The 115,343-nt window shown below is 33.2% G+C and carries 131 protein-coding genes, 1 pseudogene and 2 riboswitches (2 of these 134 only partly in view); of the genes and pseudogenes, 106 read left to right on the top strand and 26 right to left on the bottom strand.

What is annotated here, in order from left to right; translation table 11 throughout:
• The 16 genes from R9X47_RS20235 to R9X47_RS20310 form a co-directional block, all read left to right on the top strand.
• A protein-coding gene (locus R9X47_RS20235; RefSeq protein WP_432662892.1) for an HMA2 domain-containing protein crosses the window boundary here: on the top strand, nt 1–554 show its end. 736 nt of this gene lie to the left of the window's left edge; the window shows 554 of its 1,290 coding nt (coding positions 737–1,290); the start codon falls outside the window, past its left edge; its stop codon occupies nt 552–554.
• Between the two features lie 300 nt (nt 555–854).
• Nucleotides 855–1,142: a DUF2325 domain-containing protein gene (locus tag R9X47_RS20240; protein ID WP_432662893.1), complete on the top strand. Its 288-nt coding sequence runs from the start codon at nt 855–857 to the stop codon at nt 1,140–1,142.
• 403 nt (nt 1,143–1,545) lie between these two features.
• Nucleotides 1,546–1,923, top strand: coding sequence for a metal-dependent transcriptional regulator (locus tag R9X47_RS20245; RefSeq protein WP_432662894.1), 378 nt, complete (start codon nt 1,546–1,548; stop codon nt 1,921–1,923).
• A gap of 26 nt (nt 1,924–1,949) precedes the next feature.
• A complete protein-coding gene (locus tag R9X47_RS20250; protein ID WP_432662895.1) occupies nt 1,950–2,237 on the top strand; it encodes a FeoA family protein in 288 nt (95 codons plus the stop codon).
• A gap of 140 nt (nt 2,238–2,377) precedes the next feature.
• Nucleotides 2,378–4,378, top strand: coding sequence for a ferrous iron transport protein B (gene feoB, locus R9X47_RS20255; RefSeq protein ID WP_432662896.1), 2,001 nt, complete (start codon nt 2,378–2,380; stop codon nt 4,376–4,378).
• Between the two features lie 9 nt (nt 4,379–4,387).
• Nucleotides 4,388–4,546, top strand: a complete 159-nt coding sequence (locus R9X47_RS20260) for a hypothetical protein (RefSeq protein ID WP_432662897.1) — start codon at nt 4,388–4,390, stop codon at nt 4,544–4,546.
• Nucleotides 4,547–5,577: 1,031 nt separating this feature from the next.
• Nucleotides 5,578–6,591, top strand: coding sequence for a 3-deoxy-7-phosphoheptulonate synthase (aroF, locus tag R9X47_RS20265; RefSeq protein WP_432662898.1), 1,014 nt, complete (start codon nt 5,578–5,580; stop codon nt 6,589–6,591).
• A 5-nt stretch (nt 6,592–6,596) separates the two neighbouring features.
• The gene (locus R9X47_RS20270) at nt 6,597–7,451 is read left to right on the top strand and encodes a prephenate dehydrogenase (protein ID WP_432667673.1); all 855 of its coding nucleotides are present in this window, start codon (nt 6,597–6,599) and stop codon (nt 7,449–7,451) included.
• A 1-nt stretch (nt 7,452) separates the two neighbouring features.
• A complete protein-coding gene (gene aroB, locus R9X47_RS20275) occupies nt 7,453–8,517 on the top strand; it encodes a 3-dehydroquinate synthase (RefSeq protein ID WP_432662899.1) in 1,065 nt (354 codons plus the stop codon).
• Nucleotides 8,518–8,549: 32 nt separating this feature from the next.
• Nucleotides 8,550–9,848, top strand: a complete 1,299-nt coding sequence (aroA, locus tag R9X47_RS20280; protein WP_432662900.1) for a 3-phosphoshikimate 1-carboxyvinyltransferase — start codon at nt 8,550–8,552, stop codon at nt 9,846–9,848.
• Nucleotides 9,829–10,920, top strand: a complete 1,092-nt coding sequence (gene aroC / locus R9X47_RS20285; RefSeq protein ID WP_432662901.1) for a chorismate synthase — start codon at nt 9,829–9,831, stop codon at nt 10,918–10,920. The genes aroA and aroC overlap by 20 nt, the downstream gene beginning before the upstream one ends.
• Entirely contained in the window at nt 10,917–12,077 is a 1,161-nt protein-coding gene (locus R9X47_RS20290; protein ID WP_432662902.1) for a chorismate mutase, read from the top strand. Before aroC ends, R9X47_RS20290 begins: the two co-directional genes overlap by 4 nt.
• A 30-nt stretch (nt 12,078–12,107) precedes the next feature.
• A complete protein-coding gene (aroE, locus tag R9X47_RS20295; protein WP_432662903.1) occupies nt 12,108–12,920 on the top strand; it encodes a shikimate dehydrogenase in 813 nt (270 codons plus the stop codon).
• 186 nt (nt 12,921–13,106) lie between these two features.
• Nucleotides 13,107–13,613, top strand: a complete 507-nt coding sequence (locus R9X47_RS20300) for a shikimate kinase (RefSeq protein ID WP_432662904.1) — start codon at nt 13,107–13,109, stop codon at nt 13,611–13,613.
• Nucleotides 13,614–13,637: 24 nt separating this feature from the next.
• Nucleotides 13,638–14,075, top strand: coding sequence for a type II 3-dehydroquinate dehydratase (gene aroQ / locus R9X47_RS20305; protein ID WP_432662905.1), 438 nt, complete (start codon nt 13,638–13,640; stop codon nt 14,073–14,075).
• Nucleotides 14,076–14,142: 67 nt separating this feature from the next.
• Complete coding sequence (locus tag R9X47_RS20310; protein ID WP_432662906.1) at nt 14,143–15,066, top strand: DMT family transporter; 924 nt, start codon at nt 14,143–14,145, stop codon at nt 15,064–15,066.
• 177 nt (nt 15,067–15,243) lie between these two features.
• Here the strand turns inward: R9X47_RS20310 and R9X47_RS20315 are convergent, their stop codons facing one another.
• Nucleotides 15,244–16,617: an MATE family efflux transporter gene (locus tag R9X47_RS20315; protein ID WP_432662907.1), complete on the bottom strand. Its 1,374-nt coding sequence runs from the start codon at nt 16,615–16,617 to the stop codon at nt 15,244–15,246.
• 152 nt (nt 16,618–16,769) lie between these two features.
• On the opposite strand from R9X47_RS20315, the gene R9X47_RS20320 reads away from it, so the two are divergent.
• The 4 genes from R9X47_RS20320 to R9X47_RS20335 all read left to right on the top strand — a co-directional run bounded on the left by R9X47_RS20320 (nt 16,770) and on the right by R9X47_RS20335 (nt 20,898).
• A complete protein-coding gene (locus tag R9X47_RS20320; protein ID WP_432662908.1) occupies nt 16,770–17,210 on the top strand; it encodes a MarR family transcriptional regulator in 441 nt (146 codons plus the stop codon).
• A 377-nt stretch (nt 17,211–17,587) separates the two neighbouring features.
• Complete coding sequence (locus R9X47_RS20325) at nt 17,588–18,637, top strand: leucine-rich repeat domain-containing protein (RefSeq protein WP_432662909.1); 1,050 nt, start codon at nt 17,588–17,590, stop codon at nt 18,635–18,637.
• 115 nt (nt 18,638–18,752) lie between these two features.
• Nucleotides 18,753–19,928 (top strand): M48 family metalloprotease, encoded by a 1,176-nt coding sequence (locus R9X47_RS20330; RefSeq protein ID WP_432662910.1) that lies wholly within the window; start codon nt 18,753–18,755, stop codon nt 19,926–19,928.
• Nucleotides 19,929–19,998: 70 nt separating this feature from the next.
• Entirely contained in the window at nt 19,999–20,898 is a 900-nt protein-coding gene (locus R9X47_RS20335) for a DUF4846 domain-containing protein (protein WP_432662911.1), read from the top strand.
• 219 nt (nt 20,899–21,117) lie between these two features.
• Here R9X47_RS20335 and R9X47_RS20340 read toward each other — a convergent pair whose 3' ends face one another.
• The 5 genes from R9X47_RS20340 to R9X47_RS20360 all read right to left on the bottom strand — a co-directional run bounded on the left by R9X47_RS20340 (nt 21,118) and on the right by R9X47_RS20360 (nt 26,466).
• A complete protein-coding gene (locus R9X47_RS20340; RefSeq protein ID WP_432662912.1) occupies nt 21,118–22,284 on the bottom strand; it encodes a M20 family metallopeptidase in 1,167 nt (388 codons plus the stop codon).
• 73 nt (nt 22,285–22,357) lie between these two features.
• On the bottom strand, nt 22,358–23,521 hold the full coding sequence (locus R9X47_RS20345; protein ID WP_432662913.1) for a M20 family metallopeptidase: 1,164 nt from the start codon (nt 23,519–23,521) through the stop codon (nt 22,358–22,360).
• Nucleotides 23,522–24,760 carry a M20 family metallo-hydrolase gene (locus R9X47_RS20350; protein ID WP_432662914.1) on the bottom strand — a complete coding sequence of 413 codons (1,239 nt, stop codon included), beginning with the start codon at nt 24,758–24,760 and terminating at the stop codon, nt 23,522–23,524.
• Between the two features lie 19 nt (nt 24,761–24,779).
• Complete coding sequence (locus R9X47_RS20355) at nt 24,780–25,196, bottom strand: OsmC family protein (RefSeq protein WP_432662915.1); 417 nt, start codon at nt 25,194–25,196, stop codon at nt 24,780–24,782.
• Between the two features lie 79 nt (nt 25,197–25,275).
• Nucleotides 25,276–26,466 carry a hypothetical protein gene (locus R9X47_RS20360; RefSeq protein WP_432662916.1) on the bottom strand — a complete coding sequence of 397 codons (1,191 nt, stop codon included), beginning with the start codon at nt 26,464–26,466 and terminating at the stop codon, nt 25,276–25,278.
• 173 nt (nt 26,467–26,639) lie between these two features.
• Here R9X47_RS20360 and R9X47_RS20365 point away from each other — a divergent pair, with 173 nt between their 5' ends.
• Nucleotides 26,640–28,508 (top strand): helix-turn-helix domain-containing protein, encoded by a 1,869-nt coding sequence (locus R9X47_RS20365; RefSeq protein ID WP_432662917.1) that lies wholly within the window; start codon nt 26,640–26,642, stop codon nt 28,506–28,508.
• Nucleotides 28,509–28,563: 55 nt separating this feature from the next.
• Here R9X47_RS20365 and R9X47_RS20370 read toward each other — a convergent pair whose 3' ends face one another.
• Nucleotides 28,564–29,310: an acyl-[acyl-carrier-protein] thioesterase gene (locus R9X47_RS20370; RefSeq protein WP_432662918.1), complete on the bottom strand. Its 747-nt coding sequence runs from the start codon at nt 29,308–29,310 to the stop codon at nt 28,564–28,566.
• Between the two features lie 282 nt (nt 29,311–29,592).
• On the opposite strand from R9X47_RS20370, the gene R9X47_RS20375 reads away from it, so the two are divergent.
• From R9X47_RS20375 to R9X47_RS20430, 12 genes are all read left to right on the top strand, one after another.
• Nucleotides 29,593–30,747 (top strand): sensor histidine kinase, encoded by a 1,155-nt coding sequence (locus R9X47_RS20375; RefSeq protein ID WP_432662919.1) that lies wholly within the window; start codon nt 29,593–29,595, stop codon nt 30,745–30,747.
• A gap of 24 nt (nt 30,748–30,771) precedes the next feature.
• Nucleotides 30,772–31,419 (top strand): response regulator transcription factor, encoded by a 648-nt coding sequence (locus tag R9X47_RS20380; protein WP_432662920.1) that lies wholly within the window; start codon nt 30,772–30,774, stop codon nt 31,417–31,419.
• A 49-nt stretch (nt 31,420–31,468) separates the two neighbouring features.
• On the top strand, nt 31,469–32,881 hold the full coding sequence (locus tag R9X47_RS20385) for a sigma-54 interaction domain-containing protein (protein WP_432662921.1): 1,413 nt from the start codon (nt 31,469–31,471) through the stop codon (nt 32,879–32,881).
• 247 nt (nt 32,882–33,128) lie between these two features.
• Complete coding sequence (locus R9X47_RS20390) at nt 33,129–34,526, top strand: Na+/H+ antiporter NhaC family protein (protein ID WP_432662922.1); 1,398 nt, start codon at nt 33,129–33,131, stop codon at nt 34,524–34,526.
• Between the two features lie 31 nt (nt 34,527–34,557).
• Nucleotides 34,558–35,676, top strand: a complete 1,119-nt coding sequence (gene ald / locus R9X47_RS20395; RefSeq protein WP_432662923.1) for an alanine dehydrogenase — start codon at nt 34,558–34,560, stop codon at nt 35,674–35,676.
• A gap of 211 nt (nt 35,677–35,887) precedes the next feature.
• The gene (locus tag R9X47_RS20400; RefSeq protein ID WP_432662924.1) at nt 35,888–36,856 is read left to right on the top strand and encodes an ornithine cyclodeaminase family protein; all 969 of its coding nucleotides are present in this window, start codon (nt 35,888–35,890) and stop codon (nt 36,854–36,856) included.
• Nucleotides 36,857–36,895: 39 nt separating this feature from the next.
• A complete protein-coding gene (locus R9X47_RS20405) occupies nt 36,896–37,915 on the top strand; it encodes a proline racemase family protein (RefSeq protein WP_432662925.1) in 1,020 nt (339 codons plus the stop codon).
• A gap of 125 nt (nt 37,916–38,040) precedes the next feature.
• Nucleotides 38,041–38,745, top strand: coding sequence for a FadR/GntR family transcriptional regulator (locus R9X47_RS20410; RefSeq protein WP_432662926.1), 705 nt, complete (start codon nt 38,041–38,043; stop codon nt 38,743–38,745).
• A 124-nt stretch (nt 38,746–38,869) separates the two neighbouring features.
• The gene (locus tag R9X47_RS20415) at nt 38,870–39,877 is read left to right on the top strand and encodes a hypothetical protein (RefSeq protein WP_432662927.1); all 1,008 of its coding nucleotides are present in this window, start codon (nt 38,870–38,872) and stop codon (nt 39,875–39,877) included.
• A 10-nt stretch (nt 39,878–39,887) separates the two neighbouring features.
• Nucleotides 39,888–40,823 carry an ABC transporter ATP-binding protein gene (locus R9X47_RS20420; protein WP_432662928.1) on the top strand — a complete coding sequence of 312 codons (936 nt, stop codon included), beginning with the start codon at nt 39,888–39,890 and terminating at the stop codon, nt 40,821–40,823.
• A 13-nt stretch (nt 40,824–40,836) separates the two neighbouring features.
• The gene (locus R9X47_RS20425) at nt 40,837–42,192 is read left to right on the top strand and encodes an ABC transporter permease (protein WP_432662929.1); all 1,356 of its coding nucleotides are present in this window, start codon (nt 40,837–40,839) and stop codon (nt 42,190–42,192) included.
• Complete coding sequence (locus R9X47_RS20430; protein ID WP_432662930.1) at nt 42,185–43,357, top strand: ABC transporter permease; 1,173 nt, start codon at nt 42,185–42,187, stop codon at nt 43,355–43,357. Before R9X47_RS20425 ends, R9X47_RS20430 begins: the two co-directional genes overlap by 8 nt.
• A 140-nt stretch (nt 43,358–43,497) precedes the next feature.
• Here the strand turns inward: R9X47_RS20430 and R9X47_RS20435 are convergent, their stop codons facing one another.
• The 3 genes from R9X47_RS20435 to R9X47_RS20445 all read right to left on the bottom strand — a co-directional run bounded on the left by R9X47_RS20435 (nt 43,498) and on the right by R9X47_RS20445 (nt 45,574).
• A complete protein-coding gene (locus tag R9X47_RS20435) occupies nt 43,498–44,241 on the bottom strand; it encodes a ferritin-like domain-containing protein (RefSeq protein WP_432662931.1) in 744 nt (247 codons plus the stop codon).
• A 111-nt stretch (nt 44,242–44,352) separates the two neighbouring features.
• Nucleotides 44,353–45,075, bottom strand: coding sequence for an AIR synthase related protein (locus R9X47_RS20440; RefSeq protein WP_432662932.1), 723 nt, complete (start codon nt 45,073–45,075; stop codon nt 44,353–44,355).
• 13 nt (nt 45,076–45,088) lie between these two features.
• Entirely contained in the window at nt 45,089–45,574 is a 486-nt protein-coding gene (locus tag R9X47_RS20445; RefSeq protein WP_432662933.1) for an ECF transporter S component, read from the bottom strand.
• 131 nt (nt 45,575–45,705) lie between these two features.
• Here R9X47_RS20445 and R9X47_RS20450 point away from each other — a divergent pair, with 131 nt between their 5' ends.
• Entirely contained in the window at nt 45,706–46,395 is a 690-nt protein-coding gene (locus tag R9X47_RS20450; RefSeq protein ID WP_432662934.1) for a DUF421 domain-containing protein, read from the top strand.
• Between the two features lie 194 nt (nt 46,396–46,589).
• Here the strand turns inward: R9X47_RS20450 and R9X47_RS20455 are convergent, their stop codons facing one another.
• The 6 genes from R9X47_RS20455 to R9X47_RS20480 all read right to left on the bottom strand — a co-directional run bounded on the left by R9X47_RS20455 (nt 46,590) and on the right by R9X47_RS20480 (nt 49,882).
• Complete coding sequence (locus R9X47_RS20455; RefSeq protein ID WP_432662935.1) at nt 46,590–46,796, bottom strand: DUF1657 domain-containing protein; 207 nt, start codon at nt 46,794–46,796, stop codon at nt 46,590–46,592.
• Nucleotides 46,797–46,824: 28 nt separating this feature from the next.
• Entirely contained in the window at nt 46,825–47,178 is a 354-nt protein-coding gene (spoVAE, locus tag R9X47_RS20460; RefSeq protein WP_432662936.1) for a stage V sporulation protein AE, read from the bottom strand.
• Nucleotides 47,179–47,246: 68 nt separating this feature from the next.
• Complete coding sequence (spoVAD, locus tag R9X47_RS20465) at nt 47,247–48,257, bottom strand: stage V sporulation protein AD (RefSeq protein WP_432662937.1); 1,011 nt, start codon at nt 48,255–48,257, stop codon at nt 47,247–47,249.
• The gene (gene spoVAC / locus R9X47_RS20470) at nt 48,258–48,737 is read right to left on the bottom strand and encodes a stage V sporulation protein AC (protein ID WP_432662938.1); all 480 of its coding nucleotides are present in this window, start codon (nt 48,735–48,737) and stop codon (nt 48,258–48,260) included.
• 63 nt (nt 48,738–48,800) lie between these two features.
• Nucleotides 48,801–49,661 (bottom strand): DUF421 domain-containing protein, encoded by an 861-nt coding sequence (locus R9X47_RS20475; protein WP_432662939.1) that lies wholly within the window; start codon nt 49,659–49,661, stop codon nt 48,801–48,803.
• A 14-nt stretch (nt 49,662–49,675) separates the two neighbouring features.
• Nucleotides 49,676–49,882: a DUF1657 domain-containing protein gene (locus tag R9X47_RS20480; RefSeq protein WP_432662940.1), complete on the bottom strand. Its 207-nt coding sequence runs from the start codon at nt 49,880–49,882 to the stop codon at nt 49,676–49,678.
• 252 nt (nt 49,883–50,134) lie between these two features.
• Here R9X47_RS20480 and R9X47_RS20485 point away from each other — a divergent pair, with 252 nt between their 5' ends.
• A complete protein-coding gene (locus R9X47_RS20485) occupies nt 50,135–50,821 on the top strand; it encodes a DUF421 domain-containing protein (protein ID WP_432662941.1) in 687 nt (228 codons plus the stop codon).
• Between the two features lie 86 nt (nt 50,822–50,907).
• On the opposite strand, the gene R9X47_RS20490 is transcribed toward R9X47_RS20485, so the two are convergent.
• On the bottom strand, nt 50,908–52,314 hold the full coding sequence (locus tag R9X47_RS20490) for a phosphodiester glycosidase family protein (RefSeq protein ID WP_432662942.1): 1,407 nt from the start codon (nt 52,312–52,314) through the stop codon (nt 50,908–50,910).
• Between the two features lie 251 nt (nt 52,315–52,565).
• Between R9X47_RS20490 and R9X47_RS20495 the strand changes: the two genes are divergently transcribed.
• The 9 genes from R9X47_RS20495 to R9X47_RS20535 all read left to right on the top strand — a co-directional run bounded on the left by R9X47_RS20495 (nt 52,566) and on the right by R9X47_RS20535 (nt 60,132).
• Nucleotides 52,566–53,558, top strand: coding sequence for an acyl-CoA dehydratase activase-related protein (locus tag R9X47_RS20495; protein WP_432662943.1), 993 nt, complete (start codon nt 52,566–52,568; stop codon nt 53,556–53,558).
• A complete protein-coding gene (locus tag R9X47_RS20500; RefSeq protein ID WP_432662944.1) occupies nt 53,530–54,645 on the top strand; it encodes an acyl-CoA dehydratase activase-related protein in 1,116 nt (371 codons plus the stop codon). Before R9X47_RS20495 ends, R9X47_RS20500 begins: the two co-directional genes overlap by 29 nt.
• Nucleotides 54,620–55,606 carry an acyl-CoA dehydratase activase gene (locus tag R9X47_RS20505; RefSeq protein ID WP_432662945.1) on the top strand — a complete coding sequence of 329 codons (987 nt, stop codon included), beginning with the start codon at nt 54,620–54,622 and terminating at the stop codon, nt 55,604–55,606. The genes R9X47_RS20500 and R9X47_RS20505 overlap by 26 nt, the downstream gene beginning before the upstream one ends.
• Nucleotides 55,607–55,620: 14 nt before the next feature.
• On the top strand, nt 55,621–56,613 hold the full coding sequence (locus R9X47_RS20510) for an acyl-CoA dehydratase activase-related protein (protein WP_432662946.1): 993 nt from the start codon (nt 55,621–55,623) through the stop codon (nt 56,611–56,613).
• Nucleotides 56,585–57,673, top strand: a complete 1,089-nt coding sequence (locus R9X47_RS20515; protein WP_432662947.1) for a CoA protein activase — start codon at nt 56,585–56,587, stop codon at nt 57,671–57,673. The genes R9X47_RS20510 and R9X47_RS20515 overlap by 29 nt, the downstream gene beginning before the upstream one ends.
• A 461-nt stretch (nt 57,674–58,134) precedes the next feature.
• The gene (locus R9X47_RS20520; RefSeq protein ID WP_432662948.1) at nt 58,135–58,695 is read left to right on the top strand and encodes an RNA polymerase sigma factor; all 561 of its coding nucleotides are present in this window, start codon (nt 58,135–58,137) and stop codon (nt 58,693–58,695) included.
• Entirely contained in the window at nt 58,671–58,904 is a 234-nt protein-coding gene (locus R9X47_RS20525; protein ID WP_432662949.1) for a BhlA/UviB family holin-like peptide, read from the top strand. The genes R9X47_RS20520 and R9X47_RS20525 overlap by 25 nt, the downstream gene beginning before the upstream one ends.
• Before the next feature lie 159 nt (nt 58,905–59,063).
• Nucleotides 59,064–59,648 carry an N-acetylmuramoyl-L-alanine amidase gene (locus tag R9X47_RS20530; protein ID WP_432662950.1) on the top strand — a complete coding sequence of 195 codons (585 nt, stop codon included), beginning with the start codon at nt 59,064–59,066 and terminating at the stop codon, nt 59,646–59,648.
• A gap of 61 nt (nt 59,649–59,709) precedes the next feature.
• Nucleotides 59,710–60,132: a hypothetical protein gene (locus tag R9X47_RS20535; RefSeq protein ID WP_432662951.1), complete on the top strand. Its 423-nt coding sequence runs from the start codon at nt 59,710–59,712 to the stop codon at nt 60,130–60,132.
• 1,021 nt (nt 60,133–61,153) lie between these two features.
• On the opposite strand, the gene R9X47_RS20540 is transcribed toward R9X47_RS20535, so the two are convergent.
• Complete coding sequence (locus R9X47_RS20540; protein WP_432662952.1) at nt 61,154–61,369, bottom strand: small, acid-soluble spore protein, alpha/beta type; 216 nt, start codon at nt 61,367–61,369, stop codon at nt 61,154–61,156.
• Nucleotides 61,370–61,690: 321 nt separating this feature from the next.
• Here R9X47_RS20540 and R9X47_RS20545 point away from each other — a divergent pair, with 321 nt between their 5' ends.
• The 5 genes from R9X47_RS20545 (at nt 61,691) to R9X47_RS20565 (ending at nt 68,104) form a co-directional block, all read left to right on the top strand.
• Nucleotides 61,691–62,872, top strand: a complete 1,182-nt coding sequence (locus R9X47_RS20545) for a sensor histidine kinase (protein ID WP_432662953.1) — start codon at nt 61,691–61,693, stop codon at nt 62,870–62,872.
• Nucleotides 62,869–63,525 (top strand): response regulator, encoded by a 657-nt coding sequence (locus R9X47_RS20550; protein ID WP_432662954.1) that lies wholly within the window; start codon nt 62,869–62,871, stop codon nt 63,523–63,525. Before R9X47_RS20545 ends, R9X47_RS20550 begins: the two co-directional genes overlap by 4 nt.
• A 76-nt stretch (nt 63,526–63,601) precedes the next feature.
• The gene (locus R9X47_RS20555) at nt 63,602–65,287 is read left to right on the top strand and encodes an ABC1 kinase family protein (protein ID WP_432662955.1); all 1,686 of its coding nucleotides are present in this window, start codon (nt 63,602–63,604) and stop codon (nt 65,285–65,287) included.
• Between the two features lie 96 nt (nt 65,288–65,383).
• Complete coding sequence (locus tag R9X47_RS20560) at nt 65,384–66,556, top strand: MFS transporter (protein WP_432662956.1); 1,173 nt, start codon at nt 65,384–65,386, stop codon at nt 66,554–66,556.
• 291 nt (nt 66,557–66,847) lie between these two features.
• Nucleotides 66,848–68,104, top strand: coding sequence for a sensor histidine kinase (locus R9X47_RS20565; RefSeq protein ID WP_432662957.1), 1,257 nt, complete (start codon nt 66,848–66,850; stop codon nt 68,102–68,104).
• A gap of 155 nt (nt 68,105–68,259) precedes the next feature.
• Here the strand turns inward: R9X47_RS20565 and R9X47_RS20570 are convergent, their stop codons facing one another.
• The gene (locus R9X47_RS20570) at nt 68,260–68,460 is read right to left on the bottom strand and encodes a hypothetical protein (RefSeq protein ID WP_432662958.1); all 201 of its coding nucleotides are present in this window, start codon (nt 68,458–68,460) and stop codon (nt 68,260–68,262) included.
• A 164-nt stretch (nt 68,461–68,624) separates the two neighbouring features.
• On the opposite strand from R9X47_RS20570, the gene R9X47_RS20575 reads away from it, so the two are divergent.
• Together R9X47_RS20575 and R9X47_RS20580 are read left to right on the top strand one after the other, a co-directional pair.
• A complete protein-coding gene (locus R9X47_RS20575; protein ID WP_432662959.1) occupies nt 68,625–68,954 on the top strand; it encodes a YerC/YecD family TrpR-related protein in 330 nt (109 codons plus the stop codon).
• Nucleotides 68,938–69,552, top strand: a complete 615-nt coding sequence (locus R9X47_RS20580; RefSeq protein ID WP_432662960.1) for a YdcF family protein — start codon at nt 68,938–68,940, stop codon at nt 69,550–69,552. Before R9X47_RS20575 ends, R9X47_RS20580 begins: the two co-directional genes overlap by 17 nt.
• Nucleotides 69,553–69,598: 46 nt before the next feature.
• Here the strand turns inward: R9X47_RS20580 and R9X47_RS20585 are convergent, their stop codons facing one another.
• Genes R9X47_RS20585 through thiS form a run of 6 tightly spaced genes read right to left on the bottom strand, consistent with a single transcriptional unit; the run spans nt 69,599 to nt 74,480 of the window.
• Nucleotides 69,599–70,216, bottom strand: coding sequence for a thiamine phosphate synthase (locus R9X47_RS20585; protein ID WP_432662961.1), 618 nt, complete (start codon nt 70,214–70,216; stop codon nt 69,599–69,601).
• Nucleotide 70,217: 1 nt separating this feature from the next.
• Nucleotides 70,218–71,531, bottom strand: a complete 1,314-nt coding sequence (gene thiC / locus R9X47_RS20590) for a phosphomethylpyrimidine synthase ThiC (RefSeq protein WP_432662962.1) — start codon at nt 71,529–71,531, stop codon at nt 70,218–70,220.
• A gap of 49 nt (nt 71,532–71,580) precedes the next feature.
• The gene (thiH, locus tag R9X47_RS20595) at nt 71,581–72,690 is read right to left on the bottom strand and encodes a 2-iminoacetate synthase ThiH (protein ID WP_432662963.1); all 1,110 of its coding nucleotides are present in this window, start codon (nt 72,688–72,690) and stop codon (nt 71,581–71,583) included.
• A gap of 12 nt (nt 72,691–72,702) precedes the next feature.
• Nucleotides 72,703–73,476 carry a thiazole synthase gene (locus R9X47_RS20600; protein WP_432662964.1) on the bottom strand — a complete coding sequence of 258 codons (774 nt, stop codon included), beginning with the start codon at nt 73,474–73,476 and terminating at the stop codon, nt 72,703–72,705.
• A 4-nt stretch (nt 73,477–73,480) separates the two neighbouring features.
• A complete protein-coding gene (thiF, locus tag R9X47_RS20605; RefSeq protein ID WP_432662965.1) occupies nt 73,481–74,287 on the bottom strand; it encodes a sulfur carrier protein ThiS adenylyltransferase ThiF in 807 nt (268 codons plus the stop codon).
• 1 nt (nt 74,288) lies between these two features.
• Complete coding sequence (thiS, locus tag R9X47_RS20610; RefSeq protein ID WP_432662966.1) at nt 74,289–74,480, bottom strand: sulfur carrier protein ThiS; 192 nt, start codon at nt 74,478–74,480, stop codon at nt 74,289–74,291.
• Nucleotides 74,481–74,810: 330 nt separating this feature from the next.
• Nucleotides 74,811–74,919, bottom strand: a riboswitch (TPP riboswitch).
• A gap of 170 nt (nt 74,920–75,089) precedes the next feature.
• On the opposite strand from thiS, the gene R9X47_RS20615 reads away from it, so the two are divergent.
• The 55 genes and pseudogenes from R9X47_RS20615 to R9X47_RS20885 all read left to right on the top strand — a co-directional run bounded on the left by R9X47_RS20615 (nt 75,090) and on the right by R9X47_RS20885 (nt 114,679).
• On the top strand, nt 75,090–75,941 hold the full coding sequence (locus R9X47_RS20615) for an immunoglobulin-like domain-containing protein (protein WP_432662967.1): 852 nt from the start codon (nt 75,090–75,092) through the stop codon (nt 75,939–75,941).
• 281 nt (nt 75,942–76,222) lie between these two features.
• Nucleotides 76,223–77,152, top strand: coding sequence for a hypothetical protein (locus R9X47_RS20620; protein ID WP_432662968.1), 930 nt, complete (start codon nt 76,223–76,225; stop codon nt 77,150–77,152).
• A 468-nt stretch (nt 77,153–77,620) separates the two neighbouring features.
• The gene (locus R9X47_RS20625; protein ID WP_432662969.1) at nt 77,621–78,226 is read left to right on the top strand and encodes a flavodoxin family protein; all 606 of its coding nucleotides are present in this window, start codon (nt 77,621–77,623) and stop codon (nt 78,224–78,226) included.
• A 158-nt stretch (nt 78,227–78,384) separates the two neighbouring features.
• On the top strand, nt 78,385–78,927 hold the full coding sequence (locus R9X47_RS20630) for a GNAT family N-acetyltransferase (protein WP_432662970.1): 543 nt from the start codon (nt 78,385–78,387) through the stop codon (nt 78,925–78,927).
• 58 nt (nt 78,928–78,985) lie between these two features.
• Entirely contained in the window at nt 78,986–79,114 is a 129-nt protein-coding gene (locus R9X47_RS20635; protein ID WP_432662971.1) for a hypothetical protein, read from the top strand.
• 353 nt (nt 79,115–79,467) lie between these two features.
• Complete coding sequence (locus tag R9X47_RS20640) at nt 79,468–80,163, top strand: response regulator (RefSeq protein ID WP_432662972.1); 696 nt, start codon at nt 79,468–79,470, stop codon at nt 80,161–80,163.
• A gap of 86 nt (nt 80,164–80,249) precedes the next feature.
• Entirely contained in the window at nt 80,250–80,624 is a 375-nt protein-coding gene (locus R9X47_RS20645; protein WP_432662973.1) for a hypothetical protein, read from the top strand.
• A gap of 41 nt (nt 80,625–80,665) precedes the next feature.
• Nucleotides 80,666–81,073: a GNAT family N-acetyltransferase gene (locus R9X47_RS20650; RefSeq protein WP_432662974.1), complete on the top strand. Its 408-nt coding sequence runs from the start codon at nt 80,666–80,668 to the stop codon at nt 81,071–81,073.
• 35 nt (nt 81,074–81,108) lie between these two features.
• Nucleotides 81,109–81,438: a DUF6054 family protein gene (locus R9X47_RS20655; RefSeq protein ID WP_432662975.1), complete on the top strand. Its 330-nt coding sequence runs from the start codon at nt 81,109–81,111 to the stop codon at nt 81,436–81,438.
• Nucleotides 81,439–81,473: 35 nt separating this feature from the next.
• Nucleotides 81,474–82,268 (top strand): GNAT family N-acetyltransferase, encoded by a 795-nt coding sequence (locus R9X47_RS20660; protein ID WP_432662976.1) that lies wholly within the window; start codon nt 81,474–81,476, stop codon nt 82,266–82,268.
• A gap of 60 nt (nt 82,269–82,328) precedes the next feature.
• Nucleotides 82,329–82,988: an HD domain-containing protein gene (locus R9X47_RS20665; protein ID WP_432662977.1), complete on the top strand. Its 660-nt coding sequence runs from the start codon at nt 82,329–82,331 to the stop codon at nt 82,986–82,988.
• 117 nt (nt 82,989–83,105) lie between these two features.
• Nucleotides 83,106–83,462, top strand: a complete 357-nt coding sequence (locus R9X47_RS20670) for a hypothetical protein (protein WP_432662978.1) — start codon at nt 83,106–83,108, stop codon at nt 83,460–83,462.
• Nucleotides 83,463–83,616: 154 nt separating this feature from the next.
• Nucleotides 83,617–84,075: an AAA family ATPase gene (locus tag R9X47_RS20675; protein ID WP_432667674.1), complete on the top strand. Its 459-nt coding sequence runs from the start codon at nt 83,617–83,619 to the stop codon at nt 84,073–84,075.
• A gap of 18 nt (nt 84,076–84,093) precedes the next feature.
• A complete protein-coding gene (locus R9X47_RS20680) occupies nt 84,094–84,558 on the top strand; it encodes a GNAT family N-acetyltransferase (RefSeq protein WP_432662979.1) in 465 nt (154 codons plus the stop codon).
• Nucleotides 84,559–84,594: 36 nt separating this feature from the next.
• A complete protein-coding gene (locus R9X47_RS20685; protein WP_432662980.1) occupies nt 84,595–85,356 on the top strand; it encodes an NUDIX domain-containing protein in 762 nt (253 codons plus the stop codon).
• A gap of 252 nt (nt 85,357–85,608) precedes the next feature.
• On the top strand, nt 85,609–86,028 hold the full coding sequence (locus tag R9X47_RS20690; RefSeq protein ID WP_432662981.1) for a VOC family protein: 420 nt from the start codon (nt 85,609–85,611) through the stop codon (nt 86,026–86,028).
• 166 nt (nt 86,029–86,194) lie between these two features.
• Nucleotides 86,195–86,872, top strand: coding sequence for an aspartate/glutamate racemase family protein (locus R9X47_RS20695; RefSeq protein ID WP_432662982.1), 678 nt, complete (start codon nt 86,195–86,197; stop codon nt 86,870–86,872).
• Nucleotides 86,873–87,031: 159 nt separating this feature from the next.
• Nucleotides 87,032–87,192, top strand: a pseudogene (locus R9X47_RS20700) (DUF6262 family protein); the annotation flags it as partial.
• A gap of 105 nt (nt 87,193–87,297) precedes the next feature.
• Entirely contained in the window at nt 87,298–88,059 is a 762-nt protein-coding gene (locus R9X47_RS20705; protein WP_432662983.1) for a Nif3-like dinuclear metal center hexameric protein, read from the top strand.
• A gap of 147 nt (nt 88,060–88,206) precedes the next feature.
• Entirely contained in the window at nt 88,207–88,719 is a 513-nt protein-coding gene (locus R9X47_RS20710; protein WP_432662984.1) for an AAA family ATPase, read from the top strand.
• A gap of 81 nt (nt 88,720–88,800) precedes the next feature.
• A complete protein-coding gene (locus R9X47_RS20715) occupies nt 88,801–89,625 on the top strand; it encodes a creatininase family protein (protein WP_432662985.1) in 825 nt (274 codons plus the stop codon).
• A 21-nt stretch (nt 89,626–89,646) separates the two neighbouring features.
• The gene (locus R9X47_RS20720) at nt 89,647–90,282 is read left to right on the top strand and encodes an HAD family hydrolase (RefSeq protein ID WP_432662986.1); all 636 of its coding nucleotides are present in this window, start codon (nt 89,647–89,649) and stop codon (nt 90,280–90,282) included.
• 105 nt (nt 90,283–90,387) lie between these two features.
• Complete coding sequence (locus R9X47_RS20725) at nt 90,388–90,969, top strand: hypothetical protein (protein WP_432662987.1); 582 nt, start codon at nt 90,388–90,390, stop codon at nt 90,967–90,969.
• A gap of 404 nt (nt 90,970–91,373) precedes the next feature.
• Nucleotides 91,374–91,832, top strand: a complete 459-nt coding sequence (locus tag R9X47_RS20730) for a GNAT family N-acetyltransferase (RefSeq protein ID WP_432662988.1) — start codon at nt 91,374–91,376, stop codon at nt 91,830–91,832.
• 32 nt (nt 91,833–91,864) lie between these two features.
• A complete protein-coding gene (gene def, locus R9X47_RS20735) occupies nt 91,865–92,317 on the top strand; it encodes a peptide deformylase (protein ID WP_432662989.1) in 453 nt (150 codons plus the stop codon).
• Nucleotides 92,318–92,344: 27 nt separating this feature from the next.
• Nucleotides 92,345–92,986, top strand: a complete 642-nt coding sequence (locus R9X47_RS20740) for a hypothetical protein (protein WP_432662990.1) — start codon at nt 92,345–92,347, stop codon at nt 92,984–92,986.
• 128 nt (nt 92,987–93,114) lie between these two features.
• Entirely contained in the window at nt 93,115–94,170 is a 1,056-nt protein-coding gene (locus R9X47_RS20745; protein WP_432662991.1) for a S66 family peptidase, read from the top strand.
• A 27-nt stretch (nt 94,171–94,197) separates the two neighbouring features.
• A complete protein-coding gene (locus R9X47_RS20750) occupies nt 94,198–94,833 on the top strand; it encodes a hypothetical protein (protein ID WP_432662992.1) in 636 nt (211 codons plus the stop codon).
• A gap of 23 nt (nt 94,834–94,856) precedes the next feature.
• Nucleotides 94,857–95,315, top strand: coding sequence for a GNAT family N-acetyltransferase (locus R9X47_RS20755; protein WP_432662993.1), 459 nt, complete (start codon nt 94,857–94,859; stop codon nt 95,313–95,315).
• A gap of 187 nt (nt 95,316–95,502) precedes the next feature.
• Complete coding sequence (locus tag R9X47_RS20760; RefSeq protein ID WP_432662994.1) at nt 95,503–95,694, top strand: hypothetical protein; 192 nt, start codon at nt 95,503–95,505, stop codon at nt 95,692–95,694.
• Between the two features lie 261 nt (nt 95,695–95,955).
• Nucleotides 95,956–96,252 (top strand): hypothetical protein, encoded by a 297-nt coding sequence (locus tag R9X47_RS20765; protein ID WP_432662995.1) that lies wholly within the window; start codon nt 95,956–95,958, stop codon nt 96,250–96,252.
• A gap of 37 nt (nt 96,253–96,289) precedes the next feature.
• Nucleotides 96,290–97,012 carry a 4Fe-4S double cluster binding domain-containing protein gene (locus R9X47_RS20770; RefSeq protein WP_432662996.1) on the top strand — a complete coding sequence of 241 codons (723 nt, stop codon included), beginning with the start codon at nt 96,290–96,292 and terminating at the stop codon, nt 97,010–97,012.
• 91 nt (nt 97,013–97,103) lie between these two features.
• Entirely contained in the window at nt 97,104–97,799 is a 696-nt protein-coding gene (locus tag R9X47_RS20775; RefSeq protein WP_432662997.1) for an alpha/beta hydrolase, read from the top strand.
• The gene (locus tag R9X47_RS20780; RefSeq protein ID WP_432662998.1) at nt 97,796–98,317 is read left to right on the top strand and encodes a GNAT family N-acetyltransferase; all 522 of its coding nucleotides are present in this window, start codon (nt 97,796–97,798) and stop codon (nt 98,315–98,317) included. The genes R9X47_RS20775 and R9X47_RS20780 overlap by 4 nt, the downstream gene beginning before the upstream one ends.
• A gap of 21 nt (nt 98,318–98,338) precedes the next feature.
• The gene (locus tag R9X47_RS20785; RefSeq protein ID WP_432662999.1) at nt 98,339–98,827 is read left to right on the top strand and encodes a GNAT family N-acetyltransferase; all 489 of its coding nucleotides are present in this window, start codon (nt 98,339–98,341) and stop codon (nt 98,825–98,827) included.
• 62 nt (nt 98,828–98,889) lie between these two features.
• Entirely contained in the window at nt 98,890–99,393 is a 504-nt protein-coding gene (locus tag R9X47_RS20790; RefSeq protein WP_432663000.1) for a GNAT family N-acetyltransferase, read from the top strand.
• Entirely contained in the window at nt 99,390–99,830 is a 441-nt protein-coding gene (locus R9X47_RS20795) for an NUDIX hydrolase (protein ID WP_432663001.1), read from the top strand. The genes R9X47_RS20790 and R9X47_RS20795 overlap by 4 nt, the downstream gene beginning before the upstream one ends.
• Nucleotides 99,831–100,079: 249 nt before the next feature.
• Nucleotides 100,080–100,715 carry a hypothetical protein gene (locus tag R9X47_RS20800; protein WP_432663002.1) on the top strand — a complete coding sequence of 212 codons (636 nt, stop codon included), beginning with the start codon at nt 100,080–100,082 and terminating at the stop codon, nt 100,713–100,715.
• A 70-nt stretch (nt 100,716–100,785) separates the two neighbouring features.
• Nucleotides 100,786–101,784 carry a hypothetical protein gene (locus R9X47_RS20805; RefSeq protein ID WP_432663003.1) on the top strand — a complete coding sequence of 333 codons (999 nt, stop codon included), beginning with the start codon at nt 100,786–100,788 and terminating at the stop codon, nt 101,782–101,784.
• A gap of 25 nt (nt 101,785–101,809) precedes the next feature.
• Nucleotides 101,810–102,688, top strand: coding sequence for a GNAT family N-acetyltransferase (locus R9X47_RS20810; RefSeq protein WP_432663004.1), 879 nt, complete (start codon nt 101,810–101,812; stop codon nt 102,686–102,688).
• 43 nt (nt 102,689–102,731) lie between these two features.
• Complete coding sequence (locus R9X47_RS20815; protein WP_432663005.1) at nt 102,732–102,869, top strand: hypothetical protein; 138 nt, start codon at nt 102,732–102,734, stop codon at nt 102,867–102,869.
• 91 nt (nt 102,870–102,960) lie between these two features.
• Complete coding sequence (locus R9X47_RS20820) at nt 102,961–103,761, top strand: aminoglycoside phosphotransferase family protein (RefSeq protein ID WP_432663006.1); 801 nt, start codon at nt 102,961–102,963, stop codon at nt 103,759–103,761.
• Between the two features lie 65 nt (nt 103,762–103,826).
• Nucleotides 103,827–104,183 carry a VOC family protein gene (locus R9X47_RS20825; protein ID WP_432663007.1) on the top strand — a complete coding sequence of 119 codons (357 nt, stop codon included), beginning with the start codon at nt 103,827–103,829 and terminating at the stop codon, nt 104,181–104,183.
• Nucleotide 104,184: 1 nt separating this feature from the next.
• A complete protein-coding gene (locus R9X47_RS20830; RefSeq protein WP_432663008.1) occupies nt 104,185–104,964 on the top strand; it encodes a YdcF family protein in 780 nt (259 codons plus the stop codon).
• Nucleotides 104,965–104,992: 28 nt separating this feature from the next.
• Nucleotides 104,993–105,736 carry an alpha/beta fold hydrolase gene (locus R9X47_RS20835; protein WP_432663009.1) on the top strand — a complete coding sequence of 248 codons (744 nt, stop codon included), beginning with the start codon at nt 104,993–104,995 and terminating at the stop codon, nt 105,734–105,736.
• A 108-nt stretch (nt 105,737–105,844) separates the two neighbouring features.
• Nucleotides 105,845–105,954, top strand: a riboswitch (TPP riboswitch).
• Nucleotides 105,955–106,033: 79 nt separating this feature from the next.
• A complete protein-coding gene (locus R9X47_RS20840) occupies nt 106,034–106,324 on the top strand; it encodes a thiamine-binding protein (RefSeq protein ID WP_432663010.1) in 291 nt (96 codons plus the stop codon).
• On the top strand, nt 106,296–107,060 hold the full coding sequence (locus R9X47_RS20845; RefSeq protein ID WP_432663011.1) for an ABC transporter permease: 765 nt from the start codon (nt 106,296–106,298) through the stop codon (nt 107,058–107,060). The genes R9X47_RS20840 and R9X47_RS20845 overlap by 29 nt, the downstream gene beginning before the upstream one ends.
• Before the next feature lie 20 nt (nt 107,061–107,080).
• Entirely contained in the window at nt 107,081–108,130 is a 1,050-nt protein-coding gene (locus tag R9X47_RS20850) for an ABC transporter substrate-binding protein (RefSeq protein ID WP_432663012.1), read from the top strand.
• Nucleotides 108,108–108,857, top strand: coding sequence for an ABC transporter ATP-binding protein (locus tag R9X47_RS20855; protein WP_432663013.1), 750 nt, complete (start codon nt 108,108–108,110; stop codon nt 108,855–108,857). The genes R9X47_RS20850 and R9X47_RS20855 overlap by 23 nt, the downstream gene beginning before the upstream one ends.
• A 45-nt stretch (nt 108,858–108,902) precedes the next feature.
• Entirely contained in the window at nt 108,903–109,574 is a 672-nt protein-coding gene (locus R9X47_RS20860; RefSeq protein ID WP_432663014.1) for a class I SAM-dependent methyltransferase, read from the top strand.
• Nucleotides 109,553–109,816 carry a YkoF family thiamine/hydroxymethylpyrimidine-binding protein gene (locus R9X47_RS20865; protein WP_432663015.1) on the top strand — a complete coding sequence of 88 codons (264 nt, stop codon included), beginning with the start codon at nt 109,553–109,555 and terminating at the stop codon, nt 109,814–109,816. The genes R9X47_RS20860 and R9X47_RS20865 overlap by 22 nt, the downstream gene beginning before the upstream one ends.
• 78 nt (nt 109,817–109,894) lie before the next feature.
• Nucleotides 109,895–111,646, top strand: a complete 1,752-nt coding sequence (locus R9X47_RS20870; protein WP_432663016.1) for a PQQ-binding-like beta-propeller repeat protein — start codon at nt 109,895–109,897, stop codon at nt 111,644–111,646.
• A gap of 403 nt (nt 111,647–112,049) precedes the next feature.
• Nucleotides 112,050–112,502 (top strand): hypothetical protein, encoded by a 453-nt coding sequence (locus R9X47_RS20875; RefSeq protein WP_432663017.1) that lies wholly within the window; start codon nt 112,050–112,052, stop codon nt 112,500–112,502.
• Entirely contained in the window at nt 112,503–114,029 is a 1,527-nt protein-coding gene (locus tag R9X47_RS20880; RefSeq protein WP_432663018.1) for a sodium:solute symporter family transporter, read from the top strand.
• Between the two features lie 38 nt (nt 114,030–114,067).
• Entirely contained in the window at nt 114,068–114,679 is a 612-nt protein-coding gene (locus R9X47_RS20885; RefSeq protein WP_432663019.1) for a flavodoxin family protein, read from the top strand.
• Between the two features lie 106 nt (nt 114,680–114,785).
• Here R9X47_RS20885 and R9X47_RS20890 read toward each other — a convergent pair whose 3' ends face one another.
• Nucleotides 114,786–115,343, bottom strand: the 3' end of a protein-coding gene (locus R9X47_RS20890) for a sigma-54 interaction domain-containing protein (protein WP_432663020.1). Its footprint extends 867 nt past the window's final position; the window shows 558 of its 1,425 coding nt (coding positions 868–1,425); its start codon lies beyond the right edge, outside the window; its stop codon occupies nt 114,786–114,788.

The following is a 115,343-nucleotide window of genomic DNA, read 5'->3' on the forward strand; positions in this document are numbered from 1 at the left end:
GCTTTATTGAGGAAACAAGAAAGTATGGAGTTACAGATCTTACTGTTTTTTCTGATAAGAAGGATGATATTTCGAAGTATATAGCATACGCGTTGGGAATTGATAAGGTACATCTTGTGAAGGACAAAATATTTATTTTAAATGACTTGAAGAATCAAGAAAATATAATGCTATTTATCCATGAAAGCTTAGTAGATAAGATAAGAAATATTGATTTAAATCTAACTGTCTGTGTGTATTCAGATCTTAATAATAGCGTTGACAAGGGAAGCATTAACGTCATTGATAGAAATATAAAGAGGATACCATGGTTATTGAAGCTAAGCAAAAATAATGAGGAATTAATTACACGTTTCCATGCTAGTTCAATAAGTGTAAATACCTTAGCTATTTATGCAGCAGTTTTATTAAGAATTAATCCGCTTATTACATTAAGTATATACATGGTTAATTTATTAGCTCATATTAACATTCTCAGAAATAGTATTTTTAAAGAAGAAAACAAGAATATTTCTTTATTTAGACATTCCTTGAGAGGTGTTTCAGTACGATGAATTTCTGAGCTACTTAAGATTTTATTGACTTAGTAGGTACTAGTCAAAATGATGAAATCTAAAGAACTTGAACGTGATTTATTCTGAAAGAGAGAGGTTGAACTCATGATATAACTTTGTGAGACAACCTCTATTTATTTTTGAATCATTTGTCAAAGAAGAAGTTTAATTAAAGAGAGGAGAATCTATGGACTGAATTTTTACCGATATAAAGAAAAAATACTTGACAACATAGAAAATTCTGATAAAATATAATTAATAATGATAATCGTTATCAATTACGAAAAGGAGTGAGACAGAATGAGTGTTGTTATAATAGGTGGACATGAACGTATGGAAAGGATTTATAAGGATACAGGTAAAAAACATGGATTTAAAGTAAAGGTTTTTAGTAAGATGAAGGGAGATTTAGTAAAAAGAATAGGTAGTCCTGATTATATAGTTACTTTTACTGATGTTGTTTCCCATAAATTAGTACATACAACAATGAAGATTTGTAAAAAGAAAAACATACCTAACTTAAGGCTACATAATAGTAGCTTACAGACATGGGAAAATGCTTTAGCGGAAATCACATGTAATGCATAAATAAAACGGTATAAGTTACTAAAACCTTCTGTCAAAATAGTGAAAACATAATGACTATTGTACAGAGGGTATATTTATTTTACATTTAGTATTTTAGAATAATATATGGAACTACAGCATATGAATATCTTAAATCTTTACGAATAAATCATGTTTTACTTCTCATGATAGACTTTGATTATAGTGTAGCTTTTCACCCCAAATTACAGTCAAATAGAAGGTGTAAAGAATATATAAAAAAAGAGCAAAAGTCATTGACAAATATAAGCAATTGGAATATAATAGGATTGCAAATGATAACAATAATCAATTAGTTCTTTACATGGTTTCTTACCAAATACATAATAGATTTGTTAACTTCGTTGTTATTTAATGCCATGTGCAGGTTATATGGAGGAAAATTTTGGGTTATAATGAATCGATGGAGATGTACCTAGAGACTATCTATTTATTGGAAAAAGAGCATGGGCATGCTCATTGTGTGTATATTGCTGAAGTATTAGGGGTTTCAAAAGCAAGTGTATCTAAAGCTATGAAACAGCTAAAGTCTCAAGAATTAGTACAAAAAGAAGTTTATGGAACTGTTACTCTTACGAAGAAGGGCAGAGAAATTTCTGAAAAAATATACTATAAACATAAGATGATTGCTGATTTTCTTGAACATTCCCTTGGATTGACAGAAGTTGAAGCATCTAAGAATGCTTGTAAGATGGAGCACTTTGTTAGTGATAGTATGCTTCGAGCCATAGAAGAGTATTTAGAAAAAAACTCTAGAGTTTAAAAGTTATATATTAAGGGAGGATATATATGTCTGATACTTTAGTAAGTGAAATGATCAATGGCATCTATGATCTTAAACGGACGGATAAGGGTGATTTAGTGAAAAATTTATCTGAAGCAGCAGTAGATGTAGAATATACAATAAAAAGGATTGAAACCGATGATGAGGAAATAAAGAGTTTCCTTTTCACATTAGGCTGTTATGAAGGTGAAAAAGTAACCGTAATATCTATATTAGCTGAAAACTATGTTATATCGATAAAGGATGCAAGATATAGCATTGATTCAGATTTGGCGGAAGCGATTATTGTATAATTTTTTTAAAAGCTATAGGGATATAGCTTTTAAGTTGGCCATAAAGTTAACTTGAGTTAACTTTGATATTTGATCTCATATATAATTAATTATTATTATCTTAAGTTAACTATGTTAATAAATGATTTAGGAGGGGAATTATGAAAATAGCACTAACGGGGAACCCTAATAGTGGTAAAACAACAATGTTCAATGCCATAACTGGTAAGATTGAACATGTTGGGAACTGGGCAGGGGTTACAATTGAAAAAAAGGAAGGTAAGATAAAAAACAATTTAAACAAGACGGGTATAGAAATTACTGCAGTTGACCTTCCGGGGGCATATTCTATGTCACCATTTACGTCTGAGGAATCTATTACTCGTGACTTCGTGAAAAATGAAAATCCAGATGTAATCATCAATATTGTTGATGCAACAAACTTAAGTAGAAGTTTATTCTTCACTACGCAACTTTTGGAATTGGATATTCCGGTAGTTGTGGCACTTAACAAGAGTGACTTGAACGAGAAAAAGAACACAAAAATTGATGTAACTGCACTAAGCAAAGCTTTAGGGTGTCCAGTAATAAAAACCGTATCAACGAAATCAAGTAACAATGGTTTAGACCTTTTAATTTCAAAAGCAGTAGAAGTTAAAGGAAAAGGCCAAACAGCACCATTTGACAATAAAGGTGTTGACCTTAAAAATGCTAATGAAGTAGAAAAATCTGACAAAAAGCGTTATAATTTTGTCAATGCTATTGTTTCAAAGGTGGAAAACCGTAAGGTAAGCAGTGCCAAGCAGACTAAACAAGATGCTGTCGATAGGATTTTAGCTCACAAATGGCTTGGAATTCCAATTTTCGCATTTGTGATGTGGACAGTATTTGCTATTTCTCAAGAACATTTAGGACCACTTTTGGCAGATACATTAGTAGGCTGGATTGATGGTTTATATGCAGTGGTTGAAGGTGTACTTGGCGAAGGAGTATCACCGATTCTTAGCTCGTTGTTGTTAGATGGTATTATTGGTGGTGTTGGTGCTGTAGTTGGATTTTTACCACTGATTATGGTATTGTTTTTCTTGCTAGCATTACTTGAAGATTGTGGTTATATGGCTCGTGTTGCTGTAGTAATGGACCGTTTCTTTAAGCGAGTTGGTTTATCAGGTAAATCAATTATTCCTATGGTTATTGGTACTGGTTGTGCTATCCCTGGAGTTATGGCAACTAGAACTATCAAGAATGAAAGACAAAGAAGAACTACTGCAATGTTGACTCCATTCATGCCTTGTGGAGCAAAATTACCAGTTATTGCATTGTTTGCTGGGATATTCTTCGATGATGCTGCGTGGGTTGGTACAAGTATGTATTTTATAGGTATCGCTATAATTATTCTTGGGGCATTGATTGTGGTAAGAATTACTGGAGAGAAAAATGCAAGATCGTTCTTTATTATGGAACTACCAGAGTATAGATTCCCAAGCATCAAAAGGGCTACGGTTTCAATGTTCTCTAGAGGAAAAGCATTTATTGTTAAAGCCGGTACTATTATACTTCTTTGTAATGCAGTGGTACAAATTATGCAAACATTTAACTGGAGTTTTGAAGTTGTTGCTGAAGGAGCAGAAGGAACAAGTATATTAGCTAGTATTGCATCACCATTTGCTATATTATTGATTCCATTAGGATTTGGTATATGGCAACTTGCAGCAGCGGCTATCACTGGTTTCATTGCTAAAGAGAATGTTGTTGGTACTTTGGCTGTAGTTTATTCAATTACGAACTTCATTGATACAGAAGAATTGGCGTTAGTATCAGGGGCAGCAGATGTTGCAGGTGTTATGGGGTTAACTTCAGTGGCTGCTTTAGCCTATCTTATGTTTAACTTGTTTACGCCTCCGTGCTTTGCAGCTATTGGTGCAATGAACTCGGAAATGGAAAATAGTAAATGGCTTTGGAGTGGTATTGGATTCCAATTTGGAATGGGCTATGTGGTAGCATTTTTAACTTATCAAATAGGTACATTAGCTACAACAGGTTCTGTAGGTAGTGGATTTATCCCAGGACTTATTGTTGTTGCAGCAATGATAGCATATGTTGTATACCTTGTAAAAAAAGGAAATAAGGTAGCGCAGCTGAAATTAGAAAAAGCCGTATAGGAGATAATTATGACAAATATAATAGTTGGATTGGTGATTATAGTAATTATTAGTTTATCTATTGCAAAGATTGTTAAGGAAAAGCGAAACGGCGCCAAATGTATAGGTTGTCCGAGTGCTGGAGCAAATCATAAAAGTAAAAGTAATTGTGGTTGTAATACAAAATAAATAATATGGTTCTTTGTCAATAGTTGGAGCAGGATTACATGTAATCCTGCTCCATTATTGTATTAGTGCCTGTTTTTAAAATTTAAAGTATTGATAGTTGATAAGTATTATAGTTTTTAATAATACATAGGAAATTACAAACCTTTTCAAGTCTAAGATAACTCTATAATTTCCGTTATGTGTATAAGCAAAGTCCACTTTGAGAATCTTTATAAAAGACTTTGCTCTAATTAAAGCTTCAAAAGCAGTTAAAAAGTCTAAGAATTTGAAATAACTGCTTCAAATAAAGTAGATAAGGTATTATCTAGCAGATGACTTGTATTACTTATATTTTGGCTTTTGTAATCAGCCTGAGTTTTATAGTATAAAGTTATTCGTTTTGGTAAATCTAAGATTAATCGATTTTTTATAAAGCCATTTTCTTGGGTATATTTATTCAATGAAGTGAATTATTAAAAAATTTTATATTATAGAAATTTATTTTAAATTTTCAAAAAGTTATTGACTTCTATTTCGTATCTGATATAATCATTTTCAATATTAAAATTTTTGAAATGCAAAATCAAAGAATTATGTATTTCATGATTCCATTAAAATTTTATTTAGAAGGAACATAAGTCATAGATTTTGAATACATTAATACAAAACTTGGAGGCAATCAAAATGGATAAACTTATTAGAAAGGTAAACGCAGAACAATTTTATAGCTTTTTTTCCTTTTACTGGGGCTATTATTTTTACTTTTATTTTAGCGCTGGGTATTTGTTTTGCAATAAAATATGGAGAAACCTTTCTAATGAGAATAGGAGAAGTAAATTATTATTGTGTGGCATAGGGGTATAGAAAAGCTTACTATAACCTTTATAAAAACATAGATAGTAAATCCAGAAGACTCATTAGATGAGTCTTCTTTTTTTTTATATTATACAAATGAATAGTATATCTTTCTGCAGAAGATATTGTTTTTAGAGTAAAACCCATGGGATTGTAATAAAAAATAAAAAAAGTTCATTATGAGAGGAGAAAGTGAAGTGATTATAGTTATGAAACCAGGAACACCAATAGAGAAGATAGATAAGATTAAAAGAAAAATGGAGAGTTTAGGATGTGGAATCCATGAGTCAAAGGGAGAAAATTACCATTTGTTAGGGCTTGTAGGAGATACAAGTAAGATTGATCCATCGCAGATTCAAGCTAATAGAAATGTAGAGAAGGTAATATTTGTACAGGAGCCATACAAAAAGGCAAATAGACTTTTCCATCCACAAGGAACAATAGTAAAAATAGGAGATAAACAGATTGGTGGCAACAAATTCTCTGTTATAGCAGGACCGTGTTCTGTAGAGAATGAAGATCAAATTGTAAGTATTGCTGAAGAGATTAAAGAAAGTGGAGCAAGCTTTTTAAGAGGAGGGGCATTCAAGCCAAGAACTTCACCATATAGCTTCCAAGGATTAAGGGATGAGGGACTTGACCTTCTTAAAATAGCGAGAGAGAAAACAGGACTTCCAATAGTTACTGAGCTGATGTCACCAGATAAAATTGAAAAATTTGTTGAAGATGTTGATGTGATTCAAATCGGAGCAAGAAATATGCAAAATTTTGATTTACTTAAGGAAGTAGGTAAAACAGATAAGCCAGTTCTACTAAAAAGAGGGATGTCAGCAACAATCGAAGAACTATTAATGGCTGCCGAGTACGTTATGTCCGAGGGAAATGAAAAAGTTATTTTATGTGAAAGAGGAATAAGGACCTTCGAAAAATATACGAGAAATACATTAGATCTTAGTGCAATACCAGTAATAAAGAAATACAGCCATTTACCAGTAATTGTAGATCCAAGTCATGCGGCAGGCCTATGGTGGTTAGTAGAACCTCTAGCTAAAGCAGCTGTAGCAGTTGGTGCTGACGGGTTGATGGTTGAGGTTCACAACGACCCTGCAAATGCTAAATGTGACGGGCAACAATCGATTACTCCAGAGAGATTTAGAAATCTAATGGTAAAATTAAAGCAGCTTGCAAGTATAGAAAATAAAGAAGTATAGGGGTGGTGGTTTTGTTAGAATTAGACTTTAATATCACAATAGTAGGACTCGGGCTTATCGGTGGATCCTTTGCAATGGCACTTAAGGAGCTAAATCCTAAAAATCTCTGGGCAGTAGATATTGATGAAGAGGTTATAAAAACTGCCGAAAAGATGAAAATAATTGATAAGGGATATACTAATCCCGAGATTCCTTTAAAAAAATCTGATATAGTAATAACATGTATATATCCAAATCTAACGGTAAAGTTCATAAGGGACAACATGGAAAACTTCAAATCAGGGGCAATTATAACTGATACCGCTGGAATTAAAGAAAAACTAGTTAGAGAAATATGTGCGACTATTAGGGAGGATGTAGACTTTATTGGAGGTCATCCCATGGCGGGAAGAGAGAGTAAAGGATTGGGATTTGCTACTAAGGATATCTTCAATAATGCAAACTATTTAATAACTCCTACCGATAAAAATAAAGAGGAAAATATCAAAAAAGTTGAGGAACTTGTAGAGGCGATCGGATTTAAAAATATAGTAAAATTAGATTGTAAGCAGCACGATGAAATCATTGCCTTTACAAGTCACCTTCCCCATATAGTGGCTTCAGCCCTTATCAATAGCGATAGTAGAAATGATACAAAGTTTTTCGTTGCTGGAGGCTACAAGGATGCTACAAGGGTAGCAAGAATTAATGAAGAACTTTGGACTGAGCTTATTATGGATAATTATGATAACAATTTGAAACAGATTGAGATATTTGAAAACAGTATAGCTAATTTCAAGAGGGCTATAATGAATAATGATAGGGAGAGCCTAAAGGCCCTATTTAGGAAGGGTAGTCAAAAAAGGGAGGAATTAATCTAGTATGTGTACTTTAGAGGTGAATCTTCCACAAAAACAATATTCTATAATCATAGAAAGAGGAATTCTAGGGAATATTGGTGGAGAAATCAAAAAGATATACAGAGGTAAAAAGATTGCCATAATAACTGACTCCAATGTTAAGGCCTTATATGGCAAAGAAATAATTAACTCCCTAAATGAACATGACTTTGAAACTAAAATTATTGTCATAGAACCCGGAGAAAAGAGCAAATCCTTAGATGTAGCTAAAGATATATATGAAGAACTTTTAGCCTTTGAAATAACAAGGGGAGATATGATAATAGCATTTGGTGGTGGAGTCGTTGGAGATTTAGCGGGTTTTGTAGCTTCTACACTCCTAAGGGGAATACCATTTATACAAATTCCTAGTAGTCTTCTAGCTCAAATCGATAGTAGTGTAGGGGGTAAGGTGGCGGTAAACCTACCTCAAGGTAAAAACCTTGTTGGAAGTTTCTATCACCCAGAGGTGGTCTTCATAGATCCTGAACTTCTAAAGACATTGGATAAGAGATTTTTATATGATGGAATGGCTGAAGTAATAAAATATGGATGCATCAGAGATAAAGGGTTATTTGAGAAACTAATGAAAATCAAAGATGAAGAAGAATTTTTTGATAATATGGAAGAAATAATACAAAGTTGCTGCACTATAAAAAGAGATATAGTGGAAAGGGACGAAAAGGATACAGGCGAAAGAATGCTTCTAAACTTTGGTCACACAATCGGTCATGCTATAGAAAAGCATTTTGGATATAAGAAATATACTCATGGCGAAGCAGTAGCAATGGGAATGTATAATATTACGAAAAAGAGTGAAGAACTGGGTATAACAGATGAGGGTACAGCAAAACTAATTGAAGAAATAATCATTAAATATAATCTGCCCTTTGAAATGCCAGAGACAAATAAAGAAAAGATCATAGGAGCTATTGGACTTGATAAGAAGAACAAAGGGGATAATTTAAATATAGTATTATTGCATCGAGTAGGAGAGTCCTTTATAAAGAAGATAAATAGAAAAGATGTAGATAAATATTTAATTTAACTAAGAATGCATATTTGAAAGGGGAGATAACAGTGAATACTGTTAAAATATATCCGAGAAAGCTAAGGGGCGAAATAAAAATTCCTCCATCAAAAAGCCTTAGTCATAGAGCTCTAATATGTGCAGGTCTTGCCGATGAGGTAAGTGATGTAGATAATCTGATTTTTTCAGAGGATATTAAAGCTACCATGAATGGAATGAGGGCTTTAGGAACTAGTATTGAATGTATAGAATCTAACTCAAATGAGGAAACATATTGTGTTACATTAAGGGGGAATTCTGATGTTGAGGCCTTCAATAATGAGATAGACTGTAAAGAGTCTGGGTCTACATTAAGATTTCTTATCCCATTTGCTGGAATAACCGGTGATGAAATAAAATTTACTGGTAGAGGTAAACTTGTGGAAAGACCTCTAGATACTTACTATAGAATATTTGACGAACAAGATATAGAATATAGAAATGAAGATGGAAAGTTACCACTGAGCGTAAGAGGAACCCTTAAACCGGGAACATTTAAAATCGAAGGTAACATCAGTTCTCAATTTATAACTGGACTTATGTTTGTTTTACCACTATTAAATGGAGATTCAAAAATAGAGATAACTACTGAACTTGAATCCAAGGGATATGTTGATTTAACCCTTGATATGTTAAAGCTTTTTAATATAGAAATTGAAAACAAAGATTATAAGGAATTCCATATAAAAGGAAATCAAAAATACAAAAGTAGATACTACAGAGTCGAAGGTGATTTTTCTCAGGCTGCTTTTTGGATTGTAGCAGGATTGCTTGGTAGCGATATTAAGTGTAGAGACCTAAGGATTGATTCACTACAAGGTGATAGGGCAATATTAGAAATCGTAAAGAACATGAGTGGAGACCTTAACATAAAGGAAGATGTGATTGAAGTTAATGAATCAGAAACTAAGGGAACTGTAATAGATGCTTCACAATGCCCAGATCTTGTACCAGTTCTTGCAGCCCTTGGATCTGTAAGTAATGGAACTACAAAAATAATCAATGCTGAGAGACTTAGAATAAAAGAGTCCGACAGATTAAAGGCCATTTCAACTGAGCTTAATAAGCTAGGAGCAAATGTACAGGAACTAGAGGATGGATTGCTTATTGAAGGAAAAGAAGAACTAATCGGAGGTACAGTAGATAGCTGGAATGACCATCGAATTGCCATGGCATTAGCTGTAGCTTCTATTAAATGTACCCAGCCTGTTATAATTACTGGTAGTGAAGCAGTAAAGAAATCATATCCTGATTTTTGGAAAGATTTTATGAGTCTAGGAGGACAGATTGATGAGCAGTATGTGGGGTAAAAATATAAGGATTTCAATTTTTGGCGAATCCCATGGAAAGGCAATAGGAGTAGTTATAGATGGACTTCCTTCAGGAATAGAACTAGATATGGAGTACATTAATAAGGAAATGAAGCGAAGGGCTCCAGGAAGAAACAAGATATCTACACCTAGAAAAGAAGGCGATAGCTTTGAGATATTAAGTGGATTTTTCAATGGAAAAACCACAGGAACTCCCCTTTCATCCGTGATATTTAATACGAACCAAAGATCGAGGGATTATGAAGCTGCAAAATCTTTACTCAGACCCGGTCATGCAGATTATACAGGTTATGTAAGATACTCAGGCTTTAATGACTATAGGGGTGGGGGCCATTTTTCAGGAAGATTGACTGCTCCATTAGTATTTGCAGGAGCTGTAGCAAAGCAAATCCTTGAAAGAGATAACATTATAATTGGAAGCCATATTAAAAGCATAGGAAATATAGAAGAGGAATCTTTTGATCTAGTGAATATTGATGATTCCTTATTAAAGAGTCTAAGGGATAAGGAATTTTGTGTTATAGATGATGAAAAGGGAAATGAAATGCAGGAGCATATTTTAAAGGTAAAGGAAGAGAAGGATTCCGTTGGGGGAGTTATAGAGGCAGCTGTGGTAAATCTACCTGTAGGAATAGGATCACCGATGTTTGAAGCCGTAGAAAGCAAGTTAGCCCAAATACTTTTTTCTATTCCTGCAGTAAAGGGAGTAGAGTTTGGGATCGGGTTTGATATAACAAAGATCAGAGGCTCTGAAGCAAACGACGAATTATATATAGATGATGGTGACATTAAAGCATATTCAAATAATAATGGTGGAATACTTGGCGGGATTACAAATGGAATGCCGATAATATTTAGAACTGCAATTAAGCCTACACCTTCTATCGGTAAGAGCCAAAGAACAGTTAATGTATCGAAGGGTGTAAATACTAAACTTGAGACGGAAGGGCGCCATGACCCATGTATAGTACCTAGAGCAGTACCCGTTGTTGAAGCTGCCACAGCTTTAGCATTACTTGACTTGATGATGGAAAAGGATGGATTATTATGAATGAGCTAGATAGACTTAGGGTTGATATAGATAAAATTGATAGGGAACTTGTGGCTCTATTCGAAAAGCGGATGGAGACGGTAATTAAAATAGGTGAATACAAGAGGAAAAACAATATACCGATATTTAACCAGGCTAGGGAAATAGAAGTTTTAAATAAGAATGTTTCTAGATTGAAGAATCGTGAGTTTGAAAATGAAACTAGAGAATTTTTAAACAAGGCCATGGAAATAAGCAGAGAGGTACAAAGAAAATATATAATGAACATGGCAGTGGACGGTTATTTAGGCCATAAAAATATATCGAAGAACTATCATTCATGCGGCTTAGATCACGAATTAAGAGTTGGATACCAAGGGGAGCCCGGTGCATTTAGTAAAGAAGCTTTAACAGAGTATTTTGGAGATGGAGCAAAGACGGTTAATGTGAAAGAGTTTGAAGATGTATTTAAGGCCCTTAAAAACGATGAGATTGACTATGGAGTACTTCCAATAGAAAACTCTTCTACCGGTGGAATTGCGGAGGTATATGATTTACTAAAGAAATATGGGTTCTACATTGTGGGAGAAAGATGTATAAAGGTTCAGCATAATCTTGTAGCTTTAAAAGATGCTGAAACAGATGATATTGATGAAGTATATTCCCATCCCCAAGCATTTAAGCAATGTAGTGAGTTTTTTAAAGACTATCCAGATCTAAGATTAATACCATATAAGAATACGGCAACAAGTGCAAAATATATAAATGAAGAGAAATCTAAAAATAAGGCTGCTGTCTGTAGTCATAAAGCAGCTGAGTTATATGATTTGAAGATAATTAAAGAAAATATTAACTATAATACGAAGAATTACACTAGATTTATAATGATAGGTAAGGACTTAGAGGTTCAAGAAGTCTCTAATAAAATCAGCATAGTAACTACAACTGCCCATACGCCTGGATCATTGTATAGAACTTTGGGATATTTTATGGAAAACAACCTTAATATGATGAAGATCGAATCAAGGCCGATTCTAGATAGGTCATGGGAATATTTCTTTTATATAGATTTTAGTGGTAACCTAAATGATGATGCGGTTAAGAGATCCATTGAGGCTATTAGAAAAAACAGCACCTACTTTAAGTTATTAGGCAACTATGTGGGGCATAGGATATAATCAGCATTAAATTGGAATAGGTGGGATAAAATGAGTCTTTTATTTGGTCTTATAGGTGAAAAATTAAAGCACAGTTTTTCTCCAGCGATACATTCAATAATATTTAAAGAACTTAATTTAGATGGACATTATCAATTATTTGAGGTCAAAAAAGAAGAATTAAAAAATGCAGTATATGGATTGAAGGCACTTGGTGCTAAGGGAGTAAATGTGACTATTCCATATAAGGTAGATATTATGGAATATTTGGATGTTATATCCGAGGAATCTAAAAAGATTGGTGCTGTAAACACCATATGTTTCAAAGATGATAAAACCTTTGCGTACAATACCGATTATTTTGGTTTTGGTATTATGCTAAACAAATTTAATATTAATATAGAAAATAAAAAAGCTGTTGTACTAGGTACAGGAGGAGCAGCTAAATCCGTGTTACAATACTTAATTGACAAAAACATTGGAGATATAACCCTTGTAAGCAGAGATAGAAATATGGGAAAAGAGAAGTTTACAGATTATAGGGTAATATCCTATGATGATATAAAAGAGACAGGTAAGCAAGATATAATAATAAATACTACACCGTGTGGAATGTATCCGAAGACCAATAATTCGCCCATTAAAAAAGAAGATATATCAAACTTTGATGTGGCAGTGGATTTAATTTATAATCCAATTGAAACCCTATTCCTAAAAGATGCTAGAGAACAAGGTATTAAAACAGTAAATGGACTATATATGCTTGTTGGGCAGGCGGTAAAAGCTCAGGAGCTTTGGAATGAAATAGATATTAGCGGTGAAGTAATTGATAGGATATATGAGAGAATAGTTGAAAGTATTTAATATAGAGATAATCAACTTTAAGGTTTAATAAATTTCAAAGAAAAAATGTAGAAGCTTTCATTATTTTCTTTGAAATTTATTTTGAGTGTTAATGTTGTTTATCTATAGTAGATTTTATTAATTCTAGAGAAATGATTTTTTTTGTGGAACTTGCAACTTGGACTCTAGAAAAGGTGGTTATAAATCATGCAAAACAATAATAAAAACATAGTACTTATAGGTATGCCTGGATGTGGCAAGACAACGATAGGAAAGCTTTTATCTCAAAGATTGAATATGAAATTTTGTGATGTAGACCATTATATAGAAGAAAAGGAAGGTAGATCTATACCGGATGTATTTAAGGATGATGGAGAAGCATATTTTAGAAAATTAGAAACCAGTGCAGTAGAAGAAGTAAGTGAGCACAAAGACTATGTAATATCATCGGGTGGAGGGGTAGTGAAATTTCCTCGTAATATGGAAGCTCTCGGGAAAAATGGTATAATTATATTTATTAATAGATCAGTTGAAGAGATAATATCCGATGTAGAAACAGAAGGTCGTCCTTTGCTAAAGGATGGAAAGGAAAAGCTTTATAAATTATATGAAGAAAGAATTGAATTATATAAGAAATATTGTGATTATGAAGTAAGAAATGATGACAGTATGAATGATGTAATAAATAGACTTCTAGAGAGTCTGGAACTTTAAAGCTTTGCAAAGGAGTTGAAAAACTTGAAAATCCTGATAATAAACGGTCCAAATATCAATTTTTTAGGTATAAGGGAAAAGAGTATTTATGGTAATACAACCTATGAAGAGATGTGTAAGTATCTTAAAGAAGAAGCTATGAAATCTGAAATAGATGTTGATATTGTTCAAAGTAATATAGAAGGAGATCTAGTAAATTATATCCAAGGTGCCTATGGAAAATACGATGGAATAATAATTAATCCAGCTGCCTATACCCACTATAGCATTGCAATATTAGATGCACTAAAGGCAGTTGGGATTCCTGCCGTTGAAGTACATATCAGTAATGTCCATGCTAGGGAGGAGTTTAGGAAAAAATCCGTTACCGTACCTGCTTGTATTGGACAAATAAGTGGGTTTGGAATATATGGATACGTTATGGCTATGAAGGGTTTAATTAATCATAATAGTGGTGTATAATAGAGGTGTTTGATATAAATACTTAGCGAGGTATATTTATAAATACACCAAAAAAGGGGATAGCGGTATGGACGGAAAGAAAACATTGCCACTAATAGCCATAATAGCAACTTCTATAATCTGGGGGTTGTCATTTTTAAGTATGAAAGTAGCTGTAGGTGTTTTACCACCGATGACTCTAGCACTTGTTAGATTTTTAATTGGATCAGTTGTATTATCAATAATTTATCTGATAATGGAAAAGGAAAAGAGACTGAATAAAAAAGACATTCCAATGTTAGCTTTGTCAGGATTTATAGGAGTAAGTGCTTACTTTTATTTTGAAAACAACGGAATTCAGTATATATCAGCATCCTCAGCTTCAATAATTATTGCAGCTATACCAATTTTCACACTAATTGCAGAAATAATATTTCTAAAAGCAGAGTTAACAAAGAAAAAGGTCATTAGTGTTATTGTATCCTTTGCCGGAGTGTATTTGATTGTAGGATTTAATAGTGGAGGAGGTTCTGCAAACTCCTTGAAGGGATATCTATTGATGTTTGGGGCTGTTCTTGTATGGGTGGCCTATAGTATTATAACGAAACCATTATACAAGAAATACTCTCAGATAGCCATTGTATATTTTCAGACGCTATTTGGGACCCTTTTCTTAGTCCCTTTTGTTCTTTTTGAAACGACTAATTGGAGTCTAATAGATAACACGATAGTTTTAAATGTTATTTTTCTAGGTATATTTTGTTCGGCAATAGCCTATTACCTATACATTTATGCAATGGATTACTTAGGCGTTTCTACAACATCCTTATTTCTAAACTTACTTCCCGTTGTAACCGTGATAGCGAGTTATTTTATATTGGATGAAAGAATAAACTTTTACCAGATTATTGGGGGAGTATTAGTAATCTTTGCAGTGTATTTTGCAAATACTAAGGATAAAAATAAGGAAAATGAACTGACCCAAGAAGAAACCGTTGAAATAGTTTCATAGATTGAATAAAAATACATTTTAATAAAGAATTTAATTTTTTACTTTCATAATAAAAAACACTATGAATTTCAGTTATTCATAGTGTTTTTTGCTGTATTTAATACAAATGACGATGGTGTCTTTAAAAACATTGACTGTTTCATATTTTTGGAAAGCATATTGATGATGAACTAAACACTATCCTGCTAATTTGATTTTGTCCGTTTTGTTTTCTGCTTCATAAGGACGCCTAACATCCCTGATTAATACTATAAGTGTTAATACAATTGTAATAGCATCAGCAACTGGTGTAGACAACCACACACCTGTTAATCCAAAAAATTGTGGTAGGATTATTACAAGGGGAATCAATAATACAAACTGTCTTAGAGATCCTAAAATAATTGCCTCTTTGCTCTTAGCTATTGATTGGAAGTATGCTCCCCCAATAAATCCTATACTTAATACTGGTAGCATAAGAATATTATATCTTAATCCTGTAACCGCCACTGACATAGTGCTAGACTCTTTACTCAAGAACATAGACATAAAGCTTTCAGGAGATAATTGTAGAGCAATAAATACTAATATAGCAAATATAGATGATGCTATAACACTTAATGCTAGAGTTTTGTTTACTCTCTTTTTAAGCCTTGCTCCATGGTTGTAACCTATTATTGGTTGCATACCCTGTTGAATACCTATCATTGGCATTATAAATAGAGTCGATAGACTACTTATAGCTCCCATGGCAGTGATTGCTGCATTTCCTCCGTAAGTGATCAATGAACGGTTTAGGAATATGGAAGCTACACTTGCTCCAATTGTTGATAAAAATGAAGTAAAGCCTATACTAACTATGTTTTTAATTTCTTTAAATTTAGGAATAAAAATTTCCTTTGTGATAGATAACATACTTTTCCCTCTTAAATAGAAAGCCATTAAAACTCCAAACCCTATTATTTGACCTGTAATAGTTGCTATAGCAGCCCCTTTAACTCCCCAGCTAAATATACCTATAAATAAATAGTCAAGAATAATATTTGTTATTGCACCAACTAACATCGATATCATAGAAAGCATAGGATAACCTTCTATTCTTACAGAGCTACTTAAAATAAAGGATGTCATTTGGAATAAGAATCCAATTAAAATAATACTCATGTAATCAGTACCATAGGGAAGCAAGGTTGAATCTGCTCCTAATAAAGTTAAGATTGATTTCATGTTTGGATAACACACTATCATGAGCACAATAGATACAATACTTCCCAGAGTTAATACGTTACCAAAGGTTTGACTTGCTCCTTCTTTATCACTCTTTCCAAGTCTGATGGACATAATTGAAGCACTACCTGAGCCTATTAGACTAGCAAAAGCTATAATTAGCATCATCATTGGAAAGGTAACAGTTAAGCCCGCTAAAGCATTTTCACCGGCATATTGACCTATAAATATTCTATCAACAATATTGTAAACGGCGTTAACTATCATGGCGATTATTGCAGGAACTGAATATTGAGTAAGCAATTTACCAATAGGTGCAGTCCTTAGTTGTTTAGTTTTATCCATTCTTACTACACCTCGATTTCTAATTGGTTTTAATTTGAACTATTATGATGATAACATCAATTGTTAAATGTGTCAAATAGTTTTTTTTTGAACTATATTCTTGAATGGACAAAATGATGTGTTATAATAAAACTAAGAAGAGGTGATAAAAAGTGTTTGATATTGATATCAGTAGCATTTTTGAATTAGATTATATTATAGAGAAGACATTCTTTTCTAAGTTGAAGGATAATTTTGATTTTCCCGAGGGAATTAAGGATACTCATATAAAAGCGCTTATTATTATTAAGCACGCTGAAAAAGTAACTATGTCCCAAGTAAGTCAAAGGTTAAACCTTGTAAAGGGAGCTTTTACACCTGTTGCTAATAGATTAATAAAATTTGGGTTTGTAGAAAAAATAAAAAACGAAAAGGATAAGAGAGTGAGCCATTTAATCTTAACTCAAAAAGGTGATGAATTTATATCTGAGTTACTTGAAATACTCTCTAATAGTATTGTTAAAAAGATAAAGAAATTGAGTGATGAGGAGCGAGATGCTTACTTTGCAGCTATTAAATTTGTTTTAAGTACGACAAAAAAAATATCTGATTAACTGTTAAACAATATATGTAATAGTGTGGAGTAGATGACACGGGTTATATGCTTTAAAAGATGAATAAAAGAATATGAGATATATTTAAGTAAAGAGGAAGACTAGGTTTATGAAGAATAAGAGAATTCTTCAAGCCTAGCTCTTTTTTACTTTATAATTAAATCTAGGATAGCAATAATGTGATAGAAAAGTGAGTAACAAGTAATTTTAGAGGAGAACTTAATTAAATATAGAATTAGATAATTGAGTAAATGAAAAGATTGTCAATTATGTAAACTATGACCACAAATATACATGTTGGTATGTAACAAGTAGATTAGATAGGCTATTCTATAATATAATAATTCTAAGAACAGATTTTAAAGGGGAGTAGGTCTATGGATGAGGAAATCAAACAAGACTATAAGAAAAATATATTAATGTATTTAAGTGCATTATTAGTAATACTAATCCTATATCCGTTTAATTTTCTTAATTATTTTTCTTTTGCAATGCTTATATATTTTGGTGTATACGGTCTTCAAAATTTATTACTTAAAAGGACTTATAAAAAAGAGTTGCTACTGTTATGGGGAATAATAATATTAAATTTGATTCTAGATAGATCACAAATTATATACTTAAGATTGGATATTCAAATAGCAGTTTATTTTGCAATACTAGCTATTTATTACGTATTTAAAGATGGTTCAAAATATAAATGGGTGAAAATATTATCTATTGTTCTTATAATCCCATTAGCCCTATCTATAAATACATATATGAGAAAAGATGCATTGATAAAGGATAGAGGGCTTGAACAGTGTGTAAAAGAAAAACTCAAAGAATCTTGGAATACAAAAAGTATAACTCAATCTAACTTAGAGAAGATAGGATATCTATCTATAGGAAGCTTAGATCATGTATATAGCCTAGAGGGATTAGATAATTTAATAAATTTAGAAAAGTTACGTTTACGCAATGCTAAAAGAATTAGAGATTTTAATGTATTAGTTTCTTTGCCTAATCTAAGAAAGTTAGCTTTAGATGAAGCGATATTGGATAACTTATTAAAAGCAGGGAAATTAAATCATTTAGAAGAATTAAATCTTGATGATTGTAAAGTAAATAATAGACTGACAAAGGAGCAATTTCCGAAACTTAGAAGATTGGAAACGTGGGGACTAGATTTGAATGATTTGTCACTAATTAAAGAATTAGACACCCTTGAAGAGCTAGATTTGGACTTTTGTAAAATTGGCAGTTTAAATGGGATAGAAAAGCTAAAGAACCTAAAAAGGCTAGTAATTTACAAAGCAGAGATAGAAGATATTAGCAAAATAAAAGAATTAGAATCGCTAGAAGAAATACGTATTATGAAAAGTAAGGTTCAAAATATGGAGATGATTAAAGAACTCCCAAATATAAAAAAGTTAGAAATCAGATAGAGTAGTCTGTCTCTAATATTGGGAAGTTATAAAAGGCCTCATGTATATAATGCTTATAAAGTTAGTATATAGCTTAGAAGGTTAAAATAAAGTATAGGAAATATGGAGGTGTACGATGGATTTCATAGAAGGTATAGCTACAATCATTATGATAGTATTTTTTGTATTTTCTTTTGCGATTTTTTGTGGAGGAAGTGCTATTATTTCTTTGGTTAAAGTACATATTGTGAAGAAGAAGCTTAAAAATAATGAAGCAGTTGATGAAGCTATTTATGCGGCAAAGATGTTTGCTATATATATTCAAACCCCTGTATATATTCTCTCTTCTTTCATATATGGTCATATAATAGGTTCAAGTACAGTGTCCGCAGAATATTGGGAGTTATTTGGTATTATTTTATTTAGCGGAGTAAGTTATATGATAGCTTTGATTATAGATAATATGGTTTATCACAATACCCAGAGGCTAACAAGAAAAAACGTATCAACAATAAAGGAAAAAATATGGGCAATTATAAAATCAGTTAGTATCATTACAGCTTCGCTAGAAGTGATGTTTTATATAAATAGAGTTGTTTCTAATAATGAAGTAGTAAATAGTATGTTTGGAATGCTTTCATTTACTATAGTACCATTTATATTTTTTATGTTAATTATAATATTTATGCCTAATATAACGAAGCATATGTTAAAACCAAAACCGTTGGAGGATAGTGATTTAACAGAAAGATTGAATAATTTTGTAAAGAAATTGGGCTTCGATAATGTAACTTTTTATGTTTTGGCAACAAAAAAAAGGCAGCATGCGAATGCCTTTGTGTATAGTGTACTTAAGAAAAATATATATCTGACGGAATATTTGATAGATAATCTCTCAGAAGAAGAAATAGAAGCAATAGTCGCTCATGAAATAGGACATATAAGTAAACATCATTTATTAATTAGAAAAATAGTGCATGTAATTGCTACTTTGCCTATTTGGCAAGCCATTATAATGCTCAATAAGGACAACATATTAGGGGCATTTATAGCAATAGCAATAACTTTCATGTTGATATTTATAATAAAATACATCAACAGAGCTCAAGAGAATCAAGCTGATGATTATGTTATCAAGGAAAGTGGAGTAGAGCCGATGACTTTTGTGAATTCACTAATTAGATTAAATAAGCTAAACAATTCTGTACGAAAGCTCAATAAAGTAGATGAAAAATTGAAAAGCCATTTAGGTATTGAGAAAAGAATAAAGAGAATTATGGAAACAACAACCGAAGGTGTTTATGTGGAGTAAATTGACTAGATTAACTGTTTTATTAATATAATACTTATAAAGGCAATATATAACTTAGGAGGATAGTAAATTGAAGTCATTAGTATGTTTCATTTTGAGTTTAAGCGTTCTTACAGGATGTGGCGTAAAGGAACAATCAGAAAAGCTAGATGTAGATGTTAAAGAAGAACAGAATGAGAAGGTCGTAGCCACGCAGGAAGTTAAACCAAGGATAAAGATAATAAATAAAGAGGGTACAGTGTTAGCTCAAAGATTTAATGTACCTAAAGGATACAGAAGAATTGAAACTGAGGAGGGTTCCTTTGCCCGATATTTAAGAAGTTTAGAGTTGAAACCTCATGGATCAAAGGTATTGTTTTACAATGGAAGCACTAAGGAAAACCGCGGTGTATATGAAGCTGTAGTTAATATGGACATAGGCAAAAAGAATCTACAACAATGTGCCGATGCAATTATGAGGCTTAGGGGTGAGTATCTATACGGTAGAGGCGATTACGATGAAATTCATTTTAACTTCACCAATGGATTCAGAGTAGACTATAGTAAATGGATTGAGGGCTACAGGGTAAAGGTCAATGGAAACAATACTAGCTATATAAAGAAAAGTCAAAAATCCAATACATATAATGATTTTCGAAATTATATGGAGCTAATATTTATGTATGCTGGGACATTGTCATTGTCTAAGGAGCTTGAGGCTGTAGATCTTGAAAATATGCAAATTGGTGATGTTTTCATTCAAGGAGGAAGTCCTGGACATGCTGTTATAGTAGTCGATATGGCTGTAGGTAATAAATCTGATAAGAAGCTTTTTATGCTGGCACAGAGCTATATGCCAGCTCAAGATATACAGATACTAGCAAATCCTAAGGATGATGATATGAGTCCATGGTATCCTCTAGAGGATGTAGAAACAATAGTTACGCCAGAATGGACATTTAATAAAGATAATCTAAAGAGGTTTAGATAAGTATATAAAGCCTAAACTTTTATAGTCTAGGCTTAAGACTGTTGACAAACCCGAATTTCTTCGTTGTGGCTTCAATCAAGAACCCTTACGTATGTCTGTATACGCTTCGGTCTCTCGCTTTCAGCACGCCTCGAACTTCAGATTTCTCAACAGCCTACCATCCTGTTGACTTTGTCAACAATCTGAAGCCTAGACTTTTATAGTCTAGGCTTTAATAATTTAAAATTTCTCAAGAAAATCCAGAGCAAACTTAAAATACAATTCAGTACCTATAGCCAAACTGTCTTCATCTAAATTGAATCTTGGATGGTGATGAGGAAAATCTGCTTCCTTTTCAGCACTACCGGAGCCTACGAAGGCTATCAAACCTGGCACTTTTTCTAGGTAGTAAGCCATATCTTCACTTCCCGTTGTCTTATCTAACTTAACTAAACCTTCTTCTCCAAGCATGCTTAAAACAGTTTCTTTAGCTAGAGAACAACATTTTTCATCATTAATGGTTGGAGGAGTTCCAAAAATATATTGAAACTTTGCCTTAGCTCTGTATGTATCGGCTGTATTTTTGACATATCGTTCTATTATTTCTGGAAGCTGTAATCTTATCTCTGGGTCAAAGCATCTTACGGTTCCCTCAAGGTGAGCCTCGCCAGCTATAACATTAAATCTTGTTCCGGACTTAAGTGATCCTATTGAAAAAACAACCGTATCTAGAGGATTTATCTCTCTGCTGATGACTGCTTGCGTGTTCATAACTAGGGATGAAGCAACGACTACAGCGTCAACGCCCTGATGGGGCATAGATCCATGACCACCCTTACCAATGATGTCTATGATGACATGATCTCCAGAAGCCATTCTAGGACCAGGATCTACTGATACCTTTCCAGTCTCAAGACCTGACCATAGGTGAAGACCAAATAAGCCGTCAATACCATCTAATACACCTTCATCAATCATTTTTTTTGCACCTTGAACCATTTCTTCTGCCGGCTGGAAGATCAGTTTAATAGTTCCTTTAATGGAGTCTTTAATTTCGTTTAAGGCCTTAGCAGCACCTAAAAGCATGGCGGTGTGACCATCATGGCCACAGGCATGCATTACCCCTGGATTTTGAGATTTATACTCTATATCATTTGTCTCAGTGAGCTCAAGGGCATCAATATCTGCTCTTAGGGCAACAGTTTTGCCAGGCAGTCCGCCTTTTATAATACCGACAACTCCTGTGCCAGCCATTTCAATATAAGGAATTTCCATGCATTCTAGTTCTTCTTTTACTCTCTTTGATGTTTCAAATTCACCCCAGCTAGGCTCTGGATTTGCATGAAAGTGTCTTCTGAGCTTTATAACGTAATCCCTTTGATTTTCTAATAATTTTTTATAGTCCATTCCAATCCCTCTCATCTATATAGAATATGAAGCATAAACAATTCATTTGAGATTTGCATAAATAATTTAAGGTCTATTTATTCAAGAAATCAATAGCAAATTGAGCGTATAATGCAGAAGCAGTTTCAAGAGCATCTTCATCAATATCAAATCTAGGATGATGATGGGGGAAGTACTCAAGTCTCTTTTCGTTTCTTGCACCAACAAAGGCAAAGGCTCCCGGAGCTTTTTGTGTAAAGTAAGAGAAATCCTCTCCGCCTGTGGTTTTCTCATAGGTTATCAGACCATCTTTTCCACTTATTTTTTCAACTGCACCTTCAGCTATAGCCGACATTGCAGGATCATTTATTGTAGGGATAACAAGCTGCTCATAGTCTAATTTAGCCGTTGCTCTATAACTTTTAGCAGTATTTTCTGCTGCCCTTTTAATCATTTCCTCAAAGGCATCATTAACTTCCATACTAAAGCATCTAGTAGTTCCTTCAAGATAAGCTTCACCAGCGATAATATTAAACCTCGTTCCCGAATTAAATATGCCTACACTTACTACGGCTGGATCTAAAGGACTAATTTCTCTACTAACAAGGCTTTGGAGGTTCATAACTATTGCTGAGCCAACAAGCAATGCATCTACGCCCTGGTGGGGCATAGAGCCATGACCGCCTTTTCCAGTAACATTTATCTTATATATTCCAGCGGAGGCCATACGTGGACCAGCTTCTACAGAGACCTTTCCAACCTCGGCATCATTCCATACATGAATGCCAAAGATTCCATCGACACCCTCCATGACACCTTCTTCTATCATTTTCTTAGCTCCCTTTGCAATCTCTTCACCCGGTTGAAAGATCAATTTCACAGTTCCTTTTAGCTCATCCCTCATATCATTTAATATTCTAGCTGCCGTAAGTAGTCCTGCGGCGTGGGCATCGTGACCGCAAGCGTGCATGAGTCCATCAACCTTTGACCTGTATTCTGTTTCGTTGGCTTCTGTTACCTCAAGGGCATCAATATCGGCTCTAAGGGCTATAGTCTTGCCTTCCTGAGCTCCTTTAATGATTCCGACTACTCCGGTTCCAGCTACTTTGCTACAATCTATTCCCATTTTTTCAAGTTCTTCAACTATTCTATTTGAGGTTCTTTCTTCCTTCATACTAGGTTCAGGATTCATATGAAACTCTCTTCTCAAATCAATAGAATATTGCTTATATTTCTTTGCCAGTTCTTTAACACTCATTTAAAGCGCCTCCCCTTTATCAAGTACTGTATTATATATAACCTCAATACCCCTTTGTAAGTCTTCATAATCAGTCCATTCCTCTGGACAATGGCTTCTGCCATCCTTACTAGGGACGAAAACTAAACCAACATCTGTTATTGCAGACATAATCATTGCATCGTGTCCTGCACCACTAAGCATTTTAATGTATGAAAAGCCACTTGATTGGGCATTTTTTTCAAGACTTTTTATTATTTCCTCAGACATTTTAACTGGACTTACATCCAGCATTTCTACTATATCTAACTCTACGCCAGAGCCTGTAGTTTCTGCCCTCAAAGCTTCAACAATTTTATTTTTTACTTCTTTTATACAATCGGAGTTCTTAGATCTGATATCAACAGTGAATACAACTTCTCCAGGGACTATATTAGCTGCTCCTGGTTTGATATTCAGTACGCCAACGGTAGCTACAGTACCTTCCCCAGCATCCTTGGCATAGCCATCGATTTTGCAAATAACCTTAGATGCTGCACTAAGAGCATCTGATCTCATATGCATTGGAGTAGTACCAGCATGGTCAGGTCTACCCATTAGTATAACTTTGAATTCATTAATACCAACTATGAAATCCACGATACCTATATCCTTATTGCTTGACTCTAAAATAGGACCCTGTTCAATATGAAGCTCAATAAAGGCCTTTATATCATTAGGATTCCTTATGGCTTTTCCAATTTCCTCAGGATTAAAGCCAAAATCTCTTAAGGCCTTAGCCATAGATATACCGTTTTCGTCCTTATTATTATGTAACTGGTCTACTGATACTTTACCAATCATTGCTCGACTTCCAAATACACCAGAACCGAATCTGCCGCCTTCTTCCTCAATCATACCGACAAACTCAATAGGGTACTTAGTTCTGACATTATTTTCTTCAAGCACTCTCATGATCTCGAGAGCCATGACTATACCAGCGGGGCCGTCAAAATTACCACCATTTTTTACAGAATCAAAATGTGATCCTATCATGATTACAGGAAGAGTGCCATCGACTCCACTGCGCCTGCCGAATATACTACCGGAAGGGTCTTCATAAATATTTAGACCGAGCTTTAACAGCTCATTTTTTATATACTCCCTTGCTCCTCTGTCTTCAGGCGTAAGGGAAAACCTTGTAAGACCTTGACTGGGAGTGGCATTGAATTTTGAGAGCTCTTCGATATCTCTTTTAATTCTACCTAGATTTGTTTTCATAATATTTACCTCCAAAATCCTATAGTATCAAGATTTCATGAACTATCTTTGCTGATTTTGATAGAATGGCGCTAACATTGCAGTATTTTTCTTCAGATAATTTTACTGCCTTTTCTAGTTTATCTATATTCAAGTTTTCGCCCTTGAAAGAAAACCTGAGTTTTATTTCCTTATATGTTTTTGGAGTTCCATCATCGGTTTCTCCTATTACTTCTACATTTATACTTTCAATTCCTACCCTCATTTTATCAAGAATCATTTTCACGTCTACTCCCATACACCCACCAAGCCCTACTAGAAGCATTGGCATTGGAAGAAATCCTTCATTATTGCCGCCAGCGGAGGGACCGACATCCATAAATACTTCATTACCGAATTCATCAACTGCTTTAAACTTCATCTGACCTTCCCAGGAACAGCTTATTTTATGGTCCAAAATAATTCCTCCTTTTTTCATATAGAGAACACCCCTAGAGTTAAAGAGGTGTTCGGCCTATAATGAATAAACTTTAAACTTACAATAGATTAGCGAAAATGCCGGCAATTATTACGGAGACAATTGTAACCGTTGTGAATCCACCAACAAGCATTTTAGGAAGCATTTCATCCATAAGAAATTTATTTTCCTCTTCGTTTTCGGCAAGGGCCTTTGCAGCTTCCTCTGTAAGAATGTAGTTTGGAGGGAATCCGTAAAGGGCTGTAAGGGCTACAGCAAAGGACATTTCCTTAGTGTATCCTAATCTCTTGCCAACAAACATTGAAAGAATGCACATACCGAATACTCCTAGAAGTATTATTCCCGCAAGAGGAAGAGCAATCTTACCAAGCATTGCAGGTGTAGCCTTGGCAAGGCCTGCAAATACAAATGCCATAAGACCAGTAATCAAGAATCCAAAGGAACTTGAAAGATTAAGAGGTCTTTGCTCTACAAAACCTAGTTCCTGGGCAATTACACCAAAGAAAAGACACATTACAAAGGGTGAAATATTAACCATAGGCTTGATCAAGTTAGCAAAGCTTACGGCAACCCAAGCAGTTATACCTAGTTTTGCAAGGATGATATAGGTAGTAGTATACTTTTCTGGAAGAGCAGGTATGAGTTTTTTCTTGGTAGTGGCTTCTTTAGCTGAAGCGATTTCATCAACATTAGAAGTACTAAATTCACCACCTTTAAAGCCATTCAAAAGTCTTGTGCCCTCTTTTTTCAGCATAAGGGCTGTAAGAGGATAACCAATGAAGCCTTGCATTACATAAGTAACAATAGCGAGTACTGCTAGATCCTCCATACCCAGTGCAGTAGCGGCTTCAGACATAATGATTGCAGCAACAATACCACCCGTAAGTGGAGGAGTAGCTATTACAACTGTTTCCCAACCAAAAAGAGCTCTACCTATTGTAAGGGTGAGGAGACAAATACCTACAATACCAACTAGAGCAACGGTAATGGTTTTCCACTGGCTGATTAATTCCCTAACAGTTAACAGTGTACCCATATGAGTTATCAATAAATACATGGATAGGTAAATGATTGGCTTTTGGAATCCTGCAAGAGCAACAACGTCTTGAGGCAAGAAAGTCCAAAATCCAAATAGGAATAGTAATGCGGCAACAAAAACCGATGGAATAAATGCTTTTGATTTAGTTGACACTATGTCGCCGATAGATAAAATCACTAGAACGACAGAAAATGCCATTAATAAACTCATGTGTAAACCCCCTTATTTTAATAATTGAACTTATATTCTAAATATTCTATCAATTTTATCTACGATTTTCTATGTTGTCAGCAACAAAATTTTATAGACAAATTTGGTGTATTTTAATATGATGAGAGTAAGGAAAATATAAGATAAAATTTTATATTAGGAGCATTTATTATATGGATAATTCATTGAAAAAAATAGATAAACTGCAGGAGTTATTAGAAGCTAGCAAGCTGCTAAATTCAACTCAAGATACAGATTATATATTGAACTTTCTACTAAAAAAATCTCTAGACCTAATAAAGGGTGGAGATACGGGAGTAATTTTTCTGTATAATAAGGCTACTGGGTTGCTGGAGATTAGAGCTTTTATAGGATTTGATGACAATATTGTTGAGGTAAACTTATATCCAGGAGAGTCAATGACCGGAATTGCATTTTTAAAACAGAAACCAATATTTTTCAGTAATTCAAAGGAAATAAATGAGGCCATGGGGACCATGCGCGAGAAAAATAAGAGCATATTAGAAAATTCTTTAAATAAAAAGCCTAATGAGCTTTTAGGTTCAATATGTTGCCCTTTAATATATAGAGAAGAATGTATAGGGGTAATAGTCATAGATAATTTTGAAAACAATGGTGTACTTACACAGGAGGATGTATCTCTCTTAGAAGCTATATCTGTACAGGCAACTATTGCTATAATTAATGCGCAAAACTATGAAAAGCAATTAAAAAATAATGATGAACTAGAAAAATATAATAAAATGCTGGAGCTCGAAAGAAACAAATATAGATACTCTACGGGATTACATAGTAAATTCACAGAAATGGTACTAAATGGACTCAGTGTTGAGGATATTCTTTCTGAAATAACTTCATTACTAAGTAGAGATGCGTTTATTATTGATTTGTTCTACAATGTTTATAACTATAGCTTTAGTTACTATACTAATCTAGATAATGTTAAAGAAATAATTCGTGATTTAATAAAGTATTTACGGGAGAATGAGAAATCTAGCTATTATAATAATGATAAGGATATTTACTTTTATTTTTCACCTATAATGGTGAATATGGATACCCTAGGTTGGCTTTGTATTGTATCTGATAATGACGAGTACTCGGAATTAGATAAGATTACAATTGAAAGAGGTGTAACTATACTTGCCCTAGAGCTTTTAAAGATTAATGAACTTAGCCATATGGAGCAAGCCCTTAAGGGGGACTTTCTTGAAAGCCTTATCATGAATCAAAATAAGGATTATATTGTGAAATGCTCTAAAAATTATAGATTTAGTTTTAAAAGGAATCATAAGATAATTATCATTGAAGTGGAAAGAGACGAAGGGGTTATTAGCCAAGAAAAATATGAAAAAGAATTAAAGAAATATATAAAATATTATTATAATATTATAAATGAAAAAATAAATAGGTCTTTTTCAAACTCTATAACTATGATCAAAGGAAATAAGATCGTTGTCATATTAGAGTTAAACAATGACTACAGTAGAAAAAAAATAAAAGATTTCTTAGATAATATTGTTACAGAAAATAATATAAGTTTTTTCAGTAGATACGGCAAAAAGAAGGTTAGGGCCGGAGTCAGTGATGAGATAAGTAGATTAGATGATTTTAAGACATCATACTATAATGCAATACAAGCCCTTAGAATGACTGATGAAATAGAAGGTGAAAATCTATATCTTTTTTATGATGACCTGGAAATTAAGAAGTTTCTTTTAAAGAATGATAAAAGGGACCTTGAGTATTTTATCATAAAGACCCTAGGACCTCTTTTAGACTACCAGAAAAACTCAAGAAATGAATATCTTGATACCATTAGAATTTATATCAGAAGTAATGGGAACTGGACCTATACAAAGGATTATCTTCATATCCATGGAAATACCTTAAGCTATAGATTGAAGAGAATAATGAATCTACTAAATGTTGATTTAAATGATTATGATCAGAGGCTTAGACTTCAAATAGCCTTTGAAATACTTGATATACTTCCATCTACTGATAAAATGAATAATTAATAAAAAGATAAACGGGTTAAGAAAGATTTTTCACAACTCGTTTATCTTTTACTAATTACATATCAGACCACTGTACAGATGATTTAAATACCTTAGCATTTGTATGCTTATGTATACCTTCTATATAAAAACAACTATTAATATTTTCATATGGACCTTGAAAAATTTCAATTTCATCTCCGAATTTAACTTCCGATAAGAAATTTACTTGCATTTCTTTTATTTGTTTTTCATTAAAGGTATCTTTAGAAAAACTATCTAATATTAATTCAACGTACTTAACATTATTCATATGTTTGTTGATATCAATATCCATATATCCAGCCCTTTTGTTAAGGACAATATCTTTGCTTTGGGACTCTAAGATTTTCCCCGGGACTTCTAATAATGCATGTTCATCTTTGAAGTTACGTACCCTTTCTAAAAAAATCTTAGGTCTTTTGGGACGCATTTTTTTACTATCGATTATTAGCCATGCCGTGGTTGCTTTTCCGAGAACTTTGTCTTCTGAATTATAAATCTTAAAATCTCTTAGAGCAAAGAGTTTATCAATACCCTTAGGCCATGTTTCAACTTTTATTTTATCTCCTAGTTTAGGAAATTCTATCATTTCGATTTTTACCCTAGACAGAACCCAAAACAAACCTTCTTTAGATAACTCATCAAGACCTATACTCAGGCTATCAGCATGATTGGTGGCTACCTCCTGCATAAAATTAAAAATAGAACTCAGCTTTACTTTATTATTAAAATCGGTATCATATGTACGTATCTTAAAATTTTCAATCCACGCTAAATTCATATGTTTATTCTCTCCTTAATAGATATAAACTCGTTATATGTTATTTTTTAGAAAATGCTATCCAAAAATTCGGAGCTTTAATTCGAACATTTAAAAAAATGGTAATATACCTAAATTATAGCAGTAAATAACTACATTGTCATTATCAAGTTGGATAGACACGAAAGGGAATAGAACCTTTGTATTTTGATTTTGGAATGGTTACTTTGTAAAGGAATTCTTAAAAAAAGCTAGAATATTAATTATATGTATAAATACTCAATGTTTTTAGGAGAAATTTAAATGAATGAAAAAAGAAGATGGCTTTTGAGGCCAATTAAAATATTTTTTCTATCACTGCTTTTCTATATGGCAGTCTATTTTGAAAATGCCTCTGGAACTAGGTTATATATGCTCTTAGGATTGTTCGCAGTCTATATTATTTTAGGGATTGTCAGGAAGAGGCTATATCGTAATGAGATGTTGCTAAGTTGTTCATTCTTAATAGATATAGTCTTAGTCTATTTATTGGAGCATAATTCCAGATTTCTTATAAATTACTTTTTCCACTCCTTTTATATAGTGATCCTATTGGAGGTATCACTAACTCTTAAACGAGATAAGAGCTTAATTATAAGTATAATATCCGTTGGAGTATCACTGATAAAGTACATATTATTAATATCCTACAATAACAATCTTGCCAGTCTATCACAGATGGCATTTTTCCTATTGATAAATGCTTTGATATTGGTTATTGCAAATTTTGCTCAATATAATAGAGATGAAAAGGAAAAGAAGGAATTATTGTACAACGAGTTACTAAAAACCCATAAGAAGCTTAAGGAATATTCCGATAAGGTTGAGGAGCTTGCAGCACTAGAAGAGCGAAATCGTATAGCTAGGGACATACATGATACCCTAGGGCATAACATGACGGCCCTAATTATGCAGATGGAAATCTCTAGTCATATGATAGATGAGGATATTGATAAGACTAAGGAATTAATTGATAGTGCAAAGGAAATGGCAAGGCAAGGTCTACTAAGTGTAAGAAAGGTAGTTGAGACCTTAAGGATAGAAGAAACAAAAAAAGAAACAAATTCTATAGAATGTTTAATAGATGAATTTTCTAATGCAGCTGGTATAGAAATTGAATTTGAAACCATCGGAGAACTAACTAAAAGACATCCCAACATAGACATAGCATTATACAGAATCGTTCAAGAATCCCTGACCAATGCTGTAAGACATGGTAAGGCGACAAAGGTTGAGGTATGCATCACATATAAGAATGAGGCCATAGAGTTCGAAATTAAGGATAATGGTATCGGGGCCAAGCAAATAAAAGAAGGTTATGGTATAAAGGGTATGAAGGAAAGGATAACTAATTTGAGTGGAAAGGTAGAATTTGAATCGGGGAATGGATTTATTGTGAAGGGATATTTACCGAATTAGGAGTATGAAACTGGAGGTGGAAGCATGATAGATGTACTGCTTGTAGATGATCAAGAAATATTAACTGAGGGTCTAAAGATGATACTTGGTAAGGAAGAAGATATTAATATCTGTGGAATTGCAAACAATGGAAAGAAGGCATATGAGCTTTGCAAATGGAATAAACCACATATAGTTCTTATGGATATCAAGATGCCAGAACTGGACGGAGCAAGAGCAACGAAGCTTATAAAACAAGACTTTCCAGATACAAAGGTGATAGTACTGACAACCTTTAATGACGATGAATATATCTACGAGGCCTTAAAAAACGGAGCATCGGGATATTTATTAAAGGATGCTACCCCAGGAGAAATAGCTAGGGCTATTAGAACCGTATATGAAGGTGGGGCTTTGATACAACCGGAGGTAGCTACAAAGGTAATAAACAAATTTTCTGAAATGGCGAAGGGCTCGAGATGTGAGAACATTGATAAAAGAGTAGAACTCTTGACAAATAGGGAGAAGGATATATGTAGGCTGGTAGGGGATGGAAAGAATAATAAAGAGCTTGCAAAGGAGTTGTATCTAAGTGAAGGAACTATAAAGAATCATATTACAAAAATTTTAAGCAAGCTTGAACTCAGAGATAGAACACAACTTGCCATATTTGCGGTAAAGAATGACTTATAAATCTAAAGAATAATCAAAGTATAAAATAAGTTGTAAGGGAGTGTAAATTATGTCTTTTTCTAAATCTCCATTAGATTACATTGATGCGATCTTTATATCGGATACGAGAGGTAATATTGTTCACTCTGCTAGGTACAATAAACGGTTAGGAGAAAATGGCATAATAACAGATTATACAAAATATATAAACAAAAACATTTTAGAAATTTGTCCAAGCTTAAGGGCAGAAGACAGTTCTATATTGAGATGTTTAAAAGAAGGTCGACCAATATATAATGAATATCAAGAAGCCGTAAATCTAGAGAATACTGTGTTTGCTACTCAAAATCTGACTTTACCTATTATAAGTGGTGGAATTGTAATTGGAGCTATTGAACTATCTAAGGATATTACTAATATTGATCAAATTAGTAACCTAAAAATGAAAAACATTAATAATTCAAAACTTGAGATGGCAATTAATAAAGATTTATATAAATTTCAGGATATAGTTACAAAAAATAATAAAATGATAAAAAATATTGAAAAGGCAAAGCTGGCAAAAGATACATGGTCCCCTGTATTGATCTATGGAGAGACGGGAACCGGAAAAGAATTATATGCACAGTCAATTCACAGTGAAGGAATAAGGGAAAACAAACCATTTATTGCACAAAATTGTGCAGCACTACCGGAGACTTTATTTGAAAGTATTTTGTTTGGTTCGGAAAAAGGTGCTTTTACTGGAGCACTTGATAAGCCAGGACTATTTGAGTCTGCCAATGGAGGAACATTATTTCTAGATGAGATAAATTCAATGCCTATAGATCTACAGGCTAAACTACTAAGGGTTTTAGAAAATGGAAAAGTTAGAAGAATTGGTGGTACGAAGGATATAAGTGTAAATGTGAAAATTATTGCAGCCATGAATGAGAGTCCTATCGATGCAATAAAAAATAGAAAGTTAAGAGAGGATTTATTTTATCGTTTAAATGTAGTAAGTTTGAAATTACTTCCTTTGAGAAGTAGAGTAGAGGATATTGATCTATATGTTAATTATTTTATAGAAAAGTTTAATCATGCTATGGATAAATCTATTGATGGAGTAACTGACCAAGTAAAGGTGTTATTTTATAAATATCCTTGGCCTGGAAATGTTAGAGAGTTAAAGCACATAATTGAGTCAGCATCCCATTTTATTCGAGAGGGGAAAATTGATATACAACACTTACCTGCATATTTATTAGACTCTATTTTAGATGAAAGGCCTACTAAAATAGAATACTATGATGATAAAAATGTTACTTTTACTAAAGAGAAGGAAGGAAAGTCCTTATCTGAAATTGTAGGTGAGTATGAAAGAAAAATCATATTATCTACACTGATAAAAGCTGAGGGTAATGTTTCAAAAACTGCTAGATTCTTGGGAATTCCTAGACAGACACTAAAATATAAAATTCAAAAGCATAGCATTGAAATATAGACATGGCGAAAATTCGCCATGTTTTTTTTAGTGTGACAAATTTTCGCCACATTTTCACCAAAACTTGTCATGTTAAAAATAAGGCATTTTTTTGAAGCAAAGAGAGAATTGTAAAATTAATTGTGAAAATTGTTAATAATCTGAGAAAGTCAAATTATTAACAATAGATTTTTCTATTTTGGCACATGAATTGCTATATATAGCTAATAGTTTATCGCGATAAATAATTAATTATGGAGGTGCATATATGAGTGATTATGGAATTTTAGCAATATTGCCTGCATTGATTGCTGTTATTCTAGCTTTTGTAACTAGAGAAACCATACTGTCTTTATTAATAGCCTGTATAGTAGGACTATTTATAACGGGTGAAGGCCTAATGGGCTTATCTGGATTGTTTGGAAGAGCATTAGGCAATGGTGATTTTGTATGGGTACTAATGATTGAAGTTTTTATAGGATGTTTAGTGGCCTTCTTTCAGCTCACGGGATCTACGGAAGAATTTTCTCGTCAGGTTCAAGGGAAAATTGTTTCTCGAAAGCTTGTGCAACTATTTGGCTGGTTTTTAGGGATGTTTATATTTTTTAGTGATTATTTTTCACCTCTTTTTGTAGGACCCGTTATGAGAAACTTAACTGACAAAGCTAAAATATCAAGGGAAAAACTAGCTTATATCTGTGATTCAACCTCTGCACCAATGTGTGTTTTAGTACCTTTTAGTGCATGGGGTGTATATATCGCAGGACTCTTAGTAGGCCTGGGACCAATTGTTACAAATGATGAAGCAGTGGCTATTTTCTCAAAATCTGTCATATTCAATTTCTATGGTTTGTTTGCCGTAGGAATGGTAGCGTTGATAGCCTTAGGTATAATACCAGAATTTGGACCAATGAAAAGAGCAGAAGAAAGAGCATTAAAGGAAGGTAAACTAGTTGCAGATGGTTCAACTCCTATGATGGGTGTTGAATTATCAGAAATAAAGATGGCAGAAGAATTGGAAAAGCCAAGATTGTTTATAAACTTTATTTTACCGGTGCTTATAGTTATAGGCTTCGCATTAGGAACTTATGCAATTAAGGGGTCTGCTAAGACCTTAGAAGCTTTTATGTTTTCCGTTATATACTTATCTATTGCTCTAATAGTGCAAAAAGTACCTCCTAAAAAAGTAATAGAAACGGCTGTGCAAGGAATTAAGGGTGTAATGCCAGCAATCATTATTCTTGCCTTAGCATATAGTATAAACACAATTAGTAAAGATCTAGGAACTGCAAACTTTGTAATCGAATCGACAAAGGGATGGCTGACTCCAAAACTATTACCGTTACTAACTTTTGCCGTAGCAGCATTCATTTCATTTTCAACTGGAACATCATGGGGAACATATGCAATTATGATTCCGATATCAGTTCCGTTGGCATTTACGTTTAGTGGAAACGTTGTTAATACTTTAGTATACGCTACTATAGCAGCTGTAGCCGGTGGTGGAGTATTTGGTGATCACTGTTCACCTCTTTCAGATACAACAATACTTTCTTCCTTCGGAGCTGCCAGTGACCATATAGATCATGTTAAAACACAATTGCCCTATGCTTCAGTAGCGGCAGGTATAGCTCTAGTAGTATATTTTGTAATTGGATTGGTTTAATTATAACTTTAATAATTTGGAGGAGATAACAATGATAATAGGGGTGCCAAAAGAAGTAAAAAACAATGAATATAGAGTAGCAGTAACACCAGATGGAGTAAAAGAACTAGTTAAAAGAGATCATAAAGTCTATGTTGAGACTAATGCAGGGGTTGGAAGCGGTTTTTCAGATGAGGCCTATAGAAATGCTGGTGCTGAAATACTAAGTGATGCCAAGTCCGTTTATGACAAAGCAGAGATGATATATAAGGTTAAAGAAATATTACCTCAGGAGTATGATTATTTGAAAGAGAATCAAATTCTTTTGACTTATATTCATTCAAATGCATATAGAGAAGAAACCGATGTGCTGTTAGAAAAAAAAGTGTTAGGTATAGCCTATGAAGATATAACTGGAGATAAAACTAATTTTCCACTTCTCAAGCCAATGAGTGAAATAGCTGGTAAAGGCGGTTTACTAATGGCAATTCAATATTTACAAAAAATTAACGGTGGAAATGGAATCATGCTTGCAAGAGTACACGGAGTTAAAACTCCTGAAATAGCTATTATTGGAGCAGGAAATTCAGGTCTAGGGGCGGCAGAGCTAGCAGCAGGATTAGGAAATAAGGTTACAATATTAGATATTGACCTAGATCAATTAGAATATGCTAAAAATACTTTGCCTCCAAATGTTGAATTACTATATTCAAATGCAGAGAATATTGAAAAGTGTTTGAAAAGATCGGATGTAATAATCAATTGTATTTTATGGCCAAAGCATAGAAAAGATCATTTGATTTCTAGAGACATGCTTAAATTAATGAAAAAGAACTCTCTTATAGTTGATATAGCATGTGATGAGAAAGGTGCTATTGAAACCTGTAGAAGCACATCACATGATGACCCTATTTATGTTGAGGAAGGAATAACTCATTATTGTGTTGATAATATTCCATCGGCATTTTCACAGACGGCAACTACTTTATTGTGTAATTCAACTTTGCCATATGCAATTGAAATAGCTAATAAAGGTGCTGTTAAGGCTCTTAAAGAAAACAAACATTTAAGAAGCGGTTTATCGACTTACAATGGTAAGTTAACTTTAGAAGAAACAGGATTAAAACAAAATAGACCTTATAAAACTCCAGAAGAAGTCCTAAATATATAGTTTAGAAGCAAGGAGGATATATGTGATGTGAATATATTAATAAAGTATTAATGCTCGCCTTATGGCGAGCATTTTTTTAGAGGCAAAAATATGATAATGAGGAAAATTTAAAATAATTAAAAAATTTAAACATAATTAGAAGGAGTTTTAAATAAAATATTGAATATATAAAGTGTGGTCAGACCAGAAGCGTAAAAAGGAGGGAAATTTAATGCTATATTTGGGGCAAAAGGATATAGATAACCTTGTATCGTTTGATGAATTAATGGACAATATTGAATTGGCTTTTAAAATATATGAGAAAAAGGATTTTCAAATGCCAGATAGGATCCATTTACACCATAAAGAAGATACAGTCTTGTATATGCCATGCTTTACCGATAGTATATTTGGAACTAAGATAATAACTGTTTTTCAAAAGAATACAGAAAAGAAAATACCTGTAATTCAAGGGGTAATGCTTCTTAATGATGTAGATACGGGGAAGCCTATCGCTATAATTGACGGTGGGACTTTAACAGCATATAGAACTGGAGCAGTAGGTGGTGTGGGGGTTAGGCATACTACCGGAGAAAAGTGTCAGGCGGTAGGACTAGTAGGAGCAGGAATTCAAGGTTTTTATCAATTGTTGTTCACAGCGAAGGCAAGAAATATAAAAAGGATTTACGTATTTGATATTTTTAAGGAGAAGCTGAATTCTTTTAAAGAAAAGCTTTCTGAAAAACTGCCAGAGGTAGAGATAAATATTGTAGAAGATATTAGAGAACTAGTGGAAAAATCAGAAATAATTATTACAACTACTACATCAAATAAACCAGTATTACCCGACGATGAGAGTTTATTAAAGGGAAAACATATCGTTGCAATTGGCTCCTATAAGCCTGAGATGAGAGAATTACCGGAGGCTCTATTTAGGTTATTAGATGATATGTATATAGATACTGATTTTGCTATGGAAGAATCGGGGGATCTTACTACACCATTGAAAAATAATTGGATTAAGAAAGAACAAGTCAAACTCTTTAGTAAGCTATTATCAGATAAATCAAATATTGTAAATAAAAAAGGAAATACGACTTTATTTAAATCCGTAGGTATGGCACTATTTGATTTAGTGGTTGCGGAGTTTATATATATAAAAGCTATGGAGAAAGGAATTGGACAGAGTATAAACATGTGATAAAGATTAAATAATTTAGATTGAAGGGGGAATTTTAAAATGATGCATTTTAAGCACAGAATTGATTGTATTGATGCCCATACAGGAGGAGAGGCCTTAAGAATAGTAACTTCTGGTTTGCCGCCTATTCATGGGAAAACAATCCTTGAAAAGAGAGAATATATGCTGGAAAACTATGATCATTTGAGAAAGCTAATGATGCTAGAGCCAAGAGGTCATAGTGGAATGTATGGATGCATTCTCGTTGAGGCAGTTACTGAGGATGGAGACTTTGGTGTCTTGTTCACACACAATAAAGGATTAAGCTCAATGTGTGGACATGGAATCATTGCGATAACGAAGGTAGCTATTGAAATCGGAATGTTTGTGGCTCAGGAAGGAGAAAATATTGTTAAAATAGATACTCCAGCCGGTAGGGTTACGGCATATGCAGATGTGAAAAATGGAGAGGTTGAAAGGGTAAGATTCCAAAATGTACCTTGTTTTGTATATAGAGAAAATATCAAAGTGGATGTAGATGGCATAGGAGAAATCATAGTCGATGTCGTTTACTGTGGTGCCTTCTATGTATATTTAGATGTTAGTAAGATAGGTCTAAAGGTAACCCCAGAATATGCGGAGCAGTTAGTAAAAATAGGAATGGAGATAAAGCATAAGGTTATGGCTGTTATGGAATTTAATCATCCGACCTCTGGCGTAAATTGGCTTTATGGAACTATTTTCTTCGAAAAGCCAGTTAGAGAAGAGAATAAGGTTATAACAAAGAACGTGTGTATTTTTGCCGATGGACAAATAGATAGATCTCCTACGGGTACTGGAACCGGTGGAAGAGTTGCACTTCATTACCATACTGGGGAATTAAATAGAGACGAGGTTCTTGTAAATAAAAGCATCATTGATACTGTGATGGAAGGTAAGATTGTCGAAGAAACAAAGGTTGGAGAGTATGATGCTGTTGTTACTGAAGTATCTGGAACTGCACACATCATGGGCTTCAATCAATTGGTACTTGACCCAGATGATCCACTACCAGAAGGGTTTAGAATCATAGGATCATAAGTGGAGTTAAAGGGGGAAGTTTCATAAGATGTATTTATGAAATATCCCCTTTTTTAACAAAATCCTTGAATTCTCCTGTTTTTATGATAAAATTTGGGTAACTATGAATGAAAGAGTTGAAAATTATGACTAACAGCTTAGGTAGCACACCCTTTAATATCGCTGAGTATATAAAAAAAGAAATTAACGAAGGAAGATTGAAGCCAGGGGATAAATTACCCTCAGAACGAGAGCTTGTCAAGACGCTAGGTGTTAGTAGATCCTCTGTTAGGGAGGCTATAAAATCCTTAACAACTATGGGATATCTTGAGCCCATAAAGCGGAGAGGAACATTTATTTCTGAAAAATATAAGGAAAATAAATATGCCAATTCTCAGCTAAACAGCATTTTAAATAGAGCACCTATTTTTGATTTAATGGAAGTACGTATGTTTCTAGAAGAAAAATTCATTTCTCTTGCTGTAAATAGATGCACAGATGAGGATATAGAGAGATTGAATGCTGCGCTGGAGAAAATGAAGATGCCTAGCGAAGATATAAATAACTTTTTTCTAGGGGATATGGATTTTCACTTTGCCCTTGCAGAGGCTACCCATAATATTGTCATTATTGAACTAATGAAGGTTATCAAAAAACGAATATATGATGACAAAGAGCAGTTTAAAGCAGCGGGTATAGAAACCAGAGAGAAGACCATTGAAGCCTTTGAAAAAATTATTCATCATATAAAGGAAAAGAATGTAGCAGAGGCGGAATTACTATATCATAATCATATATACTTAGTTGAAAGCTTCTTTAAAAAATCCTTAAATGGGGAAGAGTATGATTAATATCTGTAAAAATAATGCAAAAAGTCATACCTTTAATAATAGATATGTGAGAAGAGATACAAGAAAAAGTATCTCTTTTTTTATACAATATAGTTAAATAAAAACGCAAAGGGTGAGGATTATCATGAAAAGAGTATTACTAGTCTTACTTTCAGTTATACTCATAATCTCATTAGTTGCCTGCAAGAAGAATGATTTTGATGCATATATCAAGGCTGTAAACAAGACTAATGAGATTAAAAGAGGCCAGGAGTCAATAAACTACAAAATGAATATAGATTTTGATACGGAGGGGCTAACAAGTGAAGAGATAAAGGATTTGAAATACTTTAAAAATTTTGAGTCAAAGTTTAACTTAACCTTTGATAATGATTTAAACAAAACCATAGGAAGAAATTACTTCAACTTTGGTGGGCTTGGCTTTGATATGACCTTTTATAATAATGGAAAAGAAAGCTTTATAAAGATGCCGATACTAGGCAAGTATTTGGTGCTTGATGAAAAGCTAATGGGAAATTATTTAGAAGATAAAGACATTAAAAATGAAGGTAAAGAATGTATTTCAGAGAAAACTATTGAAGAATTAGGCCAAAATTGGATTGATACCATAAAAAGAGATGATGTATTTGCTGGAAAAGATAGTGTAATGACAACACCTGAAGGAGAAGTAAAGGTTACTGAGTATACTATTAAATTAACTGGAGAGCAGTTTAAGAAGCTCTTAACTGAGTCGGGAGATATTTTATTAAAGGATAAAGAGCTTAAGGAAACCATAGAAGCATATGTAAGGAAGTCCGTGAAAGAGGAGCTGGATTTCAACTTTAACGATGCCATAAGTAACTTTAAAGAAGCTATAAAAGAAAGCAAGTTTGAAAATCTATCATATATAGCATTTATAGATATAGATGGGTATATAGTTAAAGAAAAAATTGAATTTAATATAAGATTTACGGGGGAAAAGCATGAGGGAATGAACGGTTTTGAATATTATCTAGAAATGAATCGTTGGGATATTGAAAAGGAACAAGAATTTAAGTTTCCAGAGCTTACTGAAGAAAATACCATGGACACCGATGAAATAGATCAAGGTATACCATTCATGTTTGAAAGTCTCTTTGAGAAGAAGGAATAGGAGGATGAATATGACTCTACTTAAGGCCACTGACCTAAAGAAGTATTTTAAAAATGTAAAAGCAGTAGATGGAATAAATTTCGAAGTTAAAAAAGGAGAAGTATTCGGACTTCTTGGACCGAACGGAGCAGGAAAGTCTACGACAATATCTATGATATCAACCCTTATAAACCCTAACTATGGAGACATAATATACAAGGGTAAAAGTATATTAAAGGAACCCAGAGTCTTGCAGAAAAGTCTAGGAGTAGTTCCACAGGATATAGCATTGTATCCAACCCTTACTGGGAATGAAAACTTGAGGTTTTGGGGAAATGTATATGGTTTAAAGGGTAAGGAGTTAAAAAGAAGGATTGAAGAAGTAGCTGAAATCATAGGAATTAAGGATAGGTTGAAGGACAAAATCGAAAAGTATTCCGGTGGAATGAAAAGAAGAATAAATATAGGATCTGCTCTTTTGCATAAACCGGAGCTTCTTATAATGGATGAGCCTACCGTTGGGATAGATCCCCAGTCAAGAAACCATATCTTAGATACTGTTTTAGAGCTTAATAGAGAAGGAATGACTATTATATATACTAGTCATTATATGGAGGAGGTAGAATACCTCTGTAGTAGAATAAGTATTATGGATAAAGGAAAGATTATTGCATCGGGAACTAAGGAGGAACTAATAGATACCATAAAAGGAAGTAAGAGAATCAGCTTAAGCTTTGATAGGATAACTGAGAAGCTGATTGGCGGTATAAAGGAGATAAGCTATATAGATAAGGTTGAAATAATTGAAGAAGAGATAGTTTTAACTACTGTTAATGGAGAAACAATTTTTAAAGATATCCTGAGTAAGGTGAGTGAAACAGATAGCAATATAATCTCCATAGATGTTAAAAATCCTAATCTAGAAGAGGTATTTTTGCACCTAACCGGTAGAGCATTAAGGGATTAGGAGGGAGGCATAGATGAGAGTAATAGATATATTAAGAAAGGATTTAAAGATAATTCTAAGTGACCGGAAAGCATTGGCAACAATGATACTTATGCCAATAATACTTTGCACTATACTTAGCTTTGCCCTAAGTGGTTCATTTATAGGCGGTGGTGTGGGAAATCTAGCAAAATTTCAAATAGCCATAGTGAAAGAATACAATGTAGATGAAAATATGAAAAAAATTGAAGATAGTTTGAATGGGGGCTTTTTAGGTTCAAATCTAAAAGATGATGATAAGGAACAGTTAATTGAATCGGCCAAGGGTCTAAGTGTAGAAGAAATATTTTTCGATAAATTCCTTGAAAATGATGAGCTTAAAAAGGTAGTTGAGTATAGAGTTGAAGATAGAGAGACTGCAATGGAGCTGTTAGAGAATAAAGAGGTTGCAGGTGTTGTAGTTTTACCGGAAAATTTCATTTATGATATGACCATTAACTTTATTACTCCCTTTAGAAACATCATTGATATAGAGGTATTTGGAAATGCTGAATATACCATAGGAGCACAGGTGACCGAGGGGATAGTTAGCGGATTTACTGATATGGTTTCCTCTATGATAATCGGAAAGAATGTATTTATTGAGACTGCCCTTGAAGAGGGAATTGGTCAGACTGCTTTTGAAGATATGGAAACTATTATTAATGGAATTACTGACAATATAGAAAGTTTAAGAATTGATATTGAATATTTAAAGTTAGAAGGAAAGAACCCGGTTTCAAGTTTTCAATATTATGCAGCCGCCATGGGAACGATGTTCATCCTATTTGCTGCCGGTTATGGAAGTAGAACACTACTTGAAGAAAAGGATAATATGACCTATCAAAGAATGGTTATGGCTGGTACGGCAAAGTGGAAGATTGTAGCGGGTAAGTTTTTCATGATATTTGTATTCTCATTTTTGCAAATAACTATTATGATACTGTATTCTAGTATTATTCTAAAAGTAAATTGGGGTAATACATTTACCGTTGCGATTATAAGCATTTTTACAATGTTTGCAGTGGCTGGGCTTGGAACAATGATTGGAGTGGCAACCTTTAAATCAGGAAACTACAAGATGTCCGTTGCCTTTGATAGTGTAATAATTCAAATAATGGCATTGGTTGGAGGAAGCTTTATACCCCTCGAGATACTACCTAAGTTTATGCAAAGGTTGAGTATACTGTCTATTAATGGTATTGCACTGAAATCATACCTAAAGGCTATGATGGGATACGGTATAGGTGAGTTGAAAATATACCTTCTAGTACTTTTGGGCTTAGGAACGGTCTTTATATCCTTAGCTATATTTATTCTAAGGAGAAAGGAGGGTGCGAAGCATGCTTAGCATACTTAAACTAAGGATTCTGAGACTGCGGGATGAATATCTGATAATCGTAATTATGACAGTAATGGCATTAGGGCTTACGGCTGTATTTGGAACATCGGGTATTGACAAATATCAGCCAAAAGTTTTATTGATTGATCAGGACGATAGCAGATATTCTCAGCTTCTTATAAATGACCTTAAAAATGATCCCACCTTTCAATACGAGATGAGTGAATATGATAATGCTATAAGACTAGTAGATGAAGGCAAGGCCTTAACGGCTGTTGTTCTAAATAGTGGTTTTGGTAGTAGTATTGATAAGGGTGAAGTTCCTAAAATTGAGATTTTAAAGATTAAAGAGGATAGATATATATTTACCTTGGAAAACCTATTATTTAATATATCTACTAAAATGATTACAAATATACAAATATCAGAGATGACAGCAGATTATATAGGAGAGCTTAAGGATATCGATAGAAAAGACCTTATTAACCGAGTATATGATAGAACTAGAGAATCTTGGAGCTACAGAAAACCAATTGAAGTAAAAAGAGAAATGATAGGTACAGAAAGCGATGGTAACTTTAACTATTTAAAGCATTCTATGATAGGATTTTCTATATTGTTTTCAACCTATACAGTGGTATTTAGTATCGGAACTATATTAAACGATAGACAATACAATACATGGCAGAGAATGCTAATATCGCCGATATCAAAGGCCTCACTACTCGGTGGTAGTATGGTAGCTGCCTATATAATAGGCATATTTCAGATTAGTATACTGATTATTGGAGGAAAGTTTATATTTGCTATAGACTGGGGTTCGAGTATTGTTGGAATTATGTTGATAGCAGCGGCTTTTGTATTTACAATGACATGCTTTGGTCTGTTTTTATCGGGGATTGTTAAGACCCATGCTCAGCTTTCAGCTATTACTCCCGTGGTACTGACAAGTACTGCAATGTTAGGTGGATGTATGTGGCCACTAGAAATCATAACCTCAAAGATATTATTAGTGATTGCAAATATTACCCCGCATAAATGGGCTGTTGAAGGAATGAAAAAAATAGCAATCGATGGCTATGGCTTTGAAGCTGCTCTTATGCCTTCGATGATACTAGCCGGGATGGGAATTTTCTTCTTTGCTGTAGGGATTAAATTAGTAAGGTTTGAATAATTATATATATGGTTTACATAGTAAAACTTAATTTGCACATGTACAAATTAAGTTTTACTATGAATTCTATATAGTCACCGATTCAAAGTTGCAAATTTAAAGAAAAAGGTTGTATGAAAACTTGTAACTATAGAACTGATTTAGTCGTTTTCCTCGTCATCTTCCCAACAGGCAGCTTTTTTAAAAGCATCATTTGGACTATATCCTGACCCTACTAAAAGGCTTGCAAGTATAACTTCCTTTGGATCACAGGACTCGCATTCAGCTTCTTCAATAAGGGGATCAATCAGTTTTTCCCATTCTTCAAGAGTATAAGTTTTCTTATTAGTTCTATTACCGCTATCGAGGCAATTTGTTGATACTTCTTCCTCGTCTTCTTCATCATCACCTTCTTCTTGAGGGCATTCTGGATTTACTAAGTTTGTAGTATAGAGAAAATTGTATTCTCCAGAGTGCATTAGTTCATCGGTAATGATATCAAATAGAATGTCTCTCTGATGACGTGTGGGAAGTCCCTTTCTTATCTCACGATATTTCTCTACATCTGCAAAAGACTTGAACAATGCAATTACAATACCATCAATATAACTTGCTGGCTTTTTAAAATCAACATCTTCATCTACCTGTATATCCATTCCAGTGTAGTCCTTGTAAATCTGTCTAAGCATTTGATAATGTTTTATTTCATCATCTCTAATTGAGCTTAATATATCCTTGTCCGCCTTTGTTGGTGAAATGCTAATTAAGTAATCATAGAATAGCTCATCCTTCTTTGATCCTTGAACAACTTCCTTGATCAACTTAAGGGAGTTATCTAGCGCTTCTTGATTATGTGAAGGAGTCGTCATATGTCTATATCCTATATAAGGGTTTGAATGATACATAATAAATTTCCCTCCTAAAATAGTCAATATTAATACATAATATGAATTAGCCATTGACATTGACACCTTTTGTTTTTTAAATTAAAAAAGTAGAGGATTAATTTCCCTCTACTAAGCTATCTTACCAATGAAATTGATAGGAATATCAAATAGATGTTCTATTTTCTCTTTACTAACGACAATAATGACTGTGCAAGGGCCTGCAGACTTGTGGATATCTATATGAATATCATCCGTATAATCGATTTTCATATCATAAGCTTCACTAAGCTTATCTAGCTCTCCATTTATTCCACAGGAACCAACAGGAATAGCTTCATTAATAGATTTATTTTTTAATAATTCCTGTAGCATTTTGATATTTGCTATTGAAGCCTCATTTTGTATTACTTCATTTCCAATGCTAGGAATACCTACAGCATATATATAATTCCCAGGGGATATTTTATTTAATAAAATATCATCTTTATCTACGATTCCAATTACAGTTATCCCTAATGCTGTCATTGAAGTCTCCGTATTTTTCTCAGTACTTATAGTAAGTTGGACATCCAAACTTGCTTCAGATAGTTCATTCCTTATTCCATCTAGGATTTCTTCCCCCGTTGGATTAGGTTCATTACATATGTTTGCTGTAAGGGCTACGGGCTTAGCACCTATAGATAAAACCTCCATAAGGCCGACACGGGTAGTATATTTTCCCGTAATACTATAGGGGACTTTGACAATGTCATGTTCCTTAAGGCCTATGGCACCACATGAGTCACAGGCAATAGCTATGTACTGATCTTCATTAACCTTTATAAAATCTACATCTCTGTGTTTATAATTCATTTTATCGAATCCCCTACTTATTAAATAGTGATTTTTTTAGTGGCGTGTATACTAAAATAGAAAGAATTACGTTTAAAGCACTTCCTGCTAATAAAAATGGAGTTACTGTAAGGAAAAATGGCCAACCAAATTGAGGTAATAGTAATAATACAAGGGGAGATACTACACCATTTAATAGTGTTCCCACAACAGCAGCCACAAATAGATTGGTTTTCTTATATGTAAAGCTGTATAAATAAACTGAAATAAACATCATAACTGCTACTATTAAGTGAACCGGAACAGTTAGATAAAAGCCTTTATTTGAAGCGATTAAGATATGACCTATAAAGGCAATTATTCCACCTTCTAGACCACCTAGAACAAGTCCTGCTAAATATCCTGACATAGAATCTAGACCCAATGTACCAACAGGACTTGGAATTGGAATATAAGATCCAATAAAGCTAAGTGCGATAAACATTGCCATAAGAACTAGTTTTTTTGTATTACCCTTCATTATTTTCCTCCTATTAAAAAAGTTAATATAGTCAATAATAAGTATATTAAGTTTTTTGCATAATTTCAATTCAAATTTATAAACATAAGCTTACAAGTAAAATCTAAATACAAATTGAAAGGATGAAATTATTGGAGTTACGGTTTTTAGGAAATTTGACCCTTGAATTAATCTTGGGCTTTTTTGCTCTTTTGTTAATAACTAAGGTTTTAGGTAAGACGCAGATAAATCAGGTGACTCCCTTTGATTTTATTTCTTCCTTAGTATTAGGAGAGCTTTTGGGAAATGCAGTTTACGATAAAGATATTAATTTAGTTACAATTCTATATACGATTTTCCTATGGACATTTCTAATATATCTAATAGAAAAAATCACACAGAAATTTAGAAAAACTAGAAAATTTTTTGAAGGTGAGCCGGCAGTTTTAATTAATAATGGTCAGATTGACTTTGATGAATTAAAGAAAGAAAAACTAGATATAAATGAACTGATGAGTATGCTCAGAGGAAGGGATATATTTTCAGTCAGGGAGGTAGAGTATGCTATCTTAGAGCCAAATGGTTCTTTAAGTATCTTAAAAAAGCCAAAGTATGATATTCCCACAAAGGATGACCTAAACTTGATTGTCAAACCTGCTTATTTACCAGTGGCATTCATATTAGACAAAGAAATTATGCTTCATAATCTTAAAACATGTGGTTTTGATGAAAAGTGGCTGATTAATCAGCTGAAGAATCAAGGAATAAGAGGTGTAGAGGAAGTTTTTTTTGCGGAGTGGAAGATGGATGAAGGTCTACATATCGTACGCTTCAAAAAGTAAATTAAACAAGAATTGTCCAGGAATATAAAAGGGGCTTACTCATAAAAGTTTCTTATGAGTTCAGCCCCAGGGTGTTTCAGAATGAGTGAAGTTCAAGGTTTTGAAATTTCAACGGTTTGGCTAGTACTAACGTACGTGCCAAGTCGGTGAATATTTCAAATAACGTAGAAATTCGCCATTATGAGACACCCTGCTTATTGTTGTTTATACTGAGGTTCTTGACCTTCTATGTACTGTTGTCTTTGTTTCAAAGTTTGAAGTGCACTTTCAAGATTCTGAGAAATCTGATTATATTGCTGTTTTGCTTGCTGATCCTGTGTCTCAAGAGCAAAGGACTTCATTGTAGCAGCAGCACTTTGTATAGATGCAATTACTTGCTGCATTTGAGTTCCGACTGTCAAAATTATCACCTCCCTTCAAATGATTTTTCTACCCTTTCGGCTTAAAAATCAAGGAACCTAAAAAGGCAAATATTAATGCAGCAGATATACCTGCACTGGTAACTTCAAAAATACCCGTAAGTACACCAACGATTCCATTGCGTTTAGCTTCAGCTAAAGCTCCTTTTACCAAGGAATTTCCAAAGCTGCTTATTGGGACAGAGGCACCTGCACCAGCAAATTTAATGAGTGGCTCGTATAATCCAAAGCCTCCTAAAATGGCTCCTATTACAACTAATGTACTCGTTGTATGGGCAGGAGTAAGCTTAAAAACGTCCATCATGATCTGTGCAACAACACAGATACATCCACCAATCACAAAGGCCCAAAAAAATTTTTCCATAAATCGAAACACCTCGCTTCTATAGTCATGACATCTTAAAATTTGTTAATCTTTGAAATGCCATTACTTTATATCTCTATGGATACTGCATGGGCAATGCATGGGATACTTTCTTTTTGTTGATATGACATTGGAGACAATAAAGCTCCCGTGGCTACAACTAGAATTCTTTTTAGTTCCTTCCTTCGCATGCGATTGAGGAAGTGACCAAAGGTAACTGTTGCAGAAGATGCACAGCCACTAGCTCCAGACATTAATGACATAGAGGGCTGATCTTCTTTATATATCAATAGCCCACAATCAGTAAACTTATCCTTTGGAATCTGAAAACCATGTTCTGCTAATAAATCAGAAGCTATTTTATGGCCTAACTTACCGAGATCACCTGTTGCGATGATGTCATAATAAGACGCATCAACATTTAAATCTCTAAAATGAGCTTCAATGGTATCAACGGCTGCAGGTGCCATGGCTGCTCCCATATTAAAGGGATCAGAAATACCCATATCTACTATACGTCCTATAGTAGCCGAGGTAACATGAGGACCCTGGCCCTTATTACCGACTAAAGCTGCTCCAGCTCCTGTTACAGTCCATTGAGCATAAGGAGGTTTCTGAGCTCCATATTCTGTAGGATACCTATACTGTTTTTCAGCAGCGGCATTGTGGCTAGAGGCTGCAGCTATGACATAATTTGCAGAATTACTATCAACTAACATAGAAGCTAGTGCCAATCCTTCCATTGAGCTAGAGCAAGCTCCATAAATCCCAAGAAAGGGGACACCTAAAGTACGGGCAGCAAAGCTGCTCGAGATAATTTGATTCATGAGATCGCCACTTATAAAAAATTGAATATCTTCCTTTTTTAAGCCAGCTTTTTCAATAGATTTTTCACATGCTTCTTCCAATAGCTTTTTTTCTGCCTTTTCAAAGCTATCCTGTCCAATCCAAATGTCTTCATGGAGAATATCAAAATCTTCGGCTAGAGCGCCCTTGGATTCAAAGGGACCTCCCACAGCTGCAGAAGATAATATGACGGGTTTAGAATTGAAAACCCACGATTGATGACCTTTAATCATTTACATCCCACCTAATGCCTGAATAGTAATCTTTATTATCGCAACAACAAAAGCTGAAAAAACCCCAAGAACGATTACAGGGCCCGATAGTTTAAACATATTTCCACCAACACCAAGGACATATCCTTCACTACGATGTTCAATTGCTGAAGATGCCATGGTATTAGCAAAGCCTGTAACTGGAATAATTGTTCCGGCACCAGCCCATTGGGCTATGTGATCATATACACCGAAACCTGTAAGCAGAACAGAAATAATAATCAAAACCGCTACAGTAGGGTTCCCAGCTGTTAGTTCTGTGAAATTAAAATACTTAATAAACATCCACTGAAATCCTTGACCAATGGTACAAATGGTTCCGCCAACGAGAAAGGCCCTAAAGCAGTTACGTAGGACAGGACGTTTTGGTTCCCTTTCTTTAGCAAATTTTTGATATTTCTGTTGAGTTGGAGTTAAATTCTTATTTTTCTTACTAGACATATGCTCATCACCTTCTATATGTAAATAACAAATATTAAAATTTGCAAGTTCTTACACTTTAATTTAACGTAATAAGTAGGGTTTAAGTTTTTCTAAGATTTTTTGAAGCTTTTCAGCATCAGTTGCATACATAGATTTAGCCTGCTCATTTTCAGTTTCCAAAGAAAAGGTAAGTAAATCTGCTTGGCTTTTTTCAAGATTGGCGTAAAGCATTTCTTTAACCTTTGGCTCAGGAATCTGTATAGAATCATCAAATAAGTCTACATATAAATCTCCCGATGAATCTACCTGTCCAATAAAGACATTGTCTAAAGATATTCCCATACCTTCGAGCTGAGTGTTTAGCCATCTTTGATTTAGGCCCATATTGCTTAAGGATTCATCAATTATGTTGCCATCTAGAATTACTGTTTGAGGAGCAGACCGAGGTGAAACCTTCTTTCCAAGATCATAGGGGGTAACAGGTGTTTTTTCAGATTTTAAAAGTACATTCATCTCTCCCGTTGGTTCCATAACAGCAAACTCAACATCTGCTAGATTGAATACATTTTTGAAGCGTAATTCCTTAAGGAGTTCTTCACCTGTCAATCTTAGATCTTTTAAATTTTCCTCCATTACTTTTCCTTGCTTAACTAAAATAGTTTCCCTACCATTTACCAAGTCGTGTATTACTTTACTCCTTAGTGATAAGTAATCTAAGGCAATGGAAAATAGAATCCACACTCCTAAAGCGATAAAGCCAAAAGCTATGTTTTTAATTATATTTGCTGAAATTAGAGCCGCAAGGATTCCAATGACAGAATAACTTACAAAATGAAAAGGTGTCATACGAGCTATTTGTCTTTTTCCCATAATTCTAACTAGTATTAGTACTAGAAAAAAAAGGAACGTAGATCTAAGTAATATTTCAATCCAATCATTCATTGTCGATACCTCGCTTAATAACCCTTATATTGTGGTTCTTCGTACTCTAAGTGCTTTAGCCTTTCTTCTAAATCATTAATAATGGTATTTGTTATTTCTAATGCTTCCTTGTATGCTGCTTTTGCGCTTTTATCTTGAGTCTGTAATGAATAAATCCTTAAGGTGCCTTGAGTGCCCTTTAAACTTGCCAGAGTCTGTTTAACCTGAGAACCAACTGTCATTTATAACAGCCTCCTTTAAATAAAAATTCCTGTTGAATATATTTTTACAAATTTTTACCTTGAATATTATTAGATATATTTTCCAAAAATTATATTCTAGGATAATGTAAGGTTACATTCATAGTATTTGTACTTTTATTTAGAGATATTTATTAAAGACATATATATCATTCTGTTATATCATTCTGTGATCTGGGAAAATATATATCATATATTCTTAAAGCATAAAAAGAAAAGGAGATGAAGAGTAGAATGAGATTTTTAAATATAATTATTGAGTTATTCCTAGGTTTTATAGCACTATTTATTATTACTAAGATCATTGGGAAAAGGCAAATAAGCCAAATTACTCCATTCGACTTCATCTCTGCAATTGTACTAGGAGAGCTATTGGGAAATGCTATATATGATGAAGACATTGGGCTAATCCATATTGTAAGTACCTTGTGTTTATGGGGACTTTTAATGTTTACCGTTGAAATGATCACACAAAAGTCATTAAAAACAAGAGGCTTTTTAGAGGGAAATCCATCAATAGTTATTCGTAATGGTATGATTGATCGTAATGAACTAAGAAAAAATCGAATAGATATAAATGAATTACAAAATCTTCTAAGACAAAAAGATGTATTTTCTATACGTGAGGTTGAATATGGAATTTTGGAAGCCGATGGAAAGGTAACAGTACTGAAGAAGTCAAAATATGCACAGCCAACTTTAAAAGATTTGAACTTACAACAAAAGCCTGTATATTTGCCAGTAACATTAATTAGTGATGGAGAAGTCCTGTGGGACAATCTGAGGGATAGTGGACACAATGAGAAATGGTTGGAAAATGAATTAAGCAAGTACAATATTAATAATGTAAAACAGGTCTTTTATGCAGAATGGATGAAAGATGAGGGAATGCATATTGTACCTTTAAAAAATGATAAGTAACTATTCTCTTGGCAGGATGAATATTAGTGTTATATTGATTTTAAACTAAGAGTGTCTCATAAAGTCTTCTTATGAGACACTCCAACTTATTCTGCCAAAACTTTTATGTCAATAGAAGCAGTTTTCCCCTCATAAGTTACAGTTACAGTTCCTTGTCCAGTAGTTTTAGGAACAAATTTGTTTTTAATAAATTCACCATTTACACCCTGTACTTTCCACTTAGCTTTAGCCAGATTAATTTCAACGGGATTATAATTTTCATCATAGCCCTTTACAGTAAAAGCCATAGAAGAACCTAGGGCGATGTTTTTATCTTTGCAGTCTATTAGTATTTTCTTAAGATCAGATTTAGGACTAGTGTTAAGTACTGCTAGACCATTCATAACTCTTCTATTACGACCGCCTACTAGAGTTAAATCACTTTCACCAATATTTCTAATCAGCATTCCGGTGGATATCCCACCATCAAGATTTATTCCATTGTAAGCACCAAGCTCCAGTAGAATTTTAGCCAGTTCTTTTTGTTTTACACCTATATAGGGTGATTTCTTACTAATAGTTAGAATAATTATTTCTGATTTATCCTTGGTTATACCTAGGGCAGTTCTTGCATATCTTCCTCGAACTTCAAGACTAAAGGTACTTGGGATATTTCCATCCCTAAGTATTACTGCTCCACCGCCTATAGATAGATCAAGATTTTCAAATGAAGGATCGCTTTCAACTTCTAATGAAACTTTATCATCTATTGAGAAATTATTTAATATAAATTCCTTTTCCAAGTCCGTAGCAGCTACTATGTAGCCATCTTTAGGAATTTCTATAGCCTCCAAATTGTTTCTAATTTCTTTAACCTTGTTATCCACTATAACCATCTCAACTATATTGTCATGGATCTTCTTACCGAAGGAAAAGTCACCCCATGCTTTGTCTAGAAGAATTATATTCCTATCTACATAGGACTTATTTTTATACTTAATGTCCAGTACATAATTATTTTTAGTATTTATAAGCTTCAGAGTATTGTTTTTCCAATAGTCTATGGAGGGAGTACCTTTTTTATTGATGTTGAAGGTGGCAAATTCGGGACAATTTTTTGATGAGGTTATAAGATTACCATTCCTAACTATAGGACCTATTGTTGAATCAGCCCTTGTATCATAGAAGTCTCCATTAATTACTCCGATGATTTTACTACTTGATTCATTCTTTGATGCAAATCCCGTTAAAGAGTCTTTTTCCGATATACCTTCTTTGCTGACTAGTACGTCTAAAGAAGTATATTCATCCTTAAGGTTGATTCTTAGTACATCCATATTCACCCAACCATTATCAGTTAATCGTAATATTTTGCCATGTACGACACCTTTAGAGAGTCTTTCCGAGTATTGTATCTCGTAAGCATTAGTAAGTTCGGCATATGAAAGAGTAATAAATGCATTGAAAAATATAGCTATAATCATTAAGCCTATCAAGTAACTCTTAGACCTCAAAATAGAAAACCTCCAATCAAGTATATTTATTTCCTTAGTAAAATGCAGTAAAACAAGTACAAGACAATCTTACCATATATTTACACGGGAAATTCTTAAATTTTTCTTTCTTTGATAGAGGGAACAACAGCTAAAAAGATGGAAGGGAATGTAAGCACAAAATTGTAATTTATTAAACCAGATTTTGTTTTCTGTATAGTCCCTCTGATTTTAGTCAATAATGTATAAGGTAAAAAAACTAGGAGGTAAGAATGTCTGTAAGAGTTGGTATTCCAAGAGCACTTCTTTTTTATGAATATTATCCACTATGGATATCTTTTTTTGAAAGTCTAGGTGCTGAGGTTGTAGTGTCAAGAAAGACAAATAAGGAAATTCTTGATAATGGAGTAAAAAACACAGTAGATGAAGCTTGTATTCCAGTAAAAATATTTCATGGACATGTGATGGATTTAAAGGATAGGGTTGATTATCTATTTATTCCTAGAATCAAGAGTATTTTTGAGAATGAATATATATGCCCTAAATTTTCTGGGCTGCCTGAGATGATTAAACATTCGATAGTGGGATTACCAAGGGTTATTGATACAGAAATAAATTTCTTTCAGTCAAGAAAGGGTCTTAATAATACTATTTATGAGATAGGAAAATATATTTCAAATGATCATAAATCTATTATGGCGGCCTATGATAAAGCTTATTTAGAATATAGAAGGCATAAGAAGAATATAAAGGATGGAGAAGCTGCATATATCGATGAAGTCCAGATATCAAATAGAATAAAGGATAGCGAAGTACAAGGAAAAAAAGTTATGGTTTTGGGCCATCCATATAATATTTATGATTCATATTTAAACATAAATATCTTAGATAAGATGAAGGCAAACGAAGCAATAGTATTAACTCCAGAAATGATAGAGGATAAATGTACTGTTAAGTACTCAAAGAAGTTTGATGGAAATCTATCATGGACCTTTGCTAGAAAACTTATTGGAACGGCTATGTACTTAATCGATACTAAGAGTGTAGATGGAATAATATATATTTCTACCTTTGGATGTGGGGTTGATTCCGTTGTTGGAGATCTAGTTGAAAAGTTAATACGTAGGCATAGTAACATTCCATTTGCCCTTGTAACATTAGATGAGCATAGTGGAGAAGCAGGAATAAACACGAGAATAGAAGCCTTTATGGATATGATCAAATGGAGGGATATACTTGAAAATAACATTTCCGCACATGGGTAATACCTACGTTGCGCTTAAGGTTATATTTGAAGAGTTGGGAGTGAAGGTAATAATTCCTCCTAGATGCAATAAAAATACCCTTGAGCTTGGAACATTATATTCCCCTGAACTAATGTGTATTCCCTTTAAGATAACGGTAGGAAACTATCTGGAAAGTATTGAGAATGGAGCAGATACCATGTTTATGTGGGGTGGATGTGACGTTTGTAGGATAGGATATTACAACACCATTCAAAAGGACATACTAGAAAATCTAGGTCATGACATTAAAATGTTTTGCGTAGAGCCTATGAAGAGCACTAAAGAGATAAAGGATTTTCTAAAAAAGCTCAATTTTGTCTCGGGTTCGAAAAACTATCTTAAAATACTACCTATATTTATGAAAGGCCTAAAAACATTATATGAAATAGATGAATTTGATGATCTAGTACTAAAAAAAAGACCTAGGGAGATTAACAAGGGAGAGGTAGACACCCTTTATGCAGAATTTAAGCGAAAAATAAATAGGGTCAATGGATACAAGAAAACAAAAGAGACAATTAAGGAGTATAGGGAAAAATTACTTGAAATAAAGGTAGATAACGAAAGGGAAGTTTTAAAGGTTGGAATCGTTGGAGAAATATACACCGTTGTAGAGCCATTTATAAATCAATACCTAATCGAAAGATTAGGCAATATGGGCGTTGAGGTACATAGATCTGTTACTTCAAGTGAGTTTGTAAAGGAGCAACTAGATTTTATACCCTTTATGAAATCTGATAAGGATGAAGTTCATAGGGCTGCAAGTCCTTATCTTGACACTGAAATTGGAGGTCATGCGAGACATACAGTGGGGAATACAGTTCTCTACAGCGAAAGGGATTTTGATGGAGTTATTCACCTGTTACCATTTACATGCATGCCTGAAATTGTAGCTCAAAGTATATTAACGACGGTGGAGAAAGAAAAGAATATCCCAATTCTAAAACTAGTACTGGATGAAATGACTGGAGAAACGGGATATCTAACTAGAATAGAAGCTTTTATAGATTTATTGGAAAGTAGAAAGGAGAGTAAATTATATGAAAGAAATATATCTTGGCGTTGATGTAGGATCAGTTAGTACCAATATTGTGGTTATGGATTCAGAGAAAAATGTAATAGATACTTTGTATATTAGAACAAAGGGAAAACCCATAGAAGCCTTAAGGTTGGGGCTTAGGCAAATAAAGGATAGACTTGAAAGTGACGTTAAGGTTCTAGGGTTAGGGACTACCGGCAGTGGAAGACACTTAGCAGCTACAATGCTTGGTGCGGATATAGTTAAGAATGAAATTACGGCCCATGGTGTAGCCGCATTGAATATTGTACCAGATGTTAAAACTATTATTGAAATAGGTGGACAAGACTCAAAGATTATCTTGCTTAGGGACGGAATTATTTATGATTTTGCTATGAATACAGTTTGTGCAGCTGGAACAGGATCATTTTTAGACAGGCAGGCTGAAAGGCTAGGCATTCCGATACAGGAATTTGGAAGCCTTGCTTTAAAATCAAAATCTCCTGTGAGGATAGCAGGTAGATGTGCCGTTTTTGCTGAATCCGATATGATTCATAAGCAGCAGCTTGGTCATAATCAAGAGGATATAATTAATGGATTGTGCGAAGCAATGGCAAGGAACTATCTTAACAACCTAGGAAAGGGAAAGGAGATAAAAGGTCCTATCATTTTCCAAGGTGGAGTTGCTGCAAATATAGGTATAAAAAAATCCTTTGAAAGATTGCTGGGAAGTGAGATCATTGTTCCTGAGTTTGCAAATGTCATGGGGGCTATCGGAGCCTGCCTGTTAGCTAGAGAAGAGGTAAGAAAAACGGGAATAACTAAATTCTTAGGATTAGATGTAGCTGATAGTAGCTTTAATGTAAAGAGCTTTGAATGTGATAGCTGTCCTAATATGTGCGAGGTAGTAGAATTTTATAGGGATCAGAAATTAGTAGCGAGATGGGGCGACAAGTGTGGGCGATGGAGTAACGTCCAAATCAGCCAAGAAGATGAAAAATTAGCGTAAGATGGAGGTAACGTATGCCTGTAAAAGTTGGTATACCAAGGTCACTTCTCTTCTATGAATACTATTCCCTATGGATATCTTTTTTTGAAGAGTTAGGTGCTGAGGTAATAATATCACCAAGAACAAATAAGGAAATTGTTGATAAGGGAGTAAAGAGTACTGTCGATGAAGCATGCCTGCCAGTAAAGGTTTTTCATGGACACGTGATAGATTTAAAAGATAAAGTTGATTACATTTTCGTACCAAGAATAATAAGTGTGAGAAAAAATGAATATATTTGCCCGAAGTTTTGTGGTTTACCTGAGATGGTAAAGTACTCCATAAGAGATTTACCTAAGTTTATAGATACTTCAATAGACTTTAGAAAATCAAAGAAGAATCTAAACAAAACAGTTACCGAAATCGGCAGCTATATCACTAGTGATGCAAAGAAAATAAAAAGAGCCTTTGAATATGCCATGGAAAAGTATAGTCAATATAAAGTTCATCTTAAGATGGGATTATTACCCATTGATACATTAAAGGAAAATAATCTAAGGGATACTAATCATCTTAATAATGGTGCAAAGGTATTGCTATTAGGACATCCCTATAATATATACGATTCATATTTGAGTATGGATATCGTCGATAAGCTCAGAAGGAATAACCTTACGGTTCTAACATGTGATAGCTTGAGAGGAGAAGTAATCAATAAAAAAGCCGACACATTAGATAAACAAATGTTTTGGAGCTTTGGGAGAAAAATAATTGGAACGGCCCTACATACTATGGAGGATAATCAAGTTTGCGGTATTATTTATCTATCATCATTTGGATGTGGTCTTGATTCTGTTATAGGAGATATTGTAGAGAGGAAAATACGAAGAAGCTCGAATAAACCATTTACAATGTTAACCTTAGATGAACATACAGGCGAAGCAGGGGTGGATACAAGAATTGAAGCCTTTGTAGATATGATTAGATGGAGGGAAGAAGATGAAAATAACCTTTCCGCATATAGGTAATTCATATATCCCAATCAAAGCCTTATTTGATGATCTGGGAGTAGAAACTATAGTTCCGCCAAAATGTAGTAAAAAAACTCTGGAGATAGGAACAAAATATGCTCCGGAATTGATATGTCTGCCACTTAAAATAAATTTGGGGAATTACATAGAGAGTATTGAAAAGGGTGCAAACACAATTGTTATAACAGGAGGTTGTGGCCCCTGTAGATTTGGTTACTATTGTGAGGTACAGAAGGAAATTTTGAAGGACTTGGGATATGATGTTGATATAGTTGTTCTTGAGGCACCCCAGGGAGATAAGATGGAGTTTTTACGTAGAGTAAGTAAGATTGCAAATACTAAAAACATAATAAAAATATCCAAAAGCTTAAAAAATGCTGTCAGCGTACTAAAAAAGCTAAATAAATTTGAGGAAATGGTACTCAAAACTAGACCCTATGAAGTTTATGAGAATGAAGTTGATAATTTATATAATCATTTTATTAGTAAGCTTGAAAATAGTATAGGGTCAAAGGAAATGATGGCACATCTAGATAAAGCTCTGAAAATGATAGAGGAAATACCACTAGATAAGAATAGAGATGTCTTAAAGGTTGGAATAGTAGGAGAAATCTATACGGTGATAGAAGATTTTTCAAACTTTGATATAGGCAAAAAGTTAAATAAAATGGGTGTAGAGGTTCATAAATCCCTTAGCACAGGCGAATGGGTTACTGAAATGCTACTCTTCAGAAGTCTTGGAATGTCTAAGGAAATGGAAATATGGGAGGCAGCAAAACCCTATGTAAAGACCTGTATTGGAGGACATGCTAGAGAAACAGTTGGAAATACAGTCTTATATTCTGAAAAGGGATATGATGGAGTCGTACAGCTAATGCCATTTACCTGTATGCCTGAGATCGTTGCTATGAGCCTTATGCCAAGCATACAAGCCGATAACAATATACCGGTTTTATCTCTAATCATTGATGAAATGACTGGAGAAGCAGGATATCTTACTAGGTTGGAGGCCTTTATTGATTTATTAAGGAATAGAAAAGAAAAAGAAGCAATGTAAAGAATTAATATTTTGAACTTAATAAGATAAGTAAAAAAGCTATGGAATTCTTTTAAGGAAGCTGTAGCTTTTTATTTAGTTATGGACAATAAAGTGTTTCAGTTTGCAAAATCAATTAAGTTTAGTAGAAATGCAGAGGCTACCACAACCAGGCTAGGTTATGGTAGTCTCTTATATTTTTTTATAGCTATAATCTTGGATAATTATTTTTTGTCAAATTACTCGTTGAAAATATTAGTAAAAAGATATTTTGAAGAGTTGTTACTAAGTAACTATTTACAAATTATACATAAATGTATGATAATTTGATAAAAAAACCATAACTTGGAAATGAGGCGCATGCTTAATTAGCAAAAAAATACAAAAAAAGTCAAAAAATACCGGTTTACAAAATTAACTCGAAATTCGTCTTTATATATTAGAAGGATTGTCTACTTTTACGACTAAGGGGGGATTTGACAATGGAACTATATGAATTACTGGAAAGAGTACAACAAGGAGATGAAGAAGCTACAATAAGCATATTTCTTAGATTTCACGGAGCTATAAAAAAATTGAGTAAAAAACTAGGTTATGAGGAAGCAGAAACAGATATGACAATAGCACTTCTACAGACGCTTAAAGAAATAGATTTAAATGAAATATGTATGAAAAATGATGGTGCAATTACTAACTATATATGGTTTTTCTTAAGGCATAAATGTGTAGATTTGTTTAGACAAAATGTATCAAAAAAGATTGAAACTACTAATTTGAATCTGGATGTTATTGCCGATGACACATCTTATTCTGTGGATGACAAACTATTTGTTTCTATGCTGCTTAATTCTTTACCGCCGTTGCAAAGAATTGTTTTGAAGAGAAAATTTATGCAGGGTTTTTCCGAGAACGAAATAGCTGTTAGATCTGGAATATCAAGACAAGCCGTAAATAGAGCTAAAAATAGGGGCCTTAAAAACCTTAGAAAAAGACTAGAAGATATGGGAGGGAGAAGCAATTGGAAGAAAAGATTCTTGAATTAGCATCAACACAAGGAATATGGACTGCACTCACCGTAGCATTGATTTTTTATATTCTGAAAAATCAAGAGAAAAGAGATAGTCGCCAAGAAGATAGAGAAAAAAAATATCAGGAGATCATATCAAATTTAACAGACAAGCTAAATCTGGTTGAAGATGTAAAAAAGGATGTAGAGGAGATAAAAGAATATGTTTTTAAGAAAGAAGCTTAAAGTAAGTAAATCACACAATTCTAACAATTAGCAAAAAAATTTTTTGAAAAAATTAAAATTAGAGGTTTACATTTTGGGCAAAAAATTCGTCTTTTATATATGAGAGACACTTAACCGGTTAAACTTTCTCAGTAAAAATATATAGGATGTGTTAGTAGAATGAAGATTGTAGAAAGCAACTTGAGATTTAGAAATAAACTAAAAAAATTTAAAGAGCCTTCTATGATAGTAATTCATCATGCTGCACACAGTAGTGCAACTGTATTAGATATACATAGATGGCATCTTAAAAATGGATGGAGTGGATTTGGATATCATTTTTTAGTAACTAAGGATGGAAGGATCCACAGGGGCAGGCCTGAAAATGCTATAGGAGCTCACACAAAGGGCTACAATAATATTTCTCTTGGGATATGTATGCAAGGGGACTATGAGGTAGAAAAAGTACCAGAGATTCAGTTTAAGGCTCTTATGGAGTTATGTCAGTATCTATGTGAGAAATACAATGTTGGCACTATAAAGGGCCATAGGGAATTACAGGCTAATAATTGTCCAGGATTAAACTTTCCTTTAGGGGCGATTAGGAATAGGACATTTGATAAAATTGATACTTATACTGTGAAATCAGGAGATACTCTATGGTCTATAGCAAAATCATTTAACATCTCAGTTGATATACTGATAAGTCTAAATGGTTTGAATGGTAGTTTGATTTATCCTAATCAAGTACTTAGGATTATGTAAAAATAATCATAAAAAGTATTAAAATTGTACTTCAAAAAAATTAAAAAAGAGTTGCTTGTTTATGTACCCAGGATATACTCTTGTAAATGGTTACAGAATCGATGTTGAATATGAGGATAGAGTTGTTCGTATAACCAATAATAATAATAATAATCTAACAGAGATGTTAGAAAATACTTCAAATGGTTCTGTTAGATTGGCTTCAACAATAAAAAGTTATTACAGAAATCTTATGCTTAAAGATTTAGATATTGCTATTGACTCTTTAGCTATTGAAATATTAGGTCATGTTTATCCAGGACGTTTATTTGATGCTATTAGTACTATGCCATTAGTTCCTCAAATTATTAGAGATTGGGCTCAGGGACTTGGTGATAGAACAGATGTAATAGACTGTGGAGAAGATGGCATGGACGATAATAGATGGATATGGGATACACTAGCTACATTCGATGATATTCTTGTTTTAGTTTCACCTATTTAATCCATATAAAAGTCCTGCTAGATTTACTAGCAGGACTTTTTACTGATTATTTGCTTAGCTAATAAATATATAGAATAGACAGCAATTAAAGAAAAACCCAACAAAAAAATGATATCCATTGACATCATGGATTTATTATAGTACTCATAATATGCTTTTTTATGTATATAACCATATAGTGAGAAGAGGGTTAAAGGACTTATAAATCCTAAAATAAATATATGATGTGCTATTTTTTTTGATATCTTTACAGTTATGAACCATAAAATCATACTTGTTATGAAGCTTATATAAAAAAATAAAACTTCATTTTGACTAAAATTTGGAGGGATATCTGATCTTATTAGTAATCCAAAAAAAGAAGTCCATAAAGATAAAAAAATTGATATTGAATAAAGTATATAGTAAATCATTCTATCACCTATAAACCTTTCTATTTTATTTTTGTGTAATTAAAAAAAAATGTTTAGAATAGTTCTAAAGACTATTGAACCTATAGGGCCCAGTGGCAGCATAATTAGTACTGTTTTCTTTATATAACTTAAGAAAACCATGACTTTATAATTTTACCATATATTAACAAAATATATAAATTTTTATAATTAATAAATAGATCAACCATGACTATGATGGCAGTGATCTATTTTGCATTGGAATTAGATTTTAAAAATTACTTTTAAATGAAATTATATATCAAATTTGTGTTTAAGATACTCTTCAACAAAACCATTAGAAATACTAATCTTTAAAAAAAATCTTATATTTGCCACAACAATAAAATATAGTAATGACAAGAAAAGATTACTACAAATTTTATAGTATTATAATGCATAATAGTATGAAAATTCATTATAGTTGATTTTCCTATAACATCAATTCATTTTGAAACTTCCTATGAGTAATTTAGAATTAAGAATTTAAAATAAGGTCTATAGAATTGCCATCTTAAAGTAGAGTTGAATAAACATAAAGCTATGGAATCTTTTGAAAAGAAACCGTAGCTTTAAACATTACTGAGCGTTTATTTGTTATTATCTATCAATGACTTTTCACCCATTTCAACAAGCTTTTTAGTCATATGTCCGCCGACATAGCCTCCATAAAAAGAATTCTCACCTGAATTAATACCACTTTGATTAGTTAAAAGATTCTTTGTCATTCCTAATTCATTAGCTATTTCATATTTCAGATCATTTAAGGCCTTTACAGCGTTTGGGTCTATAGTTCCTTTAGTCATAGCAAATTCACCTCTCTTAAAAAATATTTCTTATATCTTATTTTTTCAAGCTATCAGCCTATTAATACGAGGTAATAATAGGGTTTGCTACATCAAAACAGGAGCTTATAAATTTGGTATAATAAGGTAGAAGAATATTTAACCTGGACTATGCATGAAAAATTTAAAACTCTGCTGCGTCCTTTTGATTCTAAGACCTCCATCAAATTCTTGACGTACCGTTTGGGTATGCCTTCGAACTTGATGAAAGTCTTAGAATACAAAACTACTTGCACCCTTTCAAACTTTTCATGAATAGTCCGGGTTTAAAGGAGAATATAGATGTATAAATTTAGTAGATATGCTTTTTATATTAAGAATGCAATAATGTTCATAATTTTGATTAATATGTTTATAGGGATTGAGGACGTATCACTAAATGTAATTGTAATGATAGGAACTTTACTTTTTATGCTAATAAATGACTATCTAAGATATAAGCTTTCTTATGAAGAGAAAAAATATAATATTTCACTCATACTGTCTTTTATAGCATCTATATGGATCTTATTTACATATACAGAATTTTGTTTTTATTCAATTCTTTATGAAACAATAATATATTTAGATGGAAAAATTTTTAAAACCATGCTAATTAGTCATATTGTGATATATATAAGTTCATATTTTTACTCTAGTATTAGAACTTTAGGGGTATTTTCAATAGACTATGTAAGGGAAAATGGATTGGATCTTTTAGTTGGTACATTATTTTATATGATGATTGTTTCTGTATTTCTTTATCTAAGGGTAGAATTTAATGAGAGAATAAAAGCACAAAATTTGAATGATGAACTTAATGAAGCCTATAAAAAGTTGAGGGAGTATTCATCGAGGATAGAAGAACTAACGATTGCAGAAGAAAGAGGTAGAGTAGCATCGGAGATACATGATTCCCTAGGACATTCATTAACGGCACTGATAATGCATTTAGATTTTTTAGAAAATATAGTAGATAAGGATACTAAGCAAACTAAAGACGTAATATTGAAATGCCAAAGTTTAGCTAGGGACAGTATGAAAGGCCTTAGAAGGGCAGTGTATACCTTAAAGGAAGAAAGAGATTCGAGGGGGCTAAAGGCTTCAATAGATGAACTTACAGCAAACCTATCTGTGGATGATGATACGGGCATAAAGGTAAATATGGAGGAAAACATTGAAAGAATTTCTCCTGCAATAAAAAATATAATATATAGAACGGTTCAAGAAGGGCTTACCAACAGCATTAAACATGTAAAAGCATCAGAAATTTTCATAGATATTTATAATGTACACAATGGTATAGAGGTGAAGATAAGAGATAATGGCAAGGGATGTGCAGAAATTAAAAAGGGAAATGGACTTAGTAATATGGAAAGTAGAATTTTTGCTGTAGGTGGGAAGGTATCTTTTAAAAGTGATATAAATAAAGGGTTTTCAATAGATGTTTTTATACCCTTAAAGGAGGCAGAAGTATTAATATGATAAAGGTTATGATTGTGGATGATCAGGGACTCATAAGAGATGGTTTAAAAATGATATTGAGTCTTAGTGAAGATATAGAGGTTGTCACAGAGGCAATTAATGGCAAGGAGGCAATAGACAAACTAGGAATGATAGAGACGGATATTATCTTAATGGATATTAGGATGCCTGAGATGGATGGTGTTGAGGCTACTAGAGTTATTAAAGAGAGATACCCCAGGACTAAAATTATAATACTAACTACTTTTAATGAAGATGAGTATATATTTGAAGGATTAAAAAATGGAGCCGATGGATACATACTTAAGGACGTTAAATCAGACGAGATAATAAGGGCGGTAAAGGAAGTACATAAAGGAAATGTCCTCCTACAGCCTGAAATAGCTACGAAGGTTGTAAAAGCCTTTAATAGTATGAATACGGGAAGAGAAGAAAAAGAGAATGAAGAAGATCTAAAGTATCTGAGGGATCTAACTAGAAGAGAGATAGAGATATCGGAGCTAGTTGCTGAGGGAAAAAGTAATAAAGAAATAGGTAAAGAACTGTTTATAACTGAAGGAACCGTTAAAAATCATTTGACGAGGATATTAAGTAAATTAGAGCTTAGGGATAGGACTCAACTGGCTCTTTATATAAATAAAGGGATAAAATAGAAGTATATTTATCAAAATATATGATAAGGGATTAGAAAGTAAAAACAAGTTTTTAAATAGGTTGTGATATTTGTTTATGCCAATAAATCGATATAAGCATATAAAACGCTATAATGAAATAGCTAGAGTATTTATAAAGCATGGATTTGGAACAGTGTTAGATCAGCTTGGTATTTTAAAATACTTAAACATCAAGAAGAAAACAGCCAATAGTGAAGAGAGAGACAAGCAGTTGTCAATAGGAGAAAGGCTTAGATTAGTACTAGAAGAACTTGGACCAACATTTATAAAACTTGGTCAAATAATGAGTACAAGATCAGATATGCTTTCTGAAGATATTATAATTGAATTAGAGAAACTTCACGATTCAGCTCCACCATTTCCATTTGATGATGCTAAAGTATGTATTGAGTACGAACTAGGCGAAAATTTAGAAGATATATTTGTTGAATTCAACAAAGAACCTTTAGGAGTTGCATCCATAGGCCAGGTTCATTTAGCAAAACTAAAGGATGGCCAGCAAGTTGTAGTAAAGGTACAAAGACCAAGTATAGAAAAAAAGATTGAAGAGGATATGAATATATTAAAAGACTTGGCTTGGTTTATGGACACTCGTACAAAATATGGCAAGCTATATGAATTTAGAACTATGGTAAAGGAATTCCAGAGTGTGTTAAGAGAGGAATTAGATTATAGAATTGAAGGAGAAAATACAGAGATTTTTAAAGAGAATTTATCCAAGGATAAGCAAATTATTATACCATCGGTTTACTGGGATTACACAACAAGGGGTGTATTAACCTTAGAATATATGGGTGGTATCAGCTTAAGTAAGATTGAAGAGCTAAAGGTAGAAAACATGGATCGGGAGGCTATTGCTAAAACTATCTCTAAATCCATATTTGAACAAATTCTGAGGGATGGTTTCTATCATGGCGACCCCCATCCTGGAAATATTAAGGTTTTACCTCAAAACAAAATTGTTCTTTTGGACTTTGGAATGGTTGGAAAACTAAAGGAAGAGCGGAGAAAGCAGTTTTTAAAAATTTTATTAGGTGTCGTTTTTAGAAATAGTAGATTGATAGTGGATGCTTTCGTAGGGCTTGATGTAATTACAAAACGTTCTGATGTAAAAAAGCTTCAACGTGAGATAGATAATTTGATAGATGAGTACATTGAATTACCACTAAACGAGATAAAGCTGGCGGAAATATTCAATAAAATTTTCGATTTGGCATTAAAATATAAAATTAAGATGCCAAAGGAATTTACAATGCTAGTAAAGGCCTTGGCTACGGTGGAAGGCGTTGTTGAGAAACTTAGTCCAGAGCTAAATATGCTAGAGATAGCACAACCTATTGCTAAGAAACTAATGTTCAGGGTATTTTCGCCTAAAACTATTAAAAATGATATAGCAGAGGCTATATTTGACTATGGGGGTATTATAAAGGATATTCCTGATTTTATTCTTAACTTTCTAAGAAAAATGGAGGATGAAGATTACGTTTGGAGCTTTAAGCTCAGAGGCGCCAATGAAGTTCTGAAAAGGTTTGATAAGATAACCAATAAGATTTCTTTTAGCATTGCACTATTGTCGCTAAGTATTATTATGGCGGGATTAATAATCGGCTTTGGTATGGCGGCTAGAGTAGGAACTCAAGCATATATATTCAATCTGTCGATTTTAAAATTAGGATTGATTGCTGCTGTACTTATGTATCTGTGGTTGATATTTTCTATATTTAAGACAGGGAGGTTTTAAACCTCCTATTTTTGTGACCAAAACCATTACTTTAGTGAGATGTAAACACTTTATCTATAGATTATACTAGGTATAACCGTACTGGAGGTGTAATTTGTGGATAAATTACAAAGACTTAAAAAGCCGATTTTCTTGATATCACTACCGAACTATTTTCTAGGATTTATAATTCCCATATATGCTTTGCAGCTGGGCTCAAATGCTGTTGAGATAGGAATGCTTTTTTCGGTTTTTTCTTTTTTTAGTATTATTATGAGACCTTTGGTAGGCAGATGGACCGATAAAGGCGGAAGAAAAAAAGGGTTTATTATTGGACTGGTAACATTTACGCTGGCAAGATTGATATTTTTAGTAGGGAGAAGTTATATATATCTATTTATAGCTAGAATTATCCAATGCATAGCAGCTTCATTCTTTTCTATTAGTTTAGATGCTATGATTTCAGATATGAGTAGTATTGATGATCGAAGTAAGAATTTCGGAATAATAACTCAATATAGTAGTAGAGGAGCCTTTATTGGCAGCTTTATTGGATTTACAATCCTATTTAATGGTATAGTAGATGACCCATTTAAACTGATTTTTGGAATATACTTTATTATATCTGTACTAGCTGTCTATTTTGCAGTAAAGGATGTAGATGAAAGCATAGGTGAAAAAAGAGAAGTGAAGAGTACTAAGATATTGATTAATAAGACATTTATCAAATATCTTATGATTATAGGAGTTCTTGCCTTGGCAAACGGTATAACTGCACCGATATTTGTGATTTACTTAAAGGAACATATTACTAAGGATTTGGGATTAATCAGTCTGATGTTTATACCAGGAGGTATATTGGCAATGTATCTTCCATCAAAGCTAGGAAAGCTTGCAGACGATTTTGGACGTAAAAAACTTATGGTTATAGGTTTGGCCTTTGAAGCAATATTTACTCTATTAATGCCATTTGCTAGAAGTTATATTTTCTTTGTTGTATTATATGCCCTTATTACATTTGCAGGTCTAATGAGTATACCTGCTCAGAGGGCGCTGGTAAGTGAAATAACTGGTGATGATGAGAGAGGAAGATCATACGGCCTATACCATTTATCTTTAGGATTAGGAGGCATATTTGGCCCTCTAATTGGAGGTGGGATTTATCAATATATAAATAAAGATTTAGTATTTTTTGTAGAAGGAGTAGGATTATTTTTAATAACAATTTTTATAATGTTTTTCATTAAATCAGATAATAAAATTCCAAATAGGGATATGTTAGAAATATAAAAAAAGCAATTCTTTATAATAATGACAGTCAGAATCTTGATTTTTATTTACTCTGAAATACCTTAGGGCTGAACTCATGAGATTTATTTATGAGAGCAGTCCATTTTTTAACTTAATTAGAATTATTTAAGACAAGCATCATATATTATATAAAAGGTATTGATATGAAATAAATCAAGTTGAAAAAATAGAAAATTCAGATTATTAGAAGGGAATATAATTTATTAGTAGAATTAATACTTATGATTTAAGATTCGTTTTGTGTAACTATAAAAAAATAGGGGGTCTGTTATGAAGGACTTATTTAAACTAAGTGACTTCATAGACATCGACATTTTACAAGAAATATTAGACAAATTTGGGGAAGCTACTGGGCTTGCGGCTGTGGCAGTAGATTATAGAGGAAATCCTATTACTAGATACAGTAATTTCTCTAGATTCTGCAAATTGATTAGAAAAGAGACTAAATGTAACGAGGCTTGTCATCAATCAGATGCAAGGGGTGGTTTAGAAGCGGCTAGAACGGGAAGACCATATATATATAAGTGTCATACAGGATTAGTAGACTTTGCGGTTCCGATTATTGTAAAGGGACATTATATGGGAGCCATAATGGCAGGGCAAGCTAAACTGGAAGATGAAAAAGAAATCTTTTTAGAAAATATAGTTAGAAATGTTCCAGAGTGGCGTGAGAAAGAGGAGATAATGAAGGCATATTCTGAAATAACTCCAATGCCCTATGAGAAAATCGTTGCTGCTGCCCATATGTTGTTTGTAATATCTAATTATACCGTTGAGAAAGGACTTATCAGCATAATTCAAGATGAATTGAATAAAAAGAATTACAAACTGATGGAGGAAATGAAGACGAGGATTGAGCTTGAGAAGGCCTTAAGAGATTCAGAGCTAAAAGCGCTGCAATCACAAATAAATCCTCACTTTCTGTTTAATGTATTAAACACTATAGGGAGACTGGCTCTAATTGAAAACGCCGATAAAACCCAAGAAATAGTTTATTCCTTTGCGGAAATGTTACGATATACATTGAAGAAGAACATGGAGCAAATGGTTAGTTTGTGGGAAGAAGTGCAGCATATTGAAAGATACTTGAAGATTCAATCTGTGAGATTGGGAAATAGATTGAAATATGAGATAGTAGTTGCCGATGAAATCAAAAAAACAAGAATTCCATTTATGACCTTACAACCATTTATAGAGAACTCTATAAATCATGGACTAGATCCGAAGGAGAGTGGAGGAAAAATCAGGATTAATGGTTACTCTATTGAAGATAAGGTAATAGTTAAGATTTCAGATGATGGGGTAGGTATACCAAAGGATAAATTAGACATAATATTAAATAGTGAGGGGAAAAGCAATCTAAATAGTATATCAACTGGAATTGGCATCAACAATGTGAGAAAAAGATTAGTTCATAGATTTGGGCCGATGCATGACATTCAAATTTCAAGTAAGCCTGGAAGAGGAACTACCGTCAAAATATCTTTTCCTAAGCGGCTTGACTTAAGAAGAGTTATAAACGGATAGAATATTTCTTGCTCATAAAAAACTATATAAATAATAAACATAAAAGAATTTTGGAGAAGAAAAGATATTCTTCCAAAATTCTTTTCTTTCAATTTAAGCAGTGCTTAGATTGAAAAGTCAAAGACTTTTTTACTGAGGTTATTTTCCCAAGAGTTTTATTTTAGATCGTCATCGTCATAGAACTTTGAGGTGTCTATAATATCTACACCGTTTTTCATTGACCATGGCATAACATAGGCATTTTGAGTTTTTGATATAATCGGATAGTCATGGGAGTTATAGGTTTTGTCTATTAGATTCATAGCCTCTTCAGCACTAAAATATTTTTTATCATCAGTATTCTTATGCTTATTCAACGTATTCACCTCGCAATTTTTTTATGAAGAAATAATTCATGATAGTAGTTTTGATATATTATTTCTTTAAATATATTATTTCTTATAGCAGAAAAATTATTAAGTGAGAAAAATTTGGTATAATAGAATTAATAAAGATATAATTTTTTGGGAGTGAAGGAAAAATGACATATAATTCAAAACTGACTTCGGAGTTTTTAGACGAGTTGTTTGACGCAATCTTGCTAGTCAAGAATAGAGAAGAATGCTACAGGTTTTTTGAAGATGTTTGTACTATAAAGGAATTGCAGGCAATTTCTCAAAGACTACAGGTTGCCAAACTGCTTAGAGCTAATAAAACCTATCATGAAATAGAAGAGATAACTGGTGCAAGTACTGCGACGATTAGTAGAGTAAATAGATGTATTCTTTATGGTGCGGACGGATACAACGTAATATTAGATAGGATTGATGAAGCCGAGGGAAATAACAAAGATAATGCTAAAGAAGAGTAAAAAATATAGAAAGATATTTATAATAGCATGTATTTTTGCATGCTTTATTGTTTATACTGCTTCAAGTATATATCTATATGGAGAAAAAAGCAGCTTGATTAAAGCTGACGCGGCCGTTGTATTGGGGGCAGCCATTTGGGGAGACGAGCCATCACCTGTTTTTAGAGAAAGAATCAATCATGGAATCTGGTTATATAAAAAAGGGTATGTTAAGAAGATTATTTTTACAGGTGGAAAAAGCGATGGAGAAGAAATGGCAGAATCAATGGTTGCAAAAAAATATGCAAAAAAGAAACTAGTTCCAAGTAATGACATATTAATAGAAACAAGCTCCAATATTACTCAGCAAAACTTGTATTATGCAAAACAAGTGGGGGATAGCAATAATATAGGTACTTTTATTATAGTTAGTGATCCATTACATATGAAAAGGGCGATGTTGATGGCAGAGGATTATGGCTTACAGGCATATCCATCTCCCACACCTACAACTCTCTATAGAAGTTGGAAAAGCAAATCAGTTTTTCTTGCAAGAGAAGTTTACTACTATATTGGATATGGAGTATATAGAATATTTAAAAGGGGTATTTCAGAGTGACGAATTTCCAAGCGACGCAGAAAGTCATTCTGAAACACCCCGAGGGTCAAGCTTGAGAGATTGTTTTATAAGACAGCATTTTATCTCTCAAGCTTTTGGCTGCTAAATATGGATTAGACGATGCCATTATAGAAGACATTACTGCCGCTCCACTTGCTCCTGCTTCAAGGACTTTTTTTATATTGCCTTCATTTATTCCACCTAATGCTATTACAGGAATACTAATATTAGACTTTATGTCCTCAATCATCTGAATTCCCTTGGGCTTTAAGCCCTTTTTACAATCGGTTTCAAAAATATGACTGGCTAATATATACTTTGCTCCAAGCTTTTCCGCCTTTATGGCTTCTTCTACACTGTGGACCGACAAACCGAGCAATGCTCCACTTAAGTCTAATTTCTTTTTCTTAAAATCCTCAATGCCTACGTGAAAGAAGTTTGCATTAGAAATTATGGCAGCCTTCAGATTACTATTAACTATTAGCTGAGAACCAAAGGAATTAGTTATATTTCTTAACCTAAAGGCTATAGGAAGCAATTCATCATAGGATAAATCCTTTTCACGTAGTATGACTGCATTGACTCCACCCCTTAGGGCTTCGAGAACTACGCTGTAGATGTTTCCAGATGTTATTAAGCTTCTATTGGTTATGAGATAAAGCACATTAGTCGTCCTCTCTCAAAATATTAATATTTTTTCCTTCCATAACCTTATTCATATTTCTCATTGAACACATTTTTCCGCACATTGTACAGCTATCTTCGTGCTCAGGAGTAGACTCTTTTCTATATCTTCTTGCTTTTTCAGGATCAATTGCAAGGTTAAACATTTTCTCCCAATCAAGATTTTGTCTTGCTGTACTCATTTCATAATCCCATTCCTTAGCACCTTTAATATTTTTAGCTATATCAGCGGCATGGGCAGCTATTCTAGTTGCAATAATACCTTCCTTCATATCATCAAGGTTAGGTAATCTTAAATGCTCTGCTGGAGTAACATAACATAGGAAATCGGCACCATTTGAGGCTGCAATAGCGCCGCCTATGGCACTTGTGATATGGTCATATCCTGGAGCTATATCAGTAACAAGAGGACCTAATACGTAGAATGGAGCGCCATGACATAGTTTTTTCTCTATAACCATATTTGCTGCTATTTCGTTTATAGCCATATGGCCAGGACCTTCTATCATTACCTGTACGTTTCTTTCCCATGCTCTTTTAGTCAACTCACCAAGTACGATTAACTCCTGTATTTGACTTGCATCTGTTGCATCATTGATACTTCCAGGACGACAAGCATCACCAAGACTAATTGTAACATCATATTTTTCGCATATTTCAAGGATTCTATCGTAATGCTCAAAGAATGGGTTTTCCATATTATTTAGTTCCATCCAAGCGTAAAGTAAGGACCCACCCCTTGAAACTATATGGTTAAGTCTTTTATTTCTTTTAAATACTGTAGCCGTTTCTCTATTGATTCCAGCGTGGATTGTCATGAAATCAACACCATTTTGTGCATGCTTTTCTACGACTCTTAAAAACTCCTCAGCAGTAATATCTTTTAATTCCTTATCATAAAAACCTACAGCATCATATATTGGAACCGTTCCAATCATTGCAGGAGACATATTTATGAGCTTTGTTCTAAATTCTTCAGTTTTACCATAGGAACTAAGGTCCATTATTGCTTCAGCCTTTAAATCTAGGGCAGCCTGAACCTTTTCAAGTTCTTTTTCTATATTACAGCAATCTTTTGAGATACCAAGGTTTACATTAATCTTTGTTCTTAAACCTTCACCAACACCTTCAGGACTTATGGAGTCGTGGTTTTTATTTGCTGGGATAACAACCTTACCTTCAGCTATTCTTTCACGTAATATTTCAACATCTATGCTTTCCTTTGTTGATACTACTTCCATTTCACTAGTGATAATTCCCTTTCTTGCAGCATCCATTTGAGTTGTATAATTCATATGTAAATCTTCCTTTCTATATTTAAATTATTTTAAACGAGTTTCTAAATTAAATATCTATGTGCATCCAGTTCTTAAGTACAGGTTGATATCCCTTAGTTAGTAATACATTTTTCATTTCATCTACATTTCGTTTGTCGGAGATTTCAAACTGACTGTCGCTTTTTGTCTTAGATGAGTGACCACCAACCTCGGTAGATACTCCCGCAGACATTTTAGTAACTCCTAGAGGAATAAGATTATCCCTAAGGCCTTGGCTTTCCCTTGTCGAAACTGTTATTCCTACCCTCGGGAGAAATAGCCTTAATGCCAGCATTATTTGAACTAAGGCTTTATCATCAACTGGATGAATATCGCTAAAGCTTCCAGCGTGGGGTCTTATACGTGGTAGAGAAATACTAACTTCAACGTCGGAGTACTTATTTTCAAGATATTCGCCATGAATGCCAGTAAAAAAAGCTTCCTTACGCCAATCATCTAGCCCCAGAAGTGAACCAATATTTACATTTCGCATCCTTGCCTTACATCCTCTTTCAGGAGCATCCAAACGGAACTTATAGTTTTTCTTTGGTCCTGCAATATGTACATTGTCATAGATTTCCTCATTATACACTTCCTGATATACGGTGAGGGAGTCTACACCTGCAGCAATTACTTCTCTGTATTCATCTTCTGTTAATGGGTAGATTTCAATTGAGATAGAATCAAAATACTTTTTAATAACTCTTACTGCATCTACAATGTATGAAACTGGGGATTCCTTCTTAGACTCACCAGTTAAGATCAAGATATGTCTTAATCCCGATCGTGAAATGGCTATGGCCTCTTTTTCAATTTCCTCCATTGTTAAACTCTTTCTCACGATATCATTTGAAACATTGAAGCCACAGTAGGAGCATTTGTTTACACAATGATTAGCTAGATACATTGGAGTATATAGCTGCATTGTTTTACCGAAATTTTGGATAGTAAGACTATGAGATTTTTGTGCTATGTCTTCAAGTAGACCACTAGCAGCAGGGGATAACAACGTTAAAAAGTCGTATTTATCCAATCTTTCTTTATTTAGTGTTCTTAATACATCTGATTTGGTTATCTCTTCAAAGAACTTAGAGAAATTAGTATCTTTTACTTTAAGGTATTCATTATAAAAAGACATTTCATACCACCCTTACTTAGTATCGTTTAAAAAACCAGTTAACGGTGAGGAGGCTTCGGCGTAACTTCTTGTAGCTCCTGTTTTTGCAAGATAGGCAAGTCTCCCAGCCTTAACACTTAAGTTAAAGGCCTCGCCCATCTTTATAGGATCACCGGCAGTGGCTATTGCCGTATTTACTAAGACTGCTGCTGCACCCATCTCCATAGCCTCTGCTGCTTGTGATGGTTTTCCTATACCTGCATCAACAATAATTGGAAGATCGATCTCGTCAATCAATATTCTAACTAATTCCTTAGTTTGAAGTCCTCGATTTGTACCAATTGGAGCACCTAGTGGCATAACTGCAGCTGCTCCAGCACTTACTAAGCTTTTTGCTGCCATTAGGTCAGGACTCATATATGGAAGTACAATAAAGCCCTCCTTTGCTAAGACCTCGGTAGCCTTAATAGTTTCGTAGTTATCTGGAAGCAGATACTTATTATCTGAGATAACCTCAATCTTTACCCAGTTTCCGCAACCCATTGCTTTCGCAAGTCTTGCTATTCTAATAGCTTCCTCAGCGTTTCTAGCTCCAGAAGTATTTGGTAGTAGAATGCAGTCCTCGGGGATATAATCGAGGATATTTTCTTCGGTTGAGTTTAGATCAACCCTTCTAAGGGCCATTGTGATTATTCTAGACTCAGAGCTTTCGATAACTTTAGGAATAATCTTTTTGTCAGGGAATTTGCCTGTGCCGATTAAAAGCCTGTTATCCAGCTCCATTCCGCCAATAACTAATTTATCCATTTGGTTACACATCCTTTTCTCCCATTAATATTCTTAAAACCGTATTAGCTTGATGATTAGCGGCGATTGAAACCCTAGGAGCCATGAGACCACATCCTGGCTTCGCTTCAGATACATCGTCGCCTATTAAATAAAAGTTATCTCGTATCTTCTTTGTAACAATGGTGTTGTTTGAAAAATATCCTGCCATTCCAGAAGCGGCAACAATGGTTTTGTTAGGCATCTCCTTTAGAAGCTTATTTATAAGTATTGCCTTAGAGTTTGGGTTATCGAAGGCTTCGACTATAATGTCTACATCGTTAAAAAGTTCTCCAATATTTTTTTCATCTATAAAGATGTCTTCTGTTTCCAATCTAACGAAGGGATTAATCTGTGAAATCAAATCCTTCATAGCCTCAGTTTTCTTCAGACCTATATGCTTAACAAAGTATTGCTGTCTATTTAAATTGCTAGGTTCAACTACATCGAAATCGATTAACTTTAGGTATCCAATACCGATTCTAGCTAGGGAAAGGGCAACGTTGGAACCGAGACCTCCTAGACCTGCAATACCGATTCTCGCAGTTTTTATCTTTTTGTGTACTCCAGGTGTATGCCTAGAAATCATAAGGGCCTCAAGTTCATCCTTAGGAGGAATTTCACCTCGCTTAATAAGGGTAAGGCTATCATCCTCTTTAAGTACAGCATCATCCTTGATGATAAAGCCATTATGTACTATAATATCTGCCTTATTTTTGAAGCTGTTTCTTATAGAAAAAGCTGTAGAGCCCTTATCAACAATAAGCCTTTTTTCGTTTAAAAGGATTTTCATTTTAACCACCACCTACGAAGCTGATTATTTCGATCTTATCTTCTTTATTCAGTAGATATTCTGAATAATCTTCTTTTGAAACTATCTCAAGGTTTACCTCCACAACTACTTTGTTCATATCGAGACTCAGATTTTCAAGTAGCTTAAGGATAGTTAGACTTTCAAAGTTCATTTCCTTTCCATTTACAATCATGCTAATCCTCCCTTCGGTTTAGACTTATATATTTCATGTTAGAACTTTAAGTTAAAGTAGAAGTTTAATCCTTTATGTCTAAGGCCAAAAAGCTCGTTTTAAAGGTTAAAGTTAAACATTAACTTTAACTACTTTTAGTAAACTAAAAAGGGAAGCAGATTATCTGCTTCCCCTCATAACATTTATAGAAATAGACTAGTAAGTAATAAAAATAAGATACAATATACTTTTTACTTTGCAACACTTTACAGCTGAAAATGTCTTAAAATAAAAAATCACAAATTCTAGAGAATTTGTGATAAGTATACAAAAATATAGACTGAAAAAAATACTTACTATAGCACACTTCCCTACGGTGGGATTAACCACGTCAGGTTATGAGGGTCAGAAATAACATTTCTATCTCAGCCTATCAATATAGGCCCCCCTAGTTATTATTCAATTGTCGATTCAAGAAGATTATAACATGGATGATATTTTTTTACAACATAAAAAATATGGTTTAGATTTAGGGCAATTATGAAGAGGATGGAAGGAAAATGCAGGTGTATGGAGAAATATAACAAATATATAAAATATAGTATTTGTTGTGGCGAAAAGGAGTTATTGATGAAAAAATATATAACTATAATTATGTGTATTCTATTATTTGGAATAGTTTATGGTTACAAAAAGGATAAAGTGTTCATATTTGAACAAGAAGATGTACAGAGTCTTTCTGTATATACTTATAATTTTGATAAAGAAGAAACAACCAATAACTGGGTTTATCAAGAACAGGATATGAAAGGTATACTTAATTTTCTTGAGAATTTAAGAGGTAAAAGAATTAATTCGATAGATGTGAATAATTTAAGTGGGCTATTTTACGGAGTTCAACTTCACGCAGGATCTAGCTATTATGTTTTATTTGCTGAAGATTATGCAATAAGTTACACTGGAGAATATTTTCGAATAGATGGAGAAAAAGCTAAAAAAATGTGTCAATCTATTGTTGGAGATACCAAGGTAAATAATCAAGTTTCATACATTGTGAATCATAGATATATTTCTCTCATTGAGGGTGAGTGGAACACAAAATATATGATACCAACTTATTGGACTGGAGAACAAATGAAAAATGTACAACTAGTGGGAACTAAGCCTTTCATAGACTCTCAGGATATAATGTTGGAATTTACTATTCTGAATAATACTGGAAAGACAATGGAATTTGGATCAAGATTGATGTTAGAAACACAGGTCAACGATATTTGGTATAGTATTGACAACATGCTTAATAGTAACATTAATTTAGGATGGACAAGTGAACTCAATATTCTAGATACAGGTAAATCAAAAAGAGGAAGATTTTATTTAAGTTATTATCAACCTCTTCCAACAGGTAGATATAGATTAATCAAGGAAGTTAATGTGGGAGACAAAGTAGGGTATGTAGCATATGAATTTGATATTAGATAGGGTTATTACATGAGATATAGATTAAGACATTAGCTATATATGTCTATTGGTAACTTCCGAGGATAACATAACCTAACATGGTGTTGCAAGCATTTACTCTCTTTGTAGTAGAGCTTTGATGGGCAGAGTGAACATCGGAAATACCCAGAATCTTATGGGAAATATGAGAAAAAGACGTCACGTCCTGTGGCGGATTTACTAGAGAAGAACTTTGAAGTTTGATTAAGCCAGATTGGTATAAATGCATAAAGTAAAAAATTTCGATTTTAGGAGGGACAATTATGACTTTATCAAAAAAACAATGTAATAACATTAAAAACTGGATGTATAGGAATGCCCGACCTATAGATATTGCACGTTGGAAATATCATTTTGAAAATGGAAGTGAATTAGATGTATTAACTGCTTTGTCAGCATATCAAAATGATGATGGTGGATTTGGATATGCTCTTGAAGCTGATAGTTGGAATCCAAATTCTTCACCAATACAAACATGGGTAGCGACGGAAATACTATATGAATTGGGAATAACCAATAAGAATAATCCTATAGTAAAGGGAATATTATCATATTTAGAAAGTGGTAAGGATTATAGAGATGGATATTGGTATGCTGAGGTACCATCGAATAATGATTATCCACATGCTCCTTGGTGGACACATGGAGATAATGTTATTGAAGAATGGGGATATAATCCAACAGCTTGTTTAATTGGGTTCATACTGTTATTTGCTGAAAAATCATCAAGATTATATAAACAGGCAGAAGTGATTGCGAAGAAAGCAGTAAAAGAATTACTTTCTAGTGATTTAATAAAGGATATGCATGAACTTTTATGTTTTATACGACTTTATGAGTATAGTGAAAAATCAGGAAATTGTAATATATTTGACATGGATATTTTGAAGGCAAAACTTATTGAACAAGTACAAGGGGCTATCACCCATGATAAAGAAAAATGGAGTACTTGTTATGTTTGTAAACCCTCACAGTTTTTTTATTCATCTAGCAGTATATTTTATGAAGCTAACAAAGCAATTGCTGATTATGAAGTTGAATTTATAATCGAATCTATGGCCCCTGATGGTTATTGGGATATTAATTGGTCGTGGCAGAGTTATCCTAATGAATGGGCTATTAGTAAAAATTGGTGGAAAGCTAATAAGGTAATTAGTAATTTGCGTTACTTGAAGGGGTTTGGATGTTTATAATGATATATTATTGTTCATAGAAAGTTAGTTGTATGAAAAAGAGAAGCAGATTATCATCAAGCTTCTTTTTTTAGTTTACAGAATAATAAAATACTATAGGTATTGGAATCTAAAGGATATTAAAAAACTTATAGGAGCAGAAAATTGTAAGACAAAATTATGGTTTATATTAAAGGAGCTCTAAAAAGAATGGAGAAATATAACAATTATACAAGATATAACATTTGGAATCGAAAAGAAGATGAAGTAAGAAAAATACTAAAATCAATTGCTAATTATAAATATAGAACGATATTTTGAATATTATTTATGTAGAATATGCAAAAAGGTGAGGGGATAAATGGATAAAGCTAGAAAAATAAATCTAGTACAAGAGCGACTTGCTAATATTGGGAAATACAATTAATCTAAAACGTTATACAGCTTCCTCTTTGCAGGAATCTATAATATATTTTAGGAGATGATTCTATGAAGATATTAACCTTGTTAGGGTCCATGAGAAAAGATAAGTATACATATGAGATTGCTAGTTCTTTATTAAGTAATATTAAGCAAATCACTAATGAAATCGATAGTGAGATAATTCATATTGCTGATATGGATGTAACAAACTGTAAAGTACTATGCTCTGATTACTGTAGTACTCACACCTTCGAATGTTGTATAGAAGATGATGTGAATTTAATTTTAGAAAAAATGATTGATGCAGATGCAATAATTATTGGAGCTCCTCTATATTTTAGGGTTCCACCTGCAAAATTTCATACCTTCGCTGAAAGATTAGTATCAATATTTTTTAACATAGAATGCCAAGGAAAGAGAGAAGAAAATTCGCCTCTTGATGGAAAGCCCTGCGCACTAATTGGAGTATCTGAATATTCAAATCCATCTCAGATACTTGAATATCTGAACGATTTCATTAATATTCTAAAAATGGATTCTGTTAAGCTTAAGCAATTTCCGTACCTTGGTATAGGCGGACAAGGCAATGTCTTTAATGATGAAATATTTAGTCCATTTGAAAATACTAAAGAAATGGCAAGGTTGTTAGTAGATATTTATAATGCTAAGTAGTCTGGAACCACATAATAAAATATTTCACTTTGCTATTAGTAAGCCTTTATGGGATGCAAGTATGTTCTTGGATGAAGTGCTCTGGAGTGTTAGTTCAATTATGTGGAAAATACAAAATGTTGTATAGCATAGCATTTAGTTAATTGGAGGATAAAGCGATGATTAAAATTAGGGAATTAACAGAAGCGGATATGCAACAAGCCATAGAATTAAAGATTCTGTGTTGGACAGAAGAGCTAGCAGGTAAGGCAGAAAATACACTTACTGTCTCGGAAGAATTGGACTTCTGGATAAATTGGATGAATACAGCTAGGGAGAATAATGATATACGTCTGTTGATTGGTGCATTTGAAAATGATAAGATGCTGGGCGTTGCTTTTGGTAGTCTTGCTGACACCTTTGATATTCCTAAAAATGGGATAGAATTGAACGGGCTTTGGATATATACTGACCAACGAAATAGAGGAATTTCTCTCATGATGATTATTTATATGTTAGATTTTTACTTGACTAAGGGTATGGAGAAAATGGTTATCTATAATCCACATTATGCACCATCCAATGGATTTTATCGCAAATTTGGTGCGCAGGTAGTCAAACAGGAATATCAGATGGGTGGTAAACTTTTAATAGATATCTTTTTAACTGATATGTTGTCAATGAAAAGGAATATGGAGAATTCACTGAAGAAATATGTATAGGAGTACAAGAATAATCTTTACATAAAGTAATAGAAAAAAGAGATAGGAGTATGGAAATATGAAAATAGATTCCTATTACTGGGGGAGTCAGTGTCCATATAACGATATAAATATAAAACAGCTTAGAAAACTAGAAGGTATAAATGGGATAGAAGTGAACTATACGGACTTTTCTGACAATCATTAAAAGAAATATAGTTAAATGGCTGTATAAACATCAAGTTGACCTAGAACTTCATATTTAGATGAATAAATGGAAAGGGTAGCGGATATTGAACTGCTACCTTTTTAATTTACAGAATAACAAAAGCATATATAGATTACAAATTAAAGGATACTAATAAGCTCTAGAGATTGAAAAATTGTAAGACAAAATTATGATTTATATTGAAGGAGCTCTAAAATCAATGGAGAAATATAACAATTATACAAAATATAAGATTTCAGATTGGAATGAGTATGATGTAATAGAGAGGTTCTTTAATTCATGCTATTTTGGAAGATGAATATAAGTAATAGTTTATATATGGGGAGGAACATATGAAGACTATTTTAGTTGTTGATGATGAAAAGACAATAGTAGACATATTAGAATTTAATTTAAAAAGAGAGGGTTATGAAGTATTAACGGCATATGATGGAGAGCAAGCAATTGATACTGCATTAAATGAGTGTCCTGATCTTGTATTATTAGATGTTATGTTGCCTAAGCTAGACGGATTTGAAGTATGTAAGAAGATTAGAGAGAAAATGACAACTCCAATTTTAATGCTTACGGCACGTGAAGAGATAGTTGATAAGGTACTAGGACTAGAGTTGGGAGCAGATGATTATATTAACAAACCCTTTGTTGTAAAAGAAATACTTGCTAGGGTGAAGGCAAATTTAAGAAGAGTAGGTATGCAAGACAATAAGAATAAAGCTAATGGAAATTTATTAAATATAGACGGTTTAATTATTGATGAAGATAGATATGAAGTTAGAAAAAATGGAGAAATTATTAATCTGACAATTAGAGAATATGAATTACTAAAATTTTTAGCTCAAAATTCTGAGAGAGTGTTTACAAGAGAGGAGTTACTAAGAAGTGTCTGGGAGTATGAGTACTTAGGAGACCTAAGGACTGTTGATGTGACTATTAGTAGATTGAGAGAAAAGATTGAATCGAAACGAGATAATGTCAAATATATATTCACAAAACGAGGAATCGGATATTACTTTAAGAATGTGGATTAACAATATCTAACTACGGGTGATAAGGAGATTGCCAAATGTTTTGTAGTTGTAGTAACATCATTATTTATTAAAAAAAGAGGAGATGTATGAGGATTTTAAAACAATTAAATGACGATTTGTTTAAAGAAATAAAAAAAGAAATTATTTTTGGAATTCTAGAAATTGCCTATGGATTTGCATGTTTTCCTATAATGATGATTCTGACATTTTTAGTGAGATATAATTCGGATTATATTTATTTAGGTAAGATTGTTTTTTGGGTGTATATACTAGGTATTATTGTAATAGCTGGTTTTTCAAAAAAGCATATCCTCTATGTATACTTTTTCTTTACACTTAAAAAAAAGTACCTAGATTACGCTGATAATTTGAAAAACAACAAAAAACGTAAAATATTTTTTATTTCATTGATTTTGTTTTGGATATATATTTTAGTTAGATTATTGACTAATAATCTTTAATACAGTTATACAAACTAGTTTTTATGTTAGGATGATTTAAAATGTATGATCTTAAATATGCAGATATATTTTGTCTTCAATATCTAAAAGAATATGATAATCATATATCACCTGAAATGCTATGTAAAAAAATTGAAGATAAAGAAGTAATAATCGCAAAGATATCAGATAAGATAATTGGTTGGCTACGGTATGGTTATTTCTGGGATAGTATTCCATTTATGAATATGATAATGATAGATGAACGATACAGAGGAAAAGGTGTTGGAAAGGACTTAGTGAGATTTTGGGAAAGGGAAATGAGTGATAAAGGATACAAGATTATCATGACTTCGACCTTATCAAATGAATTAGCCCAGCATTTTTATAGAAAATTAGGTTATAAGGATTCTGGAAGCCTGATATTAGAAGGAGAAGCATTAGAAATTATATTTACAAAGAATTTATAGGACTAAAATGAATGATTAATAAGAGGTGAGAGCTTATGAGTAAGCGCCAATTCAATTTAAATATTTCTCCAGTAGAGGCATTGGATATTGTTAAAAATCATGTAGATGCAGATTTAATTCATGAAGAAACAATAGATTTAGGAAACAATCATTTTATTGGAACTTTAGTATTTGAGAAGTACTACATGAGAGTAAGTAATAGGGTAGCACTTATAGTAATAATTGATAATACTCGAGACATAACAAATGTGAGAGTAATATCTACAGGAAGCTCTCAAGGTATGATTTTTAGCTTTGATTGGGGAGCGTCGGATGATTTTACATATAGCGTAGAAGAGCTCCTAAATGAATATATTATTGATTAAGCTATTGGACTGTGGTCTACATAGGAGTGATATTCATGAAAAATATTATTGAAAAAGCAAATAAATATAAATATAACTCTTTACAATATATTGAAGTAGAGGATTTAATAAATGCTAAAATCCTCATTGAAACGGAAGAATGCATACTTTTATATGAAGAATTAAGAGATAAAAGTCAATTATATTGGGCAGCAAAATCTAAAGAAAAATTTTTCGAAGGATTATGCAAAGTAGTTGATTTAATCGATAAAAAACAAGAGAAGAAATTATATATAGAATTTGTTCCAGAAGATTTTGTTGATGGATTAGAAAATATGGGCTTTAAAATTGACAGTGAATACATAGATTTTTGGAACACTGATTTATCAGCTATATCAAGAGGTCAGAAAGATTCGTTAACGATCAGATATTTGAACAATGATGAGTATGAGATTGCATCCCACATAACGAGAGCCTGTAGGGGATATTCAAGAGGATTTAATGGAGAGTCTTCTGAGTGGATAAAAGAATGGAATGAAACTGAAAATGCATGTGTGATTGTGGCAGAGATACAGGATAAGATTGTAGGCATATGTTGTATTAGCCTCTATGGATTTGAAAGTGAGAAAGGGCCAGTGCTATGGCTAAGGGAGTTAGCCGTTGACCCTGAATACCACTCAAAAGGGATTGGATATTCATTAGCAGGATATGCAATTGATTGGGGAAAAGAGAATGGTGCCAATAGAAGCTTTTTAGCCTGTGATTCAGAAAATTATAGAGCTATAAGATTGTATGAAAAAATTGGTTATACAAGACAAAACGGTAGAGGGCAAATTAATATGATAAATTAAGAGAAAATATGAAATGAGATTTGCTTTTTAGTATTTATAAACTTAGAAGGAGAAATTTTAATGGATATCAGTATAAAACATAGAGAGATTAAAGAAATCGTTGAAAAAGAATTATCATGTTCAGCTCATAAGTTAGATCATGTTCTTAGAGTATATAAGCTATGTATGTTACTATCGAAGCATGAGAAAAATGTTGATCTAGAAGTTCTGATTCCAGCATCATTACTACATGACATCGCTAGAGTAAAAGAGAGTCAAGATAAAACAGGAGAAATTGATCATGCTGTTTTAGGAAGTCAAATGGCAGAGGATATATTAAGAGATTTAAAATATGAAGAAGAAAAAATTGAAAAGATAAAACATTGTATTATTGCCCATAGATTTAGAAGCGGGAATGAACCAAAGACAATAGAAGCCAAAATACTCTTTGATGCCGATAAGCTTGATGCAATAGGATCGGTAGGTATTGCTCGATGCTTTATGTTAGCAGGACAATTTGGACAAAGCTTATCAAATGATTATATATCTGAAAATACTACTGAAAACGGAAGACTTAAAGACGTTTCAAAACATTCACCGATTATTGAGTATGAGGTGAAATTTAAGAATATACCTAGTAGATTGTATACAAGTAAAGCTAAAGAAATTGGTTCTGAGAGACTTGAATTTATGGATGAATTTTTTAAAAGATTGAGATCAGAAATTGAAGGTATGAAATAAATCTTAAATTGTGTTATCTGATAAAACACATCTATTGTTTTGAGGAATAGACAACTTGATTGCTATTGGACTCTGAACAAATGAATTACTTGCAGGTGAAAAGGGAGGTAAAATATATTGATAGAGACAGAAGCGAAAAGGATAGATAAAGAAGTATTAAAACATTCAAGAGTTGGAATATCATCCTTTGTAATATCAATAATATCAGGAATAATGATGTGGGGAAGTGGTATTATTGGAGGATATCTTGAGATAACAACACCAGGTGGATTACATGAAGAATCAATGGAAGCATTTATTATCGGATTAGTATTCCTTTTAGGATTATTTTTAAGTTTAATTGGAACTGGGCTAGGTATTTTTGGAACCATTCAGAAAAATAGAAAGAAACTATTTGCAGTTTTAGGTTTGATATTTAATGCTGTATTAATATTATTTGGAATTGTCTTGATGATATTTGGGAGTACGGTATAGAGTAAAAGTATAGTAGCTGCATATATTGTAAACAGAACCTAGGATATCTAATTGGTTGGATTTGATCATATATATTTATATTGAATTAAGATTATTTTCAATGATTAGATAAGGAGAGGTAAAATTGAAAAAGCTTATCATAATAAATGGAACAATGGGTATAGGAAAGAGTTCAACTTGTAAAGAGCTGAATAAGAGAGTAGACAGATCAGTTTGGCTCGATGGTGACTGGTGTTGGATGATGAATCCATGGATAGTTAATGAGGAAAATAAAAAAATGGTAGAAGATAATATAGTCTTTCTATTAAAGAATTTTCTAGCTAACTCAAATTTTGAGTACGTGATATTTAATTGGGTTATTCATAGAGAAGAGATTTTCAAAAGAATTTTAGATAGGCTGGAAAATTATAAATTTCAACTTTATAAAATTACATTGAGTTGTTCGGAAAAAGCTTTGATAAAAAGGATGAAAGATGATAATAGAAGTAGTGAAGCTATAGAAGTTAGTTTACAACGCCTTAAAGCCTATGAAATTATGGAAACTATAAAAATAGATACAACAAATAGAACAATTCAAGAGACGGTTGATAAAATCATTGAGATAGTTGATTAACATAGTGAGGCGATTTATATGAGTAACACAATAGATATTACTATAGAGCGAATATACGAGTATAACTATCATAAATTTAACGATATGGTATCCTGGAGGATAAACGGAGTTGAAAGATCTTCTACAGAAAAAGAGCAAAGCCCAAATACTGCCTTCAAAGAAGCTTGTGGCGAGCTCAGTCACCAAGGGTTTTATGTCTTTGCAGCAGAATACAAAGGACGATTTATAGGTTGGATTACATTAATGTATACACCTAAAATAGGAGCATGGGAAAAAGGTGTCATCTATGTAGATGAGCTTTGGACTGCTCCAGAGTTTAGACGAAGGGGCGTAGCTCGTAAGTTAATGGAAAAGGCCTTTGAAATCCAAAGTGAAATTGGAGCAGTAAAAGTAAGATTATATACTTCCAATATTGCTGCTCAAAAGCTATATGAGAAATGTGGCCTACTAGCAAAGGGATCTGCGATATTTATGGAGTCATGATTTCATGCAAGAAGAAAATTTCTTTAGGAGGCGCAAATGGAAGAGTACTTAGGAAAGAGTGTAAAGGTCGTTATGGATAGACCTTTAGGATCAAGACACCCTGAATATGACTTTATTTATCCAGTTAACTATGGATATATTCCAAATACTAAAGCTGGAGATGGTGAGGAGATAGATGCGTATATCTTAGGTGAGTTTGAGCCAGTGGAAGAGTATGAAGGTAGAGTGATAGCTGTTATAAAGAGACATGATGATAATGAAGATAAACTAGTAGTTTCAAAGGATGGATGTAGTTATAACAAGGAACAAATTAGAGCTTTGACAGAATTTCAAGAGCGATATTTTGATGGTGAAATAATAACATATACAGAAAAAGAGTCTAAGAAGACAATTAGATTTACTGCTAGGGGACTTGTGAAAAGAAATGATGAAATTTTAGTTATAGAAGCAATTAACACAAAAACGAAGAAGGTCTTTTATTATCTTCCTGGTGGTGGAGTAGAATTTGGTGAAGAGAGTGACAGAGCTTTATATAGAGAATTTAGAGAAGAACTTAATATTGACATCCTAGACGTGGAATATATGACGATGGAAGAACAGGTTTTTGAATTTGAAGGAGAAAGAAAACATGATGTATCTATAGTATATGAAGTTAAAATGCCGAATGATTTTTATGAAAAAGACGACATAGAACTGACTGAAGGAGACACTGTTGAAAAGGTGTTATGGATAGATAAAAGAGAATTCATTAGTGGGGATAAAATATTGTATCCTGAAAAACTCAAAGATTATTTGTAGTAAAGTAGCTAAAATACAAATTGAAAAGCAGACAGTACGCAGGAGTTAAAAAATAGTTTAAGAAGGTAATATTCTGTACTATTAAAAAGTCAGTTTTTTCACTGGAGTTTAGAAAATATGACACGGGGACAGACACACTGGGAAGAGTGCATGTCAGATGTGTCAGTCCCCATGTCACATTTTCACTTTCAGTAGATAGTTATACTTTTTCAGCGGGTTAGTAGTGACTATATAACTGAGGGGGAATAAATTATGATTATCACACCGAATCTTCATTTTGATGGAGAATGTAAGGATGCATTAAAATTATACGAAAAAGCATTTAAAGGGAAATTAACTATGTGTCTGCATTATTGCGATGCAGATCCAGCAGATATGTCGATTGATCAATTATCAGATAAAGAAAAAAAGTATGTATATCATGCAGAAATGATAATCGGTAAGCAGCGTTTTTTCTTTTCTGATCATATGGATGCAATCTCAAAAGGTCAAAATGTATCTATAGTTGTTACTTTTGATTGTGCTGATGACGTTAAGGATGCCTATAGAATATTAAGTGATGGTGGGATTGATATTCATCCTTTACAGGAGACTACATATAGCAGTTGCTTTGTATCGCTAGTGGATAAGTTCGGTGTAAGATGGGAGCTTATGACAGAGGGAAATAACTAGCAAATAGCAGGGGAGAAAATTATGGAGAGATAGCAAGTTAAACAAGTAAGAGTAATGACGTAGAGGAAAACTGCCAAGACTAGAGTATTTCAATTTCACAAACAAAACAAGTTATATGATGTTACTGAGTTTGTAAGATTATTAGTAAAATGGAGGGATGAAAACTATGAAGACTATAGGGATACTAGCAGGAATGGGACCACGATCAACATCACCTTTTTTAGAGTTGGTTCTTAATCAATGCCAACAACAGTATGGGGCAAAAAATGATATAGATTTTCCCCATATATTAATTTACTCACTTCCTACTCCCTTCTACATCGATAGAGAAATTGATGACAATGCTTTAAGAAAATCAATTGAAGATGGTGTAAAAAGGTTTGAATCATGCGGTGTTGATTTTATAGCAATACCCTGTAATAGTGCCCACAAATATTTTGATTCCCTAGTAAAAGTTGCTAACGTACCGATTCTAAATATTATTGAAGAAACATTAAAGAATATTGAAGGAAGTTCTACAGTAACGATTTTTGCTACTGAAACAACAATTTCTTCTGGATTATATCAGGCTGGACTAGATGATAGTGGATGCAAATACTACTTTGATTCAAGTTGGCAGAAAAGAGTAAATGAAATTATTAAAATGATAAAAGCGAATAGTGATATTGATAATGTACGAGAAAAATGGGACAGCCTGATAGAGCAGGTTGTTGATAGTGGAATAGATACAGTAATTATTGCCTGTACAGATTTGAATGTTGTACTTAGCGATAAAGAACGGGTTAAAATTGTAGATTCATCAGAAAGTTTAGCGGCAGCAGTAGTGAAGAAATATTTGGAGTAAGAGTAAAATAATAATCACCTACTTTATATGGGGTTGAGTGTGAATGAAGTAATATGGTGTAGTTAATAATATAGTACTTATAGCAGTTTATATTATACTTCTATGTATAAATAATACTTTAAAGATAGAATATACAGTTTGTATTAGTATAGTAGTTATAGTAAAGAAATGAATAAAAGAACTAAATATGATAAAACAAGCAAATTAAAAGATATTATAATAATGGCTAAAGATAAAAGATCAGAGAACTTGAAGAAGAGGGTAAGAAACTGAAGGAGCAGTTAGAGATACTAAGAGGTAATCTGTATGAAAAAATGTAAGTAAACAATTTATTTGTATTATGATGTAATACAAATAAATTGTTTACAACCAAGGTATTAATGAGAATTGAAGGCAAAACATGATGAAATTGAGGAGATAAGTATATGGATGTTTTACATATTGTTGAAAGAATTAATGATCTTTTTAATGTAACAAGTAAGGAAATCTATTCTAGTGAATCTGGGATTACATACCATGCAGATAAAAAAGTTGAAAAATTAGGATACTGTGTTAACCTAACACTTGAAACTATAGAGGAAGCAAGAATTCATGGAGTTGATATGATGGTGACACACCATGATGCATGGGATGAAATATATGGATTAAAAGATGCGTGCATAGAAAAACTAGCAGAGTATGGTATAAGTCACTACTATAATCACTTGCCACTTGATGACTGTAACTTTGGAACAAATGATAGTTTATTAAAAAAGTTGAATTTAGAAAATGCTAAAAGAACCCACGAATGGGAAGGGTTATATTTTGGTAGAATCGCAGAATATGATGAAGAAATTGAATTTAATGAATTAGTAAAAAATATTGAAAATCTACTTGAAGAACCAGTTAAATTTTGGAGGTTTAATGAGAAAAAGGTGAAACGAGTGGGCTTAGTCTGTGGCAATGGAGGGTCAACAACTTGCCTTAAGGAAGCAGTTGAAAATAAGTGCGATGTATACATTACAGGTGAATGTAATTTGTATACGATTCAATATGCTAAGTTTAAAGGGATAAATCTTATCATTGGGAGTCATACTTTCACAGAATTCTTTGGAATTCAAAGTTTAGCATTGAAATTGAATGAGAATAAAAAAGAACTTGAAGTAGTGAGACTTAATGAAGAGCATTATGAAACGAATATAAAATAAGACATAATAACAGAGAAATACGTATAACTTAAAAGAATTTAACAATTAAATTATAGACTATATTGATTATATGTAGTTTATGTGTAAAGATAGTAAAATAAGTCGGTATAGAGTGTACTACGCTAGATATATAAAGGAGTTTATAAAATGTTTCTAATTCAAATGGCAGGTTTTCCGGGGTCAGGGAAGTCAAGCTTAGCTAAGGAAATTTCAAAAATTTTTAATGCAATAATTTTAGATATCGATGTTATTAAGACAGCTCTAATAGAGTCTGGAATCGACTCAAGTATTTTAGCAAACACGTCATATCATACTATGTTTTCACTATGTGATTATTATCTAAGTTTAAATAGGAATGTTATAATTGATACCCCATGTTACTACACAGAAACGTTAGATAATGGTACAAATCTAGCTAAGAAGTATGATGCCGAGTATAAATACATTGAATGTAGATTAGAGGACTTTGAAGAAGTTAATAGGAGGCTAATGTCTCGAGTAAGCAAGCTTAGTCAGTGGTCCTCTGCAGAAGAAGATGTTTTTCATAAATCTTTTGGCAAATCAAAGTATCCAAAGAGTATTAAGCCTATCATAGTAGATAGTTCATTACCTATATCATCATACATTCAAGATATCATTGAATATATAAATCCAAAATGATTATAAAAGTATAGCTTGACTTATTTAATAAGAAAAATGGAAGAGTGATGAACAAATTATAAACCTAAGGGGGAGGATATTATGGGTTATTCAATTTTTGATGAAACAATGGTAGATTTACCATGGGTAAAGGTTGAGGAGGAAATAGAAAAGGGTGCAATAGTATTGTTTCCTACTGGTGTAATAGAAGCTCATGGACCCCATATGAGTTTAGGAGTAGATGCATATGGGAGTTATATTAAATGCAAGCTAGTGAAAGAGATACTTGATTCCAAGGGAGTTAAAACACTTATAGCACCTCCGTACTATTGGGGAATTAACACTATGACAGGAGATTTTCCAGGATCCTTTACTGTAAGGAAGTCAACAATGAAGGCCTTAATATATGATACTTTATCGTCCTTAAGGCGATGGGGTGTAAAATATGTATTTAATATAAATCATCATGCAGACCCAGGGCATTGTACGGCACTATTTGAAGCAATCGAAGAGGCTAGAAATGAGATGGGAATTAGAGCTTATTGTATTATTTCAGAGTTTGAGGCAAAGAGATTTGGATTTTCTGGAGAAGAGAATCACATTCTTATATGTAAGGATGACCCGTTGGAATCAAAAAGTGGAGTAAATAGTGAGTATTTAGATATTCATGCTGGAGCAGGTGAAACGAGCATGATGGTCAAATATTTTCCAGATGAAGTGGATGTAGTAAAAGCAAAGGAACTTAAATCTACGAATCTAAAGTATGAAGATCTATTGGAATGGAGAAGAGGATGGAGCGATTCTAGAAAAGTAACTCCATTGTGCTATTTTGGAGATCCCGCAAATTATGATAAAACAGAGAGTAAAATTGATAAGGAAGCAGTAAGACTATCAAATTTAATATCTGATTTTTTAGATAAACAATAGGATAGGGAGAGGGATAGATCTATGAAGCGTTTTAAAATAGCATGTTTTGATATGGATGGTACATTAATTACTAATACTAATTCCGTTGAATACCTCTGTATATTAAATGGGAAGGAAAGAGAAGTAAAAGAAATAGAAAGTAAAGAAGAAAAAGATGAAATTTCATGGATAGACGCAGATTATCTTAAAGCAAAACTTTTTACCGGATTAGAAGTAAAAAAAGTAGAGGAAGAATTCGAAAAACATATAAGATTGATTGATAATATAGGTGAGGTAATAGAAGACTTGAAGAAGCATGATATAAAGTCTATATTGGTGACAGCTGGACCAATTCAAGTAGCAGAAGTTCTAGGCAGAAAGTTTAAATTTGATAAAATATATGGAAGTTTATATGGCATTGAGAATAGGTGCTTTACAGGTGAGATATTAAAACATCTTGGAGACAGTGGAAAATTAGAAAGTTTAACTGATTATTGTAGTGAAAATAAAGTAACATTGGATGAAGTTATCGCAATTGGAGACAGTGCTTCCGATATCAAGGTATTTGAAAAGTGCGCTAAGTCTATAGCAATAAACTATTCTTATAAATTAGAGGGAAAGGCAAGTGTGTATCTAAGGACGGACAACTTAGAAGATATTCTGGAGCATATAGTTTAATGTAAGATAAATAGTGGCTTTTTTAATATATTTATTGGATAATGAGTCCAAAATATTAGAGCAGAAACAATAGAGAATCGGAACAGGAGAAGGGGGCAGAACTATATGCCATATCCAGAGAAGTTAAAAAAATCGTTAAAAAAGCACAATGTCGACATTAAGACTATATCTAAAATTTTTGAGGACTTCGAAGGATTAAGAGATAAGAGCCCTAAGAGGGAAAAGGTTCTGTTCTTTACACAAGCAATTAAACAGATAGATGAGAAATTCGAATATAGTAAGAAGTGTTCTATTTTGGATTGGTGTGCATGTTGTAAAGGTGGCAAGCGCGAAAAAGAGATAAAAAGACTAGCAAAAGAAGTGCAGGGCAAAAATCTTCAAGATAAAGTAAAGGCTCTATGGTCAGTGGAAAATATGGGTAAACCGATATTAAACGATGATAATACCATTTCAACCGGCATATTCTATAGAGATGATAAAGGTTATAAATGTGCTTGTTCGTGTCTGCATAATGAAGAAATCAATGAGCCTATTTCATCAACATATTGCCTATGTTGTGCAGGTCATTTTCGGCATCATTATCAAAAAGCTTTAGGAATTAAACTTAAAACTAAAAAAATAGAGTCCTCTCCACTTGAGAGCCTAGGAAAAGAACCTTGTGTTATTATATTTGATATTGTTGAATAGAAGGTTAAGAGAGGAATGAATATCTTATTACTATATAGAATCGAGTCTTGAGATTAAGGTGAATAGTATTGTAGTTGAAGTAAGCCTAGTGTGACAAATTGAAACTTTAAGAAAATATTTATTACATAGGCGCCAGAGCGAAGAATTTTGCTCTATCATATAAATAGAGATTTTTTAACATGAAAGGTACTTCTTTTAATATTTTGAGTTAATAATGACTTTAAAATATCAAAAGAAGTAATTTTTATGTCTAGAATAATATCTTAAAATTCAGAAATTATTAAGCAAAACTATGAAGGGAAACCATGACAAGTAAAGAATTATATAAGAATATTGGCATAAATTAGAAAAGGGAGTTAAAGGTTATAAAAGAGCAGAGTACTATTTATGAAGGGAGAAATACAATGTTCAAAATACGACCAGCTAATATATATGAAGCTGAAATCTTAACTGATATAGCAGCTAGATCTGAAGCTTACTGGGGTTATGATTCAACCTTTATAGAAAACTTCAAGTCTCTTTATAGGGTTACAGAAGACTGGATAGACAATACTCTGACATTCGTTATAGAAGAAGACAAAGATATAATAGGTTTCTATAGTCTTTTACTTGATGAAAAGAAAACTTCTTTAGAGTACCTTTATATAGAACCGAAAAACATAGGCAAAGGGTATGGAAAGTTATTATGGGAGCATATGGTCAAAAGCTGTAAGGAGCAAGATATCGATGAGATAGTCTTAGTAACCAGCCCTCAAGCAAAAGAATTTTATACTAAAATGGGAGCGATACAGACCGGTGAAGTAGAATCTATTGTTATAAAGGATCGAAAAATACCGAAATTAATATATACAATTGAAAAGTAAAGACTGATGTTAATGGTGAAGGAGGTTTCAAAATGGCAATAAGAAATATAAGAACTTTAGAGGATGATATATTAAGAAAACAGAGCAAAGTAGTAGAAAAAATTAATGACAGGATTTTGATTCTTCTTAAAGATATGGCAGAAACTATGTATAGTGCAAACGGAGCGGGCTTAGCTGCAGTCCAAGTAGGAATACTCAAGAGGTTGGTTGTAATAGATATGGGAGAGGGTCTTATTAACTTGATTAATCCTGAATTAGTTGAAGTTAAAGGAATTCAAGAAGTAACAGAAGGTTGCTTGAGTATACCAGGGAAATGGGGCATATTAGAAAGACCTGCAAAGGTTAAGGTAAGAGCATTAAATGAAAATAGTGAAGAAATAATTATTGAGGGAGAAGGAGAACTAGCAAAGTGCCTATGCCATGAAATAGACCATCTAGATGGAATACTGTTTATTGATAAGGTTACAGAGTTTATTGAGGAATAGTAAAAATTGATGTATTGAGGTGAAGGGATGACTCAGAGTAGCTTAATTGAAAAAATAGCTGATAAGAATGTAAATATAGACGAATTTGTTGAAGTTGTTATGGGTGATGAAAATATTAGAGAGGAAATCATAAATCAGCTACTGACTAATAAGAACATAATGGTTTACTATCACTGCTATTATATAATTTCAAAGGCAAGCGAGGAGAAGCCAGGATTATTCTACAAGTATTGGGATGGTTTTGCATCTCTACTTGAGCATAAGAATTCATATCACAGAGACATAGGATTAACAATTATAGCGAATTTAACTAAGGCAGATGAAAATAACCTATTTTCTAATGTCTTTCAAAAATATATTCAGCGTTTTAATGACGCTAAATTTATGACAGCACAGTGCTTTGTAAAAAACATTAAGAAGGTTCTTAAAAGCAAAAAAGAGTATAAAGAACAAATTATTAATCTCCTATTAGATGTAGACAATATATGTACATATCCAGAAAAACAAAAGGAATTATTGAAAAGTGATATTATTGAAGTTTTAGATGAAATATTTGAAATCACAGTGAATAGTGACATTATTGTAGAATTCGTTAGAAATCAATCATGCAGTGTGAGTCCTAAAACTAGGAAAAGAGTAAAAACATTTTTAAGAAAGCATAATCTATAATAGAAAGCCATCTATCCATAACATATATGACTATATATAAAGAAGAAGTAGTTCAAGAAATATTAAAGAATAGTGCTAGTTTGAAAAGGTAGTAAGTATTTTACACTGGTACAAGGAGGTCGTTAAATATGATAAAACCATCGAAATTAAAAAGAGGAGACAAAGTAGCAACGGTAAGTTTATCTTGGGGAGGCGCCGGAGACAAAGAGTTTAGGCAGAGATATGAAATAGGAAAAAAAAGAATTGAAGAAGTGTTTGGACTTAAGGTTGTAGAGATGCCAAATACTTTGAAGGGGAGTCAATACCTAAGTGAATATCCGGAGGCAAGAGCAGAGGATATGATGAATGCCTTTAAGGATAAAGAAATAAAAGCAATATTCTCTAATATTGGCGGTGATGATACCTTAAGACTACTACCATACATAGACTATGATGTTATAAAAAATAATCCTAAGATATTTATGGGATATTCCGATACAACGGTAAATCATTTTATGTGCTACAAAGCTGGCCTTACAAGTTTTCATGGGCCTAGTGTTCTTGCTGAATTTGCCGAAAATGTAGAAATGCATGACTACACAATTAAGTGGATTAAAAAAGTGTTGTTTGATGGTACGGAGATAGGAAAAATAGAACCGAGTAAGTATTGGACTTCAGAATGGTTGACATGGGATAAAGAAGAGAACAGCAAAATAAGAAGAGCACTAAATAATGAAAAAAGGGGTTATGAAATTCTTCAAGGGAAAGGTAAAACTAAGGGTAAACTGATAGGCGGTTGTATAGAAGTAGTAGATTGGCTAAGGGGCACCGAGCTATGGCCAGAATTGAAAGAGTGGGAGGATAAGATTTTATTTTTAGAAACTAGTGAAGATAAGCCTGCTCCAGAACAAATAAAATGGTATCTTAGAAGCTTTAATGCCGTAGGAATACTAGAGAAAATACAGGGATTGATTATAGCTAAACCTCAAGATGAGAAATATTATGAAGAATACAAAGAAGAGTATATAAGAGTCATAAGGGACGAAGCTAAGAGAGATGACCTGCCAATTATGTACAATATGCACTTCGGTCATACCTCACCAATATGTATATTGCCTTATGGGTTAGAAGCTGAGATAGATTGTGATAATAAAGAATTTAGAATAATGGAATCGGGCGTAGTAGACGCATCGGAGTTTGAATAGGATATTTTTAGACAGGGAGATCTCGAAATGAAAAAACTAATATTAATGTTGATTATATTGGTATCCATTCTATCATTAACGTCATGTACCGAAGATGAAAAGGCAAATACTAATGTTATCTCTGAAACAACACTAACAGATAGAGAAAAGACGTTTTTATCTATAGGAAGTGATGAATATTTTGTTTTTGATTTCAATGTAGATGAGAGCTACAAATGGCTTGAGATCTGGGTAGAAAGGTATGAACTTGGAAAAATGGTTTCTGATGGAGGAAGATTATCAACTGGATTGTCAATGACAAAGGAAGGTTTGTTTCTAATAACGGTAAAAGAAGATGAAAAAATGAAGAGTGATTGGACTATATCTATTCAATCCAATGGTGCACTATATACAGGGAGATCGACACAAGAATATAATGCAGATGATGAACCTGTATTTGCCAAGACATGGGGAGCCAATAACTCTGAAAATATTTTAATAAATGACAATGAGATTGTGTTGGCGAGTATATGCTATAAAGATCAAAATAAGAGTTCTGTTATGAGTTCTTTAACTAATGATTTTTATAGCAATCCAGATGAAAATCTTAAAGAGATAGAAGACTATGAACTTGTTTATTTATTAAAGTGTAAATTTTATAAAAACGAAAAGCAATATAAATAAAAGTATGTATTTGGAGGTATAAAATGATACATTTTGAAAAAGCAGATATATGTGATGCAGAGAAACTTGTAGATGTAAAGGTAGGAGCCTTTAGTGAAGAAGTATCTTTATATGGATTTGGACCGACTGGATATGATTCTATAGAAAAGGAGAAGGAATTAATAGAGAAAAGATTTTGTTATAAGATACTTGATGATGACAAGATTATCGGAGGGTTAACGGTAATTGATAAAGGAAATGAACATTTTAGATTGGCTGCAATATATATAGGATTAGATTATCAAGATAAAGGAGTAGGGACTAAAACAATGAAATTCATTGAAAGAGAATTCCCGCAGGCAAAGAAATGGTCTCTAGATACTCCACATTTAAGTTATAGAAATCATCATTTTTATGAAAAGATGGGCTTTAAAAAAGTAGGAGAAAGTAAGCCTTTGGAAAATGGGTTTTATTTGTTTGAGTATGAAAAAGAAATTGTTTAACCCGAATTATTCATGAAAAATTCAAAACTCTGCTGCGTCATTTTGATTCTAAGACCTTCATCAAATTCTCGACGTACCGTTTGGGTATGCCTTCGAACTTGATGAAAGCCTTAGAATTCAAAATTACTTGCACTCTTTCAAACTTTTCATGAATAATTAGGGTTTAATTTTAAGAGGAGGAGATTTTGTGAGGAAGTGTCCTAATTGTAATTCAACAAATATTGAAAGGGAATTAACTGTTGGAAGTGGAGATTCGAAAACAGGTTTAAAGTATTTGGCCTTTGCTATTCCCAAAGTAGAACTTTTTTACGCTGACCTATGTAAGAAGTGTGGAAATGTCAGGCTATATGTTAAAAATACTGAAAGAGATTGGTCATAAGACTGTCAAACTAGGAGGACATTATGTTGCAGCACTATAGAGAGAATATCGATAAAGTAATATTGAAAGAAAGAGGTTTCAACGAACTTAGACAAAAACTAGATTCATAAAATATTTCGGTGAGAATACCTACTAATAGAGATAAGCAACTTTAAAGTTTAATAAATTTCTGTGAAAAAATGTAGAAGCGCTCATTATTCTCACAAAACCTTATTTTGAATCTCAAGGTTGCATATCTATAATAGCTTTTGGGAGATGGTTATGGTGCCTAACAGAAAAAATAATGAATTTGAAAAAGAAATAGATAGGATTAAAGAGTGGCAGGATAACCAATATAATCCTGGATACTATATGGGAACAGGGCATACACAGAGACCACTAAGTCAACTGAGTAAATATCCAGTTTTACTCATTGTGATTGGAATACTTAATTTTATAATGCCAATTTTATTTTTAGTTACTGGCAGAGAAGTATCAGGAAGTTTTATAGTGCAAGCAATATTGGGAGGTATTTTCATTTACGGTGGGGTACAGAGATTAAAGAATAGAAAGAAATAGTTTTTTGAGAGAGGTAATAGCAAAGGGGGAATAGAAGTTGAATTTAAATAAGGAGCTTCAAAATCTTTTATTAAATAATGGTGCGTCAAAAATTGGATTTGCAGATTTAAGAGAAATACCCTGTGAGAATAGACATGGATTGGATTATGGGATTTCAATCGGGATTGCTTTAAATCCAGAGGTAATAAACAATATCAACTTAGGCGTTACTCATGAATATCATAATGAATATAATAAAGTAAATAATGAGCTCGATCAATTAGCTATTCTAGTGGCAACAAAACTAGAGGAGAAAGGTTATAAAGCTATTCCACAGATAGTCACGTCGGTGACATATGGAGATGATCTTCGAAGTAGGTTGCCCCATAAAACAGTTGCTACTCGATCAGGATTAGGATGGATCGGAAAATGTGCCTTGCTTGTTACAGAAGAGTTCGGGTCTGCCATTAGATTGACATCGGTATTAACAGATGCACAATTAGAGCCTGGAGGACCAATTAATGAATCAAAGTGTGGTAAATGCAATAGGTGTCAGGAAAATTGTCCAGCAGAAGTTATCGAGGGAGTCAATTGGGATAGAGGAAAAGAAAGAGAAGATTATTATAATGCAATTGACTGCAGAACAGAGGCTAGAAGACGTAGCGGTTTAGCAGGTATAAATCAAACCTTATGCGGAGTATGCATATTAATATGTCCATATACCCAAAAATATATTGAGTCTAGAAATATTAACTACAATGGAGAAAATATAAAGAAGTAATGGAAGTCTATTATATGTGATTTTACATTATAACATAAAGAACAGATAAAACTAATTTGCAGTTTGATATAGCATAAAAGGAGAGTCCGAATTGGTTAATAATATAGGATGTTTACTTGTACATGGCTTTGGAGGAGATTATGAAGAAGTAAGATATCTAGCAGAGTATTTAAAGACCAAAGGATATAATATTTTGTGCCCATCACTTAAAGGTCATACAGGTAGAAGAATGGACTTAATGGGTGTAGATTACACTGATTGGATTAGGTCGGCAGAAGGAGATCTGATCAGTTTAAAGGAGAACTCAAACAGGGTATTTATTGTAGGTTTTTCAATGGGAGGATTAATTGGAATTAATCTGTGTGAGAAATATGATATAGATGGATTGGTTACACTAAATACCCCGATTTATTACTGGGATATAAAGAATATTTTGCGAAATATAATTGAGGATTTTAGAACAAAGGATTTCCAGAATATAAGAAGATATATGGTATCAAGTGGAAAATTCCCTATGTCTGCATTATATAATTTTAGAAGACTCTTGAGTATAACGAAAAGTAAAATAAAGCAAGTAAAGTGTCCAGCATTTATTGTACAGGCAAAGGACGATGATACAGTAAGGGTAACAAGTGCAAAGTATATTTTTGATAGAATAGCTTCGAAGGATAAGAACTTAAAGTATTATAATAATTCAGGACATGTTATTCTAACTAGCCCATCAGCAGAAGAAGTAAGTAAGGATGTAGAAGCGTTCTTTGAAAGTATAAGGGGGAATATGGAATGAATAAGGTAACTATTGAATTGCTATCAAAATCACATGCACAGGAATTATTAAAATTTGAGGAAGAAAATAGGCAATTTTTTGAATCAATCATTCCTGCTAGATCAGATGAGTATTATTCATTAGATAATCTTGAGAAAATCTTAGGTGAAATTGAGCAAGAACAGGAACAAGGGTTTTGCTATATGTACTTGATTAGAAATAGATCTGGAGAATTAGTAGGAAGAGTAAACTTATTTTCAATTGTAGGGGGAATACTTCAGAAAGCAGAGATAGGATATAGGATTGGAGAGAAGCACAATGGATGCGGATATGCCACTGAAGCAGTTAGGCTAGCTGTAGATGAGGCCTTTAACAAATATAAGCTACATAGAATAGAAGCTGGAACATCGCCAGACAATATTGGTTCACAAGTAGTTTTGATTAAAAATGGATTCCAATTTATTGGGAGAATGAGACAAGTTATTAAAATAAATGGGAAATGGGAAGATGGGATACTTTTGGAAAAGATTAATGAGTAATCTAGAAAATGAGGTGTAAAAATGAATCAAACTATATGGACGGTAAAAGAAGCAAATGTAGAACACGTAGAACGGTGGTTTGATTTTACCAAAGCTGTACAGGCCGATTTTTATAACATGGATTTAGTAAATAATGAGAGTTATTGCTCAGCGATTAGAAAAAATATAAGCCGAGGAACTGCAATATATGTAGAAGACAGATCATTACCTGATTCCCCAATTATTGGAGCTATGATATATTCTCCAAACCAAAATCATATTGGCTGGTTTGCTGTGCATCCTAAGTACAGAAGAATGGGAGTAGGATCTTCTATTATGGAGTATATGTTAAATAAACTAGTAGATGCAAGGGAGATAAAAGTAAAGACCTTCTTATATGATGATAATTATGGAAAAGCTGCACGGAGCTTTTATGTAAAGAATGGATTTATTGGTAAAGACATACTAAGGGATGAAGAAGAATATCCCCACCCGGTCCAAGTATTTATTAAAAGCTTAAGAGAAGAATAGAAGTTCTATATTCTTCTTAAAGGCTTAATTTTTTTGTTATTTTGAAGGGAAAGTGATAGATAATGGACTATTGTATAAAAGAGATGAGTAGGAACTATGCTGTTGATATTTCAAACTGGACTTATGAAGAACCATACAATATTTATAACGGGAATAAGAATGATGAATTTATACAGGAATTATTAGATGGTTCTTACTATGTAGTATTAGGTGAAGAGAGTGAACTCGTAGGCTTTTATTGCTTTGGGACCGCAGCACAAGTGCCGGTAGGTAATCAATACGGGGTGTATGATGATGTAAGTTTTATAGATATAGGTTTAGGTATGAGACCTAATTTTTGTGGTAGGGGAAAAGGTTATAATTTTCTCCTTAAAGGATTAGAATTTTCACGGAAAAGATTTTTGACAAAGAAGTTACGCTTAACAGTGGCTTCCTTTAATAAAAGAGCAATAAGACTATATGAGAGAATAGGCTTTAAAAAGATGGAAGTTTTTGAAAGAAAAAAATTAGATGAAAGCATGACTTTTCTAGTGATGGAAATGAGTTTGAAGGATGGTGAACTATGAAGTCGCAGGGAGCGTTTGCTGTAATTATCAATAGTGAAAGGAATAAAATTTTACTCGTTAAAAGAAAAGACTTTCCTATATGGGACTTACCAGGGGGAACAATAGAAAGCGGTGAGAGCGCAGATGAAGCTGTAGTACGGGAAACTATTGAAGAAGTAGGATATATTACGAAAATACAACAGAAGATAGGTGAGTATGATCGAGTTAAATTTAACGATATACAACATGTATTTCTGACAGAAATAGTAGGTGGTAAGGAAATAAAAAATGGCGAAGAAACTAGTGACATCAAGTGGTTTAATCTGAATCAACTACCACTTCTCATGGTACCACATAGAAAGGAACAAATAAGAGATTATATTAGAGGCGATTATCCATCGACAAAGGTATTAAAGGATTCATGGTGGCTAGTAAAAATAATGGAATTAATCAAATAAGTTCTTTAAGTTAACGTAAGTTTAAGTTAATGTAAGTTTAAATTAATGTACAACTTAAAATAGCTCTAAATATGCCTAAAAAGCTGAGTATAAAGGTTAAAGTTAAACATTAACTTTAAATACATAAATATAGAGGAAATATTGAGCAAATATAGAATTTCAATAGATAATATGATATTTAATAAAGCAAATATGATAATTCTACTTATCGATGAAATCTTGCATTTTAGAGTATTAAGGAGAATTTGTATGTGGAAGAAAATAGGGCTAACAATATCAATAATCTTTGTGATCATTTCACTTGGATTGTGTATGTATTTTTACAATCAGGATTATCTAATTCTTTGGAAATACTCTATTGATAAGGAAATTGAACTTGAAAATTGCGTAGTAAAAATAGAAGAAATTAGATTGCATAATTTTGAGAAGAAAGGTAGTTTTATAAAAAATCAATTTGAACTATACAAATTTATAGGAAAGCTACCAGAATTCATGAGAAAACCCTGTATGAATACCTACCTTGTGTTAAACCCACCTTATGAGATAGATAATGAGTTCTTAAGAATAAAATTATCGGGGAGTATAGTATCAGATGATTTGATTGGTTCTAATCATGACTCAGAAAACATCATAGAAAATATTAAGATAGATATTATAGATGAGGTGGGAGTTAATTACTCTAGAGGTAGAACATGGGAGCATGATTCATCGAGTAATATTGTACCCTTTGAAATCAGAGGTGAGTATTTTCGTATAGATAGAACAGATAATACGATAACCATCGTTGTAACAGATAAAGAAAAAAATAATACTTATAAATTCGAAGTCAAACCTGAGTATATAAAGGAAACCTATAATCATTTCTACAATAGAACTGGATTTTAATTTTTATTGTATTATCACTAATGAGAATTGGAGTAAACTGAATTAGAGTATGACCTAGAGGTGACAAATAATGAGTATTCATGAATACGATAACAATATGAAATCCGATGAAGAATTTATCATTGGAGATATTTCTTTTTTAGTAGAGGGGAATTGTTGTAGATTATTGGACGGAAGAAGAACAACAGGAATTATAGAAAAATACTTTGAAGATAGTGCAATGTTTAGATGGAGAATTACCAAATACGAAGATTCGGGTAAATATTGGGATTTGCCAGCTGAAAATATTAAGAGCTTTCAATTTGAAAGAAGCTCGAACCGGTTAAGTAAGAGAAACGTCAAAGAAATCAATGAACTGATAAAAAAGTATGAAAATGAAATCATAATAAAAGCAAACTCCAAAGATAGGTATGATGCAGAAAGAGAGATTGAAAGGGCAAAGGAAAGTGCAAAGCAATGGATGGAAGTGAATTCATTGTTTCTAAAAGATGAAGGTAAAATCGACTTTTCATCATGTGAAGGCTCAAAACTACTAGCAAAAGATCTGATAGGCTATATGGAGTCTATCGGCATGGCCGAAGAAGAAAGAAAGACAGCTGAAATTATGGTACTAAACCCTAATTCGGGAGAATGGATAAAGGGTATGAGTATTATTCTTGCAGAGATGGGGCTGGTATCATACCACGGTAAAGGTCCAAGAACAAAGGATATTTTTAAGGGATTAGGAGAGAAAGAGAATAGGCGCAAATATTTAATTAACAGATTGGCTTTTATCAGGGCCTATTTTAGCATATTAGATATAAAAGAAATAGTTCTTTATAGAGGAATGTCTAGTGAAAAGCAATGGAAAAGGATACACAGGACATATTTGCCTTGTACATTTAACCTTGAGGTAGCTAAAGCATTTAGTGATTTTGATAGAGAAAGTAAGTACAAAGTGTCGTACTTAGTTAAGATGTCATGTTCTGTAGAAAAACTCTTTATGACATACTTAGAAACCGATTCAATGAATAGGCAATATAAAGAGTCAGAAGCTTTACTATTATATGACAGCAGAATAGAGTTATAAATAAACTATAATGAGGGTGAAAAAGATGAATAACTTAGAACTAATATGTGATTATAAAGACATTGAAAAGTATCGATTAAGCTTTAATGAACTTGCTAATACTACGTTCGACATAGATTTTGAAAAATGGTATCAAAAAGGCTTTTGGAATGATAGATATATTTGTTATTCCTACGCCGATGGAAATAAAGTGGTAGCAAATGTATCAATAAGCAAGATGGATATTATTTTAGAGGGAAAGAAGAAAAAATCACTTCAAATTGGGACCGTAATGACCCATCCAGATTATCGAAAGAGAGGGCTTTCGGCAAAATTAATTAGTACTATTTTAGGTGAACATGAGGAAAACCATGATTTTATATATTTATTTGCTAATAAAAGTGTTTTAGACTTTTATCCTAAATTTGGTTTTAAATCCTTGCAGGAAACTCAATATTCAATGGATATCAATACGGTTAAAGATAAATCTGCTAAAGTAAGAAAACTGGATATGACAAATATTAATGATTTAAGTAAAATAACTAAATTTGCATCTGAAAGAACACCAATATCTAATGTATTTGGAGTTGAAAATGGTGAGCATATATTGCTATGGTATTGTGTAAATATTTTTTATAATAATATCTATTATCTAGAAGATGATGACGCCATTGTTATATATGAAATTGAAAATAATGAATTACATCTATATGATGTAATTAGCAAAAAAGTCGTTGACCTTAATAGTATTATAACGGGGATTGTGACTGAGGAGACAAAGAAAGTAGTTTTCCACTTTACTCCTGACCCTAAGAATATCGATGCCAAATATAGTTTTTCTGAAACTGATGATGCTTTTTTTGTTAAACCACTATCCATAGATATTAATACTAAGTTTAAATATCCAATAACTGCACAGGCTTAATTGGAAACATAGAAGAAAGTGATTTATGAATTGAGTGATTAAAATGAGAAATCTTCTATTGGATTACCTTCTAGAAGAAGAATATAATAATTTAGTTAAGGTGGCAGTGGAAACCTGTGAATATAAACAATATAGGGATGCTACAGAACATCTACATATAGTTGCAAGAAAGAGAGCTTAGGAACGAAAGAAAAAGCATTTCCTAATGGATATTATTAATATAATGAAGCTGAGTATTTTAAAGAGTCGTACAAATCACTTTAGGGGGAAATATGTCAATCGGAAAATTAATTGGAGAAGGAAGGACGGCAGAAGTCTATGAGTGGGGATGTGATAGGGTTTTAAAACTATATAAGAAGGGCATCAAAAGAAACATTATTGAGAATGAGTTTAGAGCTAGCAAAGAGATTCTTAAAGTCGATATACCTGCACCAGAGGTGTTTGAGCTTATTGAATATGAAGATAGGCTTGGTATCATTTCTGAAAGGGTTTATGGTCATACCATGATAAAGTCAATTTTGCTCAAGCCATGGAGAATGGTAAATGAAGCGAAAAGATTAGCGGAAATACATAAAAGGATACAGAAAAAGATAGATGTAGATTTACCAAGGCAAAAAAATAGACTAAAGAAGCAAATTGAATCAACGGACCTATTAGTAGAAGATATAAAGGAAAAGATCTATAAATATTTAGAAAAACTATCAGATGATAATATATTATGTCATGGAGATTTTCATCCTGATAACATTTTAATATCAAAGAATAAGGAAATAGTTATTGATTGGATGGATGCAGCAATAGGGAATCCAGCAGCTGATGTTGCGAGGACTTCAATACTATTTAAGTATGGATCTCTTCCAGATGATAAGTCATTACTTGAAAGGAAAGTTGTAGATTTTGTAAGAAGGAAATTCTACTCTGAGTATATTAAACACTATACAGAGATATGTAATATTAGTACTGAAGAGATTGAAGTATGGGAATTACCTATCGCTGCTGCACGTCTTGTTGAGGATATACCAGAGTGTGAAAAAGCAATTTTGATAGATTATATAAATAAGAGAATTAAATAATTATGACACATTGTTGTCGTATTAGATTTGTTATAATCTAGGAAAATGACATGGAGGAGACAACAATGGAAATGAAATTGAATTCTGCATACCTATGTGTTAAGGCGATGGATAGGGCTATAAATTTTTATGAAGCATTCTTAGGACAGACCGTTGATATAAGAGACGAAATACTTAGTATATTTGATTTTAAGGGATTTAGACTATGTTTGTTTTGCAATGAAAAAGTTAATGAAGAAGTCACCTATGGAGACAATTGTCTTCTAAGTTTCCAAGTAGAAGATATGAAAGAACTTCAAAAAAAGTTAGATGCTCTTCAAGCTGAAATAGTATTTCCATTAACGAAAATTGGTGATAACCTAGTTTTGGAGTTTAAAGATACGGAAAACAATGATATAGAAGTATATTGTAGGGAGTTATAAAATGATGAAAAAAGATTTCTTAAGAAATAGCTCAATAATAGCATTTTTCATTCTTACGCTGGCCATTATAGCTGAATTCATATTTGTAGGATTTATATTTTCTACGATTTTTACCTTGGGAATTTGGATATTCCTAGCCTTCTTTATTTTTATAGATACTATGTATTATAGATACGAACACACAATCCTAAAGAGGTTTCGGTTAATACTAATAATTTCTTTTATATTGTTTTGGATTTCATTCATACTGGTTGAGGTTTTATTATCAATAGAATTACATTCAAATATCCACATGGATGAAGAGATAGATTACGTAATTATTTTAGGTGCCGGACTTGATGGAGACAAGGTATCAAAGAGACTAGAGGGTAGACTAAAAGAGGGTTTGAAATATCTAAAGGAAAAAACTGATGTTAAGGTAATCGTATCCGGTGGACAGGGTAGAGATGAACTGATATCTGAAGCTGAGGCTATGGGTAGATATTTGAACAGCAGGGGTATTAATAAGGATAGGATAATATATGAAGACAAATCCACATCTACTATAGAAAATATGGTATTTAGTAAAAGAATAATAAATACAATTAATAATAATGAAGATATAAAGGTTCTTATTATTACAAGCGATTACCATATGTTTAGGGCAAAGATGATATGTGAGGACATTGGGCTAGAGTGCTATGGGATTACAAGTAAAAGTCCCACGGGGAAAAGGGTTAACTATATGATTAGGGAATATTTTGCTACGGTTAAGGATTGGATTTATTTAAACTTACAGTAGTAATTACTTACAGGGGGGAGAGGTTTGTATGAAATACAACTATGAAGGGAAAGAGATATTTTATAGAGATGCGGGTGAAGGCGAAGTAATAGTATTACTACCCGGTAATACATCAAGTTCAGAGGTACATATAGGCGATATAGAATATTTTTCGAAAAAATACAGAGTAATATGTCCAGATTATACTGGATATGGTAAATCAGAAAGAACGGATGAGCTACCAGACAATTTTTGGCACGAAAATGCTTTAATGATGATAAGTCTCATGGAAGAATTAAAAGTAGAAAAATATAATGTGATTGGCAGCAGTGGTGGTGGACTAATCGGATTAAGTATGGCAATATTGGCTCCTGATAAGGTTAAGTTAGTAGTAGCCGATAGCTTAGTAGGAGAATACATAACAAAATCAGTGAGTGAAAAGATCGTTAGAGGTAGAGCGCAGTTGAACGAAGGCATGAAGAACTTTTGGAGATATGCCCATGGGGATGATTGGGAAAGGGTTATTGATTTTGACACAAAAATGATAGAGCGATTCTCTAAAAATGGAAGAAGTATATTTAATGGCCAGTTAGATAAAATCCAGTGCCCTGTATTAATAATTGGAAGTTTAAACGATGACTTGATACCAAATATTGTAACGAGTATGGGTGAAATATGTAAACAAATCAAGAATTCAAAGCTGTTGTTATATTCTGGGGGAAGACATCCCGTAATGTTGACTATGGCTGAAACCTATAGAAAAGATGTTGACGATTTTTTGACTAAGTACTAATACTTATAATTTGTAAGAATTAATATTGGATATGTATAAATTAAGTTTCACTAGGAACTCTATAGATTTGACCTTTTGGACATTTAGTTGTAAAATGATTAAAGAAGTTAAAAGAAAATGGGGAGCTGGATAAATCCGGCTGAGAGGAAGCTATATTGCTTCGACTCATAGTACCTGAACTGGGTAATTCCAGCGGAGGGAAAATATTGTCTTATTAATTTAGTATTACTATGGCAGTTAAAAACCCTTATCCAGTTCAGGATAAGGGTTTTATTATTTTGAGAGGAGAGAATTAATATGCCAAAAATAAATGTAAGTCTACAGGTATTACCGAGGGTTCCAGATGAAAGGATTTATGAAGTGGTTGACAAGGTCATAGCCTATATAGATTCTACAGGAGTAAACTATGAGGTTGGACCTATGGAGACAACAATGGAAGGTGAGTTAGATGAGCTTTTAGAGATTGTAAAGAAGGCTCAGGAGATATGCACAAAGGAAGGTGCTACGAGAGTATTGTCAGTAGTTAAAATAGATTATAAACCTGAGGGTGTGACTATGGATGAAAAAGTTGGAAAGTATAGAAAATAAGATTATTCCTATTGCGTTTTCAGGACTATTAATTCTATTATGGTACTTTGTAGTTGAGAAGGGGATCGTTGAGAGCTTTATTCTTCCGTCGCCCGTAGATGTAGTTACTACCTTATTTAGAATTTTACCTGAAATCAAAACCCATTTAGCAGTAACCCTTACAGAAGCCTTCTATGGATTTATGCTATCTATCGCCTTAGCAATAACCTTAGCAGTAGTTATGGATAACATCTCTATTTTAAAGAAGGCTATTTATCCGCTTTTAGTAATTTCTCAGACTATACCAATATTAGTCTTAGCGCCGCTTTTTGCTATGTGGTTCGGTTTAGGGAAATTTCCTAAAATCATTGTGGTGACATTAGTATGCTTTTTCCCAATAATAGTAGGGTTGCTAGAAGGCTTTGATTCTGTAGATAGGGATCTTATAAATCTTATGAAATCCATGGGTGCTAGTAAGTTGAAGATATTTACATTAGTAAAATTTCCTGCTTCTATGGTAAATTTCTTTACTGGACTAAAGGTGGCTGCTACATATTGTATAATGGCTGCCTTTATAGGAGAATGGATGGGTGGAAAGGCCGGACTTGGACTTTATATGATGAGGGCTAAAAAATCCTTTTATCTAGATAAGGTTTTTGCTATTGTGCTTTTGATAGTTATACTAAGCATGGGATTATTTAAACTGGTATCTACGATGCAAAAAATGCTGATGCCTTGGAGCAATGAAAAAGAATAGAAAAACTAGGAGGAAAGAGTATGAAGAAATTAGGAATATGCCTATTAGCTATTATATTGTTAATGGGAATAGTAACAGGGTGCCAAAGCGAAAAACCTCAGCCCGAGGCTAACCAGCCAAAAGCTGCTGAAGGGACAAATGAAACTGAAGAAGTAAAAGAAGAGATGCAGAAGGTAACATTTGTTTTAGATTGGCTTCCGAACACAAATCATACAGGTATTTATACTGCTCTTGAAAAGGGATACTTTAAAGAAGAGGGTTTAGAGGTTGAAATAGTACAACCTCAAGAAGGAGATGCAAATGCTTTAGTTGGAGCTGGAAAGGGAGAATTTGGAGTAAGTTTTCAAGAACAGGTTACTATGGCAAGAACTTCGAATAACCCTATACCAATAAAGGCAGTTGCGGCTATTATCCAACATAACACATCTGGATTTGCTTCGCCGGTCGACAAGGAAATTAAGAATCCTAAGGATTTTGAAGGTAAGAAATATGGAAGCTGGGGAACTGATCTAGAAAGAGCATTTTTAAAAACCCTAATGGAAAAAGAAGAGGCTGATTTTGAGAAGCTAGAAATATTCGATATAGCAAGCTATGATTTTTTCACAAGCGTTACGAATGATGTGGATTTTCAGTGGATTTTCTATGGTTGGGATGGAATTGCAGCAGAGGTTAAAGATTTTCCAATAAACTTTATAAAGTTACAGGATGTTGATCCTAAGCTTGATTTCTATACGCCCGTAATTATTACAAATGAAAATACTATTGAAACTAATCCAGAATTGGTTAAGAAATTTTTAAGAGCGGCTACAAAGGGTTATGAATTTACAATAGAGAAGCCTGAAGAAGCCGTAGAGTATTTGCTAAAGCACGCTCCAGAAACAGATAAAGAAATAGCAGTAGCCAGTCAAAAGTATCTAGCAGGCGAATACAAAAAGGATACAGAGAGATGGGGCGAGATGAAGCTAGATGTATGGGAAACCTTTGGTAACTGGATGAATGATAACGGGCTTCTTGAAAACAAATTAGATGCAAAAGAGGCATTTACTAATGAGTATTTACCAGAAAAATAAACTCCATATTGAAAATATATATAAGAGCTTTGGAGATATTTTAGTTGTAGACAATGTATCCTTAGACTTAAAGGAAAATGAGTTTGTATCTATACTTGGACCTAGTGGAAGTGGGAAGAGTACAATCTTCAATATAATAGCAGGATTGATTAAACCGGATAAGGGAAATGTTTTTATTGAGGATGAAGACTTTACAGGGAAAAGCGGAAGAGTAAGTTATATGTATCAAAAAGATTTACTGCTTCCGTGGAAAAAAATAATCGATAATGTGGCATTGCCGCTTGTAGTAAAGGGAACTAACAAGAAAAAAGCTAGGGAAATTGTACAGGAATATTTTAAGATATTTGGACTGGAGGGATTTGAACATAAATATCCTTTTCAGCTTTCCGGTGGGATGAGGCAAAGAGCAGCCCTGATGAGGACATATATGTTTTCAAAGGATATAATACTTTTGGACGAGCCCTTTGGAGGACTCGATGCCATAACTAAGAGAAAAATGCAGTACTGGCTTTTAGATGTACTAGGTAGTCTAAATGCATCAATTTTCTTTATAACCCACGACATTGATGAGGCAATTTTTCTATCCGATAGAATATATATACTCTCAGAGAGACCGGCAAAGGTTAAGACAGAGATTAAAGTTGACTTACCTAAGCCTAGAAACAATGAGATTATTACAACATCAAGGTTTAACGAGATTAAAAAGGATATCATGAACATGCTGTAGATTTATGACTGTAAAATCTATAGCTGATAAAAGGGGTGTGTTGGGATGACGTTTTTCAACAAAGAAGCAAGTGGATATGATTCATGGTATAAGACTAAACTTGGCAGTTTTATAGATCAACTAGAAACGGACTTGGCTTTTAAGCTATTTAGACCAGAAAAAGGAATGAAGGTTCTAGACATTGGCTGTGGAACGGGAAACTTTAGTATAAAATTGGCTGAGATGGGATGCAAAGTAGTTGGTATCGATATCTCAAATGAAATGCTTAATCAAGCTAGGATAAAAGCTGAAAAGTTAGGTCTAGATATTGAATTTCATAATATGGATGTCTATAATTTGGAATTTGAGGACAAGTCCTTTGACGCAGCATTTTCAATGGCAGCCTTTGAATTTATAAAGGAGCCAAGTAGGGCATTAGTTGAGATATTTAGAGTGGTTAGGGATAACTCTCAGATTTTGATAGGAACTATTAGTAAAGATAGTAAATGGGGTCAGTTATATTTAAGTGAAGAATTTCAGAAAAATACTGTATTCAAATATGCTGATTTTAAGACCTTAAAAGATCTATGTAGCCTCAAAGAGGAGAATCTTGTTGATAGTGGACAGTGCTTATTTATTCCACCTAATTCTAATGAAGAAGATATAAACATGGAAAATGAAATCAAGCTTTCCAAAAGTGAGAAAGGTGGATTTATATGTGCTCTATGGAAAAAATAGCTTCATGCGAAATATCCTATATACCGATTATGAGCAAGGATTATATAGGCGATGTAGATAGAGTTATTGATATTATAAAATCCTATGGATTAGAGTGTAATGTAGGCATTTTGTCAACAACAATAAGAGGCAATAAGGAAAAGTTGTTTAGTCTAATAAAGGAAATTTACGATACAATGGATGATGTATCAAGCTTTACAATGGATATAAAAATATCCAATATTTGTGGATGTAATAAATAGAAAAATAATCTCATTTTTTAAGCTTGTCCCTCATATAGATAATAAGACCAGTCTTATTCTATATGGGGGGCTTTTTTTATGAATAATGTCTATGGCAAATGGCTGCTATTTTTTGCATTAATACTTATTATTTTTTATTTCCCGGGAAAAAATGATAAAAATAGACAGCAAAATCATAATGGTGATGTAGAGGTTTTTAAAGAATTTGCCGAAAATGAAGACCATGATACAAGAAAAATCGACTTTAAGTTTAGGGACGAGGATATTCAGTATAAATTAGCTTTACAAAAATCAAATGCCTATAAAAAGGTGATCGAAAAAGAGAAATCAATAAATGATGAAACACGCAAAATAGATAAAGAAATTTTAAAGAAAATAGACTACCAAACTACATATGTGAACAAGCAAAGTGAGAAGAACTATGATCAAGATATGATTCATATGGATAGCTCCGATGATTATTCAGACGTAAAAGGAATAACCTGTTTTAGAGGTAATAACTTTCGTAATTCTCCAAGCTATGGTTTTGTGGAGATGAAGGAAAAGAAGCTTGAAATAATATGGAAAGTGCCAATTGGATATGTAGATAGGTGGTCTGGTGTTGGATGGAATGGTCAGCCTGCTATAGTTGAATGGTCCGATGAGCTTCTAAAGAATATGAATATATTTGAGGAAAAGAAAAATAAGGATAGTTTAAAGGAAGTTATTTACGGTACTCTAGACAGCAATATATATTTTCTAGATTTAGAGGACGGTAGTTTTACAAGAAATAAGATAAAGGTACCAGGCCCTATAAAGGGAAGTATAACCGTAGATCCTAGAGGAATACCGCTTTTATACGCAGGTCAAGGTATAAATAAAGTCAATGGGAAAATAGTTAGAATGGGATATAGGATATTTAATCTTATTGACCAGAGCATGATGCATTTTATTAATGGCAGAGATAAATTTGCCTATAGAGGGTGGTCAGCCTTTGATTCCACCTCAATAATTGATAAAAAGACAGATAGGATGATAATCTGTGGGGAGAATGGAATTGTCTATAATGTAAAACTAAATACACAGTATGACAGAGACAAAAAAGAGTTAAGTTTGGACCCGGAAATAAGTAAGTATAGATATAAGATTGAGGGTAATGGATATCAGGGGATAGAGAATTCAATAGCGGTTTATAGAAATTTGGGATTCTTTGCCGATAATGGTGGATGGATTCAATGCATTGACTTAAACAGTTTAAAGCCCCGTTGGATATACAATGCCACTGATGATACCGACAGTACTATAGTTATTGACGAAGAAGCCGATGGTTCTGTTGCTCTCTATACAGCTTGCGAAGTAGATAAACAAGGGGCAAAGGGGAAAAGCTATATACGTAGGTTAAATGCTATTTCGGGAGAACTTATATGGGAAAAATCATTTGATTGCTATTCAAAACTAGGGGAGTGGCCTAACAATGGAGGAGCCTTAGCGACACCGGTTATAGGAAAAAAATCAATAGAAAATATGGTTATTTACAATCTTGCAAGATATGGAGGCTTTAACAGGGGATTACTAATTGCTCTAGATAAGAAGACTGGGGATGAATTATGGAGATTAGAACTTAAAAACTATTCTTGGAGCTCTCCTGTAGATATTTATACAAAGGAAGGAGAGGCATTCATCCTTTTATGTGACTCAGGAGGCAGGATGTATCTGATAGAGGGAATGACTGGGCAAGTAGTCGATCAAGTTGCATTAGGTTCAAATGTTGAAGGATCTCCAGCGGTCTATGAAAATATAGCAGTTGTTGGAACAAGAGGACAAAAGATATTTGGGATAAGAATAAAGTGAATTACTAATGCTTTTATTAAAAAAATAATACACTATATGACTTCAAAGAGCACTTCAATGTTTTTTGAAGTTTTTCTTTTAGTAATCTAAGAGAACAGACAAATACAAAAGCTAGTAGCCAGCAGTAAGTAGCTAGAAGCTATAAAACCTGTAACAGAAAAAATAATTGTAACATAAATGTTACATAGGCCCTTAAATAGGTTCATTTGTACGGATTTCATAGGTTATGATATCACTAATATCAAAATGTTACATAACTTTTCAGATCCAGATTAATTAATAAGAAAAATAGTAGCTTCTGAGAGTAAAGCCTTTGGCATAAAAGTTGCTATTAAATATTAATAAGATACATAAAGAAAGGAGGATAGACTTCATAGGAACACTAAAATAAAGGAGGTCAATTATGGATATAGGTAGTAAGAGAACAGGTATTATTATTGTTATTACAGCTCTTTGGGCTTTTATTACTCTAAGTGGATGGAATGGAAATTGGTTTATTGGTTTAATATCTAGCGTGATATTGATGCTGCTTTATATGATGCTTGGCGCATCAAAGAATGGAAAGCTAAGTAAAAAGTTATTAGCATATCCCCTAGTATCATGGGCAGCATTATGGATTATAGGATTTTATTTTTCAAAATATTATGCTGACCTTTTCGCTGGTAAAATGCCTGATTTTACAATCTTAGGTTTTCACCCTTCCTTTGCCTTTACTATTTTAACATATTGGATTGGTGGAGTTCTTACACTAACTCTCGGATTTTACTTTTTAGCAGATCACTGGTTATCCGATGAAGACTGGGATAATTTCAAAAAGAAAATTGAGACAATCAATAGTGCAAAGGGGGAAATCTAGATGTCAAGTGGAGTTAAATATTTGATAATGTCATTCTCTTTTGGAATGATTATTGTATCATTTTTAATAGGCTGGACTGCAAAGAAGAAAGCTTCAGACCCTCAATCATTCTTTGGAGGAACAGCCCTATTTGGACCTTTGACTGTTAGTTTATCTACAATTGCAGCAGTGGCAAGTGCCTTTGCTATTGTAGGTGTTCCCGGGATTATCTATTCATTTGGTAATACAATGACATTATGGATGCTATCCTCTGGTGCATTTGCAATGGCCTACTTAGCTATTGGTAAAAAGATTAGAGCAATGGCCGAAGTTGGTTCAATTGCAAGCCTAGGAGATATATCGGACCTGAGATTTAATAAACATAGAGGAATTAAAGCCACCTTATCAATAGTACTTTTCTTGGGTGCCATAGCATACTTAGCGTCTCAGATCAGTGCCACATCAGCGCTATTTGCCCACTTATTAGGCTGGAATCCAATGGTGGCAGGATTTTTTATCTTCGGTATCCTAACTGTATATACAGCTCTAAGTGGAGAAGTTGGTGGAGTTCTTACCCAAGCTTTTCAAGGTCTAATAATGGTCTTGGCAGGTATAATAATGATTATCGCCTTCTTTTCTATTACAGGAGGATTTGAAAATGTTGTTGAAGTCGTTTCAAGTGCTGGAAAGGTTACTGGAACTGTTGATGGTAAAGAAGTTGCAAAGGCTTTTAGCCCTGGCATGTTGGATGCATGGGGGATACTGCCGGGTTCAATCGCTATGACTTGGATGTTTATCCCTATACTAGGTACAATGGGGCAACCGCAGGTATTAACTAGAATGTATGCTTTGAAAAATCCAAGGGATATGCCAAAGCTAGGTCTATATGCAGCATTGGGTCATATGATTGTTGGCCTCTTTGCAGTAACTATGGCATATGCAGCACTTTATCTTGTTGGGAAAGGTGTTATATCTCCACTTGCAAAGGGTGACAATGCTATATTCGCCGTTGCCGATTATGTTGGAGTATATGCTCAGTTATTTGTTTATGCAGCAATATTGGCGGCATCAATGTCAACGGCAAGTATGTTCCTAACATTATCTTCTAATATTATTTCTAGGGATCTACCTAATGCACTAGGTAAAGAACTAGATTCTAAAAAGCAGATTCAAATTTCAAGAGTTACCACTTTTATAATAGGTATCTTTGCAATAATGTTCGCCATATTTAGTGGTGAGGCAGTAGCCATATTAGGTACCTTTGGGTGGGGAACATTAATGTCTGCTACATTCCCTGTTTTCATTACGGGTCTACTGTGGAAGAGAGCAAGCAGTGAAGGTGTCTTTGCAGGATTAATAACCGCCTTAATATTAAACGTTACAGCATTAGTATTAAATAGAACTGGATTTAAATGGCCCGGTGGTTTGCCATGGTATGTTAATGTAATTACTGCGGCGTTATTGGTAACAGTCGTAGTTTCCTTATTTACTAAAGGAGCTACAGGAGATGAACTTGATGAAAGAGTTGAAGCAGTTATAGATTTATAAGACCTAAAACCTTATGGAATCATATGAGGAGGATGTTTATGAAAGTTCTAGGTATATGTGGAAGTCCTAGAGTAGGGAATACGGAATATTATATCGATGTAGTGCTGAAAGAATTGAAGGAAAAGGGATTTGAAGTAGAATATATTAGATTAAGGGATAAAAGCATAAACCAATGTGAGGGATGTTATGGATGTATAGAGAATAAGAAATGTGTAGTAGAAGATGATTTTCAAGATGTTTTTAATAAGATGATAGAAGCCGATGGACTTGTTGTTGGCTCTCCTGTTTATAACGGATCAATAACTCCACGGTTAAAGTCTTTACTAGATAGAGCTGGTTTTTCTGCACGATGGATGAAGAATGATTTAAAAACAAGTGGAGAAAAATATGACTGGGGACAAATGCCCTTCTCAAGAAAAGTCTTTGCGCCGATAACAGTTGCAAGAAAAACAGGTCAGACCTTTGCCTTTGCCCAGTTGGCTTTATGGGCAACTGTTAATGATTTTATCATCACAGGATCAAATTATTGGACTGTCGGCTCAGCAGGAACCTCCGGTAGTGTTAATGCAAATGAAGATACAGAAGGAATAAGCATAATGCAGCATTTAGCAGGGAATATAGATTATGTAATCAAAAAACTAAAATCATAAGAGACGAAGGGGCTGACTCATAAATGTTTCTTATGAGCTCAGCCCCGGGGTGTTTCAGAATGAGTGAATTTCAAATAACGCAGAAATTTGCCATTCTGAGACATCCCTATATGTCACGATTCTTAAGCTTTCTATATAGAGTCATTCTTTTAATGCCTAGCATTTCGGCAGCCTTTGACTTATTATCATCGCATATTTTCAAAGTGTCCTCGATTATTTTAAGTTCGATATCCTTAAGGATATTATTTAGAGACCCCTTCTTTGATAATAAATCTGAGGTGTCATATGAGTTTGCTATGTTTTTCAAGTTGCTTTCAAGTATATCCTTAGGAATTGAGGATTTAGTAACCTCTTCTCCAATAGCTATTACCATTGAACGATATACAATGTTTTTCAATTCTCTAATATTACCCGGCCAGTTATAAGTAGATAAAATTGATATAGCCTCCCTAGAGAAGGTTTTTTTAATGCCATTTTTTTGATAAAGTGAAGATTTAAAATGATCTATTAACAATGGAATATCTTCAGGTCTTTCACGTAAAGAAGGTATGTTTAGATTTAGAACATTTAGCCTATAGTATAAGTCAGCTCTAAACTTTTTCTCTTCTACTTTTCTTAAGAGGTCATGATTTGTTGCGGCAATGACTCTTACATTGATATCTAT

Source organism: Wukongibacter baidiensis (assembly GCF_050888315.1).
Taxonomy (GTDB): Bacteria; Bacillota; Clostridia; order Peptostreptococcales; family Caminicellaceae; genus Wukongibacter; species Wukongibacter baidiensis.

What these genes read in the sequence shown, in the direction of transcription:
- R9X47_RS20240 (WP_432662893.1), top strand. Translation starts at nt 855, where the DNA reads ATGAGTGTTGTTATAATAGGTGGACATGAACGTATGGAAAGGATTTAT.
- R9X47_RS20250 (WP_432662895.1), top strand. Translation starts at nt 1,950, where the DNA reads ATGTCTGATACTTTAGTAAGTGAAATGATCAATGGCATCTATGATCTT.
- feoB (WP_432662896.1), top strand. Translation starts at nt 2,378, where the DNA reads ATGAAAATAGCACTAACGGGGAACCCTAATAGTGGTAAAACAACAATG.
- R9X47_RS20260 (WP_432662897.1), top strand. Translation starts at nt 4,388, where the DNA reads ATGACAAATATAATAGTTGGATTGGTGATTATAGTAATTATTAGTTTA.
- aroB (WP_432662899.1), top strand. Translation starts at nt 7,453, where the DNA reads ATGTGTACTTTAGAGGTGAATCTTCCACAAAAACAATATTCTATAATC.
- aroC (WP_432662901.1), top strand. Translation starts at nt 9,829, where the DNA reads ATGAGCAGTATGTGGGGTAAAAATATAAGGATTTCAATTTTTGGCGAA.
- R9X47_RS20290 (WP_432662902.1), top strand. Translation starts at nt 10,917, where the DNA reads ATGAATGAGCTAGATAGACTTAGGGTTGATATAGATAAAATTGATAGG.
- aroE (WP_432662903.1), top strand. Translation starts at nt 12,108, where the DNA reads ATGAGTCTTTTATTTGGTCTTATAGGTGAAAAATTAAAGCACAGTTTT.
- R9X47_RS20300 (WP_432662904.1), top strand. Translation starts at nt 13,107, where the DNA reads ATGCAAAACAATAATAAAAACATAGTACTTATAGGTATGCCTGGATGT.
- R9X47_RS20310 (WP_432662906.1), top strand. Translation starts at nt 14,143, where the DNA reads ATGGACGGAAAGAAAACATTGCCACTAATAGCCATAATAGCAACTTCT.
- R9X47_RS20315 (WP_432662907.1), bottom strand. Translation starts at nt 16,617, where the DNA reads ATGGATAAAACTAAACAACTAAGGACTGCACCTATTGGTAAATTGCTT.
- R9X47_RS20325 (WP_432662909.1), top strand. Translation starts at nt 17,588, where the DNA reads ATGGATGAGGAAATCAAACAAGACTATAAGAAAAATATATTAATGTAT.
- R9X47_RS20330 (WP_432662910.1), top strand. Translation starts at nt 18,753, where the DNA reads ATGGATTTCATAGAAGGTATAGCTACAATCATTATGATAGTATTTTTT.
- R9X47_RS20340 (WP_432662912.1), bottom strand. Translation starts at nt 22,284, where the DNA reads ATGGACTATAAAAAATTATTAGAAAATCAAAGGGATTACGTTATAAAG.
- R9X47_RS20345 (WP_432662913.1), bottom strand. Translation starts at nt 23,521, where the DNA reads ATGAGTGTTAAAGAACTGGCAAAGAAATATAAGCAATATTCTATTGAT.
- R9X47_RS20350 (WP_432662914.1), bottom strand. Translation starts at nt 24,760, where the DNA reads ATGAAAACAAATCTAGGTAGAATTAAAAGAGATATCGAAGAGCTCTCA.
- R9X47_RS20360 (WP_432662916.1), bottom strand. Translation starts at nt 26,466, where the DNA reads ATGAGTTTATTAATGGCATTTTCTGTCGTTCTAGTGATTTTATCTATC.
- R9X47_RS20365 (WP_432662917.1), top strand. Translation starts at nt 26,640, where the DNA reads ATGGATAATTCATTGAAAAAAATAGATAAACTGCAGGAGTTATTAGAA.
- R9X47_RS20370 (WP_432662918.1), bottom strand. Translation starts at nt 29,310, where the DNA reads ATGAATTTAGCGTGGATTGAAAATTTTAAGATACGTACATATGATACC.
- R9X47_RS20375 (WP_432662919.1), top strand. Translation starts at nt 29,593, where the DNA reads ATGAATGAAAAAAGAAGATGGCTTTTGAGGCCAATTAAAATATTTTTT.
- R9X47_RS20380 (WP_432662920.1), top strand. Translation starts at nt 30,772, where the DNA reads ATGATAGATGTACTGCTTGTAGATGATCAAGAAATATTAACTGAGGGT.
- R9X47_RS20385 (WP_432662921.1), top strand. Translation starts at nt 31,469, where the DNA reads ATGTCTTTTTCTAAATCTCCATTAGATTACATTGATGCGATCTTTATA.
- R9X47_RS20390 (WP_432662922.1), top strand. Translation starts at nt 33,129, where the DNA reads ATGAGTGATTATGGAATTTTAGCAATATTGCCTGCATTGATTGCTGTT.
- ald (WP_432662923.1), top strand. Translation starts at nt 34,558, where the DNA reads ATGATAATAGGGGTGCCAAAAGAAGTAAAAAACAATGAATATAGAGTA.
- R9X47_RS20400 (WP_432662924.1), top strand. Translation starts at nt 35,888, where the DNA reads ATGCTATATTTGGGGCAAAAGGATATAGATAACCTTGTATCGTTTGAT.
- R9X47_RS20405 (WP_432662925.1), top strand. Translation starts at nt 36,896, where the DNA reads ATGATGCATTTTAAGCACAGAATTGATTGTATTGATGCCCATACAGGA.
- R9X47_RS20410 (WP_432662926.1), top strand. Translation starts at nt 38,041, where the DNA reads ATGACTAACAGCTTAGGTAGCACACCCTTTAATATCGCTGAGTATATA.
- R9X47_RS20415 (WP_432662927.1), top strand. Translation starts at nt 38,870, where the DNA reads ATGAAAAGAGTATTACTAGTCTTACTTTCAGTTATACTCATAATCTCA.
- R9X47_RS20420 (WP_432662928.1), top strand. Translation starts at nt 39,888, where the DNA reads ATGACTCTACTTAAGGCCACTGACCTAAAGAAGTATTTTAAAAATGTA.
- R9X47_RS20425 (WP_432662929.1), top strand. Translation starts at nt 40,837, where the DNA reads ATGAGAGTAATAGATATATTAAGAAAGGATTTAAAGATAATTCTAAGT.
- R9X47_RS20430 (WP_432662930.1), top strand. Translation starts at nt 42,185, where the DNA reads ATGCTTAGCATACTTAAACTAAGGATTCTGAGACTGCGGGATGAATAT.
- R9X47_RS20435 (WP_432662931.1), bottom strand. Translation starts at nt 44,241, where the DNA reads ATGTATCATTCAAACCCTTATATAGGATATAGACATATGACGACTCCT.
- R9X47_RS20440 (WP_432662932.1), bottom strand. Translation starts at nt 45,075, where the DNA reads ATGAATTATAAACACAGAGATGTAGATTTTATAAAGGTTAATGAAGAT.
- R9X47_RS20445 (WP_432662933.1), bottom strand. Translation starts at nt 45,574, where the DNA reads ATGAAGGGTAATACAAAAAAACTAGTTCTTATGGCAATGTTTATCGCA.
- spoVAE (WP_432662936.1), bottom strand. Translation starts at nt 47,178, where the DNA reads ATGGAAAAATTTTTTTGGGCCTTTGTGATTGGTGGATGTATCTGTGTT.
- spoVAD (WP_432662937.1), bottom strand. Translation starts at nt 48,257, where the DNA reads ATGATTAAAGGTCATCAATCGTGGGTTTTCAATTCTAAACCCGTCATA.
- spoVAC (WP_432662938.1), bottom strand. Translation starts at nt 48,737, where the DNA reads ATGTCTAGTAAGAAAAATAAGAATTTAACTCCAACTCAACAGAAATAT.
- R9X47_RS20475 (WP_432662939.1), bottom strand. Translation starts at nt 49,661, where the DNA reads ATGAATGATTGGATTGAAATATTACTTAGATCTACGTTCCTTTTTTTT.
- R9X47_RS20480 (WP_432662940.1), bottom strand. Translation starts at nt 49,882, where the DNA reads ATGACAGTTGGTTCTCAGGTTAAACAGACTCTGGCAAGTTTAAAGGGC.
- R9X47_RS20485 (WP_432662941.1), top strand. Translation starts at nt 50,135, where the DNA reads ATGAGATTTTTAAATATAATTATTGAGTTATTCCTAGGTTTTATAGCA.
- R9X47_RS20495 (WP_432662943.1), top strand. Translation starts at nt 52,566, where the DNA reads ATGTCTGTAAGAGTTGGTATTCCAAGAGCACTTCTTTTTTATGAATAT.
- R9X47_RS20505 (WP_432662945.1), top strand. Translation starts at nt 54,620, where the DNA reads ATGAAAGAAATATATCTTGGCGTTGATGTAGGATCAGTTAGTACCAAT.
- R9X47_RS20510 (WP_432662946.1), top strand. Translation starts at nt 55,621, where the DNA reads ATGCCTGTAAAAGTTGGTATACCAAGGTCACTTCTCTTCTATGAATAC.
- R9X47_RS20515 (WP_432662947.1), top strand. Translation starts at nt 56,585, where the DNA reads ATGAAAATAACCTTTCCGCATATAGGTAATTCATATATCCCAATCAAA.
- R9X47_RS20520 (WP_432662948.1), top strand. Translation starts at nt 58,135, where the DNA reads ATGGAACTATATGAATTACTGGAAAGAGTACAACAAGGAGATGAAGAA.
- R9X47_RS20530 (WP_432662950.1), top strand. Translation starts at nt 59,064, where the DNA reads ATGAAGATTGTAGAAAGCAACTTGAGATTTAGAAATAAACTAAAAAAA.
- R9X47_RS20535 (WP_432662951.1), top strand. Translation starts at nt 59,710, where the DNA reads ATGTACCCAGGATATACTCTTGTAAATGGTTACAGAATCGATGTTGAA.
- R9X47_RS20540 (WP_432662952.1), bottom strand. Translation starts at nt 61,369, where the DNA reads ATGACTAAAGGAACTATAGACCCAAACGCTGTAAAGGCCTTAAATGAT.
- R9X47_RS20545 (WP_432662953.1), top strand. Translation starts at nt 61,691, where the DNA reads ATGTATAAATTTAGTAGATATGCTTTTTATATTAAGAATGCAATAATG.
- R9X47_RS20550 (WP_432662954.1), top strand. Translation starts at nt 62,869, where the DNA reads ATGATAAAGGTTATGATTGTGGATGATCAGGGACTCATAAGAGATGGT.
- R9X47_RS20555 (WP_432662955.1), top strand. Translation starts at nt 63,602, where the DNA reads ATGCCAATAAATCGATATAAGCATATAAAACGCTATAATGAAATAGCT.
- R9X47_RS20565 (WP_432662957.1), top strand. Translation starts at nt 66,848, where the DNA reads ATGAAGGACTTATTTAAACTAAGTGACTTCATAGACATCGACATTTTA.
- R9X47_RS20575 (WP_432662959.1), top strand. Translation starts at nt 68,625, where the DNA reads ATGACATATAATTCAAAACTGACTTCGGAGTTTTTAGACGAGTTGTTT.
- R9X47_RS20580 (WP_432662960.1), top strand. Translation starts at nt 68,938, where the DNA reads ATGCTAAAGAAGAGTAAAAAATATAGAAAGATATTTATAATAGCATGT.
- thiC (WP_432662962.1), bottom strand. Translation starts at nt 71,531, where the DNA reads ATGAATTATACAACTCAAATGGATGCTGCAAGAAAGGGAATTATCACT.
- thiH (WP_432662963.1), bottom strand. Translation starts at nt 72,690, where the DNA reads ATGTCTTTTTATAATGAATACCTTAAAGTAAAAGATACTAATTTCTCT.
- R9X47_RS20600 (WP_432662964.1), bottom strand. Translation starts at nt 73,476, where the DNA reads ATGGATAAATTAGTTATTGGCGGAATGGAGCTGGATAACAGGCTTTTA.
- thiF (WP_432662965.1), bottom strand. Translation starts at nt 74,287, where the DNA reads ATGAAAATCCTTTTAAACGAAAAAAGGCTTATTGTTGATAAGGGCTCT.
- thiS (WP_432662966.1), bottom strand. Translation starts at nt 74,480, where the DNA reads ATGATTGTAAATGGAAAGGAAATGAACTTTGAAAGTCTAACTATCCTT.
- R9X47_RS20615 (WP_432662967.1), top strand. Translation starts at nt 75,090, where the DNA reads ATGAAAAAATATATAACTATAATTATGTGTATTCTATTATTTGGAATA.
- R9X47_RS20620 (WP_432662968.1), top strand. Translation starts at nt 76,223, where the DNA reads ATGACTTTATCAAAAAAACAATGTAATAACATTAAAAACTGGATGTAT.
- R9X47_RS20625 (WP_432662969.1), top strand. Translation starts at nt 77,621, where the DNA reads ATGAAGATATTAACCTTGTTAGGGTCCATGAGAAAAGATAAGTATACA.
- R9X47_RS20630 (WP_432662970.1), top strand. Translation starts at nt 78,385, where the DNA reads ATGATTAAAATTAGGGAATTAACAGAAGCGGATATGCAACAAGCCATA.
- R9X47_RS20635 (WP_432662971.1), top strand. Translation starts at nt 78,986, where the DNA reads ATGAAAATAGATTCCTATTACTGGGGGAGTCAGTGTCCATATAACGAT.
- R9X47_RS20640 (WP_432662972.1), top strand. Translation starts at nt 79,468, where the DNA reads ATGAAGACTATTTTAGTTGTTGATGATGAAAAGACAATAGTAGACATA.
- R9X47_RS20645 (WP_432662973.1), top strand. Translation starts at nt 80,250, where the DNA reads ATGAGGATTTTAAAACAATTAAATGACGATTTGTTTAAAGAAATAAAA.
- R9X47_RS20650 (WP_432662974.1), top strand. Translation starts at nt 80,666, where the DNA reads ATGTATGATCTTAAATATGCAGATATATTTTGTCTTCAATATCTAAAA.
- R9X47_RS20655 (WP_432662975.1), top strand. Translation starts at nt 81,109, where the DNA reads ATGAGTAAGCGCCAATTCAATTTAAATATTTCTCCAGTAGAGGCATTG.
- R9X47_RS20660 (WP_432662976.1), top strand. Translation starts at nt 81,474, where the DNA reads ATGAAAAATATTATTGAAAAAGCAAATAAATATAAATATAACTCTTTA.
- R9X47_RS20665 (WP_432662977.1), top strand. Translation starts at nt 82,329, where the DNA reads ATGGATATCAGTATAAAACATAGAGAGATTAAAGAAATCGTTGAAAAA.
- R9X47_RS20675 (WP_432667674.1), top strand. Translation starts at nt 83,617, where the DNA reads ATGGGTATAGGAAAGAGTTCAACTTGTAAAGAGCTGAATAAGAGAGTA.
- R9X47_RS20680 (WP_432662979.1), top strand. Translation starts at nt 84,094, where the DNA reads ATGAGTAACACAATAGATATTACTATAGAGCGAATATACGAGTATAAC.
- R9X47_RS20685 (WP_432662980.1), top strand. Translation starts at nt 84,595, where the DNA reads ATGGAAGAGTACTTAGGAAAGAGTGTAAAGGTCGTTATGGATAGACCT.
- R9X47_RS20690 (WP_432662981.1), top strand. Translation starts at nt 85,609, where the DNA reads ATGATTATCACACCGAATCTTCATTTTGATGGAGAATGTAAGGATGCA.
- R9X47_RS20695 (WP_432662982.1), top strand. Translation starts at nt 86,195, where the DNA reads ATGAAGACTATAGGGATACTAGCAGGAATGGGACCACGATCAACATCA.
- R9X47_RS20705 (WP_432662983.1), top strand. Translation starts at nt 87,298, where the DNA reads ATGGATGTTTTACATATTGTTGAAAGAATTAATGATCTTTTTAATGTA.
- R9X47_RS20710 (WP_432662984.1), top strand. Translation starts at nt 88,207, where the DNA reads ATGTTTCTAATTCAAATGGCAGGTTTTCCGGGGTCAGGGAAGTCAAGC.
- R9X47_RS20715 (WP_432662985.1), top strand. Translation starts at nt 88,801, where the DNA reads ATGGGTTATTCAATTTTTGATGAAACAATGGTAGATTTACCATGGGTA.
- R9X47_RS20720 (WP_432662986.1), top strand. Translation starts at nt 89,647, where the DNA reads ATGAAGCGTTTTAAAATAGCATGTTTTGATATGGATGGTACATTAATT.
- R9X47_RS20725 (WP_432662987.1), top strand. Translation starts at nt 90,388, where the DNA reads ATGCCATATCCAGAGAAGTTAAAAAAATCGTTAAAAAAGCACAATGTC.
- R9X47_RS20730 (WP_432662988.1), top strand. Translation starts at nt 91,374, where the DNA reads ATGTTCAAAATACGACCAGCTAATATATATGAAGCTGAAATCTTAACT.
- def (WP_432662989.1), top strand. Translation starts at nt 91,865, where the DNA reads ATGGCAATAAGAAATATAAGAACTTTAGAGGATGATATATTAAGAAAA.
- R9X47_RS20740 (WP_432662990.1), top strand. Translation starts at nt 92,345, where the DNA reads ATGACTCAGAGTAGCTTAATTGAAAAAATAGCTGATAAGAATGTAAAT.
- R9X47_RS20745 (WP_432662991.1), top strand. Translation starts at nt 93,115, where the DNA reads ATGATAAAACCATCGAAATTAAAAAGAGGAGACAAAGTAGCAACGGTA.
- R9X47_RS20750 (WP_432662992.1), top strand. Translation starts at nt 94,198, where the DNA reads ATGAAAAAACTAATATTAATGTTGATTATATTGGTATCCATTCTATCA.
- R9X47_RS20755 (WP_432662993.1), top strand. Translation starts at nt 94,857, where the DNA reads ATGATACATTTTGAAAAAGCAGATATATGTGATGCAGAGAAACTTGTA.
- R9X47_RS20765 (WP_432662995.1), top strand. Translation starts at nt 95,956, where the DNA reads ATGGTGCCTAACAGAAAAAATAATGAATTTGAAAAAGAAATAGATAGG.
- R9X47_RS20780 (WP_432662998.1), top strand. Translation starts at nt 97,796, where the DNA reads ATGAATAAGGTAACTATTGAATTGCTATCAAAATCACATGCACAGGAA.
- R9X47_RS20785 (WP_432662999.1), top strand. Translation starts at nt 98,339, where the DNA reads ATGAATCAAACTATATGGACGGTAAAAGAAGCAAATGTAGAACACGTA.
- R9X47_RS20790 (WP_432663000.1), top strand. Translation starts at nt 98,890, where the DNA reads ATGGACTATTGTATAAAAGAGATGAGTAGGAACTATGCTGTTGATATT.
- R9X47_RS20795 (WP_432663001.1), top strand. Translation starts at nt 99,390, where the DNA reads ATGAAGTCGCAGGGAGCGTTTGCTGTAATTATCAATAGTGAAAGGAAT.
- R9X47_RS20800 (WP_432663002.1), top strand. Translation starts at nt 100,080, where the DNA reads ATGTGGAAGAAAATAGGGCTAACAATATCAATAATCTTTGTGATCATT.
- R9X47_RS20805 (WP_432663003.1), top strand. Translation starts at nt 100,786, where the DNA reads ATGAGTATTCATGAATACGATAACAATATGAAATCCGATGAAGAATTT.
- R9X47_RS20810 (WP_432663004.1), top strand. Translation starts at nt 101,810, where the DNA reads ATGAATAACTTAGAACTAATATGTGATTATAAAGACATTGAAAAGTAT.
- R9X47_RS20815 (WP_432663005.1), top strand. Translation starts at nt 102,732, where the DNA reads ATGAGAAATCTTCTATTGGATTACCTTCTAGAAGAAGAATATAATAAT.
- R9X47_RS20820 (WP_432663006.1), top strand. Translation starts at nt 102,961, where the DNA reads ATGTCAATCGGAAAATTAATTGGAGAAGGAAGGACGGCAGAAGTCTAT.
- R9X47_RS20825 (WP_432663007.1), top strand. Translation starts at nt 103,827, where the DNA reads ATGGAAATGAAATTGAATTCTGCATACCTATGTGTTAAGGCGATGGAT.
- R9X47_RS20830 (WP_432663008.1), top strand. Translation starts at nt 104,185, where the DNA reads ATGATGAAAAAAGATTTCTTAAGAAATAGCTCAATAATAGCATTTTTC.
- R9X47_RS20835 (WP_432663009.1), top strand. Translation starts at nt 104,993, where the DNA reads ATGAAATACAACTATGAAGGGAAAGAGATATTTTATAGAGATGCGGGT.
- R9X47_RS20840 (WP_432663010.1), top strand. Translation starts at nt 106,034, where the DNA reads ATGCCAAAAATAAATGTAAGTCTACAGGTATTACCGAGGGTTCCAGAT.
- R9X47_RS20845 (WP_432663011.1), top strand. Translation starts at nt 106,296, where the DNA reads ATGAAAAAGTTGGAAAGTATAGAAAATAAGATTATTCCTATTGCGTTT.
- R9X47_RS20850 (WP_432663012.1), top strand. Translation starts at nt 107,081, where the DNA reads ATGAAGAAATTAGGAATATGCCTATTAGCTATTATATTGTTAATGGGA.
- R9X47_RS20855 (WP_432663013.1), top strand. Translation starts at nt 108,108, where the DNA reads ATGAGTATTTACCAGAAAAATAAACTCCATATTGAAAATATATATAAG.
- R9X47_RS20860 (WP_432663014.1), top strand. Translation starts at nt 108,903, where the DNA reads ATGACGTTTTTCAACAAAGAAGCAAGTGGATATGATTCATGGTATAAG.
- R9X47_RS20865 (WP_432663015.1), top strand. Translation starts at nt 109,553, where the DNA reads ATGTGCTCTATGGAAAAAATAGCTTCATGCGAAATATCCTATATACCG.
- R9X47_RS20870 (WP_432663016.1), top strand. Translation starts at nt 109,895, where the DNA reads ATGAATAATGTCTATGGCAAATGGCTGCTATTTTTTGCATTAATACTT.
- R9X47_RS20875 (WP_432663017.1), top strand. Translation starts at nt 112,050, where the DNA reads ATGGATATAGGTAGTAAGAGAACAGGTATTATTATTGTTATTACAGCT.
- R9X47_RS20880 (WP_432663018.1), top strand. Translation starts at nt 112,503, where the DNA reads ATGTCAAGTGGAGTTAAATATTTGATAATGTCATTCTCTTTTGGAATG.
- R9X47_RS20885 (WP_432663019.1), top strand. Translation starts at nt 114,068, where the DNA reads ATGAAAGTTCTAGGTATATGTGGAAGTCCTAGAGTAGGGAATACGGAA.